Genomic DNA, 89,849 nt, shown 5'->3' on the forward strand with positions numbered 1-89,849 from the left:
GTCTCGCCGTATTCACCGACGGGGAGTTGCGCGAGGTCGGCTGAGTGGCACCGGTCGTCCGGTGCGAGGTTGGCTGCTGTCGGGGCGCTCGGGAGACCTCAGTCACAGCCTCACCTGGGGCCTATGGTCTGATGGATACTGTTCAGTGGCTTAAGTGTGGCTGTGTCCGTTACGTTGCCCCGAGTGCCGCATGCCGGAGTTATCGCCGATGACCATTTCGTGCCGGTTGCAGGTGGAGCGCCACGGCGACCACGGCAGTCGGGGCGGCGACAGGACCGCACCTCAACGGCCCGCAACGAACACGCTGTCAGCGAAGACAGGCGTCTTTGATGTTTCAGCACGGCTGCGAGCCGTTGGAAGGCGAGAAGTCACGTGACCACCCAGATATCAGATGTGGGGAATCTGCCCGCCGCTCTGACCACGTTCGTGGGCAGGCGCCGGGACCTCGCCGAAGTCCGCCGCCGTCTGGGGGCGACGCGGCTGCTGACGCTCACCGGTGTGGGCGGGGTGGGCAAGACACGGCTGGCGCTGGAGGTGGCCGCATCGGTGGCGGACTTCGTGGACGGGGTGTGGCTGGTGGAGCTGGCGCCGGTGCGGGACCCGTCGTTGGCGGCGAACGCCGTGGCGACCGCGCTGGGGTTGCCGGACCTGGGCACCAGACCGGTCATCGACCAGCTCGCCGCCTTTCTGGCCCACCGCGGTCCGCTGATCGTGCTGGACAACTGCGAGCACCTCATCGACGCCTGCGCCGAGCTGGCCCACGCGCTGCTGTCGGCCTCCCCCGGGCTGCGCATCCTGGCGACGAGCCGCCGTACGCTCGGAATTCCCGGCGAGCGCGTCTTCACCGTCTCTCCGCTGGCGCCGGACGACGCGGTGGAACTGCTGCGGGACCGGACCACCGCCGTGCGCCCGGAGTTCCGGATCACCGACGGCAACCGCGCCCAGGTCCGCCGGCTGTGCGACGGCCTCGACAGGCTGCCGCTGGCCATCAAACTGGCCGCGTTCCGGCTGCGGACCCTCACCGTCGACGAGGCGGTGAACCGGCTGGAGGACCGCTTCGCCCTGCTCACGAACGGCAGCCGGGTCGCCCGGCCGCACCAGCGGACGCTACGTGCGTTGATCGACTGGAGCCACGAGCTGTGCACCCCGGCTGAGCGGCTGCTGTGGAACCGGTTGTCGGTCTTCGCCGACGATTTCGGCCTGGACGCGGCCGAGGCCGTCTGCGCGGGCGACGGCATCGGCCGGGACGAGGTGCTCGATCTCCTCGACCGGCTGGTCGCCCAGTCCGTCGTCCTGCCCACCGAGCACGAGGGCCCGCCGCGCTACCGGCTGCTGGAGACGATCCGCCAGTACGGGCGGGAGCGGCTCGCCGAGTCCGGTGAGGAGGAAGGGCTGCTGCGGCGGCACCGGGACTTCTTCCTCGCCCTCGCCCAGCGCCTCGCCGACCGCTGGTGCGGCCCCGGCCAGCAGGAGGGCCTGGTCCGGCTGCGGACCGAACACGCCAATCTGCTGGCGGCACTGGACTGCGGCGGTGACCCGCAGGCCGTGCTGGCGCTCGCCGCGGCGCTGCGCTTCCACTGGTGCGTCGGCGGGTTCCTCGGTGAGGGGCGCCGCCAGTTCGACCGGGTGCTCGCCGCCGCGCCCGAGCCCACCCCGGCCCGGGCGCGGGCGCTGTGGGTCGCCGCCTGGGTGGCGGTGCTGCAGGGCGATCTGGCGGCGGCCCACCGGTGGCTGGACGAGGCCGGAGAGCTGGGAGAGCGGCTGGACGACCCGGTGGCGTGCGCGTATGTCCAGAGCCTGCGCGGCTCCTCCGCCTTGTTCCGGGGGCAGCTGGAGGAAGCCGTGTCGTGGTTCGAGGGCGCGGTGGCCGCCCACACGGCGCTGGACGAGGGAGCCGGAACGGTCTTCACGCTGTTCCAGCTGACCGCCGCCCACACGGCCCGTGGGGAGTCACGGGCCGTGGAGACCGGCAGGCAGGCGGTCGCCCTCGCCGAGGCGAACGAGGAGCGGTGGGGCCGCGCGCAGGCATTGTGGGCACTGGGCCATGCCGCCTGGGCACGCGGCGACGAGGAGGAGGCCATGGCGCTGAGCCGTCTCTCACTCGAGGCCCAGCGGGGCTTCAACGAATACGTCGGGGCCGCGCTGGCGCTTGCGCTGCTTGCCTGGGTCACCGCCTCCGGCGGCGACCACGAGCGGGCGGGACGGCTGCTGGGCGCCGTGCGCACTCTGTTTCGGGACATCGAGGCGAGCCCGGAGCTGCTCGGTCCGTACACGACCGAGCAGCACGCGCGGTGCGAGGAAGCCGTCGTACGAGCCCTGGGCCCGGCAGCGTACGAGACGGCCCTCGCGGAGGGCGGCAGCCACCGCGGCCCCGACGAGGCCATCGCCCACGCCCTGCGCACCGAGCCCGAGCCGACCGCGGCGGCCCCCGCCCCCGCGACTGCTCCCGCCGCGAGCCCGCTGACCTCCCGGGAGCGGGAAGTGGCCGCGCTGGTGGCCAAGGGCATGAGCAACCGGCAGATCGCCTCCGCCCTCGGACGCTCCCCACGCACTGTCGACGGCCACGTCGAGAACGTCCTGGCCAAACTCGGCTTCGGCTCCCGCGCCCAGATCGCGTCCTGGTGGACGGCCAACCAGGCACCCCCTCCGTAGGACAGCCCCGTAGAAATACCCGGGTCCAAGGGCGGGGCCCGGGCCCGTAGAAGTACCCATGGCCTCGGGGCAGACCCCGCGCCGATCCTTCCGGCATGACACACGACAGGGCACACCCCTGCGCCGCGGGTCCGGGACCCGCGGCGCAGGGGTGTGCCCCCCGCCATACGTCGAGGGCGGTCGGCAACCGGATCCGTGACAGGAACGCGCCCGACCGATGTCAGTCACCGCTTCCGTGCCCCATCGCACACGGCACACGGAAGCGACAGCCCGCCAGGCACGCCAGCAGCGCGTGAGCCCCCATGCCGGCATGAAGGTCACCGTCAAGATCGGCAACCGCCGCACGGCGCAACCCAGTCAATGGGTCGCTGACAACAAGAAGGAACCCAAGTGACGAACTCGGAACAGGGCTTTTCCCGTAGATCATTCCTGTCCGCGGCGACGGCCGTCGCGGCCAGCAGCGCTCTGGCCGGCGGCGTGGTGATGGCCGCTGCCCCCATGGCCGGCGCCGTGGACGACCCACCCCCGAACCCCAAGTGGGCCATCAGCTACGAACCCGGCACCGACGAAGACGGCGCCATGAAGGGCTACGGCAACCTGATCAAGGCCATCAAAGTACAATGCAGCGACCACAGGGTCGACCCCTACGCGGGGACCAGCCGCCGGGGGCACCCCGTCCACGTGACCGCCGACGTCGCTGCGAATGCATACGTAAACGTCGAGCTGCAAACCGAGGACCGGACCCTGGCCGTCAAGGTGTACATTCGCCGGCGGGACAGCTACATCATGGGATGGCGGCAGGGCGTTGCCGTGCCGGGCACCGAGGGCAGTCAGATACAATGGGGCCGCATCTTCACACTGGAACTAACGGCGGAGTATGGGCAGCCCTCGGCGCTGCCAGGGATCACAGAGGCGAACACACGCACGAATTACACCGGGTTGGGCTCCTACATCAACCTGGCGCAAGAGGGCGCGAGCCGCACCAACATGGTGATCAGTCCGCAAAGCCTCGACCAGGCCGTGAGGACACTTGCCACAACCGACCCCGCCGGCGACCCCGTAGGTCATACCACGGCAGTGGCGAAGGGAATCCTGCAGCTCATCGTGGCACTCGCCGAAGCTGCTCGGTACCGGAATCAGGCGGACGCAACCGCGGTGGCCTTCCGCGATGGCCAGGCGTTCACCGTCACCGATGCCTACATGGGGCAGCACAACAGCTGGCACTCGTTCAGCCAACTGCTCCTGAGAGCCTTCCAGGCCGCGGTCGACTTCCTCGATACCCCCGTAAATATCCAGGGCATAATGGTCACTACCGCGACAGCACTCGCGCGCTCCCTCCAGCTGGCCCACCACTCAGACGAGGGCACCAAGACCCACATCAGGCACACGGAACTCTACGAGGCCGACCGGCGGCTCGTCTCGCCCTACGGCAGCGGCGACTACTGGACCGTGCAGGAAGCGATCAACGCCGCTCCCACCTCGGGCTCGAGCGAGATTGTGATCGAGAAGGGCGTCTACCACGAGGTCCTCACCGTCCCGAAGGACAAGAGCTGGCTGACGATCGAGGGCGTCACCGGCAACCGCGCGGATGTCGTCATCTACAACAGCAGGTGTCACGGGATGATCAACCCGTCGACCGGCCAGAAGTACGGTACCCAGGGCAGCGCCGTGGCCACCTTCAGGCCCCCCAACCTGACCGTCAAGGACCTCACGATCTCCAACACGTTCGACCGCGCGGCCCACCCGGAGATCAGTGCGTACGAGACCCAGGCCGTCGCGGTGGCCGCCCTGGGTGACCGGCAGACATACTTCAACGTCTCGATCATGGGCCATCAGGACACCCTGCTCGCCAAGGGGGAGACACCCACGACCCAGGCCCGGCAGTACTTCGTCAACTCGTTCATCCGGGGCGACGTGGACTTCATCTTCGGCAACGCCACCGCGGTGATCGACCGGTGCACGATCCAGGTGCTCTCGTGGCCCGGCGGCACGATACTGGCGCCGAACACGGACTACCGGAAGAAGTACGGGTTCCTGATCGTCAGCAGCACGATCACCACCAACGGTGTGCCGTACGACACGATGTACCTCGGTCGGCCGTGGCACAACACGGCGGATGCATGGCCCCAGGCGGTGGTCCGCCAAAGCGAGATTTTCCACGGCATCAAGGACGCGCATCCCTGGACCGACATGACGCCCGACTACCCTTGGTCGAAGGCCCGCTTCAAGGAGTACGCCAACACCGGCCCCGGAGCCGGCTACGGAGCGGACGCCCCGCAGTTGACCGACTCAGAGGCCGCCGGCTACACCGCCGAGAAGTACCTGGCCGGCACCGACGGATGGAACCCGGTCTGGTGACCGCGGCCGAGCTGACAGGCACACTGCCCACCGGCGGCGCCCCCGCCGCCCCGGCAGGGTGAACCAGGCGGGGCCGGGACAGCACGACCGTCCCGGCCCCGCCGCCCGGGCGAACGGCCGCAGCCGCCTCCGCGCCGCCTTCCGCAAGGTCGCGCGGGCCTTGCTGACAGGCGGAGTCTGAACTCAGCCCGCCGTCCACCCCGGCACCGTCGGCAGCACCTTGTCGGCGACCCGGAACCGTGCCGTGCCGTCGGGGATCAGGTCGTCCTGGCGCCAGATGGCGATCTCGTACGAACCGCCGCCGTCCTTGGCAGGCGCGGGGACTATCGCAGTAGGCAACACCCGCACCATTGTTCATGACCGCGGTCTTGAGCGAGGCCTGCGGAACAAGGTGGTTGAGAAGCAGCCCAAGACCCACAGCGGCAAGCGTGTCTCGCCGCTGCCCAAGCCTGTACACGCTGCGCTTCAGACGTTCGCCACGCGCCAGGATCAGGAGAAGGCCAGGGCTGGCGAGACCTACGAGGACTCGGGCTATGTCGTCGTCGATGAGCTGGGGCGCCCGTTCAAGACGGACAAGCTCCGTCGGGAAGCCCAGAAGCTCATGGGGGCAGCAGGCGTACGCCGCGTCCGCCTCTACGACGCTCGTCACGCCTGTCCGTCCTGGATGGCCAACAACGGAGTGCCCGACACCGTCGTCTCAGCGTGGGCCGGTCACAGTGACCTGTCGTTCACCAAGCGGGTCTACGTCCACCCCGACCCGCAGAGCCTCAAGGCAGGCTCGGAGAAACTCAGCGAGTTGCCCGGGTAGGGAAGATCATCCCCATCTGTGAGAAATCGTGAGACACCAGTCTCAGAAACGATCAAGGGCCCTGTCTCACATGATGTGATCCAAGGCCCTGACCTGCGACTACGGAGCGGACTCCAGTCGGGACGACAGGATTTGAACCTGCGACCCCTTGACCCCCAGTCAAGTGCGCTACCAAGCTGCGCCACGTCCCGTTGCCCGTCTGACCTGGGGTTTCCCCTGGATGAACGTGCATGGAAACAATACCGCACTCGGGCCGGTGGTCGCGCACCCGTTAGAGGGCCGCGTTCGCGGCCCGGTCGCCGCCTTAACATCACCCTCACCGCCGTCGCCCACGACTTCGGTGTCTGGCCCGCCGTCATCTCCTGCATCGAACGCGGCACCCGCCGCGACGACGACCTCGCCAACGCCTACCGCAACTGGCTCACCACTGCTTGACAGCCAATAGGAGCTTCACTCACCGGTGGCGGCCGGGGCCGTGGAGGTCCCGGCTCCCGGCTCCCACCTGCTTGTAGTAGAGCGACGTGGGCCGCGGGGTCCCGTGCGGGTCCGCCGCGTAGTCGGGAATCGTCCCTACGCGGGTCCAGCCGGCCCTGCCGTAGATGCGCTCGGCGGGGCTGTCGGTCTCGGTGTCCAGGTGGAGCAGGGTGACGCCGGCGTCGACGGCCGCCCGCTCGGCGGTCGCGAGGAGCGCGCGGCCGAGGCCCTGGCCCCGGCCGTCCCGGTGGACCATCAGCTTGACGAGTTCGGCCCGGTGGCGGCTGTTGGGCTTGTCCGGGAAGGCGAGGCTGACGGTGCCGACCACCCGGTCGCCGGCGCGCGCCACCCACACGGCGACCCCACCGGCCGACACCGCCTCGACGCGCCCCTTCCACCAGCCGACGGCCGCCGCACGGTCGAACGGCGCGAGGAAGCCGACGGAGGCCCCGCCGTCCACGGTGTCGATCAGCAGGTCAGCCAACTCCTCGACGCAGCCGATGAGTTGATGGGCGTCAAGCCTTTCGATCAGGGGCGCGGTCACGGTGGTGGTCACGGCGCCACCACCAGCAGCGCGTATCGAACATCCTCGGGTCCACGGCAGCGGAACCGCGTCGGCCCCCACACCCGCATCCGCAGACAGTCACCGGCGGCCAGCTCGTGCTCGACGCCCCGGTCCGTCACCCGGAGCGTCCCGTCGAGGACCCAGATGTGCTGTTCGAGGCCGGGCACGGACGGCCCGTCGTAGGCGATGTCCGCGCCCGCCGTGAGCCGTCCCTCGACCAGCTCACCGCGCATCCCGGCCGTGGGCGGCGACACCGACCGGCGTACGAAACCGGAGGCTCTGTCCTCCCAGACGGCCTGCTCCCCCGCGCGTACGAGGGTGACGGGCTCGGCCTCCACCTCGCTGAGCAGCTGGGACATGGTCCGGCCGTAGACCTGGCAGAGGCGGTTCAGGAGCGCGGCCGTGGGGCTGGTCTCGGCGCGTTCGGCCCGGGAGAGGGTCGAGCGGCTCAGACCACTGCGGTCGGCCAACTCCCCCAGCGACCAACCCTGTTCGGCCCGGAGCTCCGCCAGGCGGGCGGCCAGGCGAAGATCGACCGCAACCGCGGCAACCGCATCTACTTGTCTCATATTCGAGAAGCTATCCCGAATATGAGACATCGGAGTTACGGAAGACTCACACGGTTACGGGAGACTCACACCCGAGCCGCCTCCCCCAGCGCTTCGAGCACCGGTCGGATCAGCGGATGCCCCTCCGCTCCACGACGCACGGCGGCGAAGACGCGGCGGGTGGGGGCCACGCCGTCGACGGGGCGTACGACGACGCCCGTGAGGTCCATGCCGCGCAGCGCCGACCGGGGCACGAGGGCCACGCCCGCGTCGGCCGAGGCCAGGGCCACGACGGCGCGGAAGTCGTCCGAAGAGTGCTCCAGGCGTGGCTGGAAGCCGGCGTTCTCGCAGGCCAGGACGACCACGTCGTGGCAGGGGTTGCCGGGGTAGGGGCCGATCCAGGGATCCTTGGCCAGTTCCGCGAGCGGGACCTCGTCGGCGTCGGACAGCCGGTGGGTGACCGGGACGACCGCGTCGAAGGGCTCGGCGTACAGCGGGACGTGGGTCAGCCGGGGGTCGTCGGCGGCCGGGGCGCCCCGGTACTCGACGGCGACGGCGATGTCGACCTGCCGGTCCAGGACCATCGGGAGGCTGGCGTCGCCCTCGGCGTCCTGGACGCGGAGGCGGATGCCGGGCGCGGACACGGCGAGGCCGGCCAGTGCGGGCGCCACGACCTGGGCGATACCGGTGGCGAAGGAGGCGACCGAGACCGTGCCGGCCGCGCCCGAGCTGTACGCGGCCAGCTCCGCCGCCGCCCGCTCCAGCTGGGCGAGGACCGCGTTGGTGTGGCCGAGCAGGATCTCGCCGGCCGGGGTGAGCCGTACGCCCTTCGCGCCGCGTTCGACCAGGCGGTGGCCCGTCTCCTGCTCCAGGGCGGTCAGCTGCTGGGAGACGGCGGACGGGGTGAGGTACAGCGCGGCGGCAGCCGCCGTCACCGTGCGGTGGTCGGCCACCGCACGGAGGATGTGGAGCCGCCGCGCTTCGATCATGGGATCGATTCTCTCAAATGTCCGCTTTCGCTGACCGGGCTCCGTTCAGCCGTTCAGCTCCGCCCGCGCCGCCACGAACGCGTCGACCGCCCGGTTCACGTCCGCCGTCGAATGCGCGGCGGACAACTGGACGCGGATACGGGCCTGGCCCTGCGGGACGACCGGGTAGGAGAAGCCGATCACGTACACGCCGCGCTCCAGCAGTAGTTCGGCCAGGCGGCCCGCCCGCGCCGCGTCGCCGATCATCACCGGGGCGATGGGGTGGTCGCCGGGGAGGAGGTCGAAGCCCTCCTCGGTCATCCGGCGGCGGAACAGCGAGGTGTTCTCGGCGAGCCGGACCCGCAGGTCGCCGGCCGACTCCAGCAGGTCGATGACCTTCAGGGAGGCCGCCGCGATCACCGGCGCGAGCGTGTTGGAGAAGAGGTACGGACGGGAGCGCTGGCGGAGCAGGGCGACGATCTCGGCGCGGGCGGCGACGTAACCGCCGGACGCGCCGCCGAGGGCCTTGCCGAGGGTGCCGGTGATGATGTCGACGCGGTCCATGACGCCGTGCAGCTCGGGGGTGCCGCGGCCGCCGGGGCCGGTGAAGCCGACGGCGTGCGAGTCGTCGACCATGACCATGGCGTCGTGGCGGTCGGCGAGGTCGCAGATCTCGCGGAGCGGGGCCACATGGCCGTCCATGGAGAAGACGCCGTCCGTGACGATCAGCTTCCGGCGGGCGCCGCCCTCGCCGGCCTCCTTCAACTGGCGTTCCAGGTCGGCCATGTCGCGGTTGGCGTAGCGGAAGCGGCGGGCCTTCGACAGGCGGATGCCGTCGATGATCGAGGCGTGGTTGAGGGCGTCGGAGATCACCGCGTCCTCGGGACCGAGGAGGGTCTCGAAGACACCGCCGTTGGCATCGAAGCAGGAGGAGTAGAGGATCGTGTCCTCCTGGCCGAGGAACCCCGAGAGCCGGGCCTCCAGTTCCTTGTGCACCTCCTGCGTGCCGCAGATGAAGCGGACCGAGGCCATGCCGTAGCCCCAGCGGTCGAGCGCCTCGTGGGCGGCGGTGATCACCTCGGGGTGGTCGGCGAGGCCGAGGTAGTTGTTGGCGCAGAAGTTGAGAACCTCGCCGGGACGGCCACCGTCGGTGACGTTCACCGTCGCCGACTGCGGGCTGCCGATGACCCGCTCGGGCTTGTGCAGGCCGGCGGCCCGGATCTCGTCGAGGGTGGTGCGGAGGTCGTCGCGCACGGAGTCGAACATGGGGGAAGCTCCTAAAGTGCTTACGCCGAAGGGGGGTTGAGGCGACTGGCTCGTCCGGTCACGCGGTCCAGTCCAGGATGACCTTGCCGCCTCTGCCACTCGCCGCGTCCGCGAAGGCCACCTCGTGGTCGCGGTAGCCGTACCGGCCGGTGATCACGGGGGCGAGGTCGAGGCCGCCCTCCAGGAGGACCGACATGGCGTACCAGGTCTCGTACATCTCACGGCCGTAGATGCCCTTGATCGTGATCATGGAGGTGACGATGCGGGACCAGTCGACGGCGAACTCCTCGGACGGCAGCCCGAGCATGGCGATCCGGCCGCCGTGCGTCATGTTGGCGATCATGTCGCGCACGGCGACGGGGTTGCCGGACATCTCCAGGCCGATGTCGAAGCCCTCGCGCAGGCCGAGGGCGCGTTGCCCGTCGGCGATGGTCGACTCGGCCACGTCGAGCGCGAGGCTGACGCCGATCTTGCGGGCCAGCTCCAGCCGGTCCTCGCTGACGTCGGTGACCATGACGTGCCGGGCGCCCGCGTGCCGGGCGACGGCGGCGGCCATCAGCCCGATCGGCCCGGCGCCGGTGATCAGGACGTCCTCGCCGACCAGCGGGAAGGACAGCGCGGTGTGCACGGCGTTGCCGAACGGGTCGAAGATCGCGGCCACGTCGAGGTCCACCGGCACCCGGTGCACCCAGACGTTGGACGCGGGCAGCGCCACGTACTCCGCGAAGGCGCCGTCACGGCCGACGCCGAGGCCGACCGTGGCCCGGCACAGATGGCGGCGCCCGGCGAGGCAGTTGCGGCACTTGCCGCAGACGAGGTGTCCCTCGCCGCTCACCCGGTCGCCGACCGCTGTCTGCGAGACATCGCGCCCGGTCGCCACGACCTCGCCGACGAACTCGTGCCCGACCACCAGCGGGGTCCGGATCGCCTGCCGCGCCCAGCCGTCCCAGGACCGGATGTGCAGGTCGGTGCCGCAGATCCCGGTCCTGAGAACCTTGATCAGTACGTCTCCGGGGCCAATCGCGGGCTCCGGTACGTCCACGAGCCACAGGCCGGGCTCCGCCTTCTCCTTGACCAGCGCCTTCAACGCAACGGCTCCTGAGGGTGAGGCCCGGCCCGGGGCACGACGAACGGGCCCGTACCGGGGAGAGAGGTGGGATCGCAGAGCAATCTGCCGTACGGCGGCCCCCCGGGTCCATCGAGGTTTTCTTAACCTCCGCCGCAGCTTTCCTTCACACCCCGCCCGAGCCGTGGACGCACCCCGCCCGGTCCGTGGACACATCCCGCCCGATCCGCCGATCCGCCATGATGTGCCCTCCTCCTCCGGGAGCCTCAAGCCCTCCGGGAGCCACAGACGGTACGGCCGCTACGGGAACGCCTCCCGCCCCTCGATCTGCCCGGCCAGTTCCGCGGCCATGGCCTTGATGGTCTCCAGGCCCGCCCTGCCCCAAGGACGCGGCTTCACATCGAGGACGCAGATCGTGCCGAGGGCGATGCCGGTACGGTCGATCAGCGGGGCACCGAGGTAGGAGCGGATGCGGTGGTCGTCGACGACGGGATTCCCCGCGAACTTCGGGTATTCGCGCACGTCTTCGAGGACCAGGGCCTTGCGCCGGACCACCACATAGGGGCAGAAGCCGTGGTCCCGGGCCAGATAGCGATCCGCCCCGAGTACCGCCATCTCTCCCGTCGGCTCCGCCGGCACATGCACGCCGGCGAAGAACTGCCGGTTCTCGTCGATGAAGTTGACCATCGCGTACGGCACCGAGGCGACCTCGGCGAGCCGGTCCGCGAAGGCGTCGAAGACCGGTTCGGCGTACTCCCCGAGTCCGAGCGACCGCAGCCGCCCCACCCGCTCGGGAGCGTCCCGGTCCTCGGGGGTCAGGAGCAGTCGGCCGGTCGGACGCGGTGGGTCGTACGTCACGTGTGGGCTCCGTGGCTGGGGAGCTGGTCCGGGGCGTGGGCGAGAAGGTGCCGTACGAGAGTCAGCAGGGTCTGGACGCCCGAGCTGGAGATCCGGGCGTCGCAACAGACGACGGGGATCTCCGGATCGAGGTCGAGGGCCGCGCGCACCTCGTCGGCGTCGTAGCGGAAGGAACCGTCGAACTCGTTGATGGCGACGATGAAGCCGAGGCCGCGCTGCTCGAAGAAGTCGACGGCGGCGAAACAGTCCTCCAGGCGGCGGGTGTCGGCGAGGATGACCGCGCCGAGGGCTCCTTCGGAGAGTTCGTCCCACATGAACCAGAAGCGTTGCTGGCCGGGTGTGCCGAACAGATAGAGCACATGGCGTGGGTCGAGCGTGATGCGGCCGAAGTCCATCGCGACGGTCGTCTCGACCTTGTTCTCGATGCCGTCGAGATTGTCGGTCGCGGCGCTCACTGTGGTGAGCAGTTCCTCCGTGCTCAGCGGCGCGATCTCGCTCACCGCGCCGACGAAGGTCGTCTTGCCGACCCCGAACCCTCCCGCCACCAGGATTTTGAGTGCGGTGGGAAAGGGGTCAGAGCTGTCGTCGTAGTCCATCGAGCACTGCCTCCAGAAGAGACCGGTCTGTCGGGTTGTGGTGGAAAACCGGGGGTTTGGTGGTAAGGGCCCCGCAGTCGACGAGGTCGGACAGCAGCACCTTGGTCACTGCCACCGGCAGCTTCAGATGAGCCGCGACCTCGGCGACCGAGATGGGTGCCCGGCACAGGTCCAGTGCGGTTGCGTGTTCGGGGCCCAGATAGCCGAGGGGGGTCGCCCCGGTGGCCATCACCTGTGAGAGGAGATCGAGTGCGGTGGTCGGCCGGGTACGGCCGTTGATGACGGTGTAGGGGCGTACCAGACGCCCGGCGGCGTCGTCATACAGAGGTCCGTCGCCGGCCGCGGGCACTCTCAAGGCCTCATCGCGGAGGGTTCGACGGCCTGACGGGGCTGGGTGACCAGGTACGGGCGGACGCTCTTGACGAGCATCGCCATCTCGTAGCCGAGAACGGCGGCGTCGGCCTCGCGCCCGGCGAGCACGGCGAGGCAGGTGCCGGAGCCCGCGGTGGAGACGAAGAGCAGGGTCGAGTCGAGTTCGACGACGACCTGGCGCACCTCGCCGCCGTCGCCGAAGCGGACGCCCGCGCTGCGTCCGAGGGAGTACAGGCCGGAGGCCAGGGCGGCCATGTGGTCGGCGCTGTCCGGGTCGAGGCCGTGGACCGACTTCACGAGTCCGTCGCAGGAGAGCAGCACCGCGCTCGTGGTGTGCGGCACGCGCTGCACGAGGCCGCTCATCAGCCAGTCGAGATCGGATACATGGCCGGTCGGCGCATCGCTCGCCATGGTGGATCGACTCCTTGGGGTGCGTTGGTCTGCGGGAGCGGAGGGGGTTGGGGTGGGGAGGGGGGCGGTGAGGGGGGTTTTCATCCGGCCGGTGTGCTCCCGTCCTGCCGGGGCGTGAGGTCGTGCGCAGCGTCGGGGACCGACGGCGGTACGGCTATGGGGGTGGCCGGGGCGACCCCCCTGGGGTGTCCGCCCAGGGGCTGCGTGGCGTCCTTGTGGGGCGCGTCCATGTGAGCCAGCTCCATGTGGAGTGCGTCCGGGCGGGCCGGGTCGATACGCGATGGTGAGTCGAGTCGGCTGCCACTCTCGATGCGGCCGGTGTCGATACGTCCCATGTCGATGCGGTCCGTGTCCACGCGGCCCGTGTCGATGCGAGCCGAGGCGTCCGGGGGTGCCAGGTCCACGGGGGGCGTGCCGAGCGTCGAGGTGTCCCAGTCGGAGTTCTCCGTCTGGCGGGCCTCGGCGAGTCCGATGCCTCGCTGGAAGGCGGCCATCAGCCCGGGGTCGTGGCCGATGTAGTGGTCGGGGTCCTGGCGGGACACGGGTGGGGGGCCGCCGCGGAGCTGGGGCACGATGTGCTGCTGGGCGCGGCGGCGGGGCAGCTGGGGCCTGCCCATGGTGCCGCGCACGGCGCCGACGCGCGGGGTCGGGGGCTCTCCGGTCCGTTCCGTGACGGTCCGCCGGTCGTCGGGGCGGATGCCGGGCACGGCCTCGGCCGGGTTGGGCCGCTCCTCGCGGACGCCGCGCACGGGCAGCGGGGTCGGGCCCGCACCGGCTCTGCCCGGCCCCTGCTGACCGCCGGCCCGGCCGGGGCCCTGCTGCCGGGGCACGGAGGCACGCGCCGGGCTCGGGGCGGACCGGTGGCCGGACTCGGGGTGCGCGGTCTGCGTGGGTACCGACCGGACGGGCCGGTCGGCCGTCATCCGATCCGTCCCCGCCCGGTCCGTCACCGTCCGGTCCGCCGCACCGGTTGCGGACGCCCGCTGGGCGGTGGCGGGTTGGGCGTGCCGGGGCCCGGCGGCCGGGCGTCGTACGCCGGTGTTCTGCTGGGCCTGGGGCTGGATCCGCGGTACGTCGTCGGTGGCGCCGGGGTCGTGGCCGAGGAGGCCCTGGGGGACGACGAACGCGGCCTGGATGCCACCGTAGATGTTGGTCTGGAGGCGGACCTGGATGCCGTGGCGGCGGGCGAGCTGGGAGACCACGAAGAGGCCGATGCGGCCGTCCTGGAGGAGGCTGGCGACGTTGACCTGGTCGGGGTCGGCAAGCAGGGCGTTCATCTTGTTCTGCTCGGTGACGGGCATGCCCAGGCCCCGGTCCTCGACCTCGACGGCGAGCCCGGAGGTGACGAGGTTGGCGCGCAGCAGGACCTGGGTGTGCGGAGCGGAGAACACCGTGGCGTTCTCGACGAGTTCGGCCAGCAGGTGGATGACGTCGGCGACGGCGTGCCCGCGCAGGGTGCCGTCGACCGGGGGCACCAGCTTGACTCGGGAGTACTGCTCGACCTCGGCGATCGCGGAGCGCAGCACCTCGGTCATGGAGACGGGGTTGCTCCACTGGCGGCGGGAGACGGCGCCGCCGAGGACGGCGAGGTTCTCGGCGTGCCGGCGGATGCGGGTGGCGAGATGGTCGACGTGGAAGAGGCCCTTGAGGAGATCCGGGTCCTCGATCTCGTTCTCCAGGTCGTCGAGAATGGAGATCTCGCGCTGCACCAGGGACTGGAGTCGGCGGGCCAGGTTCACGAAGACTTCGAGCTTCTGTTCGCTGCCCGCGTGACTGGAGAGCTGGGAGGCCTGGACGACGGCGGTGACGGCGCTGTCGTGGGCACGGTCCAGGTCGGCGGCGAGCAGCTCGAAGTCGTCGGCGTCCGCGGCGGTCTTGGCGCGCGGGCCGCGGGCGGGCGGCTGGTCGCCGCGCCGGAGCGCGTCGACGAGGGCCCGCAGGTCGTCCTCGCTCTTGGTGCTGACCTGGCGCAGGGCGGCCAGGCGATCGCGTACGGACCTGGCCGTGCGGCCGGCCGCCACGGCGGCGATCGCCATGCCGGCCAGGGCCACGGCGGCGGTTCCGGCGAGGACCGCCCACAGGGTGAGGCTGGGGCGGGCGCCGCCGGCGCGGACCGTGAAGAGGACTGCGGCGCAGGCGCTGAGGGCCACCGCGGTGGGAGGCAGGACCGCGAGGCGCAGCAGTTGTGGCCGTATGTGGATCTCGGGCAGCGAGGGGACGGCGCGGGTGGCCGATCGCCCGTGCCGCCCGCCCTCACGGCGGTCTGCGCGTGCGGCCGGTGCGCGAAGGTGAGACATCAGCGTCCTCGTACTGGTCCGTCTGGGGGTGGGGGGTGCCGCGTCTGGGCGTCTTGTGGCATGCGCCATCACGTGTCGGTCGGGAGAGTCCAAGAATTCGGCCCTGCGTCGTCCGACGGCAACTCACAGTAGTCGCCAACGCGTCATGAGCGGTGCGCAGTTGACAAAGAACTCCGCGAATCGCCCCGCTCTGGTATGAGGGTTCGTACGACAGGCCGATAATTCTTCGGACGCATGTTCCTGCTTGATTCTTTTTGCGTCTACATTTCGATCATGGCTGGTCAGAACAGGTCGAGAACAAACAATGAGGGCCGGTGAGCAATTCGCTCACCGGCCCTCACCGTCAATCAAAAAATCACCCTGTCGGGAGAATTCGCACCCCGTTCACGGTGCCGGTCCCCTCTCGGCACGAGAGCGACGCCGTGCGCAGCGCGCCCGCCAACGGCCAAATGCGCCTGCGCCCCGCAGAGCGCGTCAGTTCTCCGCCACCAGGTCCAACTGCTCCCCGACCGGCGGCCACGCGGGCCAGCCCGCCGTCGGCCGCTGGGCCACGGCGCGCCACCAGGGGTTCACCGGCGGCGTGCTTTTCGGCTCGAACGGCTCGCCCGGCTGCGGCGCCGCCATCGTCACCCCCGAGCCGTGCGCGGCCCACATCATGCGCTCCCCCGGCTCGGCCCAGGGGTGCAACGCCAGGTTGAACGTCGCCCAGTGGATCGGCATCAGCACACCGCTCGGCTCCCCGCCCTGAAGGTCGAGGTGGGTCTGCAACCCCTCCTCCGGGGTCATGTGGATGTCGGGCCAGAACTCGGCGTACGCGCCGACCTGGATCATCGTGATGTCGAACGGGCCGTGCTCGGCGCCGATGTCCTTGAAGCCCTCGAAGTACCCGGTGTCGCCGCTGTGGTAGATCCGGTGCTCGTCACCGGCGACGACCCAGGAAGCCCACAGCGTGTGCTGGGTGTTGCGCAGGCCACGGCCGCAGAAGTGCCGGGCGGGGGTGGCGGTCAGGGTGAGGCCGCCGACCTTCGTCGCCTCGTTCCAGTCCAGCTCACGGATCCGTGCCTCGGCGACGCCCCAGTGCTCCAGGTGGGCCCCGACACCGAGGGGCACGGCGAAGACAGTGTCCGTGCCGGCCAGTGCCTTGATCGTGGGCATGTCCAGGTGGTCGTAGTGGTCGTGGGAGATGACGACGACATCGACCGGGCCGAGCGCGGCCAGCGGCATCGGCACGGGGTGCAGCCGCTTGGGCCCGGCGAAGGCGAACGGGGAGCAGCGCTCACCCCAGACCGGGTCGAAGAGCACCCGGTGCCCGTCGATCTCGGCGAGCACGCTGGAGTGGCCCATCCAGGTGATCCGAAGGCCGCTCGCGGGGGGTTTGGCCAGGTCGGCGAGGGTCGTGGGGTGCACGGGGATCAGTCCGGCCGGGGTGCGCAGGACGCGCTCCTCCTTGCGGACGAAGCTCTTCGCCATCTCCCTCGCGGCGCTGCCGGAGGGGCGGATGCTCGCGGCCTGGGGGTTCACGAAGACGCCGTTCGCGAAATGCGGGGATCTACGGATCCGCTCCAGACGGGCACCGCTCGGGTCCGCGCCGAAAGCGGCGGGCCGGGCTGCGCGCAGCCCCGAGCTCAGAGAACGGGATGCGGAACCGGACACGGCACCTCCTGGTGGCTTCGCTCAGGCATCCCATTATGGTCCGCCCCTCCGACAGCGCCGGGTCCACCCCGGCACTGCGCGATGACACACTGACCAACTATTCAGTAGGGCCCCTTGTTCCCTACGCCCCCCACCGATCCCCGCAGGTCACTGAAGGTCCCCGCAGATCCCCGCCCGCCCCCACTCGCCCCCGGCACCCCAAGGCCAGCCCCGAGGAGCCCGCATGTCCACCCCCTTCCTGTCGCTCACCTGGACCGACCACGTAACAGGTCAGCGGGGCTTTCTCGTCGTGGACCGGCTGGTGCGCGGGGTGTCCAGCGGCGGGCTGCGGATGCGGCCGGGCTGCACGCTCGACGAGGTCGCCGGGCTCGCCCGTGGCATGACCATGAAAGAGGCGCTGCACTACGACCCCGACGGCCGCTACGTCCCGCTCGGCGGCGCCAAGGGCGGCATCGACTGCGATCCCCGGGACCCACGGGCGTACGGCGTCCTGGTGCGCTACCTGCGCGCGATGCGCCCGTACGTCGAGAGCTGCTGGACCACGGGCGAGGATCTCGGGCTCAGCCAGGACCTCGTGGACCGGGCGGCCGTCGAGGCGGGGCTCGTGTCGACGGTCCAGGCCGTGTATCCGCTGCTGGACGACGAGGCGGCGGCCCGGCGGCGGCTCGCGGACGCCTTCGCCGTCGAGGTGGACGGCATCGGCCTCGACGAGCTGGTCGGCGGCTGCGGCGTAGCCGAGTCCGTACTCACGGCCCTGGACCGGGCCGGACTGCCGTACGCCGGGACGCGGGTCGCCGTGCAGGGGCTGGGCACCATGGGCGGGGCCACCGCCCGCTTCCTCGCGCGCGCGGGTCTCACCATCGTGGCCGTCGCCGACATCAAGGGGACCGTCACCAATCCCGCGGGTCTGGACGTGGACGCGCTGCTCGCCGCCCGTGACGCGTACGGCACGGTCGACCGCTCCGTGCTGCGCCCCGGCGACCGCGAGACGCCCGGCGAGGACTGGCTCGCCGCCGATGCCGACGTACTCGTCCCGGCGGCCGTCTCGTACGCGATCGACACCGGCAACCAGGAGCGGATCGGGGCCCGGCTGATCGTCGAGGCGGCCAATATGCCGGTGCTGCCGGAGGCCGAGGAACTGCTGGCCGCGCGCGGGGTCACCGTCCTGCCGGATGTGGTGGTCAACTCCGGCACGAACGCCTGGTGGTGGTGGACCCTGTTCGGTGACATCGGCCCCGCCGCGGACGAGGCCTTCGCCCACACCCGCCGCTCGATGCGCGCCCTCGTCGACCTGATGCTCGCCCGCGCCGAGACCGACGGCACGACCCCCCGGGCGGCCGCCCACGCCGTCGTCGCCGACCGGCTGCCGGTGATCGAGGCCCGTTTCGGCTGGTACCGCTGACGGCCGCCGGTCGTGGCTCACCGGGCGTGGGTAGGGTTGCCGGGTGGGCAGGGTGCGGTTGAGTGGGGCCGAGCGGCGTGCGGAGCTGCTCCGGGCCGCCATAGGGCAGATCGAGGCGCGGGGCGTCGCGGCGGTGCGGATCGCCGACGTGGCCGCCGTGCTCGGCGTGAGCAACGCCTTGGTGCTCTACCACTTCTCGACCAAGGAGAAGCTGGTCGCCGAGGCGTTCCGGTACGCGGCCGAGGACGACCTGGCCCATCTGCGCAAGCTGCTGGGCCGCCGGACGACCGCGCTGCGCCGGCTCCGGGCCGCCGTGCGCTGGTACGCGCCGACCGGGCAGGCCAAGGGCTGGCGGCTGTGGATCGAGGGGTGGGCGGTGTCCCTGCGCGAGCCCGCGCTGCGCGAGGTCACCCATGACCTGGACAGACAGTGGAAGGCCGCGCTCACCGAGGTCATCGACGAGGGTGTGGCGGCCGGCGAGTTCCAGTGCCCCGATCCGGCGGCGACGGCACTGCGGCTGACCGCCCTGCTGGACGGCCTCGCCGTTCAGCTGACGTCGTACGAAGGCGCCCTCTCGCACACACGGGCGCGGGAGTGGGCCGACGAGGCCCTCGCCCGCGAACTGGGCCTGGATCGCGAGGCCCTGGCGGCGGCCACCCGCTGAGCGGACCGGGGAGCGGAGGCGACCGCCTCTCACTCCCCGGTGGAAATCCGAACCCCGGCCGATCCTGTCCGGCTGGACCGGCTCAGGCCGCCCACCGGCTCAGGCCACCCAATCGATCCGCATCTTGATGTCGTCCGGCGAGAGATGCCCCTTCGCCGACACATGGTCCCCGGAGGACTCCCCGCGCAGCCGGCGCCCGATCCACGGCACCAGATAGTCGCGCGCCCACTGGATGTTGTCCCGGCGCACCTCGAACGTGCCGCGCGGCGGCAGCGGGGGCCACGGCTGGTCGGGGTCGGCGGGGATGTCGACCCCGAGCACCTGTCCGGCCCGCAGCGCGACCCGGGTGTGTCCGTCGGGCGAGAGATGCAGCCGGTCGCCGTCCCAGGCCCGCCGGTCCTGGATGGTCCTGAGGGACCACAGGTCCAGTACGGGACAGCCGTACCGGTCGGCGATGGCGCGCACATGCCCGTTGTACGTGGCGATCTTGCCGCGCAGGTGTTTGAGCACGGGGACGTTCCGGGTGTCGAAGCCGGTGGTCACCATGACGGTGCCGACGGCCGAGGTGAGCATCGAGACCGACCGCTCGAAGCGCTCCGCGACCTCGTCGGGATCGGTGCCCGGCCGGATGATGTCGTTGCCGCCCGCGCAGAAGGAGATCAGGTCCGGCTTCAGCGCGAGAGCGCGCGGGAGCTGGTCCTCGACGATCTGGTCGAGGAGCTTCCCGCGCACGGCGAGATTGTTGTAGTCGAAGTCGCCCTCGGGCATTCGGTCCGCGAGAAGCACCGCGAACCGGTCGGCCCAGCCGACGAACGCCCCGTCGGGGCCGGGGTCGCCGACGCCTTCGGTGAAGCTGTCCCCCACCGCCACGTACGACCCGATCATCGATCTGCTGTCATTCTTCGAATCGTCTGCCACATCGCCCCATGATTCACCTTCCGATGTGACCTACGCGACCGTATTAAAGGGTTGACGGTCGGTGAGATAGACCACGCGTCAAGTATTGGTCAACCCGGAATACGCCAGGTCGGGGCGCCGACGCTCCGGCACCCCGACCTGCCGGAGCGGTCAGTTCCGGCCGGACAACCGCCACACCCGGAAGTCCTCGATCCGGAAGTGACTCCAGGTGGTCCGGAAGGCGAAGTGCCCGCTCGTGTACGGCTCGGGGTCCTGATGGTCGAAGACGAGCCGTCCGTTGTTCCACCAGCGCACGGTGGAACCGTCGGAGACGATCCGGACGTGGTGCGGCTCGTTCGCGACGAGCAAAGGCTCGGTGTAGTCGTAGAGCAGCGGCCGTACGCCCGCCTCGCCGACGTAACGGCGCAGCCGTGTCGTGGTGTTCGTGTTGGCGCCGTACCCGGCGTAGTACGTCTTGAGGTGGTCGTACTCGGCGAGCGCGCCGCCCCGCGGAGTGGCGAAGAGGTCGTCGGGCGAGCGTACGTCGACGGCGTTCCAGAAGTTGTTGAGGTCCGAGACGCGGTCGTTGACGCCGCCCGCGGCGACCGGGGTGGCCGTGTACTCGATGACGTAAGGCCCTTCGAGGCGCCGCTTGAACCAGATCGTCACGCCGGCCGGTACGTCGACCTCCAGCACGCCGCGCGAGGCCGTGACCGTACCGCCGCGCTCCAGCTCCACGGCCCACCGGCCGAGGCCGTGGCGGAAGTCGTCCGCGGCGATCAGCCGGCCGCGGCGTCGGGACGGGGGCCGGGACGGTGTCGCGCTCGCCGGTCCCGCCGGGACGAGCGCCGCGAGGGCGGCACCGGCGGTGAGGGCTCCGAAGGCTCTGCGGGTGGTCATGACGCTCCTTCTGTACGGGTACGGCGAGGTGTCGTGATCGCGGGCTTGGGGACGCGGCGGGTCTCGGTGCCGAGGTAGTAGTCCGTGTACGTGGACTGGAGGTAGCCCCGGACGGTCCAGCCGAGGCGGTACTCGGCGTTCTGGGCGAGCGTGTGGATACGGGTCCTCATCGGCTCGGTGGTGGCGTGGAGGCGCAGGGCGGTGTGGTCGGCGGTCTCGGCGAGGATCTCCTCGCGCCAGTCGCCGACGAGGTCGCCGTGGAAGGGCGTCGCGTCGCGCGCTCCGGCGACGACACCGGCCGGGTCGAAGATCTTCGTGCTGGTCCCGGTCGCCGGGTCCCACTTCGACACCTGGGTGAAGTCGAGGAGTTCGGAGCCCTTGTCGCCGTCCCACCAGATACGGAAGTTGACGCTGGGGGTGGTCGCGGCGACCTTGCCGTCCTGGACGTTGTGGACGCCCGCTCCAGGGGCGGCGACGTCGGCGGTGGAGGTCCAGTACTCGTAGCCGGGGTGGCTCGGGTCGATGTCGCCGGTGCTGCCCCGGCCGACGTCGATGTCGGTGTCGGTGTCGTTCTCCCAGTCGGCGGGGTGCCGGCCGGTCACCAGGCGCTCGCCGGTGTCGGCGTCGTAGTAGTACCAGGGGAAGTCCGGGATGACGCCCAGCTCCGCCTGCTGGATCGCGAAGCCCTCCGGGCCGGGGCGGCTGGGGTCGAGGTCGGCGATGTGGAAGCGGTCGCCGTGTCCGGTGCCGTCGACGACGTACCGGAGCGTGCCGTCGCTGTTCACGACGTAGTTGCCGTCGGCGATCTCGTCCTTGCCGTCCAGGTCGACGTCCACGGTCCGGATCTGGTGGAAGCTCGTCGCGCCGCTGGTGGCGGGGACGACGTACTTCCAGCGCCGGTGGAGGTTCGTGCCGTCGAAGTCCCAGGTCTGGAAGAGGACACGGAAGGCGCCGCGACGGACGCCGACGCGGGTGACCAGCTTGGTGACGAGGCTGGGGTGAATGCCATCCAGGTGGGCGATGCCGAAGTGGCCGCCGGAGGGGCCGTCGGCGACGAAGTCGTCGGGGACGGGCTGCCGGGTGCGCTCGGTGCCGGTCGCGCCGTCGACGACGGAGACGAACTGGTCGGCGGGCGAGCCGGCCGTGACCCGCGTGCCGTCCGCGAAGGTCGTCCCGGCGGCCGTGTGGACCAGCACCTCGGCCCTGCCGTCGCCGTCGAAGTCGTACACGGTCACGTTGTCGTCGTTGCGGTAACCGCCGATCGCCGTCGACCCGCTGATCGCGCCGGGCGCCGGGTCGTTCGCGCCGTTCCCGCCGACCTGTGTGTACGAGCCGGGGCCGAGGTCGACGCTCCACAGCCGCTCGCCGGTCAGCGTGTACGCCTCCAGCAGGTCCGGCCTGTCCCGGGTCTGCGAGAGCCGGCTGACGACCAGCTCGTACCGCCCGTCACCGTCGAGGTCGCCAGGCCAGGCGTGCCGCACGGTGTAGCCGTCGGCGGCCGCGAGCGGGATCTCCGCGTGGCCGCCGACGAGGCGCAACCCCGAACTCGGCTTCGGCGCCCGCCCGTCGACCACCGCTCGCACGGTGTACGTGCCCGTGCCACGGCTGTTGTCCTGGTACGTCGTCGACTCGGTGATCGGCGCCCGGTTCAGCCGCCGGCCGCCCCTGTACACGTTGAACGCGATCGCGTCGCCGTACCGCGCGTACTCCGTACCGAGCAGCCGCCAGCTCAGGAAGGCGCCTGCACCGGACGGCACGACGACCAGGCCTCGGTCCAGCTTCTCCACTATCCGCCGCACGGGCGGTTCGGCGGCCGCCACGGGCGCCGGCAGCAGGCCGGCCGCCACCGCGGCGACGACGACCGCCGTGATGGCGCCGCCTCTTCGGCGCGTGCGAACGGAGTTCATGTGTCAGTGCTCCTCGGTACGGACGAGATGGGGCGACCGAGCTGACGCGGCCGCGACAGAAAGCGCTTGCAGAGATCACTGTGTCCGCCCCGTCGCACCACTGTCGAGACCGCTCACAGCCATGCCACAAGACCGCAATACGGTGATCATGAACGGTGGAGGGAGAGGTCAGAGAGAGGCCGTGGAGAGGCCAAGGCCTGGCCAGGAGGCCGACGCCGGGCCAACGCCGGGCCAACGCCGCCTTGGTGCAGGGCCCGTGCAGGACGGGGCCACGCCGATGGCAGTGGCGAAATCCCTTCGCCGGGCGTACCGATGTGGCCGGCGGCTTGGGCGTCCTTTCATGTGATGCCGCGCTGACGCAGCTGACGGCGGGGGCGGTAGAGGTCCTGGTCGTAGCCGCGGTCGGCATACAAAGTGCGGGTCGGGGCCGTTCGCCCTCGCTTTCCCACTCCGGCGGCAGCCCGTCGACCAGCGGCAGCAACTGAGTGACATCGTTGCGGTGCCCGCCGGTCAGCGACACCCGCAGCGGGATGCCGTGAGCGCCAGCGAGGCCGTGGGCTCCTGCCTGGGCGCGCCGCAGCACCCAACGGTCGCCCACCTCGAACCGCTGCGGCGCGGCGGCGACGCGCTGACCGCCGGCCCGCGCCGGTCCGCGCCATGAGGCCGTGGTCGCCCGCGAGGGTTGCCGCCGCCGCCTCGATCACCTACCACCTGGTCGACACCGATTCCACGGACGAGCTCATCGCCATGGCCGACAGTCTCAAGGCCCGGGTCATGGGCGGCGCCTTCCACGCCCCCTGGCCTGCGCCCGTCCGCATGGGCAACACCTGCGCGCCAGGACCGGATCGTGTCCCCGGATCCGCGCTGAGGCACCCGGCCGGCGACTCCGACCAGCAGGTTCGGACGCGTCCGGGCGAACTCGTCGGCAAGTCGCCCGCACCCGACGCCCGCACCCGAATCGCGCTGGAGACGTCCCCGACCCGCGACCTGACCCCGACGGCACGGCAGGCACGGCCGGAAAGCAGGCTGGTACACCCCCGGCGGGACCGCGACCGTCTCCGAACGGATCGCCCCACGATCCGGGAACGCCGCAGGCCGGACCCCGGGGATCATGGGGTCCGGCCTGCCGAGAACGGCGTGGGGCGGAGGCGGGCGGCACGTCAGGCGGGCCGGGCCTCTTTCCCGTGCTCCCTGCCGGGAGCGGGGGCGTCAGACGCTGACGCCCTTCGACCGCAGGTATGCCAGCGGGTCGATGTCCGAGCCGTAGTCGGGGGTCGTGCGGATCTCGAAGTGGAGGTGCGGTCCGGTGACATTGCCGGTCGCGCCGGAGAGGCCGATCTGCTGGCCCCCGCTCACGGACTGGCCCGCGGAGACGGAGATCGACGACAGGTGGGCGTACTGGGCGTAGTAGCCGTCGGCGAGCTTGATGACGACCTGGTTGCCGTACGCGCCGCCCCAGCCGGCGGAGACGACGGTGCCCGCGCCCACGGCCTTGAGGGTCGTGCCGGTCGGGGCCACGAAGTCGACGCCGGTGTGGTAACCGCTGGACCACATGCTGCCGGCGGTCTTGTACGCGGTGCCGACGCTGGCTCCCTGTATGGGCAGGGCGAAGCCTGAGCCGCTGGACTCCGAGGACTGGCCGGTCGACGTGGAGGTCGACGCCTGGGTGTCCGTCGACTCCTTGGTCTCCTCTGCCGAGGACTCGGAGGACTTCGACGACTGCGACGACTGGGTCTTCGTCGACGACTCCGGCGTGGCGCTCGACGCGGCCTTGCCGCCGATGGTGAGCCGGAGCCCCGGGTGGATGAGCGACGGGTCGGTGCCGATCGCCGCGCGGTTGTCCGAGTAGAGCTGCTTCCAGCCGCCCTCGACGTCCTGCTCGTCCGCGATCTTCGAGAGGTAGTCGCCGACCTTCACCGAGTAGGTCTCGGTCGCCGCCTTCTTGGTGGCGGTCTTCTCCGCCTGAGCAGCCTTCTCGGCCTGCTCGATCCGCGCGCCCGCCTGGGCCGCGGCCTTGTCGGCGGCGACCGCGACGGTCTTCTCGGAAACACCGGAAACGGCCGCGGTGGGCGTCGCGGCATGGGCGCCCGCGGCGCCGATCAGCGGCAGCGCGAGCGCCGCGCCACCGGTTCCCGCGGCAGCGATCGAGCGGGTGAAACGCTGGGACTTCGGACGGCGGTGCTTACCCTTCGCGGGCATGGGCGAATTCCTCTCCGGCGCCTGCGAGGTGAGCTGTCGGGTGCGGACTGGAGATGCCCGGCCGTGCTTGCGCACAGCTTTACCCCTAGCCGTTCCGGAGACCGGAACAGGCGGTAATACCTGTGGGTCCCCCGCTCCTGCCGTGGATCAGGTCGGTACGCGGCTCCGGTCGGCGGCAGGATTGGGCGTCCGTCCGGATTGACGCAGAACGTAAGCGACTTGTGCCCACAGAAACAACCATTGGGATTTCCTGTGGGCCTTCCTCCCTGATCCTTACCTTAATCCACGATCACTCTCCGTAAATGACCGGCCTTAACGCGTTCCAACCGCCCTGGAAACACGCGCGAATTACGTGAGCATGACGGCAACAGACCGTCACGACTATGACGCTGCTCACGCACCTAAGACCCAGTAGGCTTTATTTCCGGGCCAGTTGGAATTACGGCTTCATTTCGGACAAATCCCTCAAGTGCGACGCAGGCGGATAACCGTCGCATCGAGGTCACCGCGCAGCCCCGTCGGCAACCCGTGATGCAACAACACGGCACCTCGGTACACTTCGCCCGTTTCGCGGCATTCGTAGGCTTCTGCCGGGTCGAGGCCGCGCAAGCGGATCGGGGCGAGCGGCTCGCCGTAGTGCTGGGCCTGGAGCCAGGCGAGGAGGACGACCTCGTCCCCGTGGACGTACTGCACGGCGCTCAGCCCGCCCGTCGGCGGTCGCAGCCGGTAGAGGTCGCCGCGCTGCACGACCGGCCGGATCTCCTTGTACAGCTCCACCCAGTCCCGCGCCTCGGCCAGCTCCTCCTCGCTCCACTCGGTGAGGTCGCCGCCGACGCCGAGCACGCCCGCCATGGCGCTGACGAAGCGGAAGCGCAGCGAGCTGGCCCGGCCGTTGAGCTGGTTGTTCGGGCTGTCGGTGACCCACGCGGCCATGGCCCGGGCCGGGTGGATCTGACTGAAGCCGTGCTGGATGGCGAGCCGGTCGAGCGGGTCGGTGTTGTCGGAGGTCCACACCTGGTCCGTCCGCGCCATCACCCCGAGGTCGATACGGCCACCCCCGCCCGAGCACGACTCGAACGCCACCCCCGGGTGCGCGGCCCGCACCCGGTCCAGCAGGGCGTAGAAGGCGTGCGTGTGCTCGACCCACAGCTTCTGCGGATACGGCTCGCCGGGCCAGCCGGCATCGGTGAAGCAGCGGTTGAAGTCCCACTTCACATAGTCGATGGGCGCACTGGAGAGCAGCGCGTCCAGCTGCTCCCAGAGGTATTCCTGGACGTCCTCGCGCGCGAGATTGAGTACGAGCTGATTGCGCAGCTCCGTCCGCTTTCGTCCCGGTTGGAACTGTGCCCAGTCGGGGTGCGCCCGGTACAGCTCGCTGTCGGGGTTGACCATCTCGGGCTCGACCCAGATGCCGAACTGCATCCCGAGGGCGTGCACATAGTCGGCGAGCGGCTTCAGGCCCTTCGGGAAGCGGTCCGGGTTGGGGGTCCAGTCGCCGAGCCCGGCGCGGTCGCTGGTGCGCGCCCCGAACCAGCCGTCGTCCACCACGAACAGCTCGACCCCGATGGCCGCCGCCCGCCGCGCGAGCGTCCCCTGCTGCTCCTCGGAGATGTCGAACTCGGTGGCCTCCCAGGAGTTGAAGAGCACCGGCCGGTCCTGGTCCGCGTCCGGGATGACGTACGCCCGCTGGTACGTGTGCCAGGCGCGGCTCGCCCCGCCGAAGCCGCCGTCGTGCCACAGGCCGGCGAAGACGGGCGTGGTGAACGACCCGCCCGGCTCCAGGCGCAGCAGACCGGACTCGTCGTATCCGGCACCGCCGGTGATCTGCACACGCGCGTCGGGGAGTTGGGCCACCGCGATGCGCCAGGACCCCGACCAGCCGAGCGCGCAGCCGTAGACCTCGCCGCGCTCCTCGGTCGCGTCGGTGTCGAGGGCGACCCACGGCAGGTGCTGGTGCCCGGTGTGTCCGCGCCGGCTGCCGATGACCTTCTCGCCGTAGGTGAGGTCTCCGCGCACGAGCCGGGACTCGGCCGCCCACCGTCCGTGCAGCTGGGACAGCCGCCAGTTCTCGTCACGCGGCGGCAGGGTCCAGGTCGCCGAGTCGGCCCGCAGCAGCTCCACTGCCGGACCTTCGTTGGCCAGGGTCACCCAGCGCTCGATCACGTCGTCACGCATCCGGTAGTGCAGCGTGATCCCGAGTCCGTCGTCGGAGAACCGCAGCCGCAGCTCGTCGCCGTCGGCCTCGTACGCCTGGAACGTCCACTCGGTGCCGCGCCGCTGATCCGTGTGCACGGAGAGGGCGGGACGGGTGAAGCGGGGGCCGCCCTCGACGGGGTACTCCTCGTGTCCGTCGACCGGGGCCTCGAACGGCCAGTACGGCAGCTGCTGCCGGGCGGCCAGCTCCTCGGCGTCGGCGAGGGCGATCCGGGGGCCCCAGTGCAGGTGCAGCAGCTCGTCGTCCTCCGTGAGCCGCAGGGCGTAACTGCTCCTGGGCCCCGTGAGAAGCCAGGTCCGGCCGTCTGCTCCGATTTCCAACATCAAGACCCCACAGATTCGAACAGGTGCGATCGGGCTTCAACATCATCGCAGGTCGCCGAGGACGCGCGGCGGCGCCTGTGGACAACTGCCGGCGGGCCTGTCACAGCGCCTGTGGACAACTCATTGCCGTACTCAGCCATGTCGTATGGTCGAGGGCGCGCCTCGGTGTGGAGTGTGTCGGGTGCGCGCCCGTCGACGATCGGCGCCGACGGCCGGATGGGAGGAGCCCCAGTGACGCAGCAGATCCCGTCGACCGAGCCCGAGCTGACCGGAGTGCGCAACTTCCGCGATGTGGGCGGTCTGCCGACCGTGGACGGCCGTCGGGTGCGCCACGGGGTGCTGTTCCGCAGCGGCCACCTCGCGCACGCGACAGACGAGGACAGCGCGTTCCTGACCTCCCTCGGCCTGCACACGGTCTTCGACTTCCGCAACACGGCCGATCAGAAGCTGGAGGGCCCGGACGTCGAGCTCCCCGGCGTCCGCAATGTGAACCTGCCGCTGAGCGACCCCGCGGACGGCGCCGAGTTCTGGAAGATGGTCCGCGACGGCGACCTGGACCAGCTGCGCGCACTGCTCGACGACGGCAAGGCGGCCGGCCGGATGATCGCCTCCTACCGCACGATCATCAAGCACCGCACACCCGAGCACTCCCAGGTGCTGCACGCGCTGGCCGAGGAGAGCGTGCCCGCCCTGATGCACTGCGCGGCGGGCAAGGACCGCGCGGGCCTGTCCATAGCGGTCACCCTCCTCGCCCTCGGCGTCGAGCGCGAGGCCATCGTGGCCGACTACCTGGAGTCGAACGCCAAGCACCGCCGCTACAAGGTGAGCCGCAGCAGCACCTCCGCGAGCGCCTACTCCCCGGAGGTCATGGAGCTGCTGAGCCCGCTCTTCGACGCCCGTGCCGAGTACCTCCAGGCGGCCTTCGACACGGTCGAGGAGACCTGGGGCGATGTGGACACATATCTGGAGCAGGGCCTGAAGCTGACCCCGGCGACCCGGCACCTGCTGCGCGAGCGCCTGCTCGACTAGGCGGGCCCTCCCACGTCCTCCCGGATCCTCTTGGGCCGGGCCCTCCCAGCGGTCCCAGCCTGACGGGAAAGTGGCTGGCCCACGGAGCTCGGCCTGTGCTTCCATCCTGCGGTGAAGATCCAGAACACCGCGATGTCCGGTGGAAGCGCGGCCCCGTATGTCCGGCCCCGGACCGATCACGACCTCGGTGACTGTGTCCGGGTGCTCGCGGAGGTCCATGAGCGCGACGGCTATCCGGTGAACTGGCCCGACCACCCCGACGAATGGCTGGCCCAGCGCTCACTCGTCGCCACCTGGGTGGCCGAGCTGGACGCCCGGATCGTCGGTCAAGTGGGCCTGTCCCGCAGTGCCGAGGGGGACGCGGCACCCGGGCTGTGGAGCGCCCGCGCGGGTGTGGGCGTCGACCGGACCGCCGTGGTCAACCGGCTGTTCGTCGCACCGTCGGCCCGCGGCCGTGGGATCGGCGCGCTGCTGATGGGACGGGCGGTCGGGGAAGCGCGGGCTCGCGGCCTGCACCCGGTGCTCGACGTGGTCGCGTCCGACACCGCGGCGGCGGCGCTCTACGAACGGCTCGGCTGGCGACTGCTGGCCACGGTCGAGCAGCAGTGGAGCCCCGGCCAACGGGTGGCCGTCCGGTGCTACGCGGCAGCGGGCTGACCACACCGGCTACTGCCCGGCGCCCACCTCGAACAGCAGGTAGACGAAGGCCGCGAAGACATGGCCCACCACGAGGTAGATGATGAGCCGCACCCACAGGGCACGGGGAAACTTCTCTTCCAGGTTGCTCATGGGGCGTCTCCGGGGGTGATCGGCCCGAGGCACAGCGCGGCGGTCGGGCTCTGCAACAGGGTGTGGACGAACAGCAGGTCGGCGCCGTCCTGGTCGGCGGCGGCGATGCGGTGCGGGGTGAGCGAGTCGAAGTGCGCGCTGTCCCCGGGCGCGAGCAGATGCGCGGTGTCCCCGAGGCGCAGCCGCAGCCGCCCCTTCAGGACGTACAGCCACTCCTCGCCGGGGTGCACCCGCACGATGTCCCCCTGCGAGCCGTACGGAACATGGACGCGCAGCGCCTGCATCCCGCGCCCGGGCGCGCCCGCCTGCCGGTACGTCCAGCCGCCGGCGCGGGTCGGCTCCATGTCGTCGGCGCGGAGCACGGCGTCCCGTTCGGCGACGGTCTCGCCGAGCAGCTCGGAGACGGTCGTGCCGTAGATACGGGCCAGTGCGAGCAGCATCGGCAGCGAGGGCTGCCGCCGCCCGGTCTCCAGCCGGGAGAGATGGGCGGGCGACAGTCCGGCGGCACGGGCCGCGGCCTCCAGGGTGAGGGCGGCCCGGCGGCGCAGGGCCCGCAGCTGCGGGGCGACGGCGGGCAGCTCCGCTTCGGCGGCGGGCTCGGGAGGGTGCGTACCCTCGGAGGGGTTCATACCCTCCATTCAGCCGGAGCTTTGCCTCTGCGGCAAATCTCTTGCCTCAGAGGCAAACCCGCCCTCCGGGCGAGCGTCGGTCAGCGATTGGCGACAGCCTGCTTCACGAGCGTCTTGCCGAAGTCCCACATCAGCCCGCCCCCGCTGTGCGCGTCGTCCATCACCTCGGTGAAGGCCTCGACGAACCGGTCGACCTCGCGCTCCCCGACGACCAGCGGCGGGATCAGCTTGATCACCTCCAGATGGTCGCCGGAGACCTGGGTGAGGATGCGGTGCCGTCGCAGCAGCGGTACGACGACCATCTGCGCGAAGAGTCCCTTGCGGGCCGCCTGGAGCATCGTCCAACGACCGCGCAGTTTCAGCGACCTGGGCCTGCCGAACTCGATACCGATCATCAGGCCCCGGCCGCGTACGTCGCTGAGCAGCTCGTACTTGTCGGCCATTGCCGCGAGCCGGGTCTTCAGCAGTTCCCCCGTGGCCCGGGCGTTCGCCACGATCTGCTCGTTCTCCATGACCGAGAGGACGGCGAGACCGGCGGCCATGGCCTGGGCGTTGGAGCCGAAGCTCGCCGAGTGGACGAGGACGCGGTCCATCGACGAGTAGACCTTCTTGAAGATCCACTCCTTGCCGAGGGTCGCGCTGACCGGGACATAGCCGCCGGAGAGCGCCTTCGCCACGCAGACCAGGTCCGGCTCCACGCCCTCCTCGTGCTGGTAGGCGTAGAAGTCCCCGGTCCGGCCGAGCCCGGTCTGCACCTCGTCGACGATCAGCAGCGCCTTGTGCCCATGCAGCAGTTCCTGTGCGGCGCGCAGATATCCGGGCGGCGCCTCGTGCACGCCCTTGCCCTGGATGGGCTCGACGACGAGCGCGGCCACGTCGCCCTTCTTCAACTCCCTTGCCAGGGCGCCGAGATCGCCGAGCGGTACGGCCGTGTCGGGCAGCAGCGGTGCGAAGCCGTCCCGGAAGCCGTCCTCGCCGTTCACGGACAGCGAGCCGGTGGTGAGCCCGTGGAAGGCGTGGTCGCAGTACAGGACGCGCGGTCTGCCGGTGGCGTACCGGGCGAACTTCAGGGCGGTCTCGACGGCTTCCGTACCGCTGTTGCCGAAGAACACCCGCTCCAGGTGCGGACTGTGGGTGAGCAGTTTCTCGGCGAGCAGGCCGGGCAGCGGCTGGCAGTCGAACCGGGTCAGGTCGGCGAGCTGGGCATCGAGCACGTCGTGCAGCGCCTTGCGGATCACGGGGTGGTGGCGGCCGAGGCCCATCACCCCGAATCCGGCGAGCATGTCCAGGTAGTCGTCGCCGTCCGTGTCCCAGAAGTACGCGCCCTCGGCCCGCTCGTAGACCTTGTCGAAGCCGATGGTGTGCAGCATGCGCGGGAGTTGGTGGTTGAGGTACCGGGCGTGGAGTTCGTAGCGCTCGGCGCCGCGCTCGGCCAGGAGTCTGCCGAGGTCGAACTCCTCGGTGTCGGCTGCGCAGTCCGCGGTGGTCATCTACGGTTTCTCCTTGGGCAGTTCGTCCTTGACGGCCAGACAGGCGCTGATCCGCCCGGCGATCTCCACCGGCGTCAGACCCAGGTCCGCCAGCACCTCCCCGCGCTTGGCGTGCGGCAGGAACTGCTCCGGAATCCCGAACCGCCGTACGGGTACGTCGACATCGGCGTCCCCCAGCGCCAGCGCGATCGCCGAACCGACCCCGGCGGCCCGGCTGTTGTCCTCCACGACGGCCACCAGCCGGTGTTCGTCGGCGAGCCACGGCAGCGCCGGATCGACCGGCTTGACCCAGCGCGGGTCGACGACGGTGCAACCGATGCCCCGGGTCTCCAGCAGCTCGGCGGCCTGGAGGCACACCGGGGCCATGACTCCGACGGCGACCAGCAGCACCTCCGGACGGTCCGAGAGCGGGGAGCGGTGCAGGACGTCCATGCCGCCCACCCGTTCCAGGGACGGGATCTGAGGGCCCACCGATTCCTTCGGGAACCGGATCAGCGTGGGCGCGTCGTCCACGGCGACCGCCTCCCGCAGCTGCGCCCGCAGTTGGTCGGCGTCGCGCGGCGCGGCGATCCGCAGCCCCGGCACGACCTGGAGGATCGACAGGTCCCACATGCCGTTGTGCGACGCCCCGTCGACACCCGTGACCCCGGCCCGGTCCAGGACGAAGGTGACTCCGCACCGGTGCAGCGCCACGTCCATCAACAGCTGGTCGAAGGCCCGGTTGAGGAACGTCGCGTAGACCGCCACGACCGGGTGCAGCCCGCCCGTGGCGAGTCCGGCCGCCGAGACCACCGCGTGCTGCTCGGCGATGCCGACGTCCCAGACCCGGTCGGGGAACTTCTCCGCGAACCTGCCGAGTCCCACCGGGTGCAGCATGGCCGCCGTGATCGCCACGACGTCCTCGCGCTCGTCCGCGATCCGCACGATCTCGTCGCCGAACACCGAGGTCCAGGACGGTCCACCGGCGGGCGTGAGCGGCTCGCACGTCAGCGGGTCCATCACGCCGACGGTGTGGAAGTGGTCCTCCTCGTTGGCGAGCGCGGGCTCGTAACCGCGGCCCTTCTGCGTCAGGCAGTGCACGAGGACCGGCCCGTGGAATCGCTTGGCGCGGCGCAGCGCCGACTCGACCGCCGACATGTCGTGCCCGTCGATCGGACCGACGTACTTCAGCCCCAGGTCCTCGAACATGCCCTGCGGCGCGAACGCGTCCTTGAAGCCCTTCTTCGCCCCGTGCAGCGCCTCGTAGACCTGGTTGCCGACGACCGGCGTGCGCAGCAGGACGTCCTTGCCCCAGGCCAGGAACTGTTCGTAGCCGTCGGTGGTGCGCAGGGTGGCCAGGTGGTTGGCGAGGCCGCCGATGGTCGGGGAGTAGGAGCGCTCGTTGTCGTTGACGACGATGATCAGCGGCCGGTCCTTGGCGGCCGCGATGTTGTTCAGCGCCTCCCAGGCCATGCCGCCGGTCAGCGCGCCGTCGCCGATGACCGCGACGACGTGCCCCTTCTCCCCCCGCACCTGGCGGGCCTTGGCGAGGCCGTCCGCCCAGCCGAGGGCGGTGGAGGCGTGGCTGTTCTCGATGACGTCGTGCTCGGACTCCTCGCGCGACGGATAACCGGACAGGCCGCCCTTGCCGCGCAGCTTGGAAAAGTCCTGACGCCCGGTCAGAAGCTTGTGTACGTAGCTCTGGTGACCGGTGTCCCACAGGATGCGGTCGACGGGTGACGCGAAGACCCGGTGGAGCGCGATGGAGAGTTCCACCACCCCCAGATTGGGCCCCAGGTGACCACCGGTCCTGGCGACCGCGTGCACCAGGAACTCCCGGATCTCTTCCGCCAGTTCGCCGAGTTCCGCCTCGGTCAGCGCCTTCAGGTCGCGCGGTTGCCGGATGCTCTCCAGAATCGTCACGCTCGGGCCCCCTCTCGGTCCGTGCTCTTCAGCCCCTGTTTTCAGCTCACGGTGACCGCCGGCTCCCCCGACGCGACGCCGTCCTTCTCCATCTGCTCGGCGATCTTCATCGCCTCGTCGATGAGGGTCTCCACGATCTTCGATTCGGGGACGGTCCTGATGACCTCGCCCCTGACGAAGATCTGGCCCTTGCCGTTGCCGGAGGCGACCCCCAGGTCCGCCTCCCGCGCCTCTCCGGGTCCGTTGACGACGCAGCCCATGACGGCCACCCGCAACGGCACCTCCATGCCCTCAAGTCCGGCGGTCACCTCGTCGGCCAGCCGGTACACATCGACCTGTGCCCGCCCGCACGACGGACACGACACGATCTCCAGCCGCCGCTGCCGCAGGTTCAGCGACTCCAAGATCTGGATGCCGACCTTGACCTCCTCGGCCGGCGGGGCGCTCAGCGAGACCCGGATCGTGTCGCCGATCCCCTCGCTGAGCAGCGCCCCGAAGGCCACGGCGGACTTGACGGTCCCCTGGAAGGCGGGACCTGCCTCGGTCACGCCCAGGTGCAACGGGTAGTCGCACCGGGCGGCGAGCTGCCGGTACGCCTCGATCATCACGACCGGGTCGTTGTGCTTGACCGAGATCTTGATGTCCCGGAAGTCGTGTTCCTCGAAGAGCGACGCCTCCCACAGCGCCGACTCCACCAGTGCCTCGGGCGTGGCCTTGCCGTACTTCTGGAGGAGCCGCCTGTCGAGAGAGCCGGCGTTGACGCCGATCCGGATCGGCGTCGTGTGCTCCTTCGCCGCCCGCGCGATCTCCTTGATCTTGTCGTCGAACTGCTTGATGTTGCCGGGGTTCACCCGCACCGCCGCACAGCCGGCCTCGATCGCCGCGAACACGTACTTCGGCTGGAAGTGGATGTCCGCGATCACCGGGATCTGCGACTTGCGGGCGATGGTGGCGAGCGCGTCCGCGTCGTCCTGCGTGGGGCAGGCGACCCGGACGATCTGGCAGCCGGACGCGGTGAGTTCCGCGATCTGCTGCAGCGTGGCGCCGATGTCCGACGTACGGGTCGTCGTCATCGACTGCACCGACACCGGTGCCCCGCCGCCGACCGCCACCGACCCGACCTGGATCCCGCGCGACGCGCGCCGCACGGCGATCGGCCGGACCGGCATCTCGGGGACACCGAGAGAGATGGCCGTCATGGCGTCACCCGTTGTTTCCGGAGACCGTCTCGCGCAGGGCGCGCAGGGACTCCTTCAGCGATCCCATGGTGGCGAGGACGGCGGTCGGCTCATAGCCGCAGTGCGCCATGCAGTTGGCGCAGCGCGGGTCCTTGCCCCGACCGTACGCGTCCCAGTCGGTGTCCTCGATGAGCTCCCGGTACGTCGTGACGTAGCCGTCGCTCATCAGGTAACAGGGCCGCTGCCAGCCGAACAGCGAGTAGTTCGGGATCGCCCACGCCGTGCACGGGAAGTCGACCTTGCCCTCCAGGAAGTCGAGGAACAGGGGCGAGTGGTTGAGGCGCCAGCGCCGCCGGTTGCCGCCCGAGAAGGCCTTCTTGAAGAGTTCGCGGGTCTGCTCCACGCCGAGGAAGTGCTCCTGGTCGGGGGCCTTCTCGTAGGCGTAGGCGGGCGAGATCATCATCTCGTCGACCTGGAGGTCGTCATTGAGGTAGTTGAGGACCTCGATGATGGTCTGCGGGGTGTCGGTGTTGAAGAAGGTCGAGTTGGTGGTCACCCGGAAGCCGCGCTTCTTGGCCTCCTTCATGGCCGCCACGGCCTCGTCGAACACCCCTTCCTTCGCCACAGACTCGTCGTGCCGCTCACGCAGCCCGTCGATGTGCACGGCGAACGCGAAGTACGGCGAGGGCTTGAACTTGTCCATCTTCTTGCGCAGCAGCATGGCGTTGGTGCACAGGAAGACGAACTTCTTCCTGGCGACCAACTGCCGTGCGATCTCGTCGATCTGAGGGTGCATCAGGGGCTCGCCGCCCGCGATCGACACCATCGGCGCACCGGACTCCAGGACGGCGCCCACGGCCTGCGCCACCGGCATGCGCTGCTTGAGCACACCCGCCGGGTGCTGGATCTTGCCGCAGCCCTCGCACTTCAGGTTGCAGGCGTAGAGCGGTTCCAGCTCGACGATCAGCGGGAACTTGTCCCGCTTGCGGAGCTTCTGTTCGGCGAGATAGGTCGCTACCTTGATGGACTGGCGGAGCGGCATGGCCATCTGGCTCACCTCCGGGGGAGCAGCAAAGAACGGTGCCATTCGTAGTAAGCGGGAAGGACCGCACGAAGGACGCGGAAGGCTGATATTCCACCGCGTACCGTGCCGATCCGGACCAGTTCATGTTCTGGAGCGTCCACGACCACCCGTACGGCCGCAACCGGGCGTGCGCCCGATCTCACGGCGCACTGGAGTGTGACCGCGGACTCCATGTCGACGGCGATCGCACCGGTCGCGAACAGATCCGACCGTTCCTGACCACGCACGACGTGATCCGAGCCGGTGAGCGGGCCGGTGTGGACCGTGCGCCCGGGCACGGCCCGCACCAGCTCCTTGACCAGTAGTTCGGTGCCCACACAGGGCGTGACGCCGCCGTCGGGCCCCCGGGTCTCCTCGGCGACGACCAGGTCGCCGGGGTGCATGCCCGGGGCGAGTCCCGCGCAGAACCCGGTGGCCAGCACGGCCGCGTCACTCAGAGCCGGGTCGGTGAGCTGCCGGGTGACGGACCGCTCGGCGGCCCTCGGCCCCATGCCGGTCCGCAGGACGGTGACCGGGCCCCCGGCGCCGCCCCGGTCGCCGCTGCGCAGGGCGAGCTGCTCGATGCCGAGCGCGCAGGCGATCAGCAGCGGCGCCGGGGCGGCGGCCGTCTCCATCAGCTCGCCCCGGCCTTCAGGACGGCCGGTTCGCCGTTGACGTACCGGCCGAGCGCGGTGAGCGGGAACACCTGCCGGTAGAGGTGGTAGTTGATCGAGAAGTCCCAGGGGAAGCCGGTGCCGGTGAAGTACGGCTCGTCCCAGCCGCCGTCCGCCCGCTGGGTCTGGGCCAGCCACTCGATGCCGCGCTCGGTGGCCTTGGCGTCCCGCTCCCCCGCCGCCAGCAGCGCGAGCAGCGCCCACGCGGTCTGGGAGGCGGTGGAGGCGCCCTTGCCGCCCCATTCGGCGGCGTCGGGATAGGAGCGCAGATCCTCGCCCCAGCCGCCGTCGTCGTTCTGCACGGTCTCCAGCCAGGCCACGGCCCGGCGGATCGCGGGGTGCGCGGCGGGCAGTCCGGCGGCCGTCAGCGCGGGGACCACCGACCCGGTTCCGTAGACGTAGTTGACGCCCCAGCGCCCGAACCACGAGCCGTTCGGCTCCTGTTCGGCGAGCAGCCACTCGATGGCGCGCCGCGTGCGCGGGTGGTGGGAGAGGCCCTCGACGGCGAGCATCTCCACCATATGGGCGGTGACGTCGGCGGACGGCGGGTCGATGACCTCGCCGAAGTCGCAGAACGGCAGCCGGTTGGGGAACGGGCTGGTGTTGTCGACGTCGAAGGCGGCCCAGGCCCCGCTCCTCGACTGCATACCGAGGCTCCAGCGCACCCCGCGCCGGATGGCCTTCTCGACGCGCTCCGGCTCCTGGTGCCTGACTCTGCGCAGCGCGAGGACGACCTCGGCGGTGTCGTCGATGTCGGGGTAGTTGTCGTTGTGGAACTCGAACGCCCAGCCGCCCGGCGGCAGTTGGGGACGCTTGACGGCCCAGTCACCGGGCCGGACGATCTCCTCGCCGAGCATCCAGTCGGCGGCCTTGACGAGTTGGGGATGGTCGGCGGGCAGGCCCGCGTCGGCGAGCGCGATGGTGGCGAGGCAGGTGTCCCACACCGGCGACTGGCAGGCCTCGATCATCCGGGAGCCGTCCTCGCGCCATACGGCGAAGCGGTCGAGGGACTCCAACCCGGCGCGCATCACGGGGTGTTGGAGGTCGTAGCCGAGCAGGTGCAGGGCGATGACCGAGTACACGGCCGGCGGCTGGATACCGCCCCAGCAGCCGTCGTTCTCCTGCCGCTCGACGATCCAGCGGGCCGCACTGTTCATGGCGGCCTTGCGCAGCCGCTTCAGTGCGACCTTGTGGTAGCCGTGCAGAAGTCTGTCGAGCCGCTGGAAGGCGCCTTCCCAGCTCCCCAGCGGATCAAGGGGCCCGGGCGGGTTCGGCCGGCCCGGGTCGGTGTGCAGCTCGTCCAGCGGGAACGGCGCGGGCCGCACCGGGCGCTTCGCCGAGACGACGGTCAGCGGGACGATCGTCTGGCGGGCCCAGCACCCGAAGTCGTAGATGTTGAGCGGCATCCACTTCGGGAAGTAGATGATCTCCGGCGGCATCTCCGGCAGGTCGTCCCACTTCCACCAGCCGAACAGCGCCAGCCAGATCCGGGTGAAGACCCGGGCGGCGGCGATCCCGCCGCGCTCCCGGACCCACGCCGACGTCCTCGCCATGTGCGGCTCGGCCGGGTCGTCCCCGGCCAGCCGCAGCGCGACGTACGCCTCGATGGTGGCGGAGAGGTCGGACGGCCCGCCGTAGAAGGTGGCCCAGGTACCGTCGGGGCGTTGCCCGCCGCGGATGAACAGCGCGGCCGCCCGCGTGGTCTTCTCGTCGCGGATGCCCAGGAACTGACGGAGCAGCAGGTCCTCGGCGTCCATGGTGACGTTGGTCTCCAGGTCGCCCTTCCACCAGCCCTGGGCGTCCTGTCGCGCGAGCAGATAGTCGGTGGAGCGCCGTATGGCGAGGGCGGCGGCATCCTGGACCCCTGCCGCCGCCCTCTGCCGCCCCGCGGCAGCGTGGGGCGGCAGAGCCCCGGTGCTTCCGTCGGTCGTCGCTGTCATGGCTTCCCCTTCGTGCAGTGGACGGATCTCTCTGCGGTGGGTCAGCCGTCGGCCGGTGCGATGTCCGGTGACTGAGCACCGGCCGGCGACTACGCGAGGCCTATTCGACCGATGACGGTCGACTCCTGGGGGATGGCTCTCATCTCTTCCGTACGACGACGAAGTCGGCGAGCGCCGCGAACTGGTCCCGCACATGGTCGGGCATCCTGATCGAGTCCAGCGCCTCGATCGCGATCGTGTGCTGGCGGCGCGCCTCGCCGGCGGTCCACTCCCGGCCGCCCGCCTCCTCGATGAGGGCGGCGCGCGCGGCGAACTCCTCCTCGGAGAAGTTCTCGAAGTCGCTGGCCTTGGCGTCGGCGGCGAGGAGTTCACCGAGCCGCTCGGAGGCCGGGCCGCCCGCCGCGAGCGCGGCCACGACCGGCAGGGACTTCTTGCGCTGGCGCAGGTCGCTCCAGGTCTGCTTGCCCGTGGAGACCGGGTCGCCCCAGATGCCCAGCAGGTCGTCGACGGCCTGGAAGGCGAGGCCGAGGTGGTAGCCGTACTTCTCCAGTGTGTCGGCGGTGCGGTCGTCCGCGCCCCCGAGGACGGCGCCGATGGAGCAGGCACAGGCGAGGAGGGCGCCGGTCTTGTTGCCCTCCATCTCCAGGCACTCCTCGACGGTGACCCGCTCGCGGTGCTCGTAGGAGATGTCCTGGGCCTGCCCGTCGATGAGCGCGCGGGTCGCGGTGGTGATGCGTCGGGTGGCGCGGGCCGCCTCGGCGGTGCCGAGTTCGAGGAGGATCTCGTTGGCGAGCACCATCAGGGCGTCGCCGACAAGAATGGCCTGGGCGGGTCCGTGCACCTTCCAGACGGTGTCGCGGTGGCGGCGCTGTTCGTCGCCGTCCATCAGGTCGTCGTGCAGCAGCGAGAAGTTGTGCACCAGCTCCACCGCGACCGCACCGGGGATACCGGCCTCGGGTGCGGCGCCGGCGACCTCGGCGGACATGACGGCGAGTGCGGGGCGTACGGCTTTGCCGCCGTCGCCGTCGGCCGGATTGCCGTGGGCGTCGATCCAGCCGAAGTGATAGGCGGCGACCGTGTCCATGGGGGGCGCCAGCCGATCGACGGCCGCCCGCAGCACGGGGGTGGCCAGGGTCCGCCCGCGCTCCAGGAGCGCGGTCACGTCCACCGCGGTCCTCGCAGCGGCCGTCGCGGCCGGGGGCACAGTGGGCACAGTCTCTCCAGTTGTCGAAGTGTTCGCGGTGCCGGGAGTGCGGGAACCGGTCCGGTGCGTTTCGAGCGTCACGCTGCCTCCTCGTAACCGAAGAGGTGGTCTCGGGGCCGGCCCAGGGCACCGAGCGCGGCGTCCGCCGCACTGATGCCGCTGCGGACCGCACTCTCCATGGTCGCGGGCCACCCGGTGGCGGTCCACGCTCCGGCCAGGTACAGGCCGGGGGCCTTGGTGCGGGCGCCGGGCCTGAGCCGTCCGACGCCGGGGGTGGGAGCGAACGTCGCGGTGCGCTCCCGGGTCACGAAGAAGTCCGTCACCGCCGCGCCGCGCGCGGCGGGCAGCAGCCTCTCCAGCTCGGGCAGATACCGCTCGCGCAGCGCGGAGACGGGCTCGTCGATCTCGTCCTGCGCGGCCGACTGCGACAGCGCCAGGTACTGGCCCGCGCGCAGCCCGGACGCCTCGGTCCGGTCGAAGACCCACTGCACGGGGGAGCCGAGCGCCGCGAAGAACGGCCGCTGAAGCACCTTCCGGTCGTACACCACATGGACGTTGAGGATGGGCGCGGTGCCGATCTCCAGCAGCCGCCCGGGGTTCTCGAGGGCGCCCTCGGGCAGCAGATCGTGCGCCTCGCGCTGCGGCACGGCGAGGACGACCGCGTCGACGTCGAAGCTCTCGCCGGGTACCTCGACCTTCCAATTCCCGTTCTGCTGAGGGGAGATGGAGGTGACGCGGGTTCGGAGTCCGGTACGCACGCCCGCCGAGTCGAGCGCCTTGCGGGCCAGCCGGTCGTGCAGTTCGCCCAGCGGGACATGGGCCCAGCCGATGTCGGCGGCGCCGGGTTCGGACAGCAGACCGGTCTTGAACACCATCGCGGCGAGCCCGAGGGAAGCGTCCTGGGCCACCGCGTTGAGGGTGGCGACCCCCACGAGGTCCCACAGCGCCTCGACGGCACGCGCCGACTGACCGTGCGCGGTCAGCCAGCCGCCGAAGTCCCGTTCGTCCAGCGCCGGATCCGCGAGGTCGAGCGCCTTGAGCGCCAGTGCGGCCCGGCCCACTCCTGCGCGCTCGGCGAGCGAGAGATGCGGGTAGGTGGCCAGGCTGCGCCCGAGATGCAGGGGTACGGGCAGCGCGTCACGCCGCAGTCTGCCCAGCCGTCGCCCGGGCCTGCCCTCGGCATCGAGCACCGGTACGTCGAGCCGGTCCTGCAAGGGCGCCAGCGCGGCCCCGTCGACGCGGTCGAGAAACCAGCGGTAGGCGGTGCAGCAACGCATGTACACGTGCTGTCCGTTGTCCACGGTCAGCTCGCCGCGCTGGAAGGAGAAGGCGAGCCCGCCGAGGCGTGGCCGCCCTTCCAGGAGAGTGACCCGTACGCCGGCGTCGGCGAGGGAGAGCGCGGCGGTGATGCCCGCAAGACCCCCGCCGACCACCACGGCCGTGCTCCCGGGGCGGCCCGTACTGTCCGCGTCCAGCAGTCCCTCGGACTGTGCGCCGTCGGTCATCGTGCACCCTCCCCTGCCGGTCCGCCGAGGTGCTGAACCGGTCTGCGGCAGACCGTCGCAGTCAGGGACGCCCTCGTGACGCGGAGGGTTGCGTACCACTTTTCCCCGATGGGTTCACCTTGGCCCAGATTGTCCATCACACGCGCCTCCTGACGGTACGGCGCGACACATGGCGGGCGTCCAGACCGGAGAGGCCGCGCACGGCGACGTAGGCCTTCTCGCGGCCGGGCAGCGAGACCCGGCCACGCAGCACGGCCTCCGGCTCGCGCTCGATGCGGTCGAGCAGCCGCCGGTAGATGCCGGCCATGGCGGCGACACAGGCACCGCTGCGCCGGTCCAGCATCGGCAGCAGCCGGTAGCCCTCGGCGAAGAGGGCGCGGGCCCGGCGCACCTCGAAGTGCACCAGACCCGCGAAGTCGGAGTCGGCCGGCGGGAGCGGCCCGGCGAACCCGGCCGAGCAGCCGAATTTCGCGAGGTCGTCGGCGGGGAGATAGGTGCGCCCGCCCTCCGCGTCCTCCCGGACGTCCCTGAGGATGTTGGTCAGTTGGAGCGCCAGCCCGAGGGTGTCGGCGTACTCCGGCGCGCGTTCCGCACCGCGCGCGCCCGGTTCCGTGCCGAAGACGCCGAGCGAGAGCCGGCCGATGGTGCCGGCGACGCAGCGGCAGTAGCCCTTCAGGTCGTCCCAGGTCTCGTAGGTCTCGCCGCGTACGTCCTTCAGGACGCCGTCGATGAGTTCGTCGAGGGCGTCGAGCGGGATCGGGAAGGTCACCCCGGCGTGGGCGAGGGCCACCGCGACGGGGTCCGTGTCGTCCTCGTCGACGGAGCCGCCCCGGACCCGGGTGAGCAGGGCTCTGGTCTCCTCCAGCCGGGCCGTCTTGACCTCGACGGCGAGCGCGCCGTCACCGATGTCGTCGACACGCCGGGAGAACGCGTACAGCGCGGACATCGCGCGGCGCTTGGGCGTCGGCAGCAGCCTGATGCCGTAGGCGAAGTTGCGGGCCTGCCGCCCGGTGACAGCCTCGCAGTAGCTGTAGGCGGCGAGTACCGGTGCGGACGCGTGTGGTTCCGACTCCACGGTCCGGATCACCCCTCTCCTCGCAGGGTCGCGCCCACCTCGCGCAGCAGCCGGAGCTTGCCGGGCTTGGGCGGGCCGGGAAGTACGTCGAACTCGGCGGCGGCGATCGCGTGGACGGCCGCCCTTCCTCCCGCCACGAACCCGGCGAGGAGCAACCTCAGCCTGCCGTGGACGCTACCCACGAGGGGGGTGCCCTCATTCAGGAGATTTCGGGCGCGTTCCGCCTCGTACGCGACCAGTGCGCGCACCGATGCGCCCGCTGTGGGCGCGGCGAGATCCGCCTCCTGGACGTGGAAGCGCTTCAGATCCTCGGCGGGCAGATAGACGCGGTCGTGGCCCAGGTCCTCGGCCACGTCCTGGAGGTGTTCGACGATCTGCAGCGCGGTGCAGATCGCGTCGGAGTACCGGACCCGTTCGGGGGTGGTGGAGCCGGTGACGGCGAGGACCAGGTGGCCGACCGGGTTGGCGGACAGCTCGCAGTAGGCGACCAGGTCGTCGTAGGTCTCGTACCGCTTGACCAGCTGGTCCTGGCGGTTGGCGGCGATCAGCGCGAGGAACGGCTCGGGGGTGAGGCGGTGGCGGCGGACGGTGTGCCGGAGTCTGCGCAGCAGTGGGTGGCCGGGGGTGGCGTCGAAGACCTTGCGGAGGTCGGCCTCGAAGGCGTCGAGGAGGAGGAGCCGGTCGTCGGCGTCCTGCGGGCAGACGCCCAGCAGGCGGGCGTCGGCACCGCCGGGGGCGAGGTCGCCGTCGCCGATGTCGTCGACGAGGCGGGCGAAGCCGTAGACGGCCATCAGGTCGTCGCGCCAGGCCCGGGGCAGGAAGAACGGCGCGACGGGAAAGTTCTCGGCGCCGGCCTTGTCGAGGGTGTCGCGCTCCGGGTCGCCGGTGCGCGCCGTCCCGGCTTCCGTCACCGCCCGTCACCCGGCGCCAGAACGGCGGAAGCGTCGTCGAGCAGGGGAGTCTCCGTAGCCATGGCCGTCACATCTCCCGTTCTACACTGCCGACTCAATACCCACTATTTCGGACACGCCGCCCAGCGGTCGGCGTCTGCGGCTGATGCCGGATGTCGCGCATTATGGACCCACTTGCCGCGATTCGGCACCGGTATAGCTTACGTTGTACAACGCACCATGCTCCGTCGGGGTGTCCTGCACATCACAAGAACGCACCGATTGCCCCCAAGATTCCTATGGGCGGCCGGAGTTGACGCTTCCTTGCCGGAGTTGGCGTTTCCTTTACGGACGCCGGTCCCCGGTCTCCCTCGCAGACGCCGGGCCCCGCCGGAGCAGTTCCGGCGGGGCCCGGGGCAGATCCGGCTACTTGCCCGTGAACTTCTCGTATTCCTTCAGGACCTCGTCGGTGGCGCCGTCCATGCGCAGCTCACCGCGTTCCAGCCACAGGACGCGGTCGCAGGTGTCCCGGATCGACTTGTTGTTGTGGCTGACCAGGAAGACCGTGCCGGCCTCCTTGCGCAGTTCACGGATGCGGGCCTCGGAACGCTTCTGGAAGCTGCGGTCACCGGTGGCGAGGGCCTCGTCGATCATCAGGACGTCGTGGTCCTTGGCCGCCGCGATGGAGAAGCGCAGGCGGGCCGCCATGCCGGAGGAGTAGGTCCGCATCGGCAGGGTGATGAAGTCGCCCTTCTCGTTGATGCCCGAGAAGTCGACGATCGACTGGTAACGCTCCCTGATCTGCTCGCGGGACATACCCATCGCGAGCCCGCCCAATATGACGTTCCGCTCGCCCGTGAGGTCGTTCATCAGGGCCGCGTTGACGCCGAGCAGGGAGGGCTGGCCGTCGGTGAAGACCTTGCCCCGCTCGGCGGGGAGGAGGCCGGCGATGGCGCGCAGCAGGGTGGACTTGCCGGAACCGTTGGAGCCGATCAGACCGATGGCCTCGCCGCGATAGGCGATGAAGGAGACGCCCTTGACGGCGTGCACCTTGCGGACGCCGCGCTCCTCACCGCGCTTGACGATGCGGCTGAGCGCGGCGGTGGCGCTGCCCTTGCCGGTCTTGGCGCCGTTGACGCGGTAGACGATGTGCAATTCGTCCGCGATGACGGTGGGGATGTGTGACTCAGCCACGGCCGTACCTCTCCTCCGCCTTCCAGAAGTACACGAAGCCGCCGAGCGCGACCAGCGCGGCCCAGCCACCGGCGACCGCCCACACGTGCGGGGGCAGGTTCTCGGAGCCGTAACCGTCGATCAGCGCGAAGCGCATCAGGTCCATGTAGATCGCCGCCGGGTTCCACTGGAGGATGTCGGCGATCCACTTGGGGTGGTCGGCGAGCATCACCGGGATGGAGAACATGACGCCGGAGGCGTACATCCAGGTCCTCATCACGAACGGCATCAGCTGCGCGAGGTCCGGGGTCTTGGAACCCATGCGGGCCATGATCAGCGCGAGGCCGGTGTTGAACAGGAACTGCAGGACCAGCACGGGGAGGATCAGCAGCCAGGACAGCCGCGGGTAGCTTCCGAACCCGACCGCTACGACGAAGAGCACGATCATCGAGAACAGCAGCTGCTGGAGCTGCTGGAGCGCGAACGAGATGGGCAGCGAGGCGCGCGGGAAGTGCAGGGCGCGCACCAGGCCCAGGTTGCCGGCGATCGCGCGGACGCCCGCCATCACCGAGCTCTGGGTGAAGGTGAACACGAACACACCCGTGACCAGGAACGGGATGTACACCTCGCGCGACATGCCCCGGTCGGCGTTCAGGATCAGACCGAAGATCAGGAAGTACACCAGCGCGTTGAGCAGCGGGGTGGCCACCTGCCACAGCTGGCCGAGCTTGGCCTGGCTGTACTGCGCGGTGAGCTTCGCCTGGGAGAAGGCGAGGATGAAGTGGCGCCGTCCCCACATATGGCGGACGTACTCGGCGAGTCCGGGCCGGGCGCCGCTCACGGCGAGTCCGTACTTGGCGGCCAGTTCCGTCGCGGAGAGCCCGTCGTCGGGCGACGGACGGTCGCTCACCGCGAGCCTGCCGTCATGCGTTGTCTCACTCACAAATGGAAACTTTCGTCCTCAAAAGTGCGCAGCCTGGTCGGGCCGAGGCAGAAACCTGGGACCGGGTACCGCCGAATGCTCTCAGATATCGAGCTTGTCAGATGACGGGAGGTCGGCCCAGCCTGGTCAGGCGCCACACCGTACGCCACTTCATGGGCCGGCGGGGGCCGCAGGGGCTCGTCCAGCCCTCCTTGAAGCCGCCGAACCAGGCCTTCAGGGCCGGGCCGGAGGGCTTGCGGAGGAGGGTCAGGAGCAACCAGACACCGAGGTAGACCGGTACGAGGAGGACCGGGAGGTTGCGGCGCGCGAGCCAGACGCGGTTGCGCGCGACCATGCGGTGGTAGACCGCGTGCCGGGAGGGCGCGGTCGTGGGGTGGTTCAGCACCATGTCGGACCGGTAGTCGATCATCCAGCCCGCGTCGAGGGCCCGCCATGCCAGGTCGGTTTCCTCGTGCGCGTAGAAGAACGCGTCGGGGAGTCCGCCGACTTCGGCGAAGACCTGGGTGCGTACGGCGTTGGCGCCCCCGAGGAAGGTGGTGACCCGGGAGGAGCGCATAGGGTCGGCGGCCCGCAGCCGGGGCACGTGGCGCCGCTGGGTCTCGCCGGTGTCGGGGTCGGCGATGCGGAAACTGACGATGCCGAGCCTCGGGTCGTCCGCGAAGGCCCGGCGGCACAGTTCGGCGGTGTCGTGGTGGGCGAGCAGGCCGTCGTCGTCGAGGAAGAGGAGCACGTCGACGTCCCGGCCGCTGGGGCCGAACGCCTCTATGCCTGTGTTCCGGCCGCCGGGGATACCGAGGTTCTCCGGCAGTTCGACCGTCCGTACGCCCTCGGGGACGTCCGGGACGGGCGAGCCGTTGCCGACGACGACCGCCTCGACCCGGTCGCCCTCCTGCTTGGCGACCGAGTCGAGGAGGGCGCGGAGTTCGTCCGGGCGATTGCCCATGGTGATGATCACCGCGCCGACCTTCATGCCGCTGCTCACTTCAGCCTGCTGGAAACGAGGATGGACACCAGGTGCAGCAGTGTCTGGAGCAGCGCGATTCCGGCGAGTACGGCGACGCCGAGCCGGGAGAAGAAGAGGTCGCCCCGGACCGTGTCCAGGACCGCGAGGACCAGGATCAGCAGGGACGCCTCGACGCCGAGGATCAGCCGGTGGAACTTCAGCGCGGCGGCGGCCTTGCGGGCCAGTGCCATGCCGGAGGAGCGCGGCTCGGAGGCCGACTCCTGGACCGGCGGCTTGCCGGTCTGGTGCCGGGCGACACCGACGAGGTCGGTCTCGGCCTTGATCAGGATCGCGCCGAGGGCGGCGAGGGTGCCGAGGAACGCCCACAGCCAGTCGATCCGCCCGGTGCCCCACAGGTCCGCGGCGCGCAGCCCGAAGCCGACGAGCACGGCCGCGTCGCACAGGTAGGCGCCGACGCGGTCGACGTAGACACCGGCCATGGAGAACTGCTTGCGCCAGCGGGCGATCTCGCCGTCGACGCAGTCGAGGAGCAGGTACAGCTGGACCATCAGCACGCCGAGGACGGCGCCCGGGATGCCCGGCAGCAGCAGGGCCGGGGCGGCGAGGACGCCGAAGACGGTCATCAGGTAGGTCAGCTGGTTGGGCGAGACCCGGGTGTTCACCAGGTGCCGGTCGATGCGCAGGGAGATCTCGCGCATGTAGAGCCGGCCGGCCCAGTGCTCGCCGCTCCGGCGGTCCTTCACACCCGGGGGGTGAACGACCGGGCGGAGTTCAGCTACCGATGGCTTTGGCATAGTCGGCGTATGCGTCCTTGATCTGTTCGGTGCTCAGTTCGAGGTGCTCGAGAATGGTGTAGCGGCCCGGCCGGGTCTGCGGGGCGAACTTCACGACCTGGACGAACTCGTCGATCGTGAAGCCGATCTCGTCCGGCAGGACCGGGAGGCCGTGGTGCCGCAGGACGTCGGTCATCTGGCCGGCCATCTCGTGGTTGCCCCGCAGGAACATGGCGAACGCGCCGCCGAGGCCGCACTGTTCGCCGTGCAGGGCGTTGCGCTTGGGGAAGCTCAGGTCGAAGGCGTGGCTGATCTCGTGGCAGGCGCCCGAGGCGGGACGGCTGTCACCGGCCACGGACATGGAGATCCCGCACAGGACGAGGGACTCTGACAGGGTCGTCAGGAAGTCGTCGTCGCCGACACCACCGGGGTGGCGGAGCACGGCCTCGGCGGCCTGGCGGGCCATGGCTGCGGCCAGCCCGTCGACCTTCTCGCCGGTCTCGCGGCTGGACAGCTCCCAGTCGGCCACGGCGGAGATCTTGCAGATCACATCGCCGATGCCGGCCCGCACGAAGCGCACCGGGGCCTCCCGGATGACATCCAGGTCGATGATGATCCCGATCGGGTTGGGCACACCGTAGGAGCCGCGGCCCGCGTCGTTGTCGAGCGTGGCGACCGGGGAGCACAGCCCGTCGTTGGCGAGGTTCGTGGCGACGGCGACCAGCGGCAGCCCGACCCGCGCGGCGGCGTACTTGGCGCAGTCGATGACCTTGCCGCCGCCGAGCCCGACCACGGCGTCGTAGTGACCGCCCTTCTTGATCGAGTCGGCGAGCCGTACGGCGCCGTCGATGGTGCCGTCGGCGTCGCAGAACCAGTCCGCCTCCGGCAGTGCGGGGGCGAACCGGTCGCGCAGCGCGCGCCCGGAGCCGCCGCTGATCGCGAAGGCCATCCGGCCCGACGGCGCGATGCGCTGGTCCGACAGGATCGTCGCCAGGTCATCGAGCGCGCCGGGACGGATGTCCACGACGATCGGCGAGGGGATGAGCCTCGTCAGTACTGGCACGCGATCACGCGTCCCTTGGCGAGGTCCTCGTGGTTGTCGATCTCGACCCACTTGACGTCGCCGATGGGGGCCACGTCGATGCGGAAGCCGCGGTTCACGAGCTCCTGGTAGCCGTGCTCGTAGAACTGCTGCGGGTCCGTCTCGAAGACCGTCTTCAGGGCGTCGGCCAGCTCGTCGGCGGCCTCGCCCTCGATGAGGGTGACGCCGATGTACTCACCGGTCGCCTCGGCCGGGTCCATCAGCTTGGTGATCTTCGTCATGGAGCCCTCGGGGCCGACGACGACCTTCATCTCCTCGTCGGCGAGGGACTTCACCGTGTCGAGGGCGAGGATGATCTTCTTGCCGTCGCCGCGGGCGGCGAGCAGGGTCTTCTCGACGGAGACCGGGTGCACGGTGTCGCCGTTGGCGAGGATCACCGAGTGCTTGATGGCATCACGGCCGCACCACAGGGAGTAGGCGTTGTTCCACTCCTCGGCCTTGTCGTTGTCGATCAGGGTGATCTTGACGCCGTACTTCTGCTCCAGCGCCTCGCGGCGCTCGTACACGGCCTCCTTGCGGTACCCGACGATGATCGCGACCTCGGTCAGGCCGATCTCGGCGAAGTTGCCGAGGGTGAGGTCGAGGACGGTGAGGCTCTCCGCGTCTCCCTCGACGGACCCTTCGGGTCCTACCGGCACCAGTGCCTTGGGGAGGGTGTCGGTGTAGGGGCGAAGACGCCGTCCGGCGCCGGCCGCCAGCACGAGGCCGATCATGCGGGTTCTCCTTCATCGTGTACGGCGGGTGCGCCGGTTTTATGGGCGGTCACCCAGAAGCGGATGCTCTCGAGAAGCACCAGCAGTGCCACGGCCACGGCGAGAGCCGTGAGCGCGACCTTGAACTCTGTGGGCGCGAGCAGCGCGGCCAGGACGGTGACCAGCAGGGTCCTGCCTTCGTGACCGCCGATCGCCCGCACCAGCCACCGCGGTGGCGCGCCGGCGTCGCCGCGGATGCGGTACACCGTGTCGTAGTGATGGTAGGCGACCGCGCCCACCAGCCCGAAAGCCGCTGGAAGCGCCCCGTTCACATCCGCTTTGGCCGCCAGCACCAGGACGGTGCAGTATTCGGCGGCGCGGAAGAGCGGGGGGATCAGCCAGTCGAGGGGGCCCTTGAGGGGGTGCGTGACGGCTTCCGCCGACAGCAGTACGTACAGGCCGGCCAGGAGGACGACCTGCCAGGCTGGGCCCCAGACCCAGGCCGCGGTCACCACGGCCACGGCTGCGAGGGCCGCGCTGAGCGGCGCCGTCTTTCGCGGCCTGCCCCGGAGGACGGGTGCCAGCATCTCGACGAGCGGCCCGCTGTCCGTGAGGTCGGCGAGGGCCTGCGCGGCCCGGTCCGTGCGCCGCGCCTTGCGGGTCAACGACCGCAGTACCCGCCCCGCCGTGGTGTACGTCGCGGCGAACGCGCAGCCGATGAGCAGCGCGTAGAAGGTGATGCGCGGCGTGGTGACGGCCGTGAGGACGGCGATCATCGCCCAGCGCTCGCCGATCGGCAGCACGATCATCCGCCGCAGCCAGACCGTCCAGCCGACGCTGTCGAGCTTGTCGGAGAGGGCGGCGGTGGGGCTGGTGTTGGCGGTGGCGTCGTGGTTCGCCTCGTTGAAGGAGAAGTCGACGACGTGACGGCAGGTCTGCAGGATCATCGCGCCGAGGGCGAGCGCCCACACGTCGTCGCCGCCGCGGGCGGCTCCGAGGGCGAGGCCCGCGTAGTAGGCGTACTCCTTGGCGCGGTCGAAGGTGGCGTCGAGCCAGGCGCCGAGCGTCGAGTACTGCAGGGAGTAGCGGGCCAGCTGGCCGTCGGTGCAGTCCAGGACGAAGGAGAAGATCAGCAGCAGGCCGGCCGCGACGAAGCCGCCGCGGGTGCCGGTGGCCGCGCACCCCGCCGCGATCAGGGCGGTGATCAGCGAGGCCGTGGTGACCTGGTTCGGGGTCAGGCCCCGGCGGGCGCACCAGCGGGCGAGGTAACGGGAGTACGGGCTGATGCAGTAGGTGGTGAAGAAGCCGTCACGGGACTTCACCGCCGTGCGCAGCCGTACGGCCTCGTCGTCGACGGCGGCGACCGCCTGGCGGGCCTCGTTGCGGGCCTGCGGGTCGGCGGGGACGACGGCGACCAGGGTGCCGAGCTCGGGCCGGTACGGGGTGACGCCGTCGGCGTAGAGGGCAGCCACGACACGGTCGGCGAGGTTGTCCACGGCGAGCGCGGTGCCGCCGCTCGCCGCCGAGCTCTCGCGGGCCAGCGCCCGGGTCAGGGCCTGGCGGGCGGCGGGTTGCACGGTCATGGCGCCGGGCAGGGCGGCGGCCTCGAAGCGGGGGTCGGTGAGTCCCAGGCGCAGCGCGTGCACATGGCCCACGAAGCGGGCGTCGACGATCGCGACCCGCCCGCCGGCGGGCACCGTCGCCAGGAGCGTCTCGGCGTCACCGGCGTTGGGGGCGACCCGCACGTCGAAGCCGAGCGACCGCAGATCGCCCTCCAGCGACGATCCGGGGACCGGCTGACCGGTGAGGATGGCGGTCGACAGACGAACTCACTCCCTGGGTGCCGGCGCGACCGCGCCGGACATGTGCGTGGTGGGAAGGCGCCCCGGCCCGCTACGACCCGGCGGCGTGTCGGCAGAGGTTATCGGATGAAGAGAAGGAGGCGTTCACCGCCCGTTCATGGCCCGATCAGTTCCACATGCCGGCGCCGTCGGCCCTCTGCAGCGATCATCATCGGTGATTTGGGGGTTGTGCCACAAACTCCGGTCCTTATATCGGTTCAAAGAGTGCATAGGGGTGGGTGCTTCTCCGTTCGGAGGCCGCGACCAGCGCCTCTCAAGGACCTCGGGGAGCCGCGTGACCAGCCACGATCGACGCCGCACCCGCCGACACCGCACACCTTCTACGGCGAATGGGCACAACCCGGCCCCGAATAAGGTGGCCCCATGACATGGCTGATCACAGGCGGGGCGGGATACATCGGCGCACACGTGGCGAAGGTCATGACCGACGCCGGGGAACAGGTGCTCGCGCTGGACGACCTCTCGACGGGGGTCCGGGGCCGCCTGCCCGAGGGCATCCCCCTCGTCCAGGGGTCCGCCCTGGACGGCGACCTGCTGAAGCGCGTCCTCGCCGAGCACACGGTGGCCGGCATCGTGCACCTCGCGGCCCGCAAGCAGGTCGGCGAATCCGTCGCCCAGCCCACCCGTTACTACCAGGACAACCTCGGCGGCCTCGCGACCCTCCTGGAGGCGGCCGCCGGAGCCGGTGTGCAGCGCTTCGTCTTCTCCTCCTCCGCCGCCGTCTACGGCAATCCGGACGTGGATCTGATCACCGAGGACACCGCGTGCGCCCCGATGAGTCCGTACGGCGAGACCAAGCTGGCCGGTGAGTGGCTGGTCCGGGCGGCCGGCCGGGCGCACGGCATCGCGACCGTCTGTCTGCGCTACTTCAACGTGGCGGGCGCGGCGGAACCGGCGCTGGCCGACACCGGGGTCTTCAACGTCGTCCCGATGATCTTCGACCGCCTCACCCGTGACGAGCCCCCGCGGATCTTCGGCGACGACTACCCGACCCCGGACGGCACCTGCGTCCGTGACTACATCCATGTCGCCGACCTCGGCGACGCGCACCTCGCGGCGGCCCGCCGCCTCACCGCCGAAGGTGTCTCGGGCGACCTGACCGTGAACATCGGCCGCGGCGAAGGCGTTTCGGTCCGCGAACTGATCACCCTGATCGGCGAGGTGACCGGCGACCGCCGGCCCGCGCTCGTCGAGCCGCGTCGTCCCGGCGACGCGCCGCGCGCGGTCGCCTCGGCCGCGCTCGCCGCGCGGGAGCTCGGCTGGACGGCACGGCGCGGGGTGCCCGAGATGGTCGAGTCGGCCTGGGCGGGCTGGCGGCTGCACCACGGCCGCTGACCGCCCCCGATCATCGCGACGCTCTGACCTGCGGATCATTTCCGCAGGTCAGAGCACATGACAACGGTGTTCAGTGCCGCGTTGCCGGATACCCCCCGCCCGTAGTTCACTGTGATCCCGAGGCCGAACACATGAACGTAAGAAGGGCGGGCTCCATGGGGGCTGGGCACGATCACGGGCACGCGCACCACGGGCCGACCAGTGGTACGGCGGCAGCGGCGTACCTCGGCAGGCTGCGGATCGCGCTGTCCATCACGCTCACCGTCATGGTGGTCGAGATCGTCGGCGGTGTTCTCGCCGATTCGCTGGCGCTCATCGCGGACGCGGCGCACATGGCGACGGACGCGGTGGGCCTGGGCATGGCGCTCCTCGCGATCCACTTCGCGAACCGCCCGCCGAGCGGCAACCGCACGTTCGGTTACGCCCGCGCCGAGATACTCGCGGCGCTCGCCAACTGTCTGCTGCTGCTCGGCGTCGGCGGGTACGTCCTGTACGAGGCGATCCAGCGCTTCATGACGCCCGTCGGGACCGAGGGCGGACTGACCGTCGTGTTCGGCGCGATCGGCCTGGTGGCGAACATGATCTCGCTGACCCTGCTGATGCGGGGCCAGAAGGAGAGCCTGAACGTACGGGGGGCCTTCCTGGAGGTGGCCGCGGACGCGCTCGGCTCGCTGGCGGTGATCATCTCCGCGACGGTGATCCTGCTCACCGGCTGGGAGGCCGCAGACCCGATCGCCTCACTGGTCATCGGTCTGATGATCGTCCCGCGTACGGTGAAACTGCTGCGCGAGACCCTCGACGTGCTGCTGGAGGCGGCTCCGAAAAACGTCGACATGGCCGAGGTGCGGGCCCACATACTGGCGCTGCCGGGTGTGGAGGACGTCCACGATCTGCACGCCTGGACCATCACCTCCGGGATGCCGGTGCTCTCCGCCCATGTGGTGGTCGGCTCGGACACCCTGGACTCCATCGGCCACGAGAAGATGCTGCACGAGCTCCAGGGCTGCATCGGCGACCACTTCGACGTCGAGCACTGCACCTTCCAGCTGGAGCCCGTCGGCCACGCGGAACACGAGGCGAAGCTGTGCCACTGACCACCGACTGGACCACGCGACCGGAGACGTCCGCCGACCGGGCCGGGGTGTACGCCGCCAACGCCGCCGCCTTCGAGACCGACGCGGAGGCGAAGCTGGTGGACGCCTTGCGTGAGGACGCCGAGGCGTGGCTGCCCGGGCTGTCGTACGTGGCCGAGGCGCCGGACGGCACGGTCGCGGCGTACGCGCTGATCACCCGTTGCCGGGTCGACGAGGTGCCGGCGCTGGCGCTGGCCCCCGTCGCGGTGCTGCCGGCCCAGCAGCGGCGGGGGGCGGGAGCGGCGGTCGTCCGCGCGGCGCTGGAGGCGGCACGCGCGCGTGGGGAGCGGCTCGTGCTCGTCCTGGGGCATCCCGAGTACTACCCGCGCTTCGGATTCGTACGTGCGTCCGAGTACGGCATCCGGCCCGGTTTCGATGTACCGGACGAAGCGATGATGGCCCTGATCCTGGACGGTGCCCGGCCCGTGGCGTCCGGCACCATCAGGTATCCGGCCGCTTTCGGCGTCTGACACACGGGTGTTGGGTGTCCCGTGGCGGTGTTGCGGGGTAGGACATGCGGGTTGACGCGAAGTCCCGGGAGCGCCGGTTTCGTGCGGCAGACTTGAGACTCGAAGAACGAAGCGAAGGATGCGCATGCCGATCACACCTGCCACCGCGATGCACAGTTCACAGAACGGCACCACGGAAGCGATCCTGCTGGAACTGGTCGACGAGGACGGCAACACGATCGGCACGGCGGAGAAGCTCGCCGCCCATCAACCACCCGGACAGCTGCACCGGGCGTTCTCCGTCTTCCTCTTCGACGAGCGCGGGCGGCTGCTGCTCCAGCAGCGCGCCCTCGGCAAGTACCACTCCCCCGGCGTCTGGTCGAACACCTGCTGCGGCCACCCCTACCCGGGCGAGTCCCCCTTCGCGGCGGCCGCGCGGCGGACGCACGAGGAGCTGGGCGTCTCCCCGATGCTGCTCGGCGAGGCGGGCACGGTCCGCTACAACCACCCGGACCCGGACTCGGGCCTGGTGGAGCAGGAGTACAACCATCTGTTCGTCGGGCTGGTGCAGGCCTCGCTGCGGCCGGACCCGGAGGAGGTCGGGGACACCGCGTTCGTGACCCCGGCCGAGCTGGCGGAGCGGCATGCGAAGGACCCCTTCTCCTCGTGGTTCATGACGGTCCTGGACGCGGCCCGTCCGGCGGTCAGGGAGCTGACGGGTCCGTCCGCGGACTGGTGAACGGCAGCCTCTGACCCCTAGTTCAGATGTACGGGTTTGAGCGGCAGGGCGGCCCAGATCACCTTGCCGCCGCTCGCGGTGTGCTCGACGTCGCAGACCCCACCCGCCTCCAGGGTGATCTCACGCACCAGGAGCAGTCCACGGCCGCCGAGCCGGCCGTGGTCGGTCTCCAGGGCGGTCGGGCGGTAGGGGTGGCTGTCCTCCACCGAGATGCGCACCCACTCGGCTCCGACGGCGACCTCGACGGCGAGCGTGGGCGAGAGCAGCGCGGCGTGTTTGACGGCGTTCGTCACCAGCTCGGAGACGATCACGAGGAGTCCGTGGACGAGGTCGTCCGAGATCGGCACGCCCTGTCGGGCGAGCAGGTCCCGGACGGCGCGCCGCGCCTGCGGCACCGAGGCGTCGACGGCGGCAGCGGTGAACCGCCAGACCCCTTCGTACGGCAGTGGTCCCGGTGGCCTCGGGTCGTCGGGGCCGCGCCCGCCGACTCCAGGGCGTGGGTCGCCCCCGCGCCCTTGGTCGTCCATTGTCCGGTCGCCACCCTTGCGCTCGATTGTCACCACACGTCGAGTGTTGGTAACTCAGCGCTGTCCACGGAGAACTGAACACAAGTCAGCGCGTATCGGTGACTTTGAGATCGCTCATGTCCGAGAAAGGCCGCCCCACGGCGGCCCCTGTTCGGAATGTGCCGCCTTTAGAACTATTCGGGTTGTACGCGATTGACGCCGGACCCGGCCGCCCACACCCCGGACGATCACTCTCCGTGATGATCTCACGCTCCGAGAGCGGCTAGCATCCGGTGCATGGAGCCTCAGCTGCTGGACGACGTCGCCGACGGGGTCGCGACCGTCGTCATCCACCATCCGGCCAAGCGCAATGCCATGACGGCCGCGATGTGGGGGGCGCTGCCGGCGCTGCTCGACCGGCTGGCCGCCGACCCGGCCGTACGGGCGCTGGTGCTCACCGGGGAGGGCGGGACGTTCTGCGCGGGGGCCGACATCTCCACGCTGCGGGAGGCGCCGGGCGAGGCCCAGGAGCTGGCCGGGCTCGCCGAGGAGACGCTCGCGGCGTTTCCCAAGCCGACCCTCGCGGCGATCCGCGGGCACTGCGTGGGCGGGGGCTCGCAGCTGGCGGCGGCCTGTGATCTGCGGTTCGCGGAGGAGGGGGCGCTGTTCGGGATCACGCCTGCCAAGCTGGGGCTCGTCTATCCGGCCTCCTCCACCCGGCGGCTGGTGTCGCTGGTCGGGCCGGCCACCGCCAAGTACCTGCTGTTCTCGGGCGAGTTGATCGACGCGGCACGGGCGTTGCGCACCGGCCTCGTGGACGAGGTACTGCCCATGGGTGAACTGGACAAGCGGGTCGCGGAGTTCGCCCGGGTGCTGGTCGCGCGCTCGCAGCTGACGCAGGCGGCGGCCAAGGAGTTCGCGAACGGCCGCACCGACCGCGACGCCCACTGGGCCGAGCAGGCGCACGGCAGCGGCGACACCGCGGAGGGCGTCGCCGCGTTCCTGGAACGCAGAGCGCCGCGGTTCACCTGGACGGTGTGAGCGCCGCCCACCCGGTGGGTCACATCAGGGAGAAACGGCTGTTGGCGCGGATCTCCTCCACGAGGTGGGCGGGCGCCTTGTGCGGGGCGCCCGCGTCGTAGGGACGCTGCGGGTCGTACTCCGTCATCAGCTGTACGGCCTGGGCGTGTTCGTCGCCCGCGATCCGACCCACCAGGGTCAGGCCCATGTCGATGCCGGAGGACACCCCGGCCGCCGTGACGTACTTGCCGTCGATCACGACCCGCTCCCCGGTCGGCTCGGCGCCGTACCGCTTCAGGAAGTCCAGGGCCAGCCAGTGCGAGGTGGCCCGGCGGCCTTCGAGGAGCCCGGCGCCGGCGAGCAGCAGGGAGCCGGTACACACGGAGGTCGTCCAGGTGCTGGTGCGGTCGGCGGTGCGCAGCCAGTCGAAGAGGGTCTCGTTCTCCATCTGGGCGAACTGGCCGGGGCCGCCCGGGACCACGACGACGTCCGGACTCGGGACCTCTGCGAGCGTCCTGTCGGCGGTGATCGCGAGGGCTCCGGTGTCGGTGCGGACGGGCCCGGTCTCCTCGGCGACGAAGACCAGCTCCGCGTCCGGGAGCCGGACGAGGGTCTCGTAGGGGCCGACGGCGTCGAGTGCGGTGAAGCGGTCGAAGAGGACGATGGCGATCTGCATGGGATTTCCCTCCGGTGACTTCGGTGACGTGGTGACTTCGATGGCTGGGTCGTTTCGGTGGCTGGGTGGTTTCGGTGGCTCAGGTGAGATGCGCGGGGCGGAAGCGGCGGCGGTACTCCGCCGGGGCGGTGGCGAGGGTCTTGACGAAGGCACGGCGCATGGCCTCGGAGGTGCCGTAGCCGCAGGCACGGGAGATCTCCTCGACGCCGTCGGAGGTGTCCTCCAGCAGGCGGCGGGCGTGTTCGAGGCGGACGCGGTCGACGTACCGGCCCGGCGTCATGCCCGTCTCGGCCTGGAAGGCGCGGGCGAAGTGCCGGGGTGAGAGCCGGGCGCGGGCGGCCAGGGTCTCGACGCTCAGGTCGTCGCCGGGGTGCTCCGTGACCCACTGCTGGACCTCGCGGAGCGGTTCCCGCCGGGCGGTCTGGGCGGCGAGCTGGGCGCTGAACTGGGCCTGGTTCCCCGGGCGGCGCAGGAAGACCACCAGATGGCGGGCGATGGAGAGGGCGACCTCGCGGCCGATGTCCTCCTCGACGAGCGCGAGGGCGAGGTCGATGCCGGAGGTGACGCCGGCCGAGGTGGCGATGTGTCCGTCGCGGATGTAGATGGGGTCCGGGTCGACCTCGATCGCCGGATGGTCGCGGGCCAGCTTGTCGCAGTACGCCCAGTGGGTGGTCGCCCGGCGGCCCGCGAGGAGGCCCGCCTCGGCGAGCAGGATCGCCCCGGTGCAGACCGAGACCAGGCGCTCCGCGCGCGGGCCGTGCTCGCGCAGCCAGGCGACGATCTCCGGGGCGGGGCGCCGGGTGCCCTGGCCGCCCGGCACGAGCAGGGTGTGCGGGGCGGGCGCGGTGGTGAGGGCGTGGTCCGGGACGAGCGTGAGGCCGCTGGAGGCGCGTACGGGGGCGCCGTCCAGGGAGGCCGTGCGGAGGCGGTACGTCCCCGGGGCGTGCAGTTCCGCGCCGGCGAAGACCTCCATCGGACCCGTGACGTCGAGACTCTGCACGCCGTCGAAGAGGACGACCAGGACAGTTCGCATGTCATCGATTCTTGACAGCGCGGGCCATGACCGCAATGACGAGTTCCCCACCTTTTCTGCCATGGGCGGGGCGGGGACGCGGGCTGAGGCCGCCGAGCGCCCCGGTCGGCGCGGGCCCCTCCTACCGCACATACCAACCAGTCAGTAACCTTCCGTCATGACCTCTTCTCTGCCGGAGCGCGCCGGGCGGCGCTGCCACAACCTCCTCAATCCGTTCCACTCCGCGCACTACTTTTCGCCGGACCTCGGGCGGGAGCTGGCCGCCGTGGGGGTGACGGACCCGAGTGCCGCGTACTTCGCGGTGCGGGCCGCGGCGATGGGCGAGGCCGGGGCGGGTGTGGTGACGGCGACGTTCTTCAACTTCCGGTACGAGCTGGTGGCGGAGCATGTGCCCGCCGTATGGGAGACGGCCTCGCCGTCGGTGGTGCTGGCGGCCCGTGAGCGGGCCGTCGACGCCACGCTGCGGCGGCTGCTCGGCGAGGAGCCGGCCGGCTCCAAGGAGGTCGCCGAGGCGGCGGAGCTGGCGCTGCGGGCCACCGAGGCGTGTACGAGGACCGCGCGCCCTCTGTACGCCGCGCACGCCGATCTCCCCGTACCCGAGCGCCCTCACCTCGCGCTCTGGCACGCGGCCACGCTACTGCGCGAACACCGTGGCGACGGGCACCTCGCGGCGCTCCTCGACGCCGGCCTCGATCCGGTCGAGGCCCTGGTCAGCCATACCGCGACCGGCAAGGGCATGTCCCCGAAGTGGGTCCTCGGCACGCGCGGCTGGACCCGGGAGGACTGGGACGCGGCGAGCGCTCGGCTCCGGGAACGCGGGCTGCTCGACGCCGAGGGCGAGCTGACGGTGACGGGTGTCGCCCTCCGCAAGGAGATCGAGACCACCACGGACCGCCTCGACCGGGCACCGTACGAGCACCTCGGCGCGCCCGGGGTGGAGCGGCTCACGGAGCTTGCGACGGGGCTGGTGACGACGATGCTCACCGCGGGCGCGTTCCCGGCGGGGATGGTCGGCAAGGGCTGAACACGGCGCGGCTCCGGCACATGGTTCCGGCATGAACGACTCGGGGCGCGGTACTCGGTCCTTTCCTGGCCCAACCGGTCGGGAGAGGAAAGGGGAAGTACGTGTTCCGTGCGATCGCAGACGTGTTGCGGCAGATCGGTGGGGCCATCGCGACGGTGGTGACGCTGCCGTTCCGAGCCCTGGCCCGGCTCTTCGGCGGCGCCTCACACTCGACGCGCCGCACCGGGCGGACCCGCCGGGCCTGAGGCCGGCCGGGCCGTGGACCGACGGGAGCCGGACGCGATCGTGCGTCCGGCTCCCCGTGTGTCCCCATGTGTCGTGGTTCGGCTCCGGTGGATGACGAACTGGTGACCGGGCCGGGCCGACCTGATCCCCCGCTGTCGGTGTCACCTGCCACAATTGCCGCGCAACCTCAGCGAAGAAGGCGGTACGGGATCGTGACGACACCCGGGTCCATCGAAGTAGGGTCCATCGAAGGCAGGATCGCCGAGGAGCTCGGCGTACGGGAGCGGCAGGTCAAGGCCGCGGTGGAGCTGCTCGACGGCGGTTCGACCGTGCCCTTCATCGCTCGCTACCGCAAGGAAGCGACCGAGATGCTCGACGATGCGCAGCTGCGCACGCTCGAGGAGCGGCTGCGTTATCTGCGGGAGCTGGAGGAGCGGCGGACCGCGATCCTGGAATCCGTGCGCGAGCAGGACAAGCTGACGCCGGAGATCGAGGCGCAGATCCGCGGTGCCGAGACCAAGGCGCGGCTGGAGGACATCTACCTGCCCTTCAAGCCGAAGCGGCGTACGAAGGCGCAGGTCGCCCGCGAGGCCGGTCTCGAGCCGCTGGCCGAGGGCCTGTTGGGCGATGCGACCGTCGAGCCCCTCGCGGCCGCCGCGGCCTTCGTCGACGCCGACAAGGGCGTCGCCGACGCGCAGGCCGCGCTGGACGGCGCCCGGGCCATCCTCACCGAGCGGTTCTCGGAGGACGCCGACCTGATCGGTGAACTGCGCGAGCGCATGTGGGTGCGGGGCCGGCTGGCCGCCAAGGTGAAGAACGGCAAGGAGGAGGCGGGCGCCAAGTTCGCCGACTACTTCGACTTCACCGAGCCGTTCACCGCACTGCCCTCGCACCGTGTCCTGGCGATGCTGCGCGGCGAGAAGGAGGACGTCCTCGACCTCGTCCTGGAGCCGGAGGAGCCCTCCGAGCAGCCCGGTCCCTCGTCGTACGAGGGGATCGTCGCCGGTCGTTTCCAGATCGCCGACCGAGGCCGGCCCGCCGACAAGTGGCTGACGGAAACGGTCCGTTGGGCCTGGCGGACCCGCATTCTCGTCCATCTCGGCATCGACATGCGGATGCGGCTGCGGACGGCCGCCGAGGACGAGGCGGTGAACGTCTTCGCGGCGAACCTGCGCGACCTGCTCCTCGCCGCCCCCGCCGGCACGCGCACGACGCTCGGCCTGGACCCCGGCTTCCGTACGGGTGTGAAGGTCGCGGTGGTCGACGCGACCGGCAAGGCCGTCGCCACGGACGTCATCTACCCGCATGTTCCGGCCAACAAGTGGGACGAGGCCATCGCCAAGCTGGCCCGCCTCGCCAAGGAGCACGCGGTCGAGCTGGTCGCGATCGGCAACGGCACGGCGTCCCGCGAGACCGACAAGCTCGCCGGTGAACTGATCGCCAAGCACCCGGAGTTGAACCTCACCAAGGTGATGGTGTCCGAGGCGGGCGCGTCCGTGTACTCGGCCTCGGCCTTCGCCTCGCAGGAGCTGCCGGGGATGGACGTGTCGCTGCGCGGCGCCGTCTCCATCGCCCGCCGCCTCCAGGACCCGCTCGCCGAGCTGGTGAAGATCGACCCGAAGTCGATCGGTGTCGGGCAGTACCAGCACGACCTGTCCGAGGTGAAGCTGTCGCGGTCGCTGGACGCGGTGGTCGAGGACTGTGTGAACGGCGTCGGTGTCGACGTGAACACGGCGTCCGCGCCGCTGCTGGCGCGCGTCTCCGGCATCTCCTCCGGGCTCGCCGAGAACATCGTCTCGCACCGCGACACCAACGGGCCGTTCAAGTCGCGCGCCCAGCTGAAGGGCGTGGCGCGGCTCGGTCCGAAGGCGTACGAGCAGTGCGCGGGCTTCCTGCGGATCCGGGGCGGTGACGATCCGCTGGACTCGTCCAGCGTGCACCCGGAGGCGTACCCCGTCGTACGGCGGATGGTGAAGACGTCCGGGCAGGCGGTGGCGGCGCTCGTCGGCAACACGGCGGTGTTGCGGTCGCTGCGGGCGGACGCCTTCGTCGACGAGACGTTCGGGCTGCCGACCGTGACGGACATTTTGAAGGAGCTGGAGAAGCCGGGGCGTGACCCTCGGCCGGCCTTCAAGACGGCGACCTTCAAGGAGGGCGTCGAGAAGATCTCCGACCTGGTGTCCGGGATGGTGCTGGAAGGTGTCGTGACGAACGTGGCGGCGTTCGGGGCGTTCATCGATGTCGGGGTCCACCAGGACGGGCTGGCGCATGTCTCCGCGTTGTCGAAGACGTTCGTGAAGGATCCTCGGGATGTGGTGAAGCCCGGGGACATCGTCAAGGTGAAGGTTCTCGACGTCGATATTCCTCGGAAGCGGATTTCTTTGACGCTGCGGTTGGATGACGAGGCCGCGCCCAAGGGACAGGAATCAGGGCAGCCGGGTGGGGGGGCTCGGCCTCAGCGGGGGGCTCGTGGGTCGCAGCCGCCTCGGCAGCAGGGGCGTGGGGGCGGGGGCGGTTCCCGGCAGGGGGGTGCGGCGCCGGCTCCGGCCAACAGTGCGATGGCGGATGCGTTGCGGCGGGCTGGCTTGGGGGATTCGAAGCGGCGCTGAGTGGTTCGGCGGGGGTTTCTTCGCCCCCGCCGCCCCTACCAGTCCCATCCCCAGGGGCTGCGCCCCTTCTACCCCCCGTTTTCGGCTGCCGGTCCGGTGGGGGCTGATCGCGCAGTTCCCCGCGCCCCTGAAAAGCCGGGGCCGTGTCTAGCGTTCCGTCACCTTGCCGGAGGACACCTCGAAGCGGCGGGTCACTCGTACCGCCTCCAGCATCCGGCGGTCGTGGGTGACCAGGAGGAGCGTGCCCTCGTAGGAGTCGAGGGCGGATTCGAGTTGTTCGATGGCGGGGAGGTCGAGGTGGTTGGTGGGTTCGTCGAGAATGAGGAGGTTGACGCCTCGGCCCTGGAGGAGGGCCAGGGCGGCTCGGGTGCGTTCGCCCGGGGAGAGGGTGACGGCGGGGCGTAGGACGTGGGTGGACTTGAGGCCGAACTTGGCGAGGAGGGTGCGGACCTCGGCGGGTTCGGTGTCGGGGACCGCGGCGCAGAAGGCGTCCAGGAGGGACTCAGGGCCGTGGAAGACCTTGCGGGCCTGGTCGACCTCGCCGACGAGGACACCTGAGCCGAGGACGGCGTGGCCCGTGTCCAGGGGGATGCGGCCGAGCAGCGCGCCCAGGAGGGTCGACTTGCCGGCGCCGTTCGCGCCGGTGATGGCGATGCGGTCCGCCCAGTCGATCTGCAGGGACGCCGGGCCGAAGGCGAAGTCGCCCCGCCGCACCTCGGCGTCGCGCAGGGTGGCGACCACGGCGCCGGAGCGCGGCGCCGCCGCGATCTCCATGCGCAGGTCCCACTCCTTGCGCGGCTCCTCGACGACGTCGAGCCGTTCGATCATGCGCTGGGTCTGGCGGGCCTTCGCGGCCTGCTTCTCGCTCGCCTCGCTGCGGAACTTGCGGCCGATCTTGTCGTTGTCGTTGTTCGATTTGCGCCGCGCGTTCTTGACGCCCTTGTCCATCCAGGAGCGCTGCATCTGGGCGCGGTCCTGGAGGGAGGACTTCTTGTCGGCGTACTCCTCGAAGTCGTCGCGGGCGTGCCGGCGGGCCGTCTCGCGCTCCTCCAGGTAGGCCTCGTATCCGCCGCCGTAGAGGTTGATCTGGTTCTGGGCGAGGTCCAGTTCCAGGACCTTGGTGACCGTGCGGGTGAGGAATTCGCGGTCGTGGCTGACGACGACCGTGCCCGCGCGCAGGCCGGCGACGAAGCGCTCGAGGCGTTCCAGGCCGTCCAGGTCGAGGTCGTTGGTGGGCTCGTCGAGGAGGAAGACGTCGTAGCGGGAGAGGAGGAGGGAGGCGAGGCCCGCGCGGGCGGCCTGGCCGCCGGAGAGGGCGGTCATGGGCTGGTCCAGGTCGACGCCGAGGCCGAGGGAGGCGGCGACCTCCTCGGCCCGCTCGTCGAGGTCCGCGCCGCCCAGGTCGAGCCAGCGCTCCAGGCTGGTCGAGTACGCGTCGTCGGCGCCCGGCGCGCCGTCGACGAGCGCCTGGGTGGCCTCGTCCATCACATGCTGGGCCTCCGCCACGCCCGTGCGCCGGGCGAGGAACTCCCGAACGGTCTCGCCCTCCCGGCGCTCCGGCTCCTGCGGGAGGTGGCCGACGGTCGCCGTGGGCGGGGACAGCCGTAGCTCCCCCTCCTCCGGCGGGAGCAGGCCGGCGAGCAGCTTGAGCAGGGTGGACTTGCCCGCGCCGTTGGCGCCGACCAGTCCGATCACATCGCCGGGGGCGACGACGAGGTCGAGGCCGGCGAAGAGCGAGCGGTCGCCGTGGCCGGCGGCGAGATTTTTGACGACGAGGGTGGCGGTCACAGAGAGCGATCCTAACGACAGGGGAACGGCTCCTCCCAACGGCCTCGGGTCAGGGGCCGCGCCCGCCGCCGCCTCACCGCGCCATCGGCTCCACCAGCACCGTCCCCGAGGTCCGGGCCACAATGAACGATTCTCCCTTCACCGCCTTCGGGTCAAGCCCGATCCGGTGCCGCCCCGCCGGGAGGATGCCGTCGAAGAACCGGTAGGTGTGGGCGCGGTACAGCCGGTCCAGGCGGTACGCGGTGAGTTCCACCCGGCAGGTGGAGTTGATCTCGATGCCGGCCTGTCCGCCGGCGGCGACGAGACGCGTGAGGCGACGCTGCTCCGCCGGGCTGCGGTCGAGGGCGTGTTCGATCTGGGCGACGAGGAGCGGGATGATCGGGGCGAGGCCGTCGACGTACGGGACCTGGACTCCGGCGCGGTCGAAGGCCAGCCGTACGGCCGCGCGGTCCGCCTTGCCGACGGCCCGTCCGAAGGCCACGGCGCCGTAGGTGCGCAGTTCCTCGGCGGGCACACCGGTGGCGTCGTGCGCTATGTCGGTGCCGATGCCGATGGAGCGCAGGGCGGCGGCGAGTTTGGCGAGCACGGCGACGCGGGCACCGATGAGAAGGACCCGGCGGCGGGCCGGCGGCTCGGCCCCGGACTCGCGCAGCAGGGACTGCAGCGCGCTCCGGTACTCGGGGCCGCGGAACCGGAAGGGACCGATGCCCGTGTAGCCGTTGAGCCTGAGATCGGCCTCCTCCTCCGTCTGCCAGGCGAACTCCCGCCATACGTAGTCGTCGCCGTCCCGCTCTATCACCGCGGTGACGGCCCCGCAGGCGAGGTCGGCGCACTCGGGACAGCCGTAGATGATGTAGCGGCCGCGTGTCAGCGGCGCTTCGGACTCCAGGAGCAGGCCGCGCACCTGGGCGGTGAAGATGGAGGGCGGGACGTCGGAGGCGAGTGGGGAGACGGCATCGAGGTCGGACAGCTGGAACAGCAGCGGACGTCCGTCGACGATGAAGTCCACGAAGTCCCGGTGCACTTGGTAGTCACCGTTGGCGAGGACGCCACCGGCTCGCATCGCCGGTGCCAGGCCGAAGGCCGCGTATTCGGCAGACATGTTGTGAGTATCCCCACAAATTCAGACTTGTGAGCACTGCATGACATATTCCGCTAACGTCCCTGCGTGGCCAATGAATCGAACAGTGATGTGATCGTGGTCGGTGGCGGAGTCGTCGGTCTCACGACGGCCGTCGTACTCGCGGAGAGCGGCAGACAGGTCCGGATCTGGGCTCGGGAGCCTGCGGAGCGGACCACATCGGCGGTCGCGGGCGGACTGTGGTGGCCGTACCGCATCGAACCGGAGGAATTCGTCGGCGCCTGGGCGCTCGCGTCGCTGGCCGTGTACGAGGAGTTGGCGGCGCGGCCCGAGGAGACGGGCGTACGCATGGTCGAGGGCGTACACGGTGAGACCGCGTTGGACGGGCTGGGCGAGTGGGCCTCGCGGGTGACGGGGCTGCGCGCGGCGACGGCCGACGAGTACGCGGGCGTCGGGCTGTGGGCACGGCTGCCGCTGATCGACATGCCGGCCCATCTGGGCTGGCTGCGCCGGCGGTTCGTCGCGGCGGGCGGGGTGGTGGAGGAGCGTACGGTCACGGACCTCGCGGCGGTCGGGGCGCGCGCCGTCGTCAACTGCGCGGGGCTCGGTGCGCGGGACTTGGTGCCTGATCCCTCCGTACGGCCGGTGCGGGGGCAGTTGGTCGTCGTGGAGAACCCGGGGGTCACTACGTGGCTCACGTCGGTGGATCACGCCGGCTCCGAGAGCACGTATTTCATACCGCAGCCGGGTGGGTTGATCCTGGGCGGTACGGCGGAGGAGGACGCGTGGTCGCTCACGCCGGATCCGGCGATCGCCGAGGAGATCGTGAAGCGGTGTGCGGCGGTACGGCCGGAGATCGCGGGAGCGCGGGTGATCGAGCACCGGGTGGGGTTGCGGCCCGCCCGCCCGGCGGTGCGTCTGGAGCGGGAACTCCTGCCGGGCGGGCGGGTGTTGGTGCACAACTATGGGCATGGTGGGGCGGGGGTGACGGTGGCCTGGGGGTGTGCGCGGGTCGCTGAGCAGCTGGCCAGCGTGTGACTACCCATGGGCCGGGTCGACAGGCAGTTGGGCGACTGCCTGTCGTGGGGGCTGGTCGCGCAGTTCCCCGCGCCCCTTGCGGGGCGCCCCCCACCCCCGGTCCATACCTCACTCGGCGCGATGGCCGATCGGGTCGCCCTCGATCTCCGTGCCCTGGCCCGGGCCGACCCTGATCTCGAACTCGCCGTCGTAGCGCTCGTGGCCCACGATGACGGCGAGTTCGACCGCCTCGGAGGCCATCTGCTCACGGACTATCACCGGGTCCCGGCGCAGGTCGCGCATCAACGCGACGCACATACCGATCATGACCAGGACGAACGGCGCGGCGGCGAGGATCGTGAGGTTCTGCAGGCCCGTGAGGGCGTCGCCCTGGCCGCTGCCGACGAGGAGCATGATCGCGGCGACGGCTCCGGTGACGACGCCCCAGAAGACGACGACGAAGCGGCCAGGTTCGAGGGCGCCGCGCTGGGAGAGCGTGCCCATGACGATGGACGCGGCGTCGGCGCCGGAGACGAAGAAGATGCCGACCAGGATCATCACGAGCATGCTGGAGGCGGTGGCGATGGGGAACTCGTGGAGCACGGCGAAGAGTTGGCCCTCCGGCGTCGCCTCCTCACCGATCCGTCCCTGCTGCTGGAGCTTCATCGCCGTGCCACCGAAGACGGCGAACCAGACGAGGCTGACCGTGCTGGGGACGAGGATGACGCCGCCGACGAACTGACGGATGGTGCGGCCGCGGCTGATGCGGGCGATGAACATGCCGACGAAGGGCGTCCAGGAGATCCACCACGCCCAGTAGAAGACGGTCCAGCTGCCGAGCCAGTCGGCCACGTCCTTGCCGCCGGAGGCCTCGGTGCGGCCCGCGAGTTGGGGCAGGTCGCCGAGGTAGGAGAAGACCGAGGTGGGCAGGAGGTCGAGGACGAGGATCGTCGGGCCGGCGATGAAGACGAAGACGGCGAGCACCAGGGCCAGCACCATGTTGGTGTTGGACAGCCACTGGATGCCCTTCTCCACACCGGACGCGGCGGAGGCGACGAAGGCCAGGGTCAGCACGGCGATGATGGCGACGAGCAGGCCGGTGCTCACCTTCTCCATCCAGCCGAGTTCCTGGAAGCCGGAGCCGATCTGGAGGGCGCCGAGACCGAGGGAGGCCGCCGAGCCGAAGACCGTGGCGACGATCGCGAGGATGTCGATGATCCGGCCGCCGGCGCCGTTCGCGTGCTTCTCGCCGATCAGCGGGGTGAAGACGGCGCTGATGGTCTGGCGGCGGCGCTTGCGGAACGTGCTGTAGGCGATGGCGAGGCCGACGACCGCGTAGATCGCCCAGGGGTGCAGCGTCCAGTGGAAGAGGGTGGTCGCCATCGCGCCTTCGATGCGCTCGCCGGAACTCCCGGGGTTCGTGCCCGGCGGGGGCGAGGAGTAGTGGGCGAGCGGCTCGCTGACGCCGTAGAACATCAGGCCGATGCCCATGCCGGCGCTGAACATCATGGCGACCCAGGAGACGGTGCGGAACTCGGGTTTCTCGCCCTCGACGCCCAGGTGGATACGGCCGTAGCGGCTCATCGCGAGCCACAGGGCGAAGACGACGAAGCAGGAGGCGGTCAGCATGAAGGCCCAGCCGCCGTTGTGGAGCAGGCCACTGAGCATCTTGCCGGAGGCGTTTTCGAGCGAGTCGGTCGCGAGGGCGCCCCAGAGCACGAAGGCCAGGGTGAGCGCGGCCGTCACGCCGAACACGACGCGGTCCGTCCGGGGCCGCCCGCCGCCGGGGAGACCCGCCTCCGAGCCCGGAAGCGCGCCTCCCCCGTGGTGGGTGGTTTTGTGGTCGTGCGTCACAGATTGAACCTTCCCGCGAGTGGCTGGAACTGAGTTTCTCCTGCCCAGGAAGCCCTAACCCCATGTGACGCCGACGCTTACTTGTTCAACAGGTGGTGTCGGGCTCCCCCACGGTCAGGCGGTAGGGCGCCCGCTCGTCGAGCAGCAGCGGGACGAGGGCGCGCAGTTGCTGGCGCAGCGGTACGTAGACGCGGGCGCCGTCGCCGTCGTTTTCGGGCCGCACCCGGAGGCCGTGCAGGGCCAGTTCGTCCGCGACCTCCTCGTACTGCTGTGCGGTGAGCCGGTAGCCGCAGGGCGGGTTCTGGATCACCTCGGTCGGTTCGGCGGGGTCGTTGTCGGCGCCGCCGAGGTAGACCGGGCCCAAGTCGCGCAGTCCGGCGAGGCGGGCGGCGTCGGTCGCCGCGTCGACCTGCCGGCCGCGTTCCCCGGCGAAGCCGAACAGGCCCTTCAGGGCGGCGAGGTGGGAGTTCACCCGGCGCCGGTTGTTGGCCGGCTCCTCGGTGCCGGCCGTCAGCGGTTCCACCCGGCTCTCGATCAGCAGCCCGACGGAGTGCTTGACACCGGATATGTTCCGCAGGATGCGTTCCTGGCCGTCGCCCGCGACCTGGCGGATCGGGTCGCCGGTGACGGGGTCGGTCCAGATGCCGTATGTGCCGGTGGTGTGGTGCGCCGCCGTCGCGGCCGGGCGCACGGGCGAGCCCGAGGCGGCCTGGTGGTGGTTCCCCAGCAACGACCACCCGCTCGACAAGGCCACGTACGACGTGTCCGTGCTCGTGCCGGACGGCACACAGGCCATCTCCAACGGCACGCTCCAGTCGACGAGTTCACGCGCCGGCTGGACCCGCTACAACTGGCGGTCCGACAAACCGCAGGCGTCCTACCTCGCCACGCTCGCCGTCGGGAAGTTCGACATCACGACCGGGCGGACCGAGAACGGCATCCCGATCATCAACGCCTACAGCAAGGACATCGGGGACAACTACGGCGCGGCCCGCACCAGCATCGAACGTACGGGTGAGATCGCGGATTGGCTGACCGAATACTTCGGGCCGTATCCCTACAACGCGCTCGGCGGATACGTGCCGAACACCCCCGCCGTCGGCTACGCGCTGGAGACCCAGACACGGCCGTTCTACAGCCCGCGGCAGTTCGCGAACGGGTCGAACGTCTCCGTCGTCGTCCATGAGCTGGCCCACCAGTGGTACGGCGACCTGGTGTCCGTCGCCGGGTGGAAGGACATCTGGATCAACGAGGGGTTCGCGCGGTACGCGCAGTGGCTGTGGTCCGAGCACGAGAACGAGGGCACGGCGCAGGAGATCGCGGACTATGTGTACGCGTCACATCCGGCCGACGACCCTTTCTGGACGGTCGAACCGGGGGACCCCGGGCCGGCGAACCAGTTCCATCTCGCGGTGTACGACCGGGGGGCGCTGGCGCTGCAGGCGCTGCGCAACGAGATCGGGGACGGGGCGTTCTTCGAGATTCTGAAGGGGTGGCCGGCGCGGTACGCGTACGGGAACGCGACGGTGGGCGACTTCGTCGCGTATGCGGAGTCGGTGTCCGGGGAGTCGTTGGGGGAGCTGTTCGACACGTGGCTGTACGAGCCGGTGAAACCGGGTGCTGCTGCGGCTGGGCGGGGGGCGGTGGCTTCGGCGGGGGTTGTTCCTGAGGCGCCCAGGTCCTGGATGAAGATTGTGGCGACCAACTCCGTTCATGAGCATGAGCATGAGGGTGGCGACGGGCGCTGAGGGGTCGGGCGGTCCAGTCGGATGGTGGCTGCGGGTTCGTGGGGGCTGGTCGCGCAGTTCCCCACGCTGCTGAAGTGGGGCTGCGCCCCTGCTTCAGAGGCGGGGGTGGACCTCGGCTTCGATTCGTTCGCCCACTACTCTGCTCGCCAGGTTCGAGGCCAGCTCCGAGACGTAGATGCGGAGTTCGGCCTCGGCTGTGGCGCGGTCGGCGGTCAGGCGGGTGTGGCCTTCGGTGAGGAGGGCGTCGTGCTCGCGTAGGCCGTCGGCTCGGGCCTCGGTGATCAGGGCGGTGCCCTCCTCGAAGGCTTGCTGGCGGATGCGGGCGGCGGCGTGGCGCGCCTCGGCAAGGGCGGCGGCCACCTCTGCCCGCTTGGCCAGCGCCTGCTTCCGTACGGCTTCGGCCTGGGCCTCGGCTCCCTTGGTCGCGGCCTCGCGGTCCTCCAGGACGCGCTGGATCCTGGGCACGGCGCGGACGAAGAAGAGGAAGACGAGCGCGAACAGCACCGAGGCGGCCACAAGTTCCATGACCGGGGGGTTCAACGGGCCGATGTCCATGGGGAGAAGATCCATACCGGTGGCTTACCCACTCCCCCGCGCGAGGTACCGCACATGGGCCTTGGATCAGTCCCCGTGGTCGTACACCGTCACCGATATACCCCGCCGGATCAGCCGGTCGGTGATCAGGGGCTCCACGCGGGACCACTTGCCGCCGGCCAGTCCGCAGCCGATGCGTGGCATGTGGACCGAGGCCTCCAGCTCCAGGGCCTTGTCGGCGAGCAGGCCCAGGGCCTTGTCGATGGCCTCGTAGCGCACGGGGACGCCCTTGCTGCCGGTGCGGATGCCGCGCTGGCCTATCAGGTTGGCGACCCAGGTGTACGGGCCGACCTGGACGAACTGGGCGGCGCCGAGTCCGAAGTCGTTGGCGGCACGGCCCCGGTGCCAGGCGCGGTAGGCGGCCTCCGGCTCCGGCCAGCGGTGGGAGAGAGCGAGGACGAAGCCCTTGCCCCAGCCGCCCAGGTCGTTGCTGACATGGGCGATGACCTTGACGCCCTTGCCCAGCGGCACGGTCGCGTCACCCCGGATGTATGTGATCCCCGACATGACGCCACCGTACGGGCCGCCACTGACAATCGGCCCTGAGCGGAGGTGTCACAGCTCTGGTGAGACAGCGATACTGCTGTACATGACGAGCGACACCGGGGAGAGCACCGGGGCAGACACCGGGGAGAGCCGTCTCACCGTCGACGAGCTGGCCGCGCGGGCGGGTGTCACGGTGCGCACGGTCCGCTTCTACAGCACCAGGGGCCTGCTGCCGCCGCCGGTGATCGGGCCACGCCGGGTCGGGCACTACGGGCGGGACCACCTCGCCCGGCTCGCGCTGATCGAGGAACTCCAGCGGCAAGGCATGACCCTCGCGGCCATCGAGCGGTATCTGCGGCAGCTGCCACCGGACCTCACCCCGCGCGACCTCGCGCTCCAGCGTGCGGTGGTCGCCTCCTGGGCGCCGGACGCGGCGGAGACGGTGACGCGGGAGGAACTGGAGCGGCGGGCGGGGCGGCCCCTGGCCTCGGCGGACGTGGAGCGGCTGGTCGCGATGGGCGTGGCCGAGCGGGACGGCGACGGGTTCCGGGTGGACCCCGGGCTGCTGCGGCTCGGGGTGGAGCTCCTCGACGTACCCCTGTCCGAGGAGTCGATCCTCGCCGCCCGGAACGTACTGATCGAGCACTCTCGCGCGGCGGCCCACGCACTGTCTCGGCTCTTCCGTGACGCGGTCGCGGAACGGGATCCGCAGGCGGTGAAGTCGCTGTCCGCACACATGCAACCGCTGGTCGTGCAGGCCCTGTTGACGACCTTTCAGCGGTCGCTGAGGCAGGAGCTGCGGGAGTGGCTCGACGGCGCGTCCGAGGTGGGCGGGTCCGTCTGAGTCGTTGAGCTTCCCCAGGGGGTGCGTTGTCGGGTGCGGGTTGTGTGTCTGGGGGGTGCTCGCGCAGTTCCCCGCGCCCTAAAGCGAAAGGCCAGGGCTGCGCCCGTGCTTTTCGCTTTTTCAGGGGCGCGGGGAACTGCGCGACAAGCCCCCACCGGACCCGCAGACGAAAACCCGCACCCCGGGGGGCCTACGCGTCGGTGAAGGGGATGCCCTTCTCCGCCTTTTCCACCAGCAGCGCCGGAGGCGTGAAGCGGTCGCCGTATCGGTCGGCGAGCTGCCGCGCACGCGCGACGAAGCCCGGCAGGCCCCCTTCGTAGCCGTTGATGTACTGGAGGACGCCGCCGGTCCAGGCGGGGAAGCCGATGCCGAGGAGGGAGCCGATGTTGGCGTCGGCCACGGAGGTCAGGACGCCCTCTTCGATCAGGCGGACCGTGTCGAGGGCCTCGGCGAAGAGCATGCGTTCCCGCATGTCTTCGAAGGGGATGCGGTGGCCGGGCTCGGTGAAGTGTTCGCGGAGGCCGGGCCAGAGTTTGGCGCGGCGGCCGTCGGGGCCGTAGTCGTAGAAGCCGGCGCCGCCGCTGCGACCGGGGCGGCCGAACTCGTCGACCATGCGGTCGATGACAGCCTCGGCGGGGTGGACGGCCCAGGTGCCGCCCGCCTCCTCGACGGCCCGCCGCGACTCGGCACGGATCTTGCGGGGCAGGGTGAGGGTCAGCTCGTCCATGAGGGAGAGGACCTTGGCGGGGTAACCCGCCTGGGCCGCCGCCTGTTCGACGGAGGCGGGCTCGATGCCCTCGCCCACCATCGCGACGCCTTCGTTGAGGAAGTGGCCGATGACCCGGGAGGTGAAGAAGCCGCGTGAGTCGTTGACGACGATCGGGGTCTTCTTGATCTGGCGGACGAGGTCGAAGGCGCGGGCGAGGGCCTCGTCGCCGGTCCGGTCGCCCTTGATGATCTCGACCAGCGGCATCTTGTCGACGGGTGAGAAGAAGTGCAGGCCGATGAAGTCGGACTGGCGGGAGACACCCTTGGCGAGTTCGGTGATGGGGAGGGTGGAGGTGTTGCTGCACAGCAACGCGTCCGGTGCCACCACCTCCTCGATCTGCTGGAAGACCTCGTGCTTGAGCTCGGTCTTCTCGAACACGGCCTCGATGACGGCGTCGCAGCCCGCGAGGTCGGCCGGGTCGGTGGTGGGGGTGATGCGGGCGAGGAGGGCGTCGGCCTTCTCCTGGGTGGTGCGGCCCTTGGACACCGCCTTGGCGCAGAGCTTCTCCGAGTAGCCCTTGCCCTTGGCCGCCGCCTCCGGCGACACGTCCTTCAGGACGACCTCGATGCCCGCGCGGGCGCACGAGTAAGCGATGCCGGCGCCCATCATTCCGGCACCGAGGACGGCGACCTTGCGGACCTGGCGGGGTTCGAAGCCCTTGGGGCGGTTCACACCGGAGTTGACGGCCTGGAGGTCGAAGAAGAAGGCCTGGATCATGTTCTTCGAGGTCTGTCCGGCGGCCAGTTCGACGAAGTAGCGGGCCTCGATGACCTGGGCGGTCTCGAAGTCGACCTGGGCGCCCTCGACGGCGGCGGCGAGAATCCTGCGCGGGGCGGGGTAGGGCGCGCCGCCCGTCTGCTTGCGCAGGGTGGCGGGGAAGGCGGGCAGGTTCGCCGCGAACTTCGGGTTGGCGGGCGTGCCGCCGGGGATGCGGTAGCCGGGCTCGTCCCAGGGCTGCCGCGACTCGGGGTTGGCGTCGATGAAGGCACGGGCCTTGGCGAGCAACTCGTCCTGGGTGGCGGCCACTTCGTGGATGAGGCCGTTCTGGAGGGCGCGCTGCGGGGTGTACTGGGTGCCCTGGAGCAGCACCTTCAGCAGGGCGTCGGCGATGCCCAGCAGCCGTACGGTGCGGACGATGCCGCCGCCTCCGGGCAGCAGCCCGAGGGTGACCTCGGGGCAGCCGATCTTCGAGCCGGGGGCGTCGAGGGCGATCCGGTGGTGGCAGGCGAGGGCCAGTTCGTAACCGCCGCCGAGGGCCGCGCCGTTGATCGCCGCGACGACCGGCTTGCCGAGGGTCTCGATGCGGCGCAGGTCGCGCTTGATCTCCAGTCCGCCGTCGAACAGCTCCTGTGCGGTCTCGGGGGTGACCCGGATGAGATCGCGCAGGTCGCCACCGGCGAAGAAGGTCTTCTTGGCAGAGGTGACGATGATGCCGCGAATGGAGTCCTTCTCGGCCTCCAGGCGGTCGGTGATCACGGCGAGGGAGTCGCGGAACGCCTGGTTCATGGTGTTCGCGGACTGGTTGGGGTCGTCGAGGACGAGGGTGACGAGGCCCGTGCGGTCCTGTTCCCAGCGGATGGTGGTGCTCTCGGTCATGGCGGGGGTCTCCGTAGAAGCCTTGGAAGGCGTCGGCGCCGTGGCGGGCGCAGCGGCCGTGGAAGTCTCTTGGCGCGGGCGGCCTTTGATCGGCCGGTCCCGCCGGGAATCAGATGCGCTCGACGATCGTCGCGACGCCCATGCCGCCGCCCACGCACAGTGTGGCCAGCCCGTACCGCTTGTCCTGGCGCTCCAGTTCGTCGACCAGCGTGCCGAGGATCATCGCGCCCGTCGCGCCGAGGGGGTGGCCAAGAGCGATCGCGCCGCCGTTGACGTTGACCTTGTCGAGCGAGAGCCCCATGTCCCGTACGAAGCGCAGGACCACGGCCGCGAACGCCTCGTTGATCTCGACGAGGTCGATGTCGTCGATGGTCAGCCCGGCCTTGGCGAGGGCCTTGCGGGTCGCGGGCGCGGGGCCGGTGAGCATGATGGTGGGCTCGGAGCCGGAGACCGCGGCGGAGACGATCCGGGCGCGCGGGCGCAGGCCGTAGCGCTCGCCGATCTCCTTGGAGCCGATGGCGACGAGGGCCGCGCCGTCCACGATGCCGGAGGAGTTGCCCGCGTGGTGGACGTGGTCGATCTCCTCGACCCAGTGGTATTCCTGCAGCGCCACCGCGTCGAAGCCGCCCAGTTCGCCGATGTCCGCGAAGGACGGCTTCAGTTTGGCCAGCGAGTCGGCGGTCGTGCCGGGCCGCATGTACTCGTCGTGGTCGAGGACCATGAGGCCCGCGCGGTCCACCACGGGGACGACGGACTTCTCGAACCGGGCGTCCTTCCAGGCGGCCGCGGCCCGCTCCTGGGACAGCTCGGCGTACTCGTCGACGTCCCGGCGGGAGAATCCCTCGATCGTGGCGATGAGGTCGGCGCCGATGCCCTGGGGCACGAAGTTGACCGCCAGGTTGGTCATCGGGTCGTTGAACCAGGCTCCGCCGTCGGAGGCCATGGGTACGCGTGACATCGACTCGACGCCGCCCGCGAGCACCAGGTCCTCCCAGCCCGAACGGACCTTCGCCGCGGCCAGATTGACGGCCTCCAGGCCCGAGGCGCAGAAGCGGTTCTCCTGTACGCCGGCCACCGTGTCCGGCAGCCCGGCGGCGATCGCGGCGGTCCGGGCGATGTCGGAGCCCTGGTCGCCCACCGGGCCGACGACACCGAGCACGATGTCGTCGACGGCGGCCGGATCGAGGCCGGGGAAGCGGCGCCGGACCTCGTGGATCAGTCCGACGACCAGGTCGATGGGCTTGGTGCCGTGCAGGGCGCCGTTCGCCTTGCCGCGGCCGCGCGGGGTGCGGATCGCGTCGTACACATACGCTTCGGTGCTCACGAGTCTGGCCTTTCAAGTGACGGGAGGAAGGGGCCCGGGGGCCGGTGTCGGTCGGTGTCCTGCGCGGCGGCATCCGGCGCGGAGCCGTCCCGCGCGGAGGTTTCCGTCAGGAGCCCCGATATGCCCCAGTCGTGGGCCACCTCCGCCGTGTCGGCGCCCGGCTGGGCGGGTCCGCTGCGGACCGAGGTGTGGGTGGCGGAGAAGCGGGGCGCGGGGGCCGGCTGGGTGATGCCGCCGAAGTCGGTGAAGGTGCCCCGGGCCGCCAGATGGGTGTGATGCGGGGCCTCGCGCAGCGACAGGACGGGGGCCACACAGGCGTCGGAGCCCTCGAAGACGGCTGTCCACTCGTCCCTCGTACGGGTCTTGAAGCGGGCCGCGACCGTCTCCCGCAGGTCGCCCCAGGCGGCCACGTCCTTGCGGGACGGGGCCAGGTCCTTGATGCCGAGGAGGTCGACGAACTCGTCGTAGAACTGCTGCTCCAGGGCGCCCACGGCGACGTACCGGCCGTCGGCCGTCTCGTAGGTGCCGTAGAAGGGGCAGCCGCCGTCGAGCAGGTTGGCGGCGCGGCGGTCCTGCCAGCCGCCGGCGGCGAGCATGCCGTGGATCATCGCGGAGAGGTGCGAGGTGCCGTCGACGATGGCCGCGTCCACGACCTGGCCGGCGCCGGTGGCGCGGGCATGGTGGAGGGCGGCGAGGACGCCGACGACGAGGTAGAGCGAGCCGCCCGCGTAGTCGCCGAGGAGGTTGGCGGGGACGGCGGGCGGGGCGTCCGGGCCGCCGATCATGCCGAGGGTGCCGGTCAGGGCGATGTACGCGATGTCGTGGCCGGCGCGCTGGGCGAGCGGGCCCTGCTGGCCCCAGCCGGTCATCCGGCCGTAGACGAGCCCCGGGTTGCGGGCGTGACAGGTCTCGGGGCCGACGCCGAGCCGTTCGGCGACGCCCGGCCGGTAGCCCTCGATCAGGATGTCCGCGCGGTCGGCCAGTTCGAGGACGGTGTCGGGGCCGTCCGGGGACTTCAGGTCGACGATCACCGACCTCTTGTTGCGGTTGGTGACGTCGTACAGGGGGTTCACGGCGAGGCCCGCGCCGCCCGGCCGGTCGACGCGGACGACGTCGGCGCCGAGGTCGCCGAGGAGCATGGCGGCGAACGGTCCCGGTCCGATGCCCGCGAGTTCGACCACGCGCACGCCGGTGAGCGGACCGTGCCCGGGCGTCTTCGCCACTGCCATCAAGCCCCCAAACTTGTGACACGAACGATGTAACACCAGTGATGTTAGAAACGCGTTCCACCGCACACAAGCCCCGAGTGAGCAAACGCTTAGTCATTGTGCCCAATGTCGCGGCGCACGTCAGCCATGCCTCACCCGGGCGTCCTCACGGGCTCGACGGCCCCGCGGCCCGCCTCAGCGGGCCTCCAGCTCGGCTATCAGCTTCTTCGGGGCGATCACCCGGTAGCTCTCCTCGACCCAGTCGCACAGCAGCTCCGCTCTCGGCGCGCCCTGCTCCGCCAGCGGGACGCGCACCCAGCCGGCCTTGCCCAGGCCGTACCCCGCGGGCTCGGCGCCGGGGCAGGTCAGGGCGTGGGCATGGGCCTCCTCGTCCCTGAGCTTCACGGTGACGCCCAGCGGATAGCTGCCGTCGTCCACGCCGAGGAACACGAACACCTTCTTGTTGACCTTCGCGACGCTCTCGCCCCAGGGAAACTCCTCGACCGCACCGGGCATCCCGAGGGCGAACTCGCGCACCTTCTCCCACTTTTTCAGGGCGTTCCTGGGTACGGTCACGGCCACCTCCGGATCCCGCGCGTTCGGCTGCTCGTTCCTCACGCTAGCCTCAGCCACCGACAACGGCGCGTGCGCGAGTGCTGAGGGGTGCGATGAGCGGGCAGAGCAAGGCGGATCGGGCGTACGACATCGTGCTCTACGGGGCCACGGGGTTCGTCGGGGAACTCACCGCGGAGTATCTCGCCGGGCACGCGCCCGAGGGGCTGCGCTGGGCGATCGCCGGGCGGAGCGCGGAGAAGCTCGCGGCGCTGCGCGAGCGGCTGCCGGGCGGAGCGGAGATCGGCGTGCTCCAGGCTGACGTGTCCGATCCGGCGGCCGTGCGCGAACTCGCCCGGCAGACACGGGTGGTGGCCACGACCGTCGGCCCGTACATCACGTACGGCGAGGAGCTGGTGGCAGCCTGCGCCGACGAGGGCACCGACTATCTGGACCTCACCGGTGAGCCCGAGTTCGTGGACCGCACCTTCGTACGGCACGACGCACGCGCGCGGGAGACCGGTGCGCGCCTCGTGCACGCGGCGGGCTTCGACTCGATACCGCACGACCTGGGGGCGTACTTCACCGTGCGGCAGCTCCCTCAGGACGTGCCGATCACCGTGGACGGGTTCGTGCGAGCCGCCGGGATGCTCTCGGGCGGTACGTTCAACTCCGCGCTCACGGGTTTCTCGCGCACCCGGCAGACGGCGGCCGCCGCGCAGGACCGCAAGCGGCACGAGCCGCGCACGGTGGGGCGACGGGCGTACGCGCCGGTGAGCGCGCCCCGGTTCGCCAAGGAGATCGGGGCGTGGGCGCTGCCGCTGCCGACGATCGACGCGCAGGTGGTGCAGCGTTCGGCGCGCGCCCTGTCGTGCTACGGGCCGGACTTCCGCTACCGCCATTACGCGGCCGTCAAGACCCTGCCGTTCGCGGTGGGCGGGGTCGCGTTCGTCGGCGCGGTCGTCGCCGCCGCCCAGGTGCCGCCCGTGCGGCGCTGGTTGGGCGACCGGCTCAAGCCGGGTGAGGGGCCGAGCGCGGAGCGGCGGGCGAAGAGCTGGTTCTCGGTGCGGTTCGTGGGCGAGGGCGGCGGGCGCCGGGTCTTCACGGAGGTCGCGGGCGGTGACCCCGGCTACGGCGAGACGGCGAAGATGTTCGCCGAGTCCGCGCTGAGTCTGGCCCTCGACGATCTCCCGCCCTCGGCGGGGCAGGTCACCACGGCGGTGGCGATGGGCGACGCGCTGATCGAACGGTTGCGCGCGGCGGGGATCACCTTCCGGGTCGTGTCCTCGCAGTAGCGGGAACGGGGCCTCGGGCGCCGCCGCTGACGAGGTGTGGCCCTACTGCGCCCACCCCGTCAGTGTGTAGATCATCCCCGCTGTCCAGGCCAGACCGGCGATCACGGCGAGCAGCAGTCCGGTCGTCACGGCCCGCTCGACGGGCTGGGTGGGGCCGGTGGCGGTCTTCGGTGCGCGGTGCGTCGTCATACGGCCCAGCCTGCCGATCATGACGACGCACCGGTATCCGTACTCGTACTCAGTTCGTACTCAGGTACGGGGTTCGCGCGTACTCGCGACGGGTGCCCCGGAGGGTCGGGCGGTGATGTCCCGCAGGGCCCGGCGGCAGAGCGAGTCGGCGCGGCGGGTGGACTCCGGGAGGCGGTAGGCCGGGGTGAGGGCGAGGGTGTGCGCGCAGGCGTTGTCGAGGCTCACCCGGTGGCCGACGGAGACGAAGACGGGCTTGACGCCGTCGCGGGTGCGCAGCGCGCGGCCCACCTCCTCGGTGCCCGCGAGGAGCGGGGAGGTGCTGCCGCGTGGGGTGCCGGGGTCGTCGTACGTGAAGGTGAAGGGGTTCTTGGCGACGCCGATCGTGGGGAGCCCGGTGAGAACGCCCAGGTGGGCGGCGAGGCCGAAGCGGCGCGGGTGGGCGAGGCCGTAGCCGTCGCAGACGACGAGGCCGGGGTCCCGGGGCAGCGCGTCGAGGGCGGCGAGCACGGTCGGGATCTCGCGGAAGGCGAGCAGTCCGGGGACGTACGGGAAGGAGACCTGTCCGATCGCCGTGGCCTCGGCGACCACGTCCAGCGTGGCCGCGTCGAGCACCACGGCCGCCGCCGCGACCACGTCCCGCTCGTCGTCGTAGGCGACGTCGACGCCGGTGACGTACCCGGTCCCGGGCGGCGGTCCGGTCTCGTCGAGGACCACCTTCCCCCGCAACTCGTCCTGCACGGCGAGGGCTTGTTCTTCGGTGGCGGGCCGGCCCGCCGGGATGCGTACGGTCGTCATGGTGCCGACGAGCGTACGCATCCCGGCGCGAGGGCGCGGCGCGGGGCTACTTGTTGCCGAGGGCGCGCTTGAGCTGGCTCTTGTTCATGTCCGAACGGCCATGGATGTTGCGCCGCTTGGCCTCCTCGTAGAGCTGGTCGTATGTGGGACCCTCGGAGCCCGAGTGGGAGCGCTGACCGCCCCGCTTACTCGACGACATGTCCTGGGTGGAGGTGCGGCTCGCGGTCTTGGACTCGCCGGACCGGGCGCGTTCCTTGTTGACGGTCCGGGCCGCGATCTCCTCGGCGCGGGACTCGCTCTCGCCGCGGTCCCGGGCGCTGTCCTTGATGTGCTCGTACTGGCGTTCCCGCTTGGGGCTCGAACCGCGTGGCACGGTCGATCACTCCCTTCGTGATCCGAATCGTGATTCGAATCGCAATCCGAATACCTCACAAGTATCCCATTTCGGCGGGAGCAACCACCGGAACGGATCCCATGCCGATCGATGCGGTGCCACCGGTGCGGTTGCCGATCGGTGCCGCTCAGCTCTCCAGCCGAGCCACCCGTCCCTTCTCCCCGGCGGCCCAGCAACTCCGGTCCGGCGCGCAGTCGACGGTGTCGTACGAGCCGGTGTCGACCGTGCGCCAGGTGCGGCCGCCGTCGGTGGTGAGGTCGGTGCCGGTGGGGCCGACAGCGATGGCGGTCGTGCGGCTGTGCGGGAGCCAGCTGACGCCGGAGCGGTAGGCGGGCGGGGGCTGCGCGGCGGATGTCCAGGTACGGCCGGCGTCGCCGGTGGTGGCCGCCGCCTGCGGGGAGGGCTGGTCGGCGCGGTAGTCGCCGCCGACGGCGATGCCGTGCGCCCGGTCGCGGAAGGCGAGCGCGAAGACGCCGCGGGCCGGGTCGCCGGCCGGGACGGGGGTGTCGGTGGCCGTCCAGGTCAGCCCCCGGTCGGCGGAGTGCAGCACACGCGCGCGTGCGGCCCCGCCGGTCGCCAGCCACACATCGCGCGGACCGGAGCCGACCAGACACTGCCCGCTCGCCGCGAAGCCCGCCTCGCCGTCCAGGGCCGGGGGCATCCCGTCGTTCGGCAGGACGGTCCAGGAGCGGCCGCCGTCCTTGGTGGACAGGATGCGGAATTTCCCGTCCACGGGGTCGCTCATGGCGAGCCCGTGGCGGAGGTCGAAGAAGGTGAGGCAGTCGTAGAAGGCGCGCGGGTCGGTGTTGCGGAAGGACTCGGTCCACGTCGCACCGCCGTCCTCCGTGCGATACACGCGGGAGGCCTCGCCCTCGCCGATGGCCAGCGCGACCGCCCGGCGTGCGTCGAATGCCTCGATGTCCCGGAACTGCAGATCCTGTGCGCCGGGCGGTGAGACGTTGCGCCAGTCCTTGCCCCCGTCCGTGGTCCGCAGCACGGTGCCCGCGGAACCGGCCAGCCAGGCGGTGTTCCCGCTGACCGCTGAGAGACCACGAAAGCGCACGTCAGTGGTGGTCTCCTGCAGTTCCCAGTGCGGTGGACGGCCTCCCGTGTGTGCCTGCGCGGGCACCGCCAGGGCGGTGGCGAGCGCCGCCGCGGCCAGCCCCGTCGTCATCGTCCGACTCGTCCGACTCATCCGTCTCGACTGCCCCAAAGCCCTCATGGCGGGCGAAGTCAGTCCACCGATCCGGTGCCGTCCAGATGCCCTCGGCCGGGAACCGCCGGGCCGCGTCCGGTGTCCTCTCCGGTATCCCGGCACCCGGGGATGAGAAATGGATCACCTCGGTGATTGGGCTCGGTGACAGAGGTCACTCGACCCTCATGTACACGGACAGGCCCGATCCGACGTCTCTTCAATTGCCCGGTCCCAGTCACCCGGAGTCCGTCCACCCGTCACAAGGGAGCAAGGCGTTGTCCATCGTCATCGAGCAGCCCGTAGAGGCCCGTCTCGTCGCCGCCGCGCCGCGGATGCCGAGCATTCCCGCAACGCTCCACTACGACCGCGGCGATCCCTTCGCCGTCCGGATGACCTTCCCCGCCCCGGCCACGCTGGAGGGCGTCGAGGTCTGCTGGACCTTCGCCCGCGAACTCCTCGTGACCGGCATGGAGGAGCCGGTCGGCCACGGGGACGTACGGGTGCGACCGTACGGCTACGAGCGACTGGTCCTGGAGTTCCACGCCCCGGAAGGCACCGCCGTGGTGCATGTCCACTCCGGCGAGGTGCGGCGCTTCCTGGAGCGTACGACCGAACTGGTGCCCCTCGGCCTGGAGCACCACCAGGTCGACCTGGACCACGATTTGGCGGAGCTGATGCGGGACGCCTGCTGAAGCCGTTCCCGCAGCCGCACAGCCGCCCAGCCGCCCAGCCGCCGCCCCGATCCGCCCGGGGGCGGCCTTCGTCCTGCCGTCGCGTTAATGCGTTGACAGCTCTCCGAGCCCGTCCGTACGTTGTTCCACGGTCCTGTTGCCGTCGATTGGAGAAGGACGTTGCTCGTCTGAGGTCCTGAGACACCGCGTCACACATCTCTGCCGTATCCCGGCTTCCTGTGTGCGTTGCGTGCGACCTCGGCGTACGAGCCGTCCTCCGGCAGCGGGCCTTTCCCGTTGCCCCCGTCGTGTCGCTTCTCGCGGTGTTTCGAACGCGTCGCCCCTGGCCGCTTCCAGCATTCGCGAGGTCCTTGTGTCCACCCCCTTGTCTCTCACCTGTACGTCCCTGTCCTTCGCCTGGCCCGACGGCACCCCCGTCTTCGACGACCTGCAGATCGCGTTCGGCCCCGGCCGGACCGGGCTCGTCGGCGTCAACGGTTCAGGGAAATCAACCCTGTTGAAGCTGATCGCCGGTGAGCTGACGCCGGCCGACGGCACCGTCCGGGTGGCCGGCGAGGTCGGCTACCTCCCGCAGAACGTCACGCTCGACACCGGCCTGCGGGTCGACGAGACGCTCGGCATCGCCGCCGCCCGCGCCGCGCTGCACGCCATCGAGGCGGGCGATGCGGCCGATGAGCACTTCACCGCGGTCGGCGACGACTGGGACGTGGAGGAACGCGCCCTGGCGACCCTCGGCCAACTAGGCCTCGGCCACATCGATCTGGACCGCACGATCGGCGAGATCTCCGGCGGCGAGTCGGTGCTGCTGCGCCTCGCCGCGCTGCTGCTGCGCCGGCCCGACGTCCTGCTCCTGGACGAGCCGACCAACAACCTCGACCTGTACGCGCGCCGCCGCCTCCACGACGCCGTCTCGTCGTGGTCCGGGGTCATGATCGTGGTCAGCCATGACCGTGAACTCCTCGAACTGGTCGACCAGATCGCGGATCTGCACGCCGGTGAGGTCACCTGGTACGGCGGCAACTTCTCCGCGTACGAGGAGGCGCTCGCCACCGAACAGGAGGCCGCCGAGCGGATGGTGCGGGTCGCCGAGTCCGATCTGAAGAAGCAGAAGCGTGAACTCGTCGACGCCCACACGAAGTTGGCCAAGCGCACGCGCTACGCCAACAAGATGTACGAGAACAAGCGTGAACCCCGGGCCGTGATGAAGCTGAAGAAGCGCACGGCCCAGGTGTCCGCCGGCAAGCACCGGATCATGCACGAGGAGAAGCTCGCCGGGGCCAAGGAGCGGCTCGACGAGGCGGTGGAGGCCGTACGGGACGACGACGAGATCCGCGTCGAACTGCCTTACACGGCGGTGCCTCCGGGGCGTACCGTCCTCACCCTCCTCGACCTGGAGCTGAAGTACGGCGGCAGGGTCGGCGGGGGCCTCGATCTGCGCGGCCCCGAGCGGATCGCGCTGGTCGGCCGCAACGGCTCGGGCAAGACCACGCTGCTGCGCACGATCGCGGGCGAGCTGGCGCCGGTGAGCGGCGAGACGCGGGCCCATGTCCCGCTGCGCTTTCTGCCGCAGCGGCTCGATGTGCTCGACGACGAGCTGACCGTCGTGGAGAACGTGGCCCGGTTCGCGCCGGACGCCACCAACAACCGGGTCCGGGCCCGTCTCGCCCGTTTCCTGTTCCGGGGCGCGCGGGCCGACCAGCGGGCCGCCACGCTCTCCGGCGGGGAACGCTTCCGGGCCGCCCTCGCCGCCCTGATGCTCGCCGAGCCCGCCCCGCAGCTGCTGATGCTGGACGAGCCGACGAACAACCTGGACATGGCGAGCGTGCGGCAGCTGACGACCGCTCTGGAGTCGTACGAGGGCGCGCTGATCGTGGCCAGCCACGACCTGCCGTTCCTCGAATCGATCGGGATCACCCGGTGGCTGCTGATGGAGGAGGGAGAGCTGCGGGCGACCACGCCGGAGGAGATCGGGGCGGCGGACTGACAGGGACGTCCACGGGCCGGTCCGGGCGGCTTCGGGCGTTCGGCTACCGCCGAGTATCTCAGGAGGGCCACAGCCTGACCGCGGGGGTTTTGTCCACGTGCACGCGGGCTGCATGATGGCGGACCGGCGTCGCTTCACGGGCGCCGGAAAACCCTCGTTCGATTCGGAGTCCCACACGTGCCCAGCAAGAAGGCCCTTATACGCCGTCCCAGCCCCCGACTGGCCGAAGGACTCGTCACGCACGTCGAACGCACGAAGGTGGACGTCGACCTCGCGGTCGAGCAGTGGGAGGCGTACGGGGAGGCCCTTCGCTCCCACGGCTGGGAGACGATCGAGGTGGACCCGGCCGACGACTGCCCGGACTCGGTGTTCGTCGAGGACACCGTGGTCATGTACCGGAACGTGGCGCTGATCGCGCGGCCCGGCGCCCGGTCCCGGCGCGCCGAGACCGACGGGATCGAGGAGGCCGTGGCCGCGCTCGGCTGCTCGGTGAACTGGGTCTGGGAGCCGGGCACACTGGAGGGCGGCGATGTCCTCAAGGTCGGCGACACGGTGTTCGTGGGCCGGGGCGAGCGCACCAACGCGGCCGGGGTCCAGCAGCTGCGGGCCGCGTTCGAGCCGCTCGGGGCGCGGGTCGTCTCCGTACCCGTGAGCAAGGTGCTGCATCTGAAGTCGGCGGTGACCGCGCTGCCCGACGGCACCGTCGTCGGGCACATCCCGAGGATGGACCTGCCGTCGCTGTTCGGGCGTTTCCTGCCGGTGCCGGAGGAGGCCGGGGCGCATGTGGTGCTTCTCGGCGGCGACAAGCTGATGATGGCGGCGAGCGCGCCGAAGACCGCGGAGCTGTACGCGGACCTCGGGTACGAGCCGGTCGTGGTGGACATCAGTGAGTTCGAGAAGCTGGAGGGGTGTGTGACATGCCTCTCGGTGCGACTGCGGGAGCTGTACACCTGAGAGGGTGATCGCCTCACCTTTTCGGCCCCGGGACCTGCGGCTCCACAAGGTCTTCGGGACACCCGCCGATGGCTCGCGGGACCCCGCTGATCAGCGGTCTTTACAACGCACTTAACCTACGGCAACGTAACCTACGGATTCGTAGCCTACGATGCCGTAGGTTCGGGTCACCCGCCCGTGGCCCCATCACAAATTCTCGTTGCCTGTTCGTCCCCTGGAGCCTCTGTGTCGATCACTTCTCCTCACCTCGGCAGCCCGTCCACCGAATGGACCGACGCGCGGCTGCTGTACGCGCTGGAGGAAGTCGTCGAGAAGGAACTCAACCGGCATCTCAAGGTCACCAAGGACTGGATGCCGCACGAGTACGTGCCGTGGAGCGACGGCCGTAACTTCCCCGGCTACTTCGAGGACGGCGAAGCCTGGGAGAAGGGGCAGTCGAAGGTCACCGAGATCGGCCGGATCGCCCTCGTGGTGAACCTGCTGACCGAGGACAACCTGCCCAGCTACCACCACGAGATCGCCAGCCTCTTCGGCCGTGACGGCGCCTGGGGCACCTGGGTGCACCGCTGGACCGCCGAGGAGGGCCGGCACGGCATCGTGATGCGCGACTACCTGCTCGCCTCGCGCGCGGTGGACCCGGACAAGCTCGAACAGTTCCGTATGTCCCACATGAGCGAGGGCTTCGAGTCGGACAACCGGCACTCGATGCTCCACACGGTCGCGTACGTCGCCTTCCAGGAGCTCGCCACCCGCGTCTCGCACCGCAACACCGGCCACCAGTCCGGCGACCCGGTCTGCGACCGCATGCTCGCCCGCATCGCGACGGACGAGAACCTGCACATGGTCTTCTACCGGAACCTGCTCAAGGCGGCCTTCGACCTGGCCCCCGACCTGACGATGCAGTCCGTCCGCGACGTCGTCGTCGACTTCCGCATGCCCGGCCACGGCATGCCCGGCTTCGAGCGCGCCGCCGCGCAGATGGCCATCGGCGAGGTCTACAACATGCGCATCCACCACGACGACGTCCTCCAGCCCGTCATCCGCTTCCTCAAGATCATGGAGATCGACGGCCTCGGCCCCGAGGGTCTGCGCGCGCAGGAAGAGCTCGGCCTCTACATGGGCGGCCTCGACTCGGAGGCCCGCAAGTTCGACGAGAAGCTCGCGGCCCGCAAGGCGCGGATGGCGGCGCGAGGGAAGGCGTAGTCCGGGGCGGGTTGTCCGCCGCGGGTAGGTGGGGGCTGGTCGCGCGGTCCGCGCGCCCCTGAAAAACCGGGGCGCGCCCCGCGCTTTTGACGAGCGCGGGGAACTGCGCGAGGCCCCCACCTCCCGCACCCGCCGAACTCTCGGTCGGTCAGCCCTCTTCCGTACCGCGGAGGCGAAGTCTCTCCTTCTCGGAGAGCCCGCCCCAGACGCCGAACCGCTCGTCGTTGGCCAGGGCGTAGTCGAGGCAGGCGGACCGCATCTCGCACATGCCGCAGATGCGCTTCGCCTCGCGTACCGAGCTGCCGGGGTCGGGAAAGAAGAAGTCGGCCCCCGTCTGCGCGCACAGCGCCCGATCCTGCCAGGCGCTGTCGAGCGGGGTGATCGTGTCGTTGAGCATGCACAGGATCGTGCCGCGCGGCGAAAAACGTTCGATCAACAGCACATCAACGTGCCGCACCGGACCCCCCATGTTCCCCTCGGCCGACGGGACAACGCACGGCGGCGCGCGGGGCGAACGCACACGTGCACGATTTTTCTGATCACTCCGCGTGACCGGGACGCCCCCTTCGGCCCCCAAGGGGCGAAGCCCCGTCAGGGGCGCGTGGAACCGCGCGACCAGCAAAAACGAACCCGCGCCCGGCAAAACGCGCCCCACCATCCCCTCACGGCTGCCCCTTCCCGGCGGCGCACGGTGCCAGACTCGGCGGTAGTACCGACAACGGGCCCTCGAACCCCCTCGGAGGAGGGCAGAGATGCTCACCACCCGCTATGTCACCGGCGCCCCGAACTGGATCGACCTCGGCACCCCCGACCTCGAAGGCGCCGTCTCCTTCTACCACCACCTCTTCGGCTGGCGGTTCCGGTCGGCAGGCCCCGAGATGGGCGGCTACGGCTTCTTCCAGCTCGACGGCGACACCGCCGCGGCCGGCATGCAGAACCCACCCGAGCAGGGCCCGCCGTCCTGGAACGTCTACTTCCGGACACCGGACGCCGACGCCACGGCCGAGGCGGTCGAGCAGGCCCACGGTTCGGTGCTGATGCGGCCCATGGACGTGGCGGAGGAGGGCCGTATGGCCATCCTCGCCGACCGGTCGAGCGTGCCCTTCGGTATCTGGCAGCCCCGCCACACCACGGGCCTCGACGTCGTCATGAACCCCGGTTCGCTGTGCTGGCTGGAGCTGTACACGACTGATCTGCCCGCGGCCGCCGGCTTCTTCAACTCCGTGTTCGGCTGGGAGACCTCCGCGATCGACATCGCCGGCGGCAGCTACACCTGTGTGAACCCGGCGGGAACCGAACCGAAGGCCATGTTCGCCGGCATCGTCCCGCTCGACGAGGACCCGGGCGAGGCGGGCTCGGGGCCGTACTGGCTACCGTACTTCGAGGTCACGGACACGGACGCCGCGGTGAGCCGGGCGCAGGAGCGCGGCGGCAGTGTCCGCGTGCCCGCGACGGACCTGGCGGGCGTGGGGCGTTTCGCCAAGCTCGCCGATCCGTACGGGGCGCGGTTCGCGGTGATCAAGAGCGAGTCGCCGCAGGGCTGAGGGCGCGGCTCGCTACAGTTCGGCCCACGCATGCCCGTCGTCACGTCATGAACGCCGAACATTGGTGAGAGCGCTCTCAGTCATAAGTCTTGACGCCTCAACTCCCCCTGGGAACAGTGGGGGCACCACAGCAGGGGCCCTGTCCGCTGCGCCTCCGCTCCCCCACGTCCCAGGAGGCCCACCGTGATTTCCCGCCGTATGTTCCTCGCCGGAACCACCGCCGTCGCAGGCGCCCCGGTCATCGGGAGCGCCCTCGGCACGCCGGCACGGGCCGCCGCGCCCGCCACCTGCCAACTCGCCCTGCACAACGCATCGTTGCCGGGCACGGTCCGGGCGTACGTCACCGGGCACGAGCAGTCGAGCGGTGCCTGGGTGCTGTTGCGGGCGGACGGCGGCGTCTACCGGCCGACGTCGCCCTCGGCGCCGCAGACGCCGCTGCCGGTCGACTGCGCGATCCCGCTCGGCGCGGCGGGTTCGGCGCCCACCATGTTGACGCTGCCTCAGATGTTCGGCGCACGCGTCTACTTCGTGCGCGACAGCACCCTGGACTTCTTCCTCAACCCGGGCCCGGCGCTGGTCGAGCCCGCCTTCGCCACGCCCGCCGACGCCAACTACGGCAAGACATGGTCGTTCTGCGAGTTCACCTTCAACCCCACTCAGCTGTTCGCCAACATCAGCTACGTCGACCTGGTGACGGCCCTGCCGATCGGGCTGACCCTGGAGGGCGACGCCACACACACCGTCGCCCCGCCGCCCGACGGCGCGGTGGACCGGATCGCCGCGGATCTGGTGGCGCAGACGGAGCGGGACGGCCAGCCCTGGGACCAGCTCGTCATCCGGGGCGGCGACGGCAAGGTGCGGCGGGTCATCTCGCCGCAGAACCTGATGGCGCCGCACTTCGGCCAACCGGAGCGGATGCCGTTCCGCGCCTACTGGGACTCCTACATCGACCAGGTGTGGGAGAAGTACCGGGGGACGGACCTGCGGATCGACCTCCAGGGCGGCCGGGGCGTCCTCGCCGGCCGGGTCGACGGCGACACACTCACCTTCACCGGCGGCCACGCCTTCCCCAGGCCGACCTCGAAGGACATCTTCACCTGCGACCACGGCCCGTTCGCCAACAACCCCGGCGACCCCGACGACAAGAAGGCCCTCCTCGCCCGGCTGGCCGCCGGCTTCAACCGCTCACTCATGCTCACCCACCCCGCACAGCCGAACGGCGCGACGGCGGCCGACTACTACCGGGGCACCGTGACCAACCACTGGTCACGTGTGGTGCACGCCAACTCGCCCATCGGGTACGCCTTCCCCTACGACGACGTACGCCCCGACGGGCAGCCGGACGTGTCGGGCTCGGCGCACGACGGCAATCCGCGCCGGTTCACGGTGACGGTGGGCGCGTAGGCCCCGTCGGCCGGTGCGGTCACGCGGAGGCGCGTCGTACCAGTGTGGTCGGCAGGACGACACTGGACGGCGCGCCACCCACGCCACCCCGCTCGTGCTCGCGGTCGCGGTCGCGGTCGCCGCCCGGACCGCGTCGTTCGAGGCCACGGAGCAGCAGCCGGGCCATCAACCGTCCCATCTCCTCTATGTCCTGACGGACCGTCGTCAACGAGGGATCGGACTGCTCGGCCACCGGCAGCATGTCGTCGAACCCGACGACGGCGACGTCCTCGGGCACCCGCCGTCCCCGCTCCCGCAGCACGCGCAGCGCACCGGCAGCCGAAACGTCGTTCGCGGCGAACACCGCGTCCAGTTCCGGGCAGCGGTCGAGGAGTTCACGCATGGCGCGCTCCCCGCCCGCCGGGGTGAAGTCGCCCTCCACGATCAGCCGGGGGTCGGCGTCCACCATGACGTCCCGGAAACCGTCGAGCCGGTCCACGGCGGAGGTCTGGTCGAGAGGGCCGGTGATGTGGCCGATACGGGTGCGTCCGAGGCCGACGAGATGGCGTACGGCGTCCCGGGCGCCACCCCGGTTGTCGCTGTCCACGTACACGGTGGGCGTGTCGCCGCGTGTACCGTCCGCCCAGCCCGGCCGGCCGCCGAACACGGTCGGCACCCCGGCGCCCTGGATCAGCCCCGGCAGCGGGTCTTCCAGGTGCAGCGAGAAGACGAGCGCCCCGTCGACGTGCCCGCCCGCGAGGTAGCGTCCCACCCGCGCGTAGTCCTCGCGCCCCTCGGTGAGGAGCAGCACGAGCTGTGAGTCGTGTGCGGTCAACTCTTTGCTGATGCCTCGGAGTTGAAGGGCGAAGAAGGGATCCGCGAAGACTTTCGTCTCCGGCTCGGCGATCACCACGGCCACGGCGTCGTGCCGTCGCGTGACCAGGCTTCGGGCGGCCTGGTTCGGCACGTACCCCAGTTCCTCGACCGCCCTGCGCACCCGTTCCACCAGCGGCTCCCGGACCCCCTCGCCGCCGTTGACCACCCGCGACACCGTCGCCCGGGACACCCCGGCCCGCGCGGCCACCGCCTCCAGCGTGGGACGCGACGCTGTCTCGGTCACTTCAGACTCTCCTCCGGGCCGGCTGCGCCCAGGATAGCTCTGCGGCCCTCCCGCTGAGAGCGCTCCCCGATCACCGGCCGGTGCCGCCGAAAACCACTTGCACAGGGCGTCGGAGGCCGTCGAGTATCACCGTATGACCATGAGAAAGGCCCATGAGGGCTGAGCGCCTGACCCCGTACGCCCGCCTTCCGCGCGCGTACCACGACCTTCACCTCCTCCACAGCACGGTCGACGCCTTCGGCCATGCCCACTGGCTGCTGCGCGAGCCGCCGGAGCCCTCGGGGCCGTACGACGCCGTGGTCGTCACGGTCATGGCCGAGGACGGCGGCTCCCACGAGACTCACCTCAGCTCGGTGTCGAGCCGCCACCCCCGGGTCGACTCGCTCCCGGACGGCGGCTTCGTCGTCGCCGCGACGCGTAGTCGCCGCGGGGACGAGCAGGTTCAGGTGTTCGACGTGCTGGGGCGCCCCTCGTGGACGTTCCGAGTCGGCGACGGAATCGAGCACCTGCTGACGGACGCATCCGGTGATCTGTGGGTGGGCTACTTCGACGAGGGCGTCTTCAGCGACCCGTTGAGCGCGCCGGGCGCCCGCCGGTGGAGCAGTAGGGGCGACCCCTTGTGGGAATACCGTCCGCCGTCCGACACCGACTGGATCGCGGAATGCTACGCCCTCAATGTGGACCGTGACGTGACCTGGGTGTACCCCTACGTCCAGTTCCCGCTGGTCGAGGTACGGGGCGACAGCCCGCTCCATGCGCGTACCACGCGGGTCGCAGGCGCGTCCGGCGTGGCCGTGCGCGGGGATCGTGTCGCGTTCCTCGGCGGCTACCGGGGCGATCGCGACCGGCTCACCCTGGCGTCCCTCGCCGATACCTCCGTCGACACCACCGAAAGGGCTCGGCTGACGCTCCCCGACGGCACGCCGCTGCCCCCTCGACGCCGTGTCGTCTCCCGGGGCCCGAGGCTCTACTTCCGGCTGGAACCGGGCGTCGAGTGGTTCGTGTTCGAGATCGGAGAGTCGTAGGAGGCGCAGGCCATGAGGCGGTCGGCCCGTCCATCGGTGTTGACCTTCAAGTCGGTCGAAGGTCAAGGATGGAGGGGTGCCACATTCTGAGAGTGCGGAACGTGAGCTCTTGTCCGTTTCGTGGTTGAGGTTGGGGAAGGAGCGCTGGTCACGGAGTGAGGCTGGCCCTCAGGCGTCGGGACGGGTGAAC

General features: G+C 70.7%; 80 protein-coding genes, 1 tRNA gene, 3 pseudogenes and 1 riboswitch. Of the genes and pseudogenes, 26 read left to right on the plus strand and 58 right to left on the minus strand.

The features are described 5' to 3' along the window. Positions 1–372: 372 nt before the first annotated feature. A complete protein-coding gene (locus I8N67_RS18160) occupies positions 373–2,652 on the plus strand; it encodes an ATP-binding protein (protein ID WP_307835272.1) in 2,280 nt (759 codons plus the stop codon). Positions 2,653–3,042: 390 nt separating this feature from the next. Then, positions 3,043–5,010 (plus strand): pectinesterase family protein, encoded by a 1,968-nt coding sequence (locus I8N67_RS18165; RefSeq protein WP_200304174.1) that lies wholly within the window; start codon positions 3,043–3,045, stop codon positions 5,008–5,010. 183 nt (positions 5,011–5,193) lie between these two features. Here the strand turns inward: I8N67_RS18165 and I8N67_RS18170 are convergent, their stop codons facing one another. Further along, positions 5,194–5,349: a hypothetical protein gene (locus tag I8N67_RS18170; protein ID WP_200304249.1), complete on the minus strand. Its 156-nt coding sequence runs from the start codon at positions 5,347–5,349 to the stop codon at positions 5,194–5,196. 52 nt (positions 5,350–5,401) lie between these two features. Between I8N67_RS18170 and I8N67_RS18175 the strand changes: the two genes are divergently transcribed. Continuing rightward, complete coding sequence (locus tag I8N67_RS18175) at positions 5,402–5,818, plus strand: tyrosine-type recombinase/integrase (RefSeq protein WP_307835273.1); 417 nt, start codon at positions 5,402–5,404, stop codon at positions 5,816–5,818. Between the two features lie 117 nt (positions 5,819–5,935). On the opposite strand, the gene I8N67_RS18180 is transcribed toward I8N67_RS18175, so the two are convergent. The 12 genes from I8N67_RS18180 to I8N67_RS18235 form a co-directional block, all read right to left on the minus strand. Beyond that, positions 5,936–6,009, minus strand: a tRNA-Pro gene (locus I8N67_RS18180). Positions 6,010–6,272: 263 nt separating this feature from the next. Beyond that, entirely contained in the window at positions 6,273–6,848 is a 576-nt protein-coding gene (locus tag I8N67_RS18185) for a GNAT family N-acetyltransferase (protein WP_307835274.1), read from the minus strand. Next, on the minus strand, positions 6,845–7,426 hold the full coding sequence (locus I8N67_RS18190; protein WP_200304176.1) for a helix-turn-helix domain-containing protein: 582 nt from the start codon (positions 7,424–7,426) through the stop codon (positions 6,845–6,847). Before I8N67_RS18190 ends, I8N67_RS18185 begins: the two co-directional genes overlap by 4 nt. 65 nt (positions 7,427–7,491) lie before the next feature. Beyond that, positions 7,492–8,394, minus strand: a complete 903-nt coding sequence (locus I8N67_RS18195; RefSeq protein ID WP_200304177.1) for a LysR family transcriptional regulator — start codon at positions 8,392–8,394, stop codon at positions 7,492–7,494. Positions 8,395–8,439: 45 nt separating this feature from the next. Continuing rightward, a complete protein-coding gene (locus tag I8N67_RS18200; protein WP_200304178.1) occupies positions 8,440–9,639 on the minus strand; it encodes a glycine C-acetyltransferase in 1,200 nt (399 codons plus the stop codon). A gap of 58 nt (positions 9,640–9,697) precedes the next feature. Continuing rightward, positions 9,698–10,726, minus strand: coding sequence for an L-threonine 3-dehydrogenase (tdh, locus tag I8N67_RS18205; RefSeq protein WP_200304179.1), 1,029 nt, complete (start codon positions 10,724–10,726; stop codon positions 9,698–9,700). Positions 10,727–11,005: 279 nt separating this feature from the next. Beyond that, complete coding sequence (locus I8N67_RS18210) at positions 11,006–11,563, minus strand: GAF domain-containing protein (protein WP_200304180.1); 558 nt, start codon at positions 11,561–11,563, stop codon at positions 11,006–11,008. Further along, positions 11,560–12,159: a GTP-binding protein gene (locus I8N67_RS18215; protein WP_200304181.1), complete on the minus strand. Its 600-nt coding sequence runs from the start codon at positions 12,157–12,159 to the stop codon at positions 11,560–11,562. Before I8N67_RS18215 ends, I8N67_RS18210 begins: the two co-directional genes overlap by 4 nt. Then, positions 12,137–12,508, minus strand: a complete 372-nt coding sequence (locus I8N67_RS18220; RefSeq protein ID WP_200304182.1) for a DUF742 domain-containing protein — start codon at positions 12,506–12,508, stop codon at positions 12,137–12,139. Before I8N67_RS18220 ends, I8N67_RS18215 begins: the two co-directional genes overlap by 23 nt. Before the next feature lie 2 nt (positions 12,509–12,510). Then, on the minus strand, positions 12,511–12,942 hold the full coding sequence (locus I8N67_RS18225) for a roadblock/LC7 domain-containing protein (RefSeq protein WP_159775321.1): 432 nt from the start codon (positions 12,940–12,942) through the stop codon (positions 12,511–12,513). An 80-nt stretch (positions 12,943–13,022) separates the two neighbouring features. Further along, on the minus strand, positions 13,023–15,239 hold the full coding sequence (locus I8N67_RS18230) for an ATP-binding protein (RefSeq protein WP_234045888.1): 2,217 nt from the start codon (positions 15,237–15,239) through the stop codon (positions 13,023–13,025). A gap of 474 nt (positions 15,240–15,713) precedes the next feature. Continuing rightward, the gene (locus I8N67_RS18235; protein ID WP_200304183.1) at positions 15,714–16,892 is read right to left on the minus strand and encodes an MBL fold metallo-hydrolase; all 1,179 of its coding nucleotides are present in this window, start codon (positions 16,890–16,892) and stop codon (positions 15,714–15,716) included. Positions 16,893–17,115: 223 nt separating this feature from the next. Between I8N67_RS18235 and I8N67_RS18240 the strand changes: the two genes are divergently transcribed. Together I8N67_RS18240 and I8N67_RS18245 are read left to right on the plus strand one after the other, a co-directional pair. Next, positions 17,116–18,294 carry a glutamate dehydrogenase gene (locus I8N67_RS18240; protein WP_200304184.1) on the plus strand — a complete coding sequence of 393 codons (1,179 nt, stop codon included), beginning with the start codon at positions 17,116–17,118 and terminating at the stop codon, positions 18,292–18,294. 43 nt (positions 18,295–18,337) lie between these two features. Continuing rightward, a complete protein-coding gene (locus I8N67_RS18245) occupies positions 18,338–18,958 on the plus strand; it encodes a TetR/AcrR family transcriptional regulator (protein WP_200304185.1) in 621 nt (206 codons plus the stop codon). A 99-nt stretch (positions 18,959–19,057) separates the two neighbouring features. Here I8N67_RS18245 and I8N67_RS18250 read toward each other — a convergent pair whose 3' ends face one another. From I8N67_RS18250 to I8N67_RS18275, 6 genes and pseudogenes are all read right to left on the minus strand, one after another. Continuing rightward, positions 19,058–19,843, minus strand: a complete 786-nt coding sequence (locus I8N67_RS18250) for an SGNH/GDSL hydrolase family protein (protein WP_200304186.1) — start codon at positions 19,841–19,843, stop codon at positions 19,058–19,060. A gap of 183 nt (positions 19,844–20,026) precedes the next feature. Further along, positions 20,027–20,755, minus strand: coding sequence for a DUF6250 domain-containing protein (locus I8N67_RS18255; protein WP_200304187.1), 729 nt, complete (start codon positions 20,753–20,755; stop codon positions 20,027–20,029). Next, complete coding sequence (locus I8N67_RS18260) at positions 20,752–22,662, minus strand: rhamnogalacturonan lyase family protein (protein WP_200304188.1); 1,911 nt, start codon at positions 22,660–22,662, stop codon at positions 20,752–20,754. The genes I8N67_RS18255 and I8N67_RS18260 overlap by 4 nt, the downstream gene beginning before the upstream one ends. Positions 22,663–23,006: 344 nt before the next feature. Next, positions 23,007–23,306: pseudogene (locus I8N67_RS18265) on the minus strand (transposase); the annotation flags it as partial. A 565-nt stretch (positions 23,307–23,871) separates the two neighbouring features. Next, a complete protein-coding gene (locus I8N67_RS18270) occupies positions 23,872–24,861 on the minus strand; it encodes a LysM peptidoglycan-binding domain-containing M23 family metallopeptidase (protein ID WP_200304189.1) in 990 nt (329 codons plus the stop codon). 5 nt (positions 24,862–24,866) lie between these two features. Beyond that, positions 24,867–25,025: riboswitch (cyclic di-AMP (ydaO/yuaA leader) on the minus strand. A 301-nt stretch (positions 25,026–25,326) separates the two neighbouring features. Further along, on the minus strand, positions 25,327–27,399 hold the full coding sequence (locus I8N67_RS18275; RefSeq protein WP_200304190.1) for an alpha-galactosidase: 2,073 nt from the start codon (positions 27,397–27,399) through the stop codon (positions 25,327–25,329). A gap of 231 nt (positions 27,400–27,630) precedes the next feature. Here I8N67_RS18275 and I8N67_RS18280 point away from each other — a divergent pair, with 231 nt between their 5' ends. Continuing rightward, positions 27,631–28,428 (plus strand): tyrosine-protein phosphatase, encoded by a 798-nt coding sequence (locus I8N67_RS18280; RefSeq protein WP_200304191.1) that lies wholly within the window; start codon positions 27,631–27,633, stop codon positions 28,426–28,428. A 132-nt stretch (positions 28,429–28,560) separates the two neighbouring features. Then, positions 28,561–29,085 carry a GNAT family N-acetyltransferase gene (locus tag I8N67_RS18285; protein WP_200304244.1) on the plus strand — a complete coding sequence of 175 codons (525 nt, stop codon included), beginning with the start codon at positions 28,561–28,563 and terminating at the stop codon, positions 29,083–29,085. A gap of 9 nt (positions 29,086–29,094) precedes the next feature. Here the strand turns inward: I8N67_RS18285 and I8N67_RS18290 are convergent, their stop codons facing one another. The 20 genes from I8N67_RS18290 to I8N67_RS18380 all read right to left on the minus strand — a co-directional run bounded on the left by I8N67_RS18290 (position 29,095) and on the right by I8N67_RS18380 (position 50,237). Next, entirely contained in the window at positions 29,095–29,217 is a 123-nt protein-coding gene (locus tag I8N67_RS18290) for a DUF6126 family protein (protein WP_200304192.1), read from the minus strand. Continuing rightward, positions 29,214–29,846 (minus strand): helix-turn-helix domain-containing protein, encoded by a 633-nt coding sequence (locus I8N67_RS18295; protein WP_200304193.1) that lies wholly within the window; start codon positions 29,844–29,846, stop codon positions 29,214–29,216. Before I8N67_RS18295 ends, I8N67_RS18290 begins: the two co-directional genes overlap by 4 nt. Before the next feature lie 80 nt (positions 29,847–29,926). Beyond that, entirely contained in the window at positions 29,927–31,336 is a 1,410-nt protein-coding gene (locus tag I8N67_RS18300; protein WP_200304194.1) for an aspartate aminotransferase family protein, read from the minus strand. Next, on the minus strand, positions 31,337–33,238 hold the full coding sequence (gene dxs / locus I8N67_RS18305) for a 1-deoxy-D-xylulose-5-phosphate synthase (RefSeq protein WP_200304195.1): 1,902 nt from the start codon (positions 33,236–33,238) through the stop codon (positions 31,337–31,339). A 41-nt stretch (positions 33,239–33,279) separates the two neighbouring features. Then, complete coding sequence (gene ispG, locus I8N67_RS18310; protein ID WP_200304196.1) at positions 33,280–34,437, minus strand: flavodoxin-dependent (E)-4-hydroxy-3-methylbut-2-enyl-diphosphate synthase; 1,158 nt, start codon at positions 34,435–34,437, stop codon at positions 33,280–33,282. Between the two features lie 4 nt (positions 34,438–34,441). Next, the gene (hpnH, locus tag I8N67_RS18315) at positions 34,442–35,464 is read right to left on the minus strand and encodes an adenosyl-hopene transferase HpnH (RefSeq protein ID WP_200304197.1); all 1,023 of its coding nucleotides are present in this window, start codon (positions 35,462–35,464) and stop codon (positions 34,442–34,444) included. Between the two features lie 5 nt (positions 35,465–35,469). Beyond that, on the minus strand, positions 35,470–36,114 hold the full coding sequence (locus I8N67_RS18320) for a phosphorylase family protein (protein ID WP_200304198.1): 645 nt from the start codon (positions 36,112–36,114) through the stop codon (positions 35,470–35,472). Continuing rightward, positions 36,114–38,093 (minus strand): squalene--hopene cyclase, encoded by a 1,980-nt coding sequence (gene shc / locus I8N67_RS18325; RefSeq protein WP_200304199.1) that lies wholly within the window; start codon positions 38,091–38,093, stop codon positions 36,114–36,116. Before shc ends, I8N67_RS18320 begins: the two co-directional genes overlap by 1 nt. Positions 38,094–38,232: 139 nt before the next feature. Continuing rightward, a complete protein-coding gene (locus tag I8N67_RS18330) occupies positions 38,233–39,306 on the minus strand; it encodes a polyprenyl synthetase family protein (protein WP_307835275.1) in 1,074 nt (357 codons plus the stop codon). Between the two features lie 68 nt (positions 39,307–39,374). After that, positions 39,375–40,802, minus strand: a complete 1,428-nt coding sequence (hpnE, locus tag I8N67_RS18335) for a hydroxysqualene dehydroxylase HpnE (protein WP_200304201.1) — start codon at positions 40,800–40,802, stop codon at positions 39,375–39,377. Beyond that, on the minus strand, positions 40,799–40,939 hold the full coding sequence (locus I8N67_RS44625) for a DUF6380 family protein (protein WP_372443735.1): 141 nt from the start codon (positions 40,937–40,939) through the stop codon (positions 40,799–40,801). Before I8N67_RS44625 ends, hpnE begins: the two co-directional genes overlap by 4 nt. After that, positions 40,939–41,889 (minus strand): presqualene diphosphate synthase HpnD, encoded by a 951-nt coding sequence (gene hpnD, locus I8N67_RS18340; RefSeq protein ID WP_200304202.1) that lies wholly within the window; start codon positions 41,887–41,889, stop codon positions 40,939–40,941. Before hpnD ends, I8N67_RS44625 begins: the two co-directional genes overlap by 1 nt. After that, positions 41,886–42,788 carry a squalene synthase HpnC gene (gene hpnC / locus I8N67_RS18345; protein ID WP_200304203.1) on the minus strand — a complete coding sequence of 301 codons (903 nt, stop codon included), beginning with the start codon at positions 42,786–42,788 and terminating at the stop codon, positions 41,886–41,888. The genes hpnD and hpnC overlap by 4 nt, the downstream gene beginning before the upstream one ends. A gap of 405 nt (positions 42,789–43,193) precedes the next feature. Further along, the gene (locus I8N67_RS18350) at positions 43,194–43,961 is read right to left on the minus strand and encodes an ABC transporter ATP-binding protein (RefSeq protein WP_200304204.1); all 768 of its coding nucleotides are present in this window, start codon (positions 43,959–43,961) and stop codon (positions 43,194–43,196) included. After that, the gene (locus I8N67_RS18355) at positions 43,954–44,883 is read right to left on the minus strand and encodes an ABC transporter permease (protein WP_200304205.1); all 930 of its coding nucleotides are present in this window, start codon (positions 44,881–44,883) and stop codon (positions 43,954–43,956) included. The genes I8N67_RS18350 and I8N67_RS18355 overlap by 8 nt, the downstream gene beginning before the upstream one ends. 97 nt (positions 44,884–44,980) lie before the next feature. Further along, positions 44,981–45,853: a glycosyltransferase family 2 protein gene (locus I8N67_RS18360; protein WP_234045900.1), complete on the minus strand. Its 873-nt coding sequence runs from the start codon at positions 45,851–45,853 to the stop codon at positions 44,981–44,983. Positions 45,854–45,861: 8 nt separating this feature from the next. Further along, positions 45,862–46,590 (minus strand): CDP-alcohol phosphatidyltransferase family protein, encoded by a 729-nt coding sequence (locus tag I8N67_RS18365; protein ID WP_372443737.1) that lies wholly within the window; start codon positions 46,588–46,590, stop codon positions 45,862–45,864. Positions 46,591–46,618: 28 nt separating this feature from the next. Continuing rightward, positions 46,619–47,683: an iron-containing alcohol dehydrogenase family protein gene (locus I8N67_RS18370; protein WP_200304208.1), complete on the minus strand. Its 1,065-nt coding sequence runs from the start codon at positions 47,681–47,683 to the stop codon at positions 46,619–46,621. After that, complete coding sequence (locus I8N67_RS18375; RefSeq protein ID WP_200304209.1) at positions 47,671–48,435, minus strand: phosphocholine cytidylyltransferase family protein; 765 nt, start codon at positions 48,433–48,435, stop codon at positions 47,671–47,673. Before I8N67_RS18375 ends, I8N67_RS18370 begins: the two co-directional genes overlap by 13 nt. Then, complete coding sequence (locus I8N67_RS18380) at positions 48,432–50,237, minus strand: DUF5941 domain-containing protein (protein ID WP_200304245.1); 1,806 nt, start codon at positions 50,235–50,237, stop codon at positions 48,432–48,434. The genes I8N67_RS18375 and I8N67_RS18380 overlap by 4 nt, the downstream gene beginning before the upstream one ends. Positions 50,238–50,639: 402 nt before the next feature. Here I8N67_RS18380 and galE point away from each other — a divergent pair, with 402 nt between their 5' ends. From galE to idi, 4 genes are all read left to right on the plus strand, one after another. Next, positions 50,640–51,611 (plus strand): UDP-glucose 4-epimerase GalE, encoded by a 972-nt coding sequence (galE, locus tag I8N67_RS18385; RefSeq protein ID WP_200304210.1) that lies wholly within the window; start codon positions 50,640–50,642, stop codon positions 51,609–51,611. Between the two features lie 155 nt (positions 51,612–51,766). Beyond that, positions 51,767–52,705, plus strand: a complete 939-nt coding sequence (locus I8N67_RS18390) for a cation diffusion facilitator family transporter (protein WP_200304211.1) — start codon at positions 51,767–51,769, stop codon at positions 52,703–52,705. Continuing rightward, on the plus strand, positions 52,696–53,214 hold the full coding sequence (locus I8N67_RS18395) for a GNAT family N-acetyltransferase (protein WP_200304212.1): 519 nt from the start codon (positions 52,696–52,698) through the stop codon (positions 53,212–53,214). The genes I8N67_RS18390 and I8N67_RS18395 overlap by 10 nt, the downstream gene beginning before the upstream one ends. A 124-nt stretch (positions 53,215–53,338) precedes the next feature. After that, positions 53,339–53,932, plus strand: a complete 594-nt coding sequence (idi, locus tag I8N67_RS18400) for an isopentenyl-diphosphate Delta-isomerase (protein ID WP_200304213.1) — start codon at positions 53,339–53,341, stop codon at positions 53,930–53,932. A 17-nt stretch (positions 53,933–53,949) separates the two neighbouring features. Here idi and I8N67_RS18405 read toward each other — a convergent pair whose 3' ends face one another. Beyond that, positions 53,950–54,459, minus strand: a complete 510-nt coding sequence (locus I8N67_RS18405; RefSeq protein ID WP_200304246.1) for an ATP-binding protein — start codon at positions 54,457–54,459, stop codon at positions 53,950–53,952. A 276-nt stretch (positions 54,460–54,735) separates the two neighbouring features. On the opposite strand from I8N67_RS18405, the gene I8N67_RS18410 reads away from it, so the two are divergent. After that, on the plus strand, positions 54,736–55,479 hold the full coding sequence (locus I8N67_RS18410) for an enoyl-CoA hydratase/isomerase family protein (RefSeq protein WP_200304214.1): 744 nt from the start codon (positions 54,736–54,738) through the stop codon (positions 55,477–55,479). A gap of 19 nt (positions 55,480–55,498) precedes the next feature. On the opposite strand, the gene I8N67_RS18415 is transcribed toward I8N67_RS18410, so the two are convergent. Both I8N67_RS18415 and I8N67_RS18420 read right to left on the minus strand, forming a co-directional pair. Further along, positions 55,499–56,134 (minus strand): DJ-1/PfpI family protein, encoded by a 636-nt coding sequence (locus tag I8N67_RS18415; RefSeq protein WP_200304215.1) that lies wholly within the window; start codon positions 56,132–56,134, stop codon positions 55,499–55,501. Positions 56,135–56,213: 79 nt separating this feature from the next. Then, positions 56,214–57,167 (minus strand): GlxA family transcriptional regulator, encoded by a 954-nt coding sequence (locus tag I8N67_RS18420; protein ID WP_200304216.1) that lies wholly within the window; start codon positions 57,165–57,167, stop codon positions 56,214–56,216. Positions 57,168–57,324: 157 nt separating this feature from the next. Here I8N67_RS18420 and I8N67_RS18425 point away from each other — a divergent pair, with 157 nt between their 5' ends. The 3 genes from I8N67_RS18425 to I8N67_RS18435 all read left to right on the plus strand — a co-directional run bounded on the left by I8N67_RS18425 (position 57,325) and on the right by I8N67_RS18435 (position 61,025). Then, complete coding sequence (locus I8N67_RS18425; RefSeq protein ID WP_200304217.1) at positions 57,325–58,191, plus strand: SCO6745 family protein; 867 nt, start codon at positions 57,325–57,327, stop codon at positions 58,189–58,191. 101 nt (positions 58,192–58,292) lie between these two features. Further along, a complete protein-coding gene (locus I8N67_RS18430) occupies positions 58,293–58,436 on the plus strand; it encodes an LPFR motif small protein (RefSeq protein WP_200304218.1) in 144 nt (47 codons plus the stop codon). A gap of 192 nt (positions 58,437–58,628) precedes the next feature. Beyond that, complete coding sequence (locus I8N67_RS18435; RefSeq protein ID WP_200304219.1) at positions 58,629–61,025, plus strand: Tex family protein; 2,397 nt, start codon at positions 58,629–58,631, stop codon at positions 61,023–61,025. Positions 61,026–61,172: 147 nt separating this feature from the next. On the opposite strand, the gene I8N67_RS18440 is transcribed toward I8N67_RS18435, so the two are convergent. Both I8N67_RS18440 and I8N67_RS18445 read right to left on the minus strand, forming a co-directional pair. Further along, positions 61,173–62,813, minus strand: a complete 1,641-nt coding sequence (locus I8N67_RS18440; RefSeq protein WP_200304220.1) for an ABC-F family ATP-binding cassette domain-containing protein — start codon at positions 62,811–62,813, stop codon at positions 61,173–61,175. 73 nt (positions 62,814–62,886) lie between these two features. Then, positions 62,887–63,915, minus strand: coding sequence for an oxidoreductase (locus I8N67_RS18445; RefSeq protein WP_200304221.1), 1,029 nt, complete (start codon positions 63,913–63,915; stop codon positions 62,887–62,889). A gap of 66 nt (positions 63,916–63,981) precedes the next feature. Here I8N67_RS18445 and I8N67_RS18450 point away from each other — a divergent pair, with 66 nt between their 5' ends. Next, positions 63,982–64,932 (plus strand): FAD-dependent oxidoreductase, encoded by a 951-nt coding sequence (locus I8N67_RS18450; RefSeq protein ID WP_307835276.1) that lies wholly within the window; start codon positions 63,982–63,984, stop codon positions 64,930–64,932. A gap of 108 nt (positions 64,933–65,040) precedes the next feature. On the opposite strand, the gene I8N67_RS18455 is transcribed toward I8N67_RS18450, so the two are convergent. Together I8N67_RS18455 and I8N67_RS18460 are read right to left on the minus strand one after the other, a co-directional pair. Beyond that, on the minus strand, positions 65,041–66,765 hold the full coding sequence (locus I8N67_RS18455; protein ID WP_200304222.1) for a BCCT family transporter: 1,725 nt from the start codon (positions 66,763–66,765) through the stop codon (positions 65,041–65,043). Positions 66,766–66,850: 85 nt separating this feature from the next. Continuing rightward, positions 66,851–67,468: pseudogene (locus I8N67_RS18460) on the minus strand (M14 family metallopeptidase); the annotation flags it as partial. Here I8N67_RS18460 and I8N67_RS18465 point away from each other — a divergent pair. After that, positions 67,461–68,513 (plus strand): annotated as a pseudogene (locus I8N67_RS18465) (M1 family metallopeptidase); the annotation flags it as partial. The pseudogenes I8N67_RS18460 and I8N67_RS18465 sit on opposite strands and share 8 nt — an antisense overlap. Before the next feature lie 93 nt (positions 68,514–68,606). Here the strand turns inward: I8N67_RS18465 and I8N67_RS18470 are convergent. Beyond that, positions 68,607–69,083 (minus strand): F0F1 ATP synthase subunit B family protein, encoded by a 477-nt coding sequence (locus tag I8N67_RS18470; RefSeq protein WP_200304223.1) that lies wholly within the window; start codon positions 69,081–69,083, stop codon positions 68,607–68,609. Between the two features lie 51 nt (positions 69,084–69,134). Then, positions 69,135–69,614, minus strand: a complete 480-nt coding sequence (locus I8N67_RS18475; RefSeq protein ID WP_200304224.1) for a macro domain-containing protein — start codon at positions 69,612–69,614, stop codon at positions 69,135–69,137. An 82-nt stretch (positions 69,615–69,696) separates the two neighbouring features. Between I8N67_RS18475 and I8N67_RS18480 the strand changes: the two genes are divergently transcribed. Further along, positions 69,697–70,437, plus strand: a complete 741-nt coding sequence (locus I8N67_RS18480) for a MerR family transcriptional regulator (protein WP_200304225.1) — start codon at positions 69,697–69,699, stop codon at positions 70,435–70,437. Between the two features lie 190 nt (positions 70,438–70,627). On the opposite strand, the gene I8N67_RS18485 is transcribed toward I8N67_RS18480, so the two are convergent. From I8N67_RS18485 to I8N67_RS18500, 4 genes are all read right to left on the minus strand, one after another. Then, positions 70,628–72,802 (minus strand): 3-hydroxyacyl-CoA dehydrogenase NAD-binding domain-containing protein, encoded by a 2,175-nt coding sequence (locus I8N67_RS18485; protein WP_200304226.1) that lies wholly within the window; start codon positions 72,800–72,802, stop codon positions 70,628–70,630. Positions 72,803–72,911: 109 nt separating this feature from the next. Further along, positions 72,912–74,126: an acetyl-CoA C-acetyltransferase gene (locus I8N67_RS18490; protein ID WP_200304227.1), complete on the minus strand. Its 1,215-nt coding sequence runs from the start codon at positions 74,124–74,126 to the stop codon at positions 72,912–72,914. Further along, positions 74,123–75,355 (minus strand): CaiB/BaiF CoA transferase family protein, encoded by a 1,233-nt coding sequence (locus I8N67_RS18495; RefSeq protein ID WP_234045889.1) that lies wholly within the window; start codon positions 75,353–75,355, stop codon positions 74,123–74,125. The genes I8N67_RS18490 and I8N67_RS18495 overlap by 4 nt, the downstream gene beginning before the upstream one ends. A gap of 174 nt (positions 75,356–75,529) precedes the next feature. Further along, positions 75,530–75,910, minus strand: coding sequence for an MmcQ/YjbR family DNA-binding protein (locus I8N67_RS18500; RefSeq protein ID WP_200304228.1), 381 nt, complete (start codon positions 75,908–75,910; stop codon positions 75,530–75,532). Positions 75,911–76,002: 92 nt separating this feature from the next. Between I8N67_RS18500 and I8N67_RS18505 the strand changes: the two genes are divergently transcribed. Further along, on the plus strand, positions 76,003–77,181 hold the full coding sequence (locus tag I8N67_RS18505) for a saccharopine dehydrogenase family protein (protein WP_200304229.1): 1,179 nt from the start codon (positions 76,003–76,005) through the stop codon (positions 77,179–77,181). Between the two features lie 42 nt (positions 77,182–77,223). On the opposite strand, the gene mmpA is transcribed toward I8N67_RS18505, so the two are convergent. The 4 genes from mmpA to I8N67_RS18525 form a co-directional block, all read right to left on the minus strand. Beyond that, positions 77,224–77,370 carry a morphogenic membrane protein MmpA gene (mmpA, locus tag I8N67_RS18510; protein ID WP_200304250.1) on the minus strand — a complete coding sequence of 49 codons (147 nt, stop codon included), beginning with the start codon at positions 77,368–77,370 and terminating at the stop codon, positions 77,224–77,226. 60 nt (positions 77,371–77,430) lie between these two features. After that, entirely contained in the window at positions 77,431–78,165 is a 735-nt protein-coding gene (locus tag I8N67_RS18515; RefSeq protein WP_200304230.1) for an endonuclease V, read from the minus strand. Positions 78,166–78,211: 46 nt separating this feature from the next. Then, complete coding sequence (locus tag I8N67_RS18520) at positions 78,212–78,538, minus strand: plasmid stabilization protein (protein WP_200304231.1); 327 nt, start codon at positions 78,536–78,538, stop codon at positions 78,212–78,214. 148 nt (positions 78,539–78,686) lie between these two features. Then, complete coding sequence (locus I8N67_RS18525) at positions 78,687–79,733, minus strand: WD40/YVTN/BNR-like repeat-containing protein (RefSeq protein ID WP_200304232.1); 1,047 nt, start codon at positions 79,731–79,733, stop codon at positions 78,687–78,689. A 296-nt stretch (positions 79,734–80,029) separates the two neighbouring features. On the opposite strand from I8N67_RS18525, the gene ssgD reads away from it, so the two are divergent. From ssgD to I8N67_RS18545, 4 genes are all read left to right on the plus strand, one after another. Further along, entirely contained in the window at positions 80,030–80,446 is a 417-nt protein-coding gene (ssgD, locus tag I8N67_RS18530) for a spore wall synthesis regulator SsgD (protein WP_200304233.1), read from the plus strand. 352 nt (positions 80,447–80,798) lie between these two features. Next, positions 80,799–82,430 carry an ABC-F family ATP-binding cassette domain-containing protein gene (locus tag I8N67_RS18535; protein ID WP_200304234.1) on the plus strand — a complete coding sequence of 544 codons (1,632 nt, stop codon included), beginning with the start codon at positions 80,799–80,801 and terminating at the stop codon, positions 82,428–82,430. Positions 82,431–82,607: 177 nt separating this feature from the next. Then, positions 82,608–83,384 carry a dimethylargininase gene (gene ddaH / locus I8N67_RS18540; protein ID WP_200304235.1) on the plus strand — a complete coding sequence of 259 codons (777 nt, stop codon included), beginning with the start codon at positions 82,608–82,610 and terminating at the stop codon, positions 83,382–83,384. Positions 83,385–83,609: 225 nt separating this feature from the next. Then, the gene (locus I8N67_RS18545) at positions 83,610–84,587 is read left to right on the plus strand and encodes an acyl-ACP desaturase (protein ID WP_200304236.1); all 978 of its coding nucleotides are present in this window, start codon (positions 83,610–83,612) and stop codon (positions 84,585–84,587) included. Between the two features lie 148 nt (positions 84,588–84,735). Here I8N67_RS18545 and I8N67_RS18550 read toward each other — a convergent pair whose 3' ends face one another. Beyond that, positions 84,736–84,984, minus strand: coding sequence for a WhiB family transcriptional regulator (locus I8N67_RS18550; protein ID WP_200304237.1), 249 nt, complete (start codon positions 84,982–84,984; stop codon positions 84,736–84,738). Between the two features lie 355 nt (positions 84,985–85,339). Here I8N67_RS18550 and I8N67_RS18555 point away from each other — a divergent pair, with 355 nt between their 5' ends. Both I8N67_RS18555 and I8N67_RS18560 read left to right on the plus strand, forming a co-directional pair. Next, complete coding sequence (locus I8N67_RS18555; protein ID WP_200304238.1) at positions 85,340–86,131, plus strand: VOC family protein; 792 nt, start codon at positions 85,340–85,342, stop codon at positions 86,129–86,131. A 198-nt stretch (positions 86,132–86,329) separates the two neighbouring features. Then, the gene (locus tag I8N67_RS18560) at positions 86,330–87,535 is read left to right on the plus strand and encodes a glycoside hydrolase family 64 protein (RefSeq protein WP_200304248.1); all 1,206 of its coding nucleotides are present in this window, start codon (positions 86,330–86,332) and stop codon (positions 87,533–87,535) included. Positions 87,536–87,554: 19 nt separating this feature from the next. Here the strand turns inward: I8N67_RS18560 and I8N67_RS18565 are convergent, their stop codons facing one another. Next, positions 87,555–88,634, minus strand: coding sequence for a LacI family DNA-binding transcriptional regulator (locus tag I8N67_RS18565; RefSeq protein WP_200304239.1), 1,080 nt, complete (start codon positions 88,632–88,634; stop codon positions 87,555–87,557). A gap of 152 nt (positions 88,635–88,786) precedes the next feature. Between I8N67_RS18565 and I8N67_RS18570 the strand changes: the two genes are divergently transcribed. Continuing rightward, positions 88,787–89,659, plus strand: coding sequence for a hypothetical protein (locus I8N67_RS18570; protein WP_200304240.1), 873 nt, complete (start codon positions 88,787–88,789; stop codon positions 89,657–89,659). Positions 89,660–89,849: the final 190 nt, after the last annotated feature.

This window comes from Streptomyces adelaidensis (genome assembly GCF_016598475.1).
GTDB lineage: Bacteria > Actinomycetota > Actinomycetes > Streptomycetales > Streptomycetaceae > Streptomyces > Streptomyces adelaidensis.

Bases quoted from the DNA above. Each gene is read 5' to 3' on its own strand.
- I8N67_RS18190 (WP_200304176.1), bottom strand. From the start codon at position 7,426: ATGAGACAAGTAGATGCGGTTGCCGCGGTTGCGGTCGATCTTCGCCTG.
- galE (WP_200304210.1), top strand. From the start codon at position 50,640: ATGACATGGCTGATCACAGGCGGGGCGGGATACATCGGCGCACACGTG.
- mmpA (WP_200304250.1), bottom strand. From the start codon at position 77,370: ATGACGACGCACCGCGCACCGAAGACCGCCACCGGCCCCACCCAGCCC.
- I8N67_RS18495 (WP_234045889.1), bottom strand. From the start codon at position 75,355: ATGGCAGTGGCGAAGACGCCCGGGCACGGTCCGCTCACCGGCGTGCGC.
- I8N67_RS18240 (WP_200304184.1), top strand. From the start codon at position 17,116: ATGTCCACCCCCTTCCTGTCGCTCACCTGGACCGACCACGTAACAGGT.
- I8N67_RS18375 (WP_200304209.1), bottom strand. From the start codon at position 48,435: ATGATCGGCCTCGTGCTGGCGGCCGGCGCCGGACGGCGTCTTCGCCCC.
- I8N67_RS18570 (WP_200304240.1), top strand. From the start codon at position 88,787: ATGAGGGCTGAGCGCCTGACCCCGTACGCCCGCCTTCCGCGCGCGTAC.
- I8N67_RS18250 (WP_200304186.1), bottom strand. From the start codon at position 19,843: ATGATCGGGTCGTACGTGGCGGTGGGGGACAGCTTCACCGAAGGCGTC.
- hpnH (WP_200304197.1), bottom strand. From the start codon at position 35,464: ATGGCCATGCCGCTCCGCCAGTCCATCAAGGTAGCGACCTATCTCGCC.
- I8N67_RS44625 (WP_372443735.1), bottom strand. From the start codon at position 40,939: ATGGACAATCTGGGCCAAGGTGAACCCATCGGGGAAAAGTGGTACGCA.
- I8N67_RS18525 (WP_200304232.1), bottom strand. From the start codon at position 79,733: ATGACGACGGGGCTGGCCGCGGCGGCGCTCGCCACCGCCCTGGCGGTG.
- I8N67_RS18475 (WP_200304224.1), bottom strand. From the start codon at position 69,614: ATGTCGGGGATCACATACATCCGGGGTGACGCGACCGTGCCGCTGGGC.
- hpnE (WP_200304201.1), bottom strand. From the start codon at position 40,802: ATGACCGACGGCGCACAGTCCGAGGGACTGCTGGACGCGGACAGTACG.
- I8N67_RS18420 (WP_200304216.1), bottom strand. From the start codon at position 57,167: ATGCGAACTGTCCTGGTCGTCCTCTTCGACGGCGTGCAGAGTCTCGAC.
- I8N67_RS18260 (WP_200304188.1), bottom strand. From the start codon at position 22,662: ATGAACTCCGTTCGCACGCGCCGAAGAGGCGGCGCCATCACGGCGGTC.
- I8N67_RS18285 (WP_200304244.1), top strand. From the start codon at position 28,561: ATGTCCGGTGGAAGCGCGGCCCCGTATGTCCGGCCCCGGACCGATCAC.
- I8N67_RS18300 (WP_200304194.1), bottom strand. From the start codon at position 31,336: ATGACCACCGCGGACTGCGCAGCCGACACCGAGGAGTTCGACCTCGGC.
- I8N67_RS18470 (WP_200304223.1), bottom strand. From the start codon at position 69,083: ATGGATCTTCTCCCCATGGACATCGGCCCGTTGAACCCCCCGGTCATG.
- I8N67_RS18445 (WP_200304221.1), bottom strand. From the start codon at position 63,915: ATGTCTGCCGAATACGCGGCCTTCGGCCTGGCACCGGCGATGCGAGCC.
- I8N67_RS18410 (WP_200304214.1), top strand. From the start codon at position 54,736: ATGGAGCCTCAGCTGCTGGACGACGTCGCCGACGGGGTCGCGACCGTC.
- I8N67_RS18555 (WP_200304238.1), top strand. From the start codon at position 85,340: ATGCTCACCACCCGCTATGTCACCGGCGCCCCGAACTGGATCGACCTC.
- I8N67_RS18390 (WP_200304211.1), top strand. From the start codon at position 51,767: ATGGGGGCTGGGCACGATCACGGGCACGCGCACCACGGGCCGACCAGT.
- I8N67_RS18560 (WP_200304248.1), top strand. From the start codon at position 86,330: ATGTTCCTCGCCGGAACCACCGCCGTCGCAGGCGCCCCGGTCATCGGG.
- I8N67_RS18270 (WP_200304189.1), bottom strand. From the start codon at position 24,861: ATGCCCGCGAAGGGTAAGCACCGCCGTCCGAAGTCCCAGCGTTTCACC.
- ispG (WP_200304196.1), bottom strand. From the start codon at position 34,437: ATGACGGCCATCTCTCTCGGTGTCCCCGAGATGCCGGTCCGGCCGATC.
- I8N67_RS18485 (WP_200304226.1), bottom strand. From the start codon at position 72,802: ATGACCGAGAGCACCACCATCCGCTGGGAACAGGACCGCACGGGCCTC.
- I8N67_RS18200 (WP_200304178.1), bottom strand. From the start codon at position 9,639: ATGTTCGACTCCGTGCGCGACGACCTCCGCACCACCCTCGACGAGATC.
- I8N67_RS18550 (WP_200304237.1), bottom strand. From the start codon at position 84,984: ATGCTCAACGACACGATCACCCCGCTCGACAGCGCCTGGCAGGATCGG.
- idi (WP_200304213.1), top strand. From the start codon at position 53,339: ATGCCGATCACACCTGCCACCGCGATGCACAGTTCACAGAACGGCACC.
- shc (WP_200304199.1), bottom strand. From the start codon at position 38,093: ATGACAGCGACGACCGACGGAAGCACCGGGGCTCTGCCGCCCCACGCT.
- I8N67_RS18225 (WP_159775321.1), bottom strand. From the start codon at position 12,942: ATGGCGAGCGATGCGCCGACCGGCCATGTATCCGATCTCGACTGGCTG.
- I8N67_RS18295 (WP_200304193.1), bottom strand. From the start codon at position 29,846: ATGAACCCCTCCGAGGGTACGCACCCTCCCGAGCCCGCCGCCGAAGCG.
- I8N67_RS18275 (WP_200304190.1), bottom strand. From the start codon at position 27,399: ATGTTGGAAATCGGAGCAGACGGCCGGACCTGGCTTCTCACGGGGCCC.
- I8N67_RS18255 (WP_200304187.1), bottom strand. From the start codon at position 20,755: ATGACCACCCGCAGAGCCTTCGGAGCCCTCACCGCCGGTGCCGCCCTC.
- I8N67_RS18195 (WP_200304177.1), bottom strand. From the start codon at position 8,394: ATGATCGAAGCGCGGCGGCTCCACATCCTCCGTGCGGTGGCCGACCAC.
- I8N67_RS18360 (WP_234045900.1), bottom strand. From the start codon at position 45,853: ATGAAGGTCGGCGCGGTGATCATCACCATGGGCAATCGCCCGGACGAA.
- I8N67_RS18480 (WP_200304225.1), top strand. From the start codon at position 69,697: ATGACGAGCGACACCGGGGAGAGCACCGGGGCAGACACCGGGGAGAGC.
- I8N67_RS18515 (WP_200304230.1), bottom strand. From the start codon at position 78,165: ATGACGACCGTACGCATCCCGGCGGGCCGGCCCGCCACCGAAGAACAA.
- I8N67_RS18290 (WP_200304192.1), bottom strand. From the start codon at position 29,217: ATGAGCAACCTGGAAGAGAAGTTTCCCCGTGCCCTGTGGGTGCGGCTC.
- I8N67_RS18320 (WP_200304198.1), bottom strand. From the start codon at position 36,114: ATGGAGACGGCCGCCGCCCCGGCGCCGCTGCTGATCGCCTGCGCGCTC.
- I8N67_RS18415 (WP_200304215.1), bottom strand. From the start codon at position 56,134: ATGCAGATCGCCATCGTCCTCTTCGACCGCTTCACCGCACTCGACGCC.
- I8N67_RS18505 (WP_200304229.1), top strand. From the start codon at position 76,003: ATGAGCGGGCAGAGCAAGGCGGATCGGGCGTACGACATCGTGCTCTAC.
- I8N67_RS18405 (WP_200304246.1), bottom strand. From the start codon at position 54,459: ATGGACGACCAAGGGCGCGGGGGCGACCCACGCCCTGGAGTCGGCGGG.
- I8N67_RS18215 (WP_200304181.1), bottom strand. From the start codon at position 12,159: ATGGACTACGACGACAGCTCTGACCCCTTTCCCACCGCACTCAAAATC.
- I8N67_RS18425 (WP_200304217.1), top strand. From the start codon at position 57,325: ATGACCTCTTCTCTGCCGGAGCGCGCCGGGCGGCGCTGCCACAACCTC.
- I8N67_RS18230 (WP_234045888.1), bottom strand. From the start codon at position 15,239: ATGTCTCACCTTCGCGCACCGGCCGCACGCGCAGACCGCCGTGAGGGC.